The following is a 115,343-nucleotide window of genomic DNA, read 5'->3' on the forward strand; positions in this document are numbered from 1 at the left end:
TGGCCAGGTTTCCTCTGCGCTCAGCCTTTATATCTGGCGTAGCCGCAGCCACGATTATGACTAAAATATTCTCTGCCAACCAAAACACGCTCCATTCGCTTATATATTACTTATCATATGTCACAATTTATGCGCTTTAATGCTTGGTTAATATAATCTAAGTTTATTTATAATCCATCGTATGTGCTGGTAGACAGTCATATACAATAAGTAAGATGCTACAAGGGGCTATGTCACTGATTTGCCATAAGTTTCCTTTTTAGTATTACATTTTTTATAAAACTTGGTACTCAAGGAAGCCAACTGAAGTTTTGGATGAATCGTCATTCCAGACTTTGAGTTGGCTTTCGCCACCTTATTTTCCACACCACCCAAACCCTCTTTCATGAAACTAAACCACTTCTCACTGCCCGCTAAGTCGTTGTTCGCGGCTGGCGTACTATCAGCGTTTGTATTGAGCAGCTGCGAAAACAGCCTCGACAAAATTCAGGAAGATCCTACCGCGCAAAGCCAGTCGGCCGATGCCCAAGGCGAGTCGGGTAGAGAATATGTAGCTAATGAGCTGCTAGTGAAGTTTAAGCCTGGTTTGTCGGCCGAGGCGAAGGCGAATGCGCTGGCGCGTATCGGCGGAAAAGTGTCAGAGAAAATTCTGACCAAGGCTATGGAGAGAGCTGGTGAGAAGGAAGGCCTGATGGTGGTGCACACACCGCTGCAAGCCTTGGAAGCCATGAGCAAGATGAGAGGCGGACTCGAGATTGAGTTTGCTGAGCCGAACTACATTTATCAGCACACCGCTACTAATGATACCTATGTGGCTAACAACTCACTGTGGGGTATGCATGGTAATATTTACGGTAGCCAAGCTTCTACGGCGTGGGGCAGAGGCATAACTGGTTCTAAAACTGTAATCGTCGGTATTATTGACGAAGGCGTGCAGGTTAACCATCCCGATCTGGCCGGCCAGATGTGGGTTAACCCTTTCGATCCAGCGGATGGCGTGGATAACGACGGCAACGGCTACATAGACGACGTGAACGGCTGGGATTTCGACGGTAATAACAACGGTGTGTACGACGGCGGCACGCGCGGCGCCTACGACGACCACGGCACCCACGTAGCGGGCACTATTGGCGCCAAAGCCAACAACAGCGCCGGGGTAGCTGGTGTGAACTGGAACATCACCATGATTTCCTGCAAATTCTTGGGTCGCCAGGGTGGCACTACGGCCAACGCTGTAAAGGCTGTGGATTACTTGAATGACCTGAAAACCCGCCACAACCTGAACATTGTGGCCAGCAACAACTCCTGGGGTGGCGGTGGCTTCTCGCAAGCCCTCTCCGACGCTGTTGACCGCGCCAATGCCCGCAATATTCTCTTCATCGCAGCGGCCGGCAATGGTGGCAGCGACGGCGTAGGCGATAACAACGACGCCGTAGCCAGCTTCCCCTCCAACCTGCCCCAGGCCAACGTGATTGCCGTAGCCGCCATCACCTCCACGGGTGCAAAGTCAGGCTTCTCCAACTTCGGCGCTACCACCGTTGACATTGGCGCTCCTGGCTCCGGTATCTGGTCGAGCACGGCTTTCAGCACGTACTCTTCATACAATGGTACGTCTATGGCTACGCCGCACGTAGCCGGTGCTGCGGCCCTCTATGCTTCGACCCACGCAGGCGCCACGGCTGCGCAAATCAAGAATGCTTTGCTGAGCAGCGCGGTACCAACGGCTTCACTGGCTGGCAAATGCGTAACCGGCGGCCGCCTGGACGCCAATGCGGCGCTTGCTAAGTAGTAAACGTCACTCAGCATCAGACTAAGCAGTTTGTGTTACACAAAAAAGCCCCCCAGAGCTGCTCTGGGGGGCTTTTTTGTGTAATAACTTACTCTGTAAACGTAAGCGCCGGAGTTCTGGCAATTACGGTAGACTGACCTGGTGCAGTCATGCGCTGTAGGAAGAAGTAGCAGGTAACTGGGTGCTGGAGTTGCCGCGCTCCGGAAGCGTCCCATGTAGAGGCTATGGGATACGATATCTTTACGGTCCCTTTTTTATCAGTTACAACCATTGAGCCTTGGTCAACCAAGTTTGAGTTAACTGCGAAGGTGGACCCGCTGACAGTCGATTGGAACAGGATAGCCACGCGGTAGCCCAACGGGGAAGCCTCATCATCGGCTAGGGTGTAATCGACAGTGGCCGAGATAGTAGACTCCCTAGAGACTTTCGCGCCAGCGGCGGGCGTCATCGTGACAAGGGTAATAGAGTTGGTAGCCGGTACTTTGGGCGGCGCAGGTTCATCTTCCTTCTCGCCGCACCCAAGCAGGGCCAGGAGTAAAAACAGATAAGCGCTGATACGGGTAGCTAAAGGCATAAGACAACAAAAATGGGGTGAATGTGGATATAATTTTCACTACAAATCAACCCCTTTTCGTGGGATTGTAAGCCGCTGATTTATAAAATAAGTTAGACGTAAAACCAGCGCCCAAAATGGGTGCAGGCTGGTGCGGCCAAAAGCCCAAGACGCCGCCACGCTACCAGCATCTGGGGGGCTTTTTCGGGCCGCTACACCAGATACAGACCATACGCTCGCGCCAGCTCCCCAAACGCCGCCTCGTGCCGGGGCTCCAGGAAATACACGGATACCGTCAGGGCGGGGGCGCTGGCCAGGAGCAGGTGGTAGCGGCGGATATAGAACACAAACGGCTGCTGTTCCCGCAGGCCCGCGGTGGTAAGCGCAATCAGGTGGGGCCAGGTTTCCAGGGGCTGGGCAGGGGCGCTGGGGGGCAATTGGTAGCTCACGACCTCGGTGGTGCGGAAGAGGGCGGCCAGCAGCGTGATGAATTTGTCTTCTTCGCTGCGGTAGAAGCGGTAGTCCTGGAGGGAGGCGAGGGTGGGGAAGCTGATGCTGGCGCTGGCCGCTTCCTCTTCGCTCAGGCGGTGGTCGTGGATGGAGAGCAGGCGGGGTGGCAGGCCCGCCACCGTGGGCGGCAGGGCATCGGGGGCGCTGAGTTGCTGGAGGAGCGCCGCTACGGCGGGTTCAATCGGAGGGAGGGGCATCGCGACGCTACGCTGGGGGCTGCAACCGGGGGCGGAGGCGACCGAAGCCCCCGAAACCGAAGTTACGCAGGGCCGGCAGCTTTTGCTGCAGGGAACTAGATCACCCCGGAAGCTATTCACAATCAATAAGCACTTATGATTGGGTACAGTATGAATTCGGCTAACTGTTCCAAAGAAGACGGACAAAACTGAGCAACAAAACGGTGAAGACCGTATTAGGTATATTGGTAGATCGTCTAAAGAGAGAATGTTTTACCTGTCAGAAAGTACTTTAACATTACTAGTACTTATTTTACCTATCATTGCAGAAAGAAGGAGGAAGTCAGATAAACAGCTTAGAGCGTTAAAAACCTTCGAGCATATTAGTGAATAATAAATCTATTTATAGATACTGAAAAGTCGGTTTGTCATTAAATAGCTCTACTACTTAGTTACTCTTAAATCACGTTGGAAACAGTAGAATTAAATATCAATAGGTTAAATCATTTGATGTCACTCTATAGAGTGACAAAGGAAGATGTTTTGCAAAAATTGAATGAAAAAAGAAAAAAATTAATTACTGAACAAGAAGTTTTCTCTGATGAAATAAAAGTAAGCTTATTAAAGAAGATAGATCAGGTTTTTAATAAGGGATTAGCATATTATATAGATCCAAAGGATCCAGCAAAATCTACAGAGGAAAGTATTTTCTTTAGAAAGGATAATTTTAATGCTTCCTTGACTCTTGGTGCAAAACAGATTGTAAATAAATTTGAAGAAGATAAAATATCGTTTACGGCCTTAGCTAAACTTGCTGATTTTAAGTTAAAAAGGCAGGTTCCTGTTTATAAATTAAACGATAAGCCAGAGGATGTAGCCGAAAAATTAAAAGATTATTTATATCCTGAGTTTGATAATGATAAAAGAACATTTTTGAAAAACTTTATCTCTAAATTAGCTGAATTTAATATTCTTGTTTTTGAATTTGTTGAAACTCATAACAAAAAGGAAAAAGCAAATATAAATGGACTTTTTCTTGCGCCTAATGTTATTGTTTTAAAGCGAAATCAGAAAGCATTTAGGCGGGAGATTTTTACATTAGCTCATGAATTGGGTCACTACTTATTAAATGAAGAGGAGATTGATGGAAACGTAAATAGCGAAGCTGTATTAGTTAATAAAAGTTTCCATTATGATGATTCAAATGAGATAGAAAATTGGTGTAATAATTTTGCGTTCTACTTTCTCATTGGAAACTATAAAAACGTAATAAATAACTTAAGTGGAGCTAACTCTAGTAATGACTATCACCATGGCTTGGTAGATGAGATTTCTCAGAATACGCATTTAAGTGAACTAGCTTTATACACTAGGTTTTTAATAAAGGGAATTATTTCATCAGCGAATTATATTAATATAAGTAACGAAATCCAACAGAAATTTAAAGCCTACGAACTAGCTTTAAAACAAGAGCGTGAAATCGAGAAACAAAAGGCGTTAGATGCAGGCAAGAAGCTTGGTGGGCAAACTCCTAAACCAATTATCTCGCCTTTGTACTTGAGAACGCTTCAAGGAGCGTTGTATAACGGATTAATTAACGAAAGTGAATTTTGCAGGAAGCTTAATATAAATCCTAATAAACTTGATAAATATCTTATATGACTGCCATAATTGATACATCATCATTGTTGGCAATAGTAAGATATTATTTGCCTTTTGATATTAATAACAAACTTAAAAAATCAATACAGGCTCTTTATGAATCAGGGGAACTTGTAATTATTGATAAAGTTGCATATGAGTCTAGGTTTCAATCGAAAGGCATTATACTGGAGAAGTTAGACTTTATTAGTGCAAAGCCTAAATTGATTGTTAAAACAGATGAGATCTTGCCTGATAGAAAATTTTTCAATCGGCTTGAAAATGAGTTTTGTAATAAAAATATTATAACACTCAAAGGTCTTGACGCTGCAGAATTTGACAGTCAAAAGAACTCATATGTTAATAACACTGATGCAAAAATTATTCTGTATGCTATGAAGGTTAAGGTTAATAATCCAGTTGTAGTAACAGAAGAAACTATCGCAGAAAATGATGGAAAAGTGTTCAAGAAAATTCCTAATATATGCTCACTAATAGGTACTGATTGTTGCACGCTACCTGCATTGTTTAAGGATCACTGTTGCATGGACATGAGTGAATTATTTAAATAAGTAAGCGATAATATATCAATTACTTTTAGCTACTTTTAGTAGCAAGTAGTTGATATAAATCTTTATAGTTAAATCATGATTTTATAAATAATTAAGGTTTGGGTTATAGCACCAGATTAATAATAACATAAAAAAACCACCAATCTAAAAAAACAAAAAAGCCTACCATTATTGGTAGGCTTTTTTTATATTTAATAACCTAATAGGTTGAGAAATCACTTGAGGGACTCGAACCCTCCACATCAAGATTAGCAATCTTGCGTTCTATCCAGCTGAACTAAAGCGGCAGATATATTATACTCAATGCGTAGATATATGTTGCGAAAAACAAAAAATTTAAAGGCAAAGTAGAAGATGTGCTACCTCTGGTAGCTTAAACTCCTACCTTCTCCTCACTCCCCAACTCGCTCAGAATCCGTTTGGCAGCCTGCACGCTTTTCACCTCCTCGATGCTGACGATGAGCTGTTCCTTGCGCTCCTTCATGGAGGCGGTGCGGGTGTGGGTTTGCACGTAGCTGACGATGTTGCCGAAAGTTTCGCCCTGGAAGTAAGCTTCGTTGTCGGTGGCCGAGATGTAGCCTTTCAGCAGATTCTTCTTCAGCGTCAGCTTCTCGAAACCCACGTGGCAAGCCTGCCAGCGCAGGCGCACGATGTCGGCCAGCTGCTCTACTTCGGGCGGTAGGGGGCCAAAGCGGTCCACGATGCCGACCACGATTTTGCGCAGCTCCTCGGGGCTTTTCACCCTATCCAGCTTGGAGTAGAGCTGCAAGCGCTCCGATACGCTGCTCACGTAGCTATCCGGAATCAGGATTTGCAGGTCCGTCTCGATGTTGCACTCCTTGGGGCCTTTGGTGCCGGCCGCTTCCTGGAGGCGGCCGGTGGTGTCGCCCAAAAACAGGTCGCGGAACTCGGTTTCCTTCAGCTCCGTCACCGCGTCGTCGAGGATCTGGTGGTAAGTCTCGAAGCCCAGATCATTGATAAAGCCGCTCTGCTCGCCCCCCAGCAGGTTGCCGGCCCCGCGAATGTCGAGGTCGCGCATGGCCACGTTGAAGCCCGCGCCCAGGTCCGAGAATTCTTCCAGCGTGCTCAGGCGCTTGCGGGCGTCGGAGGGCAGGGTAGCTACGGGCGGCGTGAGCAGGTAGCAGAACGCCTTCTTGTTGGAGCGCCCCACGCGGCCCCGCATCTGGTGCAGGTCGCTCAGGCCAAAGAGGTGAGCGCGGTTGATAATAATGGTGTTGGCATTGGGAATATCCAGGCCCGACTCGATGAGGTTGGTGCTCACCAGCACGTCGTATTCGCCGTCGATAAACTTCATCATGCGCTTCTCCAGCAAGTCGCCCTCCATCTGCCCGTGTATGTAGGTGATGCGGGCGTCGGGCACGAGGCGCAGCACCATGGCCGCCATTTCCTCAATGTCCTTCACGCGGTTGTGCACCAGGAAAATTTGCCCCCCACGCTTGATTTCGCGGGCTACCGCGTCTCTGATCAGCAGCTCATCGAACACGTGCAGCTCCGTTTGTACGGGCTGGCGGTTGGGCGGCGGCGTGGCAATCACGCTCAGGTCGCGGGCGCCCATCAGCGAGAAGTGCAGGGTGCGCGGAATGGGCGTCGCCGAGAGCGTGAGCGTATCCACGTTCACCTTCAGCTCCTTTAGCTTGTCCTTGGTTTTTACCCCAAACTTCTGCTCTTCGTCAATCACCAGCAGGCCCAGGTCCTTGAACTTGATGTCCTTATTGGTGAGCCGGTGCGTACCGATGAGAATATCGGTTTTGCCCTCGGCCACGCGGGCCAGGGTTTCTTTTATCTGCTTGGTGGTCTTGAAGCGGTTCACGTACTCCACCGTCACGGGCAGGTTGGCGAGCCGCTCGCGGAAGGTTTTGTAGTGCTGCATGGCCAGAATGGTGGTTGGCACCAGCACGGCCGCCTGCTTGCCATCGGCCACGGCCTTAAACACGGCCCGAATGGCTATTTCGGTTTTGCCAAAGCCCACGTCGCCGCAAATGAGGCGGTCCATAGGGTGGGGCACTTCCATGTCACGCTTCACGTCCTCGGTGGCCTTGGCCTGGTCGGGCGTGTCTTCATAAATAAAGCTCGATTCCAGCTCAGCCTGCATAAAGCTGTCCTTGGCAAAGGCGTGGCCGGGGGCCGTTTTGCGCTTGGCGTACAGCCGGATCAACTCGGCGGCAATGTCCTTTACCTTCTTCTTTACCGACTTCTTCTTGTTTTCCCACTCCGGCGAGCCCAGCTTGCTCATAGTCGGCGGCGTGCCCTCGGCCCCCGAGTACTTGGCGATCTTGTGCAGGGCGTGAATACTCACGGTCAGCACGTCGTCGTCGCGGTACACCAGCCGGATGGCCTCCTGCAAGTGCCCGTTTATCTCCACTTGGGTAAGGCCCGCAAAGCGCGCGATGCCGTAGTCCTGGTGGGTCACGTAGTCGCCGGGCGAAAGTGTGCGCAGCTCCTTGAGCGTAAGCGCCTTTTTCTTGGAAAACTTACGCGCTTCCTGGGCCCGATAAAACCGCTCAAACAGCTGGTGGTCGGTATACACGGTCAGATTAAGCACTTCATCGATGAAGCCCTCGCGCAAAGCCAGCAGCATGTGCTGGAAGGTTACGTTATTATCAAGCTCGTCAAAGATGGTGCGTAGCCGGTCGGCCTGCCGCACCGAGTCGGCCGCAATAATGCAGGTAAAGCCCTTCTGCTGATTTTCGCGCAGGTTTTTTACCAGGCGCTCAAAGTCCTTATTAAAGCTGGGCTGAGGCCGGGCCGAAAACTGAAAGTCCTCGGCATTCTTAAAGCTAAAGCGCTTGCCAAACTCCACAACGGCAAAGTTCTCCAGCAGCTTCTTAAACGACTTCCCCGATTCAAACAAATCCTCCGGCCGGCTCACAATCTGCATACCGCCCGCCGATTGCAGCATCTCCTGAAACCCCTGATCGGCCTTCTCAAACGACTCGCCTACAATATCGATGGTCTGGCGCACGTCCTTTATCCACAGCGCCGTATTGCGCGGCATAAAGTCCAGAAAAGCCTCCCGGGTTTCCTGCAACAGCTTGGTTTGCACATTCGGGATAATGCTCACCTGCGGCTTCTGCTCCACCGACAGCTGAGTCTCCGGATTAAACGTCCGAATGGTCTCGACCTCATCCCCAAACAGCTCTATCCGATACGGCAGCTCATTGGCGTAGCTGAAAATGTCCACGATACCGCCACGCACGGCAAACTGGCCGGCCTCATACACAAAGTCGGTCCGCTCAAAGTCGTACTCCGACAGCATCTCGCTGATAAAGTTGACATCCAGCTTCTCACCCACTTTCACCAGAAAAGTGTTGGCAACTAAGCTTTTCTTGTTGATAACTTTCTCAAACAGCGCTTCCGGATAGGTTACGATCAACTCGCCGCGCACTTCCGCTTTCGAGGCCTTGCCATTAGCGCCCACGGCCGCGCCACTGCGGCTGCTGCTGAGGCGGTTGAGGACCTCGGCTCGCATCAGCACATTGGCGTTTTCCGTCTCATCGAACTGATAAGGCCGCTTGTAAGAGCTAGGGAAGATGAGCGGATCAGCCTCGGGCAGCAAATGCTGCAAATCGGCCAGGAAGTAGCTGGCCTCATCTTTATCGTGCAGCACATATAAATGGTGCTGCTCAGGATACAGCGTGTGCGCAGCCGCGGCCAGCACAGCATCCTGGCTACCGACCAGGCCGCGCAGATGGATGCGCGTTGGCCCATCGGGCGCGGGCTCACCCGTAGCGCGCAACGACCGGGCGGTGGCCGGATTCAGGCGGGCCGCCACGGTCATCACAGTGGGATCGAGGCGGTATAACTGGAGGAAGTCGGTGACTTTCAAAAGACAGAGAAGGCTAGGAGGGAGGCAAAGGTAGAAGCCCGGCCGGATGGTTTTCCGGTCGGGCTACTGCGTGTTAGGCAATACCGCTGCCAGGGGACGAAAGTTTCCGGCGAGGCAGCGGATGTTCATTGGGGGGCAAATAAGGCTACTTTTTGAAAAATGTATTTTAAAAAAGCCCCCCGCACCAAAGCTGACGCCCGCGCCGGTATATTCGGCTTCTGTTCTGTTAAATTTTATATAAGTGCGCGGTTCTTCTCACCTGGCCATCGGCCTGATTACGGGCGTGGCCATTGCCGGTTTGGTGCCCGGTATTCCCTTTTCACCCGCTGGTATTGCCCTCGCTGGCTTCTCCTCCCTAGCCCCCGACCTCGACCACCCCGAAAGCCGCCTAAGCAAACGGCTGGGCTTCTCCCACAATTACGTGCGCTGGGCCTTTGCCGCCGCTGGCGCCGGTTTGGCCGCCTATACTCACTTTCTGTTGCCCATCGGCCCCGACCGGCGCATGGGTTTCACGGCTGCGCTGGCTTTTGGTTTGCTGGGCTTGGCTATGGAGGGTGGCTCGGTGCGGAAACTGGCCTTGCTGTTTACCGGCGTGCTCACGGTGCTGGGCGGCTTGTATTTTGAGTTTCTGTGGCTGAGCTTGCTCGGCATTTTTGTGGCCGTAGCGCCCTTCACCAGCCACCGTTCTTGGACGCATACCATTTGGGCCACTTTCCTCTGGACCTACATTGGCTACCTGGCAAATAAGTCGTTGGGCTGGCACGGAGTAGCTCACTTTGCCGGGGCTGGCTACCTATCCCACCTGCTCGCCGATTCGCTTACGAAGCAGGGCGTGCGCTGGTTCCTGCCCTTCTCCGATACCAGTTTGAAGCTGCCGCTCATTTCTACGGGCTCGGCTACGGGCAATGTGTTGGAAGTAGCTATTTGCGCCGGCTACGGATTACTAGTGCTGGGGTTGGTGCTGGGCCGCTTACAATTTTGAAGTGAGTTTTAATTTTTGTAAATTTTATCAACATTAGCGTCGAGCTTTAGCTACGTAGTCCCCGTAAAATGCCCTACGTACTACCCGTAAGGACGAAAAAAAGATTCTTGCACAAAAACCTGCACTAACAAAAGTTTGTATTCTTAAAATGATGCACTTAGTTTCGCAAACAGAAAGAATGTTATAAGGAAATAAACTGGTGTAAACTACGCAGTATTAAATATATTTTTTTTAATATTACGTTAATATTAACAGGTAATTATCCTGCACCTTTTGCAGTCCTTTCGGGCTTTCTATGCCTAGTTTACTTTATCTACCCTTTTACCGCGAGCTGATTTACTAGCGTCGCCACCTGTACTCCTTCGTGGCGATTGGCTCACCCAATCACGTGATACTCAAGTATTGCTTCAACTGTTTTTACGGTAGTGCGAGCAGCGAGCTTTGTATCTTTGGCCGGGCCATTTCTTACCCAGTATTACCCTGCCGAACCTATATACCCGCTCCTATTCACACACCCCACTTGCGCACAAAAACAAATTAGTATGAACCAGATGAATAGCCCTCTGATTCGGATAGGCGTCTTCTATGACGGCAATTATTTCCTGAAAATCAGCGATTACTACTACTTCCAGCATGAGCGTAAGGCTCGTATCAGCTTGGAAGGACTACATGAATATATCCGCCACCAAGTAGCCGAAGAAGAAGATGTAGACGTGCGCCTAAGCCAGGTGACCGACTCTCACTTTTTCCGAGGCCGCCTGAGTGCTACCGAAGCCCGCGATAAAGACCGCCTGTTTCATGATCGTCTGCTCGACGACATTCTGATGCACCTGGGCGTAACCACCCACTATATGCCCCTGAAAACCCGCGACGGTCGTTTGCAGGAAAAAGGCATTGACGTATGGTTAGCCCTGGAAGCCCTGGAAATGGCGCTGCACAAAAGCTTCGACGTGATTGTGCTTATCGCCGGCGACAGCGACTATGCTCCGCTTATCAAGAAGCTCAATACCATCGGCACCCGCGTGATGCTGCTGAACTGGGACTTCAAGTACGTGGATTTCAAAGGCGAAAACCGCGTGACGCGCGCTTCTCAGCAGCTGCTGGAGCACGCTACGTATCCCATCGCCATGCACGACGTGATTGACGCCGGTCTGGCCAGCAACGACGAGCTGATCGAAAACCTGTTCGTGACCCAGCCCGAGCCTGCGCCTTTCCCCACCGTAAAGCCCGCGCGTCCCACTGGCCCCACGGCCGCTGGTCCGGTAGGCACGGTAGGTATGAGCACCATCAAGAACCTGAAAAACGGGTTTGGCTTCGTGGTAATGCCCCCCAACAACCTCTTCTTCAGCTACGCTGACATGTCGGAAGGCGACTTCAACGACCTGCACGAAGGCGACTGGGTGGAGTTCACCGTGGGCCGCAACCACCGCGACGAGGATTGCGCCCGCAACGTGCGCAAAGTACAGCCGCCGCAGGAAGGCGACGATTACGATGATGATACCGAGACCGAAGAGCACGAGTCGGCTAGCACCTCGGAGTTATTATAAGCCATAAGAATAAGTAAGAAGTCTCGCTCTGATTAACCTCTAAGGTTCGGCGACCATTCACTTTCGCTCGCCAGGCGCTCCGCAACAAGCCCCAAGGCGACGAATTTAAGTAAACAAAAAGCCCCCCGCATCGCTGCGGGGGGCTTTTTGTTTGACTTTCTGGCTCCTTATTGCTCCTTTGGAAACAGCAGATCGTGAAAGTCGCGCTTGCTGGCGGGGTAGCGGTTGAAGGTGCCCATACCACGCGCCACTACTAGCTCGCGGGTAGCGCAGTAGATGTTGGCGCTGGTTACGATGAGACTATTGCCGGAATGCTCCACGTGCCCCCGAGCAATAAGGTGGTCGTGGAGGCGCACGGGGTACAGGTAGTTTATCTTGAACTCGACCGTTGACACTAGCTCACCGACCGTGAAGGCCAGACTGAGGGCCGCCGCGCCCAGGGCCGCATCCATGAGGCCTGCCAGCACCCCGCCGTGGCACGTACCCGGCGACGACAGGTGATCTTCGCGCACGCTCATCGTGTAGATTACCTCGCCAGGCGTGGTCACGGTCAGCTCCATGCCGTTGGCCCGGCCGTAGTTGTTGATCTGGTTGTAGAGCGCCACCAATGTGGCAATATTAGGAGTGGGTTCCATAGTAGCTGAAAAGATACGCTTCCTATCGGAAAAGCCCCCCAGCGCACCTGCGGCCGCGGGGGCTTTGGCGGTGAAAGCTGAAGCTGTGCTTATGAACAGATAATTTACTTCGTAAGAGCCTTACGCATCAAGAAGTGCGGAATGACACCAAATAGCGTGTGCGAGGGCGCCACAATTTCGTAGCCGATTTTCTGGTAAAATGGTACTGCCAATTCGCGGGCGTGTAGGATGCACTCGGTGAAGCCGTGGGCCGCGGCGTACTCTTCCAGATACGCCATGAGCTGCTGACCCACGCCCCGGCCTTGCCAGTCGGGGTGCACGGCTACGGCCCGCACTTGCGCCTGGCCCGGCCCCGACGGGTGCAGGCGGGCCACGCCTGCGAGGGTACCATTGTTGGTGAGGAGCATGGCGTGGTGGGTGGTAGGGACCTCATCGTCGTCGGCGCGCTCCGAGCCGGGGGGCTGCTGCCAAGGTTGGCGCAGCACCTGATAACGCAGGGCGTAGTAGGCGGCAAAGTCGGCGGCGGTGCGGGGTTGTTGGATAATCATAGCGAGAATAAGCTGAACGATAAGCAGGCCGCTGGAGAGCTGGTTTTGTCCCCCATTGAAAGTTATTGCTCACTAAATATAAGACCACCGACCGACGGCGGAAACACGCGCGGTTCTGGGGGCAAATTTGTGAGCGGGCTGCCGAACTCAACTGTATACGAAAGTCGGTAAACATCTACCTTTGACACCTACGTCACCCGGGCTGCCCAAATGACGTACAGCTACTCCACGTCCAAAACCAACCCTATGCCTTCTTTCGATATTGTTAGCAAAGTTGATCCGCAAACGCTCGAAAATGCGGTGAACACGGCCAAAAAAGAACTCCAGACCCGCTACGACCTGCGCGACACCAAAGGCGGCATCGAGCTGGACAAAAAGGCTAATACCATTCAGCTCAGCTCCGAAAACTCCATGCGCGTGAAGTCTTTGGAGGATATTCTGCTGGGCCGCATCGTGAAGCAAGGCCTCGATGGCACCTGCCTCGACTTTTCCGAGGACGAGCAGGCCGCCGGGGCGCTGATCAAGAAAACGGTAAAAGTGCGCGCCGGCATCGACAAGGACACCAGCCGCAAAATCGCCAAGCTCATCAAAGACAGCAAGTTGAAAGTAGACGTGCAAACTCAGGATGAGCAAGTGCGCGTGGCATCCAAGAAAATCGACGAATTGCAGCAGGTAATGGCCTTGCTGCGCGGCGCCGATCTGGGCCTGCCCCTACAGTTTGTGAACATGAAAAGCTAATCGCAGAGTATGCAGATTGAGCAGGTTTCGCTGATTCGAACGTCAGATAAACCTGCTCAATCTGCGCCTGCACCGCTTTGCCTCAGTGAAATCCCCTCTAACACTGTAACCCTACGCTTTCATGTTTGACATTTCTGTTTTCTCTGATCCTAATACTTGGATTAGCTTACTGACGCTAACCTTTATGGAGGTGGTGCTGGGTATTGATAATATTATCTTTATCTCCATCATTGTCAACCGGTTGCCGGCCGATCAACAAGGCCGCGGGCGCACGATGGGCCTGATGCTGGCTTTGCTGTTTCGCATTGCGTTGCTCTTGAGCATCACTTGGATTGTCAGCCTGAAGGAACCCTTATTTACCATTAATCTGCCCTTTTTAGCGGCCGACCACGGCGTATCGGGGCGCGACCTGATTTTGTTTGCTGGGGGGCTTTTCCTGTTGGCTAAAAGCACTACCGAAATTCACACCAAGCTTCAGGGTGAAGAAGAAAGCCATGTTACGGGCCAGTACAGCAGCTTTATGCGGGTTATTATTCAAATCATTCTTATCGATATCGTCTTCTCTTTCGACTCTATCCTGACTGCTGTTGGCCTTGTCGATAATGTGCTGGTCATGATTATTGCCGTTATCATTGCTATGGGCATTATGCTGGCCTTTGCCAAGGTTATCGGCGACTTCGTGAATAAGAATCCGACAGTGAAGATGCTGGCCCTGTCCTTCCTGATCATGATCGGTATCATGCTAGTTATGGAAGCTTTCCACCAGGAAATCCCAAAAGGCTACGTGTACTTCGCCATGTTCTTCTCCTTGGGCGTAGAGATGCTGAATTTGCGCTTGCGCAAAAAAGCGCCACCCGTGGAGCTGCGCGATTCGCGCTACGATTAAAATACGCCCAGTTGCCCAAGCAGATCGGCGCCGCTACAGTCTGAACCTTCAGCTGTAGCGGCGCCGATCTGCTTAGGCGGAAATGAGTAGATAGCCTGTTATTATCAGCAGCAACATGCCCAAAAGGCCTACTCCCAACCGAACATCGCTGTTGAAGCGCGGCGACTGCGCCAAGCCAGCGCACACAAAAAGTATCCACGGCGCCAGCCACGAATCGGTGTATAGGTTGGAGGGCTGCACGTGCTGGCCGTTGCTGCGCACTACCTGTAGGGCTTTGCGCATCAGTAAGGTGCGGCGAACCCGCACCTTTTCGCCTAGCAGAATACGCTCGTCGCTATCGAAGCGGCCCTGTTCGGTTTGGTGGCGAAAGTAGATGTGCGGGGTGCCGCGCGAGCGACTGGAGCCACCTTCGTAGTACACATCCACGCTGTACGAGAGTATCCGCTCTACTCGCTCACGCGTCAAGCCATAGTCTAGCAGCAGCAGCAAGCATAGCACCATGCTCAGCAGCATTACTGGCCGCATCCAGCGCAGCAGGCGCGCATACTCGGCCGCGTACCGCTCTTGTAGGCTAACTGAGCGCCGCCGCACTGGCCGCGGCACCGCTACGGGCGGAATGGTGGCCGGAATAGCGGGCACGGGCCGCGGATTGCGCAGGGCCCAAAGCTGGGCATCGTAAAACTGCCGTTTGGCCGGCGCACTCAGTATCTCGTAGGCCCGATTAACGGCCAAGTAGCGCTGATGGGCTGTCGGATCGGGTGTGCGGTCGGGGTGAGTAAGGAGCACGAGGCGCCGGTAAGCCTGCCGAATATCAGTCGCCGAAGCTTGCTCTGGCACTTCCAACACCTCATAATGGGTAATCATACTCCAACCGATGATTATCGCGCAGCCAGAGCTGCTACAGCTTCCACTTGATCCTGCACCCGGCGCGTCGCCAGCTCCAGTAAGCGCCGGTTCAGCTCGGCGCGGTTTGGGCGATAATAAGCCAACTCTGTTTGCGTAAATAGCCCTACCACGGTGCCCACAATTAGATAACGCAGCTTCACGTTGCGCGTGAGCAGCTCGCCTATCAGACGCTGCTGCTCGACTACGCCCGCGGTGCTAAACGGAATATGGTGCTCCTGAACAAAATCGGCGACCAGCAGCAAAAGCAACTCGTTTTGAAGCTTCAGTACCGGTCGTAGGGTACGATGCAAAAAGTCGCCTGCGGTAGCAATCTCGGCTGTGGGGGGCAAAAATGCCGTCGCTACCAGCGGGCGCGAGCTAAGGAGGGCCGCGTCGCGGTCGGCAGGAGTGAAGGCGGCAGAAGATTGGCTCATCGAAAAAATGCCCCCCAGCGGCGTAAATCGGGAAAAACGAGTAGTGAGATAGAAAGCAGTCAATAACGCGCAGGCGGCAAACCTTACTTATTGAGCTGGTATAACAGTTTGCCGCCACCGATCGGCTTTTATTAGGTTTAATAACTCTACCTCTAGGGCTAGCAGGGCGGCAGGCGCCCCATCGTAATTACGGATTCGTTTGCTTTTGGTGCCTTGCCAATAGGTGATGTACCTGGTGGGCAAATCGGATAAAGTTGATACGTAGCTGTCCTGGAAAGCAAAGAATTTAGCTGCGTCGAACTTCGCCGTTAGCTCTTTTCGCTCGGCGGGAGTTAGCTGTCCGGCGAAGGAACCAGTCCGAGGGGCATTAGCACCGCCTTTGTACGTCATGCGGCCGTCGGAGTACACTGTAAGCTGGTCGACGGGGCAAGGGCCCATGCAGGCGGTACGCTCCAACTGCATAAGTTTATCGGTAGCCGTTTGCACCGGCCGGCACCCAAGAAATGCTACGGTAACGAGCAGTAGAAGCAGCCCGGGAGCTGGCCAAACACAAGCTTTTTGTATCATAAAAAAGACAACCAAAACTGGCCAGCAACTATACCACGGGCGAGAGGCTAGGAGTAAGGAGGGAAAATTTTCGGAAAAATGAGTCAGATCTTCTAAATTTAAGAATCTGCCCTCTTATTGGCTATTTATACCACTCGCCCTTTGTGAAAAAATTACTCTTTCTCTCCCTCCTAGCCTGTGGGGCGCTACGCGCTGCGCATGGCCAGCAGCTCGTGCCGCAGGCCCAGCTCAAGATGGAATCGCGGGCTGTAAAACCCGTTATCTGCTACGCCCGGCCCGAAAACATGCACACGTATGTAGCGCCGCCCGCTCAGTTTTTGCGCCCCACCGGGGGGCGCCCTACCGCCGATCAGGCCCGCATAGAAGTCGTTTACAACGGTTTTCCGCCCGATGCACAAGCCGCCCTGCAGCGAGCCATCGATATTTGGCAGTCACTGCTCTTCTCTCCCGTTGTTATTCGGGTAAATGCTAACTGGGGCCCTCAAGGACAAGGCGTGCTGGCCTCGGCTGGCACTACTGAAGTATTTCGTAATATTCCTGGTGCGCCCAAAAGTGATGTTTGGTATCCGATTGCACTAGCTGAAAAGATCACCGGACAGAATCTTAATGCACCTACTGCCTTTGATATCAACGCCACTTTTAATAGTAGCATAAACTGGTATCTAGGGCTGGATGGCCGCCCGGCAGCTAATCAGTACGATTTGGTGACGATAGCCTTACACGAGCTAGGCCATGGCTTGGGCTTCCAAGCCTCAGCTACCTATACCGATCCGCCTCCCGCTACGGGCGCGCTGGGCAGTCTCACGGGCTCAGGTTTTCCCTACGTGTTTTCAACGTATATTGAAAATGGTCCCGGCCAGCGTCTGGCCAGCAACCGCTTGTTTGTGAGCCCGTCTACGGCCCTTGGCCAGCAGCTCATCAGCAACGACCTATATTTTAACAGTCCACTGGCTAATGCGGTAAATGGCAATAACCGACCCCGCCTGTTTGCTCCTTCACCCTGGGATCAGGGCTCCAGCATCTCCCACCTAGACGAGGCCACCTACCCCGCTGGCAATCCAAATTCCTTGATGTCGCCTCAGGTTGGCGCGACTGAGGTCATTCAGAACCCCGGCCCGATTACGCTTCGGATGTTTGACGAGATGGGCTGGTTTAATACCGCCATTCGGCATGCGCCCCTCCTAGACACGGAAACTCCTCAGAACTTTGTAGTGCGGGCCAACGTGGTCAGCGACGGCACCATCACGCCGGGCTCGGTGCGACTTTTTTACCGCATAGACAATGGCACCGACCAGGCCGGCGCTACCGATACGCAGCTGCCTATGACGGTCGCCAGCGGTTCGAGTGAGTACACAGCCACTATTCCTAATCCGGGCACCGGCCGCCGCGTGAGTTACTATATCTCGGCCGGCGATGTGGAAACGGGGCGCACTTACACTTCTCCGGGGGTATTGTTGCCCACTACCACCAATAATCTGCAGCCTCGCTACCAGTTCTTTGTAGGCCCCGATGTGATTGCCCCTCAGCTGGCCCACGAAGCCTCAGGTTTCATTTTTGAAAATCAGCTGCCCCTACGCATCGTTGCGCTGGCCGCCGACAATATTGGCATAGCCTCGGTAGCGGTAGAGTATACCGTGAATGGAACGGCCCGCCCAAGCTTTAACCTCACTCGGCAGGCTGATGGAATCACGTATCAGGGCAACATTGCCAGCACTGCGGCGGCTCCCATCCGGCAGGGTGATATTATCAACTACCGCCTCGTGGCCCGCGATGTGTCTTCCAACGCCAATCAGACCGTGAACCCGGTTACTGGGCAGTATCAGGTGTTTGTGGTGGCCATAAAAGCCCCCCAGGTTACGTACATCAATCCCTTTAATAACATAACGCCTACTACGCCCCCCGATTTTGTGGGCGTAGGCTTCTCCATTGCGCAGCCCGCAGGCTTCAACGACTTGGCTATTCACTCCCTTCACCCTTACCCGGATGAGCGCAACAACCTGATTTATCAATTCTTGATTCCCATTATTGTGGAAGCTGACCCAGCCAAGGCTACTATTCGGTTCGATGAGATTGTGTTGGTAGAACCAGGGGCTGCTAATAGCGAATTTGGCTCGGCTGACTTCTTTGACTATGTGGTAGTGGAAGGCAGCAAAGACAACGGCATAAGCTGGACGCCGGTAGCCAATGGCTACGACGCTAGTTCACGGGAGGCTTGGCTGGCCGCTTACAACAGCACCGTCAATACTGACCAGAACTCTACGGCTGTGGGAACGCCGGCGCTATTTGCCCCCCGCACGCTCAACCTGCGCGACAAATTCGCGGCTGGCGATGTCGTGCGCCTTCGCTTCCGTCTGTTCTCCGATGACCTTGCCCACGGTTGGGGCTGGGCTATCGATAACCTTCGCATTCAAGACAATACAGTAACTAGCCTAGCGACCGAAGTGCAGAAAACGGGTGGCCTGAGTGTATACCCTAACCCTAGCGAAGGCAAGTTCACGGTGCAGGCGCGCTTCCAGAAGCCCACTACTGGCTTACAGATTCTGGTACGCAACAACCTCGGCCAAGTAGTGCTGCGGCAGGCGTTGGCGGGCGCTCAGAGCGAGCTAAAGCAAGCCATCGACTTGAGCAGCTTATCGGCCGGCATGTACATGGTAAGCGTAGGCACCGAAGGCGATGCTGCGATGCGTAAAGTGTTGATTACTAAATAAGACAACATTTAGCAATAAGTAAAAAGCGGCAGCTCCCAACGCGGGACTGCCGCTTTTTACTTTAGCATAGGAAGAAAAACGTCCCCCAGCGCTAACCCTGCGCCCATGGATGGATTAAATATGTTCGTTCATCCTCCAAAGCCCATCTTGCGCATAAAATCCCAGAGCACCACACCGGCCGCCACCGACACATTGAGCGAGTGTTTGGTGCCAAACTGCGGAATCTCGACGGCCGCGTCGCATAGAGCTAGCACGTCATCTTCAACGCCGAAAACTTCATTGCCCATCACTAAAGCATACGGACGCGCTGGGTCTGGTTGAAAGTTGCTGAGATTCTGACTGTTGTCGGTTTGCTCTACGGCCACTACCACGTAGCCCGCAGCCTGGAGCTGGCGCACTACATCGGTGGTCTGGGGGGCATATTCCCACGCTACCGACTCGGTGCTGCCTAGAGCCGTCTTCGTGATTTCGCGCTGGGGTGGGCGGCCCGTAATGCCGCAGAGCCAGATTTTTTCCACCGCAAAGGCATCGGCCGTGCGGAAGGCAGCGCCTACATTATGTAGGCTGCGCACGTTGTCGAGGACAAGGGTAAGGGGGATTTTTTGCGTATTTTTGAAGTCTGCCACCGTCAGTCGGTTCAGCTCTTCCATCGAAAGTTTGCGCATTGTGCAAAGGTAGGAACCTGCCTCTGCGCACTTGCCGTTGGGGTGGCCTAAAAGCACAAATCAGTTGAAAACGAAAGCTAAAAAAGGTCCAGGTCCACGCTCGGAGGCATACGCCGCCGTGGCGCCCACGCTCGAAACGACGCCCCTCATGCGTCAGTACTACCAGCTCAAGCAGCAGTACCCCGGTGCGCTGCTCCTGTTTCGGGTGGGCGACTTTTACGAGACCTTCGGGGAAGATGCCGTCACCACGAGCCGCATCGTGGACATTGTGCTCACTAAGCGTGGGGCCGGTACCTCGTCGGAAGTGGCACTGGCGGGCTTTCCTCACCATTCCCTCGATACCTACTTGCCCAAACTGGTGCGCGCCGGGCAGCGCGTGGCCATCTGCGACCAACTCGAGGACCCCAAGATGGCCAAAGGCCTGGTGAAGCGCGGCGTGACAGAGCTTGTGACGCCCGGCGTGTCGTTCAATGATAATGTGCTGGACCGTAAGGCCAATAATTACCTCTGCGCTGTGCATTTTGGCAAGCAAGAGGCCGGTATTTCCTTTCTCGACATTAGCACCGGCGAGTTTCTGGTAGCGCAGGGCGATGTGCCGTATCTGGGCAAGCTGCTCCAGAACTTTGCTCCGGCCGAAATTCTCTTTTGCAAAAAAAGCCGCCAGGAGTTCGAAGAGCATTTCGGACCCGACTTCTGCCATTACGCCCTCGACGAATGGGTTTTTGGCTTCGACTACGCCCACGATACGCTCACGCGCCATTTTAAAACCACAACGCTCAAAGGTTACGGCATCGACGGGCTGCGTGAGGGGATTACGGCTGCGGGCTGCATTCTGCACTATTTGGCCGAAACCAAGCACACCGACGTGGGCCACATTGCTGGTATTGGGCGCTTGGAGGAAGACAAATACGTGTGGCTGGACCGCTTCACCGTGCGCAACCTGGAGCTGGTTCAGCCCCAGCACCTGGGCGGCGTTCCGCTGATTGACATTCTGGACCAGACTGTAACGCCTATGGGTGCGCGCCTGCTGCGCAAGTGGGTAGTGCTGCCGCTCAAAGAAGCTGCCCAGATTCAGCGACGCCTCGATACGGTGGAAGCTTTATTGGAAAACAGTGAGCTGCTAGGCGAAATAACTCAGCACTTGCGCCAGATAAATGACCTGGAACGGTTGATTTCTAAAGTGGCGGTGCGCCGTATCAATCCACGCGAGCTGCTACAGCTGAGTCGGGCCCTAGAAGCCATTAGCCCAATCCGGACGGTGCTGGCAGCTTCGGGCATCCGGGCTTTGCAGAAGCTGGCCGATCAGCTGAACCCTTGCGACACCCTGCGGACGGATATTATCACCAAGATTCGGCCCGACGCGCCCGTGCTCACCAACCAAGGCCACGTGCTGAACGACGGCGTTGACAAGGAGCTAGACGAGCTGCGCAGCATTGCTTTTTCGGGCAAGGACTACCTATTGCAATTACAGCAGCGCGAGCAGCAGAACACCGGCATTTCATCGCTGAAAGTAGCTTACAATAAAGTGTTTGGCTACTACCTGGAAGTATCCAATGCTCACAAAAATAAGGTGCCTACTTCCTGGATTCGCAAGCAGACGCTGGTAAATGCGGAGCGTTACATCACGGAGGAGCTGAAAACGTACGAGGAAAAGATTCTCCACGCCGAGGACCGCCTCTTCGTCATCGAGCAAACGATTTACAACGAGCTGGTGCAAGCCGCCGCTGACTACGTGCCGCAGATTCAGCAGAACGCACGCGCCATTGGCGTAATGGATTGCCTGACTTCGTTTGCGGCCACGGCCCGGCAGTACAACTATGTGAAGCCCACGGTGAACGACGGCGGCGTGCTCGATATTCGCCAAGGTCGCCACCCGGTAATTGAGCGCCAATTGCCCCCCGGCGAAGCCTACATCCCCAACGACATCTGCTTGGACCAGGACGACCAGCAAATAGTAGTAATTACCGGCCCCAACATGGCGGGCAAGTCGGCGCTGCTGCGCCAGACAGCTCTCATCGTGCTCCTAGCTCAAATCGGCTCTTTCGTGCCGGCCGAAGCGGCGACTATTGGCGTGATTGACAAGATCTTCACCCGCGTAGGCGCCTCCGACAACTTGAGTAAGGGCGAAAGCACCTTCATGGTGGAGATGACCGAAACGGCCAGTATTCTGAATAACCTCTCCGACCGCAGCCTCGTGCTCATGGACGAAATCGGGCGCGGCACCAGCACCTACGACGGTATTAGCATTGCCTGGGCCATTGTGGAGCACTTGCATAATAACCCGAAGGCGCGGGCTAAAACGCTATTTGCCACTCACTACCACGAGCTAAACCAGCTGGCCGACGACTGCCCCCGCGTACGCAACTACAACGTGGCCGTGAAGGAGGCCGACGGCCGCATTCTGTTCATGCGTAAGCTGGTAGCGGGCGGCTCCGAGCACAGCTTCGGCATTCACGTGGCCCGCATGGCGGGCATGCCTACCTCCGTAGTGCTGCGAGCCAACGAAATCATGCACCACCTGGAGCAGGAACGTGCTAACGCCGGCGATGGAGAGACTGATGCCCCCACTGAGTTCGATGAGCTGTTGGCTGGTCTGGAAAATGCCCCCCAGCCCGCCGAAGGTGGCAAAGTAGTAGCCATGAATGGCCACACACCCGAAAAAGCCCCCCAGCGCGGTCCGCGGGCCCAGCCCGCCGCGGCCGTTGCCACGGCACCGCGCCCCAGCTTACAATTGAGCATGTTTGAGCCCGCCGATCCCGCTTTGGAACGCGTGCGCGAGCTTATTCAGCAATTGGACGTTAATACTCTTACGCCTATCGAAGCATTACTGAAGTTAAACGAACTCAAGCTGGCACTGGGGGGCAAATAAGCTTTATGTCAACAAGGCGAAACTATCTGAATCAGCGAATTTCGATCACTCGGCATAACATGCAATAAAAAAAAGTGCCTGAGAATGAGGGGGAAGTAACTTTTTGAGTCACCCAGATAAGAAAAAAGTAGCTCTGCCTCTTGACAAAAGCGAAATACGTTGTACTTTTGTCGCACCATTCGCTGCTTCGGTGGCGTACCTCAAGCGAGAGTAGCTCAGTTGGTAGAGCGCGACCTTGCCAAGGTCGAGGTCGCGAGTTCGAACCTCGTCTCCCGCTCCAGATTAAAAAAGACGCTTCCAAACGGAGCGTCTTTTTTGTTTTTAAAGCCTTCTGTAAGGGTAGACATGCGTTGAGCTGTGGGTGCGTGTCTACTGCCTTTCGAAAGGTTGCTATATTTGCATCTCAAGACCAAGTATGAGAAGCGAAGTAGTGAGCCAAAGCTTCTCAGTCGCACAAGTAATTGTGGCTTTGGGCTTAGTGCCAGCGGGCGGTAACTACAAAACAGTACAGGCTCGGATTACTGCTTTGAAACTGAACACAAATCATTTTACGGGGCAAGGCTGGAATAGTGGACCGCGCTACCGGAATTTTGGCAAGCAGTATCGTTTGTTAGATATTCTAGTCGAAAACTCATCCTATAAATTCACTCATGGCTTAAGAAGCCGATTAGTAAAAGAAGGTTTTAAAGTACATCAGTGTGAGGGATGTAGCTTACGTGACTGGCGCGGCCAACCCGTTCTATTAGAATTACATCACATTAATGGTGTAAATAATGATCATCGATTAGAAAATTTGCAGTTACTTTGTCCTAATTGTCACGCTCAGACAAGTAGCTATCGGGGCAAGAACCAGGCAAAAGCCGGAGTGGTGGAACTGGTAGACACGAGGGACTTAAAATCCCTTGCCGAATAGGCGTACGGGTTCGATTCCCGTCTCTGGTACTGTAAAAGCCCCCTGTCAACTGTGCAGGGGGCTTTTTGCTTTAAGTCAAAATTGGGTCGTTAAATTTTGCGCAACAGCGTACGCTACTTTTTAGTATTAGCTGACTTACTTGCGCCCAAAGGACGTTGCCACGCTTCTATGACAGCAGATTCTGTTGATTATCAAACCCTCTTCGAAACCCTGCCCGGTAGCTACTTAGCTCTCACTCCCGATTTTGTGGTCGTGGCGGTTTCGGAGGGCTTGACAAGGGCAATACGTCAAGATAAAGCGCAACTTATAGGTAAAGCGCTGCCCGATAATGCGGATGTTTATGCCTCTCTGCAATATGTACAGCAGTACCGAGCAGCCCATGAGCAGACGCTACCGTGTAATCCTTTAGCACCCGGCGAAACCAACGCAGCACCTCAGAGCTGGCGCAGCCGGGCTTGGCCCGTGCTTACCGCTGAGGGCAACGTGCGCTATATTTTATATAGCTTGGAGGAGCTACCAAAGCCAGAGCCAGCGCCGATTCTTACTCCTGAAGAGGAGCAATTTCGACGGTTGGCAAACGCCTTGCCTCTGCACGTGTGGAGGGCTCGGTCCGATGGCCAGCTGGACTACATCAACGAGCAGATGGTAGCATACTCAGGCGTAGCAGTAGAAAAGCTGGGTCCAAACAACTGGCTAACTCTGCTGCATCCCGACGACCACGCGGTAGTGGCCGAACGTGCCCAGGGGGCGTTGACCACTGGTAGCTACTACGAGGTAGAGGTGCGGATTCGGCGGGCCGATGGCGCTTATCGCTGGTTTTTGGTGAAAGTTCAACCCCAGCATGACGCCGCAAGCCAAGTAGTGCGCTGGTACGGCACTAATACAGATATCGAAGAGCAGCGGCAACTTCGCCAGCAACTGTTTATCAGTGATCAGCAACTGCAGCAAATAATAAATCAGGTCCCCGCCCAAATCGCGACCTTGCTGGGGCCCGAACACGTGTATGGGTTCATTAACGAGCAGGCTCAGCAGTTGCTAGGCACTGCCGTTAGGCCCGGTATGGCGGCGGCCATAGCTCGACCTTCCTTAGTCGAGACCGGCTACATGCGACTGGTAGATCAGGTGTACCGCACAGGTGAGCCGTTTGAGCTGCTCGAAATGCCAACTGAGCAGCCAGGAGAAGATGGGGCTCCCAACCGGACTCTGTACTTCGATGGCTTATTGCGGCCTCTGACGGACGACCAAGGCCATACACAAGGCGTGCTGGTATTCGGGTTGGATGTAACCGAGCGGGTGCAAGCCAAGCAACGCGCAGCCGAGCTGATGGAGGAAGTGCGTGAGCAAGACCGGCAGTTTCAGCAGGTAATGGAGGGCTTACCGCAGATGGTGTGGGTATCCAAGCCCGATGGAGCCGTAACCTACTATAACCAACGCTGGTACGATTTTACGGGCAGCAACTTTGAGGAAATGCAGGGGTGGGGCTGGAAGAAGCTGTTGCACCCAGACGACCTCCTCCCTTCAGCCAAGGGCTGGCAAACGGCAGTAGATCAAGGCACAGTGTTCGAGGCCGAGCACCGCTGGCGTGATCGAGACGGTAATTATCGGTGGTTTCTGGCCCGTAGCGAGCCCATCCGTTCAGCCAGCGGAACCATCCTGCGCTGGGTAGGCACCAATACGGACATTGATGAGCAGAAGCGTTTTCAGCAGCAGCTCGCGGCCAAAGACGAACAGCTGCACCAAATTTTGAGTCAGAGTCCGGCACTTATTGCTACCCTTGAGGGCCCTGACCATCGTTATGCCTTTACTAATCCGGGCTATGATCAGCTAGTGGGCAACCGGGCCCGCCTGGGTCAGCCGGTGGCAGAATGCCTGCCCGAACTAGTTGAGCAGGGCTTCGTCGATTTGCTGGAAGAAGTATATCGCACGGGAACAACCGTCGCGCGCCAACAAGTCTACGTTGAGCTGATGGACCCGGCCAGCAGTCAGTTGCGCCCCACCTACCTAGACTTTACATATCAGCCGCTGCGCGATGCTGGGGGGCAAATTCATGGGGTACTGGCCTTTGTGGTGGATGTGACTACGCAGGTGCAAGCTCGCCAACGCGCGGAGGCGCTGGCCGCGGAAGTACAGGCCGCTTCGGTGCAGCTCGTTCAGCAGCGCGAAACGTTTCACCAGCTCTTTCAGCAAACGCCAGCCAGCATTGCCATTCTACGTGGCCCCGAGCACCGGTTCGACTACTTTAATCCCCGGTATCAGGCTCTCTTTCCCGACCGCCAGCTTGTGGGGCAGACCATGGCAGAAGCGCTGCCCGAAACCGTGGAGCAGGGGTTTGTGGAACTGCTGGACCAAGTGTACCGCACCGGCGAAACCTTCTTCGGTGACGAGTTGCCCTTTCAAATACAAGCTGCGTCGGGGGCCAGCTCCAAATACCTTTATTTCAACTTCACCTATCAGGCATTTCAGGAAAATGGCGAGATAGTAGGCGTAGCGATATTTGCCTACGACGTAACCGAACAAGTGAAAACGCGGCGGCAAACCCAAGTGCTGCAAGCCAAGATAAGTCGGCGCGACCGGGAGCTGCGCATGATGGCCGAGAGCCTACCCCAGATCACCTTCGTGACCGAAACCGATGGGCGCTTGAGCTACGTGAGCCCACAGTGGTACGCTTATACTGGCAACCGCCCCGACGCAAATTTCCAGGCTAACTGGCCTGCTACCGTTCACCCCGACGACCTAGAAATTCTGCGGGTTGAAGTAGCGGCTGCCACCAGCGAACTACGGCCCTGGCGCTGCGAGTTTCGATTGCGCCGCCACGATGGCCGCTACCGGTGGCACCTAGGGCAGGGGGTACCCGACACCGACCCAACGACGGGGCAGCCCCGGCGCTGGTTTGGCTCCAATACGGATATTCACGAATTGCGCGACCTGCAGGAGCAACTATTGCTCAAGGATCAGCAGCTTCAGCAGATTTTAAGTCAGGTGCCCGCCTACATAGCTACCGTTACGGGCCCCGAGCACCGCTATGCCTTTACCAACGCCAGCTACGATGCTCTCATGGGTGGACGCATCAAGCTGGGCCGGCGCGTGGGTGAACTGCTGCCAGAATTGGCTGAACAAGGCTTTGTTGATTTATTAGACACGGTATATCAAACCAAAAAGCCTTACGTAGGGCGCGAAACCCTCATTCAGCTGCTCGACCCGGCTACGGGCAGCATGCAGTCTTATTACCTCGACTTTGTTTATCAGCCCTTGTACGATAGCAAAGGGCAGACTCAGGGAATTCTGGGCTTTGGCATAGATGTAACGGAGCAAGTGAAGGCCCGGCAGCAGACGGAGGCCCTACAGGCCGAACTGCGCGGCCGCGATGAACAGTTTCGGTTTCTGGCCGAGAGTATCCCGCAAATCGTGTGGATGGCGGATGCTAATGGGCAGGTAGAGTACTTCAACCAACGCCTGTGGGAAGCTACCGGGCGGCACCCGCATGAAAGTCTGGGCGAATCGGCCTGGCTTCATATCATTCACCCCGACGACCAGGCCCGTACCCGGCAAGTGTGGCAAGAGGCAACCCAAACGGGTGAAAAGTATGAAATGGAGTACCGCTTTGTGTCGCCGACGGGCCGCTACCGCTGGTTCTTGGGTCGCGCTGAGCCCTTGCGCAATAGCGCCGGCGAAATAATAAAATGGTTTGGCTCGTGCACCGATATCGACGACTTCAAGCAGGCGCAGCAACGCTTACAGAATCAGAATAATCAGTTGCTGCGCATCAATCAAGACCTCGACAACTTCGTGTATACGGCCTCCCACGACCTGCGCCAGCCCATTTATAACATGGCCGGCATCTTCGAGGAACTCACTCGCACTACGCACTTTGAAGACCCGGAGGCGGTGGAGTTGATTGCGATGTTTGAGGAGGCACTCCAGCGAATCTATCGCACCATTCAAGATCTGGCCGACATTGTGCAAGTACAGCGCCGCTACGAGCAGGTGCCCGCCGAGCCCGTGGAGGTGTTGCCGCTGGTGCAGTCAGTTATCCGCAGCGTGCAGGAACAGGTAGATGAAGTGGGGGCCAAATTTGAGCTCGAAACCGAGGCTGTGCCTGCGCTGTGGTTTGTGCGGAGCAATCTGCAAAGTGTATTGTATAATTTGATCAGCAACGCCCTTAAATATGCCATGCCTGGCCGGCCACCGCGCATTCAAGTGCGCACCTACCTAATCAATGGTGCGCCCGTACTTTCCGTCGCCGATAACGGCCTGGGTATTGATCTGGAGCGTCACGGCGCCGAGTTGTTCCAGATGTTTCGCCGCTTCCACGACCACGTACCGGGCTCCGGCATGGGGCTGCACCTGGTCAATCGGATTGTGCAGCAGGCCGGTGGGCGCCTAGAGGTAGAAAGCACAGTAGGGGAGGGCACTACGTTTCGCGTTTATTTTCAAGCATCCTGACAGGTAGTGTAGCTACTGGGGGGCTTTTTTAGCGAAAAAGTACTTTCAAACGGAAAAAAAGCCCCCCGAATATGCGTCATTGCTCTTTCAAGCGTTGAGCAACCCTTAGCATTGATGTCCGCAACGCTCGCGCCATAGCATTACCCGACCTGTAAAGCGCGGTATTCACTACTTTTAAGCCTCTTTTCCCCGATTCACCGTATGGCCGCACCCGACCCCATGGCGCCCGCCGCCGATCAGCTCGCTTATTATCAGGACAAAATAAAGCAGGTATTTGCTGAAGTCGGCAAGGTGGTGGTGGGCCAGCAGTATATGGTCAACCGTCTACTGATCGGGCTGTTCACTGGGGGGCATATTTTGCTCGAAGGTGTGCCAGGTTTGGCCAAAACACTGACCATCAGTACGCTGTCAAAAGTGCTGCACCTGCACTTTCAGCGCGTGCAGTTCACGCCCGACTTGCTGCCCTCTGACCTGGTGGGTACGATGATTTACAATCAGAATCAGTCGGAGTTTCAGGTAAAGAAAGGCCCCATCTTCGCCAACCTCGTGCTGGCCGACGAAGTGAACCGCTCTCCTGCCAAAGTGCAGAGCGCTCTGCTCGAAGCCATGCAGGAAAAGCAGGTGACCATCGGCGAAACCACGTATCCGCTCGATCTGCCTTTTCTGGTGCTGGCTACCCAAAACCCCGTGGAGCAGGAAGGCACGTATCCGCTGCCCGAGGCCCAAGTCGACCGCTTTATGATGAAAGTGTACGTCGACTATCTGAAGAAAGCCGATGAGCTGGAAGTGATGCGGCGCATGGCCAACCTGAGCTACGTGGGCGAGGTGAGCCCTGTGCTTACCAAGGAAGATGTGTTTGGTGTACGCGGCCTGATCAATCAGGTGCAGATTTCGGAGACGCTAGAAAAGTACATCGTGGAGCTGGTGTTTGCCACCCGTAAGCCCGCTGAGTATGACTTGCCCGAGTTTGCGCAGTACGTGCAGTTTGGCGTAAGTCCGCGGGCCAGCATTGCCTTGCACCGCGCCGCCAAAGCCGTCGCCTTCTTCGACAGCCGCGACTACGTGCTGCCCGAAGACATCAAGGAGGTAGCCACCGACGTGCTCAATCACCGTATTCTGCTCAACTACGAAGCCGAAGCCGACGGTGTCCGCACCCAAGATCTGATTGAGGCTATTCTAAAGAAAGTGCCCATCAGCTGATTTTTCACTTCCTGCTCGCCTCATATCTATACCGTGTCTCGTCTTGCCAAGACTTTCCGGGCGCTGGGTAGCCTGGTGCGCAACCCCTGGTTGCTCAACCACGTGCTGGCTGCCGACGAAGCGGGTTGGCAAAGCCGAGCCCGAGCCACCGCGGCCGGACGCCGCCACCTGATGGAGCACGGTTTGCCGATGGTACCACTAGCTCCTTTTTTGCCCCCCAGCGGTGATGCGGTGCAGCCTTTTGCCTTCCGCGAAGGCGGCTCGCTGCCTACCGACCTGGCTTTGTTACGCGGTTTGGCCCGCGCCATGCCCGACTGCCACTACTTTGAGATAGGAACGTGGCGGGGCGAAAGTGCGGCCAACGTAGCAGAGGTGGCTGCTATGGTACACACGCTCAATCTGTCGGCGGAGGAAATGCGCAGCCTAGGCTTGTCGGCGCGCTACATTGAGCTGCATGGGTTCTTTTCGCGGGGCTTGCCCAACGTGCAGCACCTGCATGGCAATTCGGCCACCTTTGATATGGCTGGGCTGGGGCAGCGCTTCGACTTGATTTTTATCGACGGCGACCATCATTACGAGTCCGTGCGTACGGATACGCGCCGCGTGTTTGAGCACTTGGTGCATCCGCGTACAATCGTTGTGTGGCACGATGCCGCTCGCCAGCCTGGGCAGCCACGCTGGGAAGTGCTAGCCGGCATTCTGGCGGCCCTGCCCGAAGCGGCTGGGGGGCAATTGGTGCAAGTTGAAAATACGCTCTGCGCCTTGTACTCGCCCACGCCGCTTGCCGCCCACGCGCCCAACCCACTGGCTGATCCGCAGCCGCATTTCGCGCTGCATATCCAGCCTCGCTAGTGGAGGCGAAAACTTAGTAACACCTTAGCTACAGCTCTATTTAGCAGCTTTTTCGATAAAGAGGCTGGGCTCAGGCTCAGCTTGCGGCTTCTTGATTCGTAGCACTGTGCCAAGGTAGCGCAACTCCGCAGTGCCGGGAAGCAAGTCGCGCAGCGCAAAAGCGCTTGCCTTGTTGAAAGCCCGCAGCAGATAAGCCGTTGAGGTAAGGTAGGAAAGTGAAGCCGCCGCCGCTGCACCCTCAATTCCCCACTGTGGGATGAGTAGCCCGCAGGCCACAATTGTGACAAACAGCCCCACCATGCCCGCCGCCGTGTTGATTTGATAGTGCCCCACTCCCGCAAAATAGGAAGTAAGCAAAATGCTGGCAGCCGTAGCCAGCACGCCCGGTGCCAGCAAAAGAATTACAGGCCGCGCCGCGCCAAAATCGGCCCCAAATACCGCTGCCAACGCACTCGCAGGTATCAGGCACAGTCCAATTAAAATAACAGCTGTGCTGAACAGCGTGAGGCGCATGCCGCGCAGAGTAGGAGCCATCTGCGCCTTTTTATCAGGAGCATAAATCAAGTCGACATATTGGCTCAGGGAAGTGCTGCGCGCAATTATCCATACAGCCTCAGTCAGCGCCACGCCTACTGAGAGCACACCCACGGCGTGCGTATCGGCGTAGTACGCTACAAAGTAGTAGCTCAAGCGAAAGTTGATAAAGGCCAGGATATTGGATACGTGCGCCGCGCGGCTGTGCCGGGCTAGTTCGCGGGCCGAAGCCCGCAGGCGCGAACCAAGCTGCCAGCGGTCGGGCAACTGCCTCAGCAAGCGCAGACTCAGCAGAAAAGGCAGGCCTTGGGCCACGTAGGCGGCATAGTAGTACACCCGCACCTGTTGCCATTGACCCACGGCAAACGCTAGCAGCAGCAAGCCGGCCTGCAAGCCAGTAGAGAGCAGCAGCAGGGAGTTATAGGTTCTTTCCTGTCGGCGCCCCAGCAACAGGCCCGCGTTTACCAGGAAAAAGGCCTGTAGCAAACATATACCCCACAAATGACCTACGTAGCTGAATGGCACTGCGCGCCAAAGCCAGATGCCTAGCGCTCCAACCGTACAAACCAAGGCAGCCCACAAGTAGGAGGGAATCAGCAAGTGCCAAACGTTGCGCCGCGGCACCAGATACATCAGCGACACGCCACCCACTAAGCCCACAAATAGCAACAGCAACGCGCAATCAGTCACAAACAGGCTCACGGCGCCACGCCCGGCTGCTCCCAGATAGTGGGCCGTTAGCCACACGATGCCGAAGCTGCCTCCCGCGGTAGCCAAGCGAGTAATCAAGCTTTGGAAAACTCGCTTTAGCATGAGGCCAGCACGGGTTGAGAGGGCCTTGACACCGAAATTTGCCCCCCAGTCGGGCGGAGTATGCTGGCGTATAAGTCGGCGAATTGTTGTCCTACCGCCTCATAGCTAAAGTGCGTCACGGCGTGCTGCCGCATGCGCTGGGGGGCAAATTGGTTTGGCTTTGCTAGGGCTGCTTCCAGGGCTTGCTCCAGGGCTTGCTCATCGGCGGGCGGTACGAGGAGGCCAAAAGCGCCGTCGGGGGGCAAAAGCTCGGGTACGCCTCCAACGTGGGTGGCTACGACGGACAGGCCGCTGGCCTGGGCCTCAATAAGGACGCAGGGCAGGTTTTCGTAGTTACTGAACAATACTAGGCAGGTGGCGCGGCGCATCTCGGCGGCTACAGCGGCGGGTGGCAGCTTGCCTAGAAAAAATACTAGCCGGTCGAGTAGGCCTAGGTCGGTGGCCAAGCGGCGCAGCACGGCTTCTTGCGGTCCGTAGCCCGCAATACGAAGCTGAAAGCCAGGGTGCCGTTCTTCGAGGCGCGCTATGGTGCGCAAAATGCCAGTTAGGTTTTTAGCTTGTTCATTGAAAGCTGCCACGTGCAACAAAATGCCCCCCAGTTGCCCGTGAGCTGCCTCCGAGGCGGGCTGGAACAGGTTAGTATCGACCACATTGGGAATAATCACATGATGACCGTTGCGAATATCCAGTGCACTCAAGGCCTGTTTGAGATTGCGCGAAACCGTGTGCAAAGCCGTTGCTCGCCTCACTACCCAGCGCGTTAGCCACCGGCGCAGTGCGCTGATCCGGCCAGCGTTTTGAGGCAAATACAAAGTCCAATGCTCTGTGATTACATAAGGCAAGTCATGCCGCCATTGCCACCACAGCGCCGCTAGGCCCGTGCGCAACAGCACATGCACATGTACCAGATCTGGTTTTGCCCCCCAGCACTGCACTAACTTTCGGTATCCTTGGCCCAGACACCAATAGTAGAGCAGTAACTTGAGCAGCTTGTCTAGCACCGGCAGCCCACTGGGCCGGGCCCGATAATAGTAGCGCAGCACGGGCACAGGGCCAGCGAGATCCGGCTGGCATTCCGTCCAGGTGGGCAAAGGGCCGCGGGCTACCGTCGCAAATAATACGGCTACCTCGGCGTGCGGTGCTATGGCCGCCACGTGCCGCGCCACGAAGTCACCATCCTGGTCGTCGTAGCGGTGGGGGTACCACTTGGGTAGCATAAGTACGCGCGGCTTCATTGTGCCTAAGCTAAGCAGGATTTGCGGACCTAGTACATGAAAAAAGGAAGCCCTTATCGGAGCTTCCTTTTTTCACGAATAATATAGTGATAACCTAGTAAGAATAAAAGCACTTAGTAGTCCGTGTTCTGAGGATCGAAGTTGGTCCAGCCTGCCATCCAGTTGTCGGCGGTAGTGCCGGAGCCGGAGAAGGCGCCGATGTAGTTCACCTTCGTGAAGAATGCGTCCGACACCTTTGAATCGGTGAAGTCGGCGGGTACTACCGGTGCGGTGGCCGGCGCAACCGTTACAATCGGGGAGGCCGTGCGCGGCACAAAGCTCGGAGCTGAGAGACTGAACGGGTTGAGCAGCTGCACATTGTCAGAGGTAGCAAAGCGACGATTGGTGTTCGCCTTGAGCCAGCTAACCGGGCCTACGGCCGTACCCCAGGCTGCGGAGTCAGAACTCATCACATTGTTGACGGTCAGGCTGCCTGCTCCACCATTAGGTCCTACATAGAGAATGCTGCGTTGCCCATTGATAGAGTTAGACCCTACTAAAGACCCCGCCACAATGTTGTTTTTGAATTTGGCCTCGCCGCGAGCAATGTTGCCCGCTGTCAGGGCATTATCAATCAGGACCGCGGTTGGGTAACCCATGATTACCGAGTTCATGATGCTGATTGACGAGTTGCGGCGAATGTGCGCACCCGCGGTGTATTGGGGGCTGAAGTTAGGAGCACCCGGATTCAGGATGGGCCCAACGGCGGTAAAGTTGGAGAACACAGCCGAAGTAAGAGGCGCTCTAGGTGTGCCGTTTGAGTCATTATCCGATTCAAAGGCCTTGGAGCCTGATTGGTCAGCCTGCTGCGGATCGCGCAACGATACTCCAAACTGCACTTTGCCCGAAAAGCCGTTGTCCGTGTCGAAGTCATCATCAAAGCCCCGGTGTGCTACCAGATACTTTGCGTTCACTGTGCCCCCGAACCACTCAAACGAATCATCCCCGCTGTACGAAACCTGAATATGGTCGATGGTAGTTGCGCTGCCCACCCCGTTAAATGTTATGCCATTCAACTCGTTGTTAGGGGTAAGAGCCACGCCAGGAAACTCGATGCGCACGTATTGCATTGTGCCCGAGTTGTCGGCGGCATTGGTGCCACCATAGCGAGTAGTAATACCACCTTCAGCCTGTGGTAACGTAGCACCATCAATGGCGTTTACCGGTGCATTGCCGCAAATAACCACCCCACCCCAGTCGCCGTAGTTTCGCGCGCCTTTTGGCTGGTTGGAAGTAAAGATGATCGGTTTGTCTGCAGTACCAATGGCCACTATTCTAGCACCAGGCTCGATAATGAGCGTACCCTTCGTGTCTTTATCGCCTTTGATAATAGTACCAGCCTCAATAGTAAGCGTAGCCCCAGAGCGCACGTAGATGAAGCCTTTCATCAAATACTTGTTGGCAGCAGTCCAAGTTGTATTGGTCGTGATTTCGCGCTCGATGCTAACAGTTTGTCCCGTTGGGGTTGGCGCCGGCGTGGTGCCTCCGGTAGTGCCCGTGGGAGGTGCTACATTGGGAGCTGGTGTAGTGTCATTCTTCTCACAGGAGGCAAGGCCCAACATCAGCGTCGCAACAAACGCCAGAGAAAGAGTATTCTTTTTCATAAAGTAATGAAGAGGTGTGAAAAGCGGGCTAAGCGTGCGAAATCAACAACTATAGTAGGGGGCAATTAAGGCAAGGGGGTAGTGATGGCCTGGCGAGGCTCCAGGTTAAAGCGCAGCCCTAACGTGTAGTAAGTGCCACGGCGGTAGCCAGCTAGCGAGGGGTCGTTCTTCGTGTACTTCTCATCACGGTTGTAGTCCTGAATCAGGTTTACTTTCTGATTGAACAGGTCTTGTATGCCGGCATTGAGCGACACCCGCCGGGAAATTGTTTTGGTCAAGGACAGGTCGACCGTATGGCGAGGCAGCTCAATCACGTCCGGGTAGTCGTTGCTGCCCGCGAACAGGATGCGTGGCCCAGATACGTTGTAGAGAGCGGCTACTTGCCAGGTATTCTCCGGAGTCTGATAGTACAAGCCTCCATTCACAACGTAAGGCGACTGGCCTTGCAATGCGCGGTTTTTATTCCAGGCTACGTTGTTGGCTCCCAACGATACTTCACTTCTAATCAATGAAGCGTTGAATACGGCTGACAGGTTTTTGAAGCCTCCCGTACCAAAGGCATCATCCAAGAAGCCTAAGTTCTTCTTCACATCCAGCTCCAGGCCATAGGCGTAGGCGCTAGGGGCGTTCACGAAGGTGTAAGCCAGATTGGTCGTCAGCACCACCACGTTTTCAATGGGGTTCTGAAACTTCTTGTAAAAGCCTCCAAAGTGAATCAGATCACCGTCGGCGGGGTAGAACTCGTAGCGTAGGTCGAAATTATCAATTGTAGCGACCTTGAGCGGGCTCTCTGGGTTCAGATACAAAGAGCCGAAGTTCAGCACGTTGAAGTCGAAGTCGTAGAAAAAGAACGGGGCTGATTCACGAAACTCCGGACGGTTGAGGCTGCGGCCGTAAGAGGCCCGTACTAGGTTTTTGTCGTTGAAATTATAGCTCAGATTGGCAGAAGGAAGCAAAAAGTTGGTGGTCACATTCTGCGATACAGGCTGACCGTTGATACCCGTGTTGATGGCCTGCACATTGCGCTCATAGCGGGCTCCTGTCAGTAGCTTCAGCTTAGTGGTAACCGGGATGTTGAAGGATAAGTATCCAGCTTCCTGTTCATTGGAAGCACCGTAGCGGTAAGTGGAGTTGATGTCTTCATCCATCCGAAAACCGTCGGGAGCAATGTTGCGCGGGTCGAAAATGTTACCAACGGCCTCATTGCGAAGGCGCGGGTCGGCAGCGGCGTTGAGCGAGTAGCCGAAGGCGCGTGCCTGAAAGTGACGCCGCCGATACTCCAGGTAGGTGCCGGCTCCTATTTCTATCTCTCGTTCAGCTACCTGTACCTTGTGCTTCAGGTTGGCATTGATCGTATAGATGTGCTCGTTCAACGATTGATAAAGACGGCCTGCGTTGTTCACGTCGACCCCGCCACCAGCGGGCGTAAGTACACTCTCCGTAAAAGCTCCCCCCTCACTGTTGGGGGGCGTTATTTGGTACGCTACCCGCCGCAGGTCGGGCTCATTTCGATTCGAGTAGCCGTAGCCACCCACCCAGCTAAAATCAGTCTTGTCTTTGTTGAAGCTGTGGGTACCGGCTAGCTGACCAGTATATGTAGTACGACCTTGGTAACCTTGCTGATAGCTCCGACGCGTAGGTGTTCCGTCATTATCCAGGCCCAGGCGCGTCGTTTGTTGGTTGCGGGCTTGTTGATTGAATAGGTTGCGAAATTCCAGTCGGCTGCCGTTGTTGAGCACAACGCTAAAATTCTGGAGGGCGCCCAACCGAACGTTATTGGTCGACTGATCGTCCTGTAGCTCGTCTGTGCGCAAGCCGTCAGCATCCGACAGGTTGCGAGTAATATTTAAGCGGGTAAACGTATTGGTATAGTTTACCGACGAGACGCTGCCAATTTCTAAACCCTTGAACTTGATTTGATCAATATAAGCCAAGTTGAAGCGAACGTCGGGAGTCGCCTTCATCTGATAGATTGGGAACGTATTCTCAATCTGCTTGGCGTAGAAATCACGCTCATACTGCTGATAAGCCGAGCCTAATACCGGAAAGCCCCCCGGCAACTCGCGTTTCCGGGCACCGAAACCAAATATGTCGCCGGCCTGCGTTTTATCCGTAAAGAAGTCCTTTCCCGTGGTTCCATCGCGGTAACCGACCGAGTAATTTACGGTCAGCAGACGCTCGTTGAAAGTGGGCTTACGCAGATAAACCTTTACAAGTCCCCCCGCAAAATCACCAGGTAGTTCGGGCGAAGGGTCTTTAAATACCAGCACCCGATCAAGCAGAGAGCTAGGCACAATATCAAAGGAAAATGACTTGCGGTCTGTTTCAGAGCTAGGCGCATTCACGTCATTGAGCCATACCGTATTGTACCGGTCGCTAAGCCCCCGCACCTGAATGAAGCGGTTGTCGACAATCGTTACGCCCGGAATGCGGCGTACTACTTCAGCCGCGTCACGGTCTTGGGTTTTTACAATTTGCTCCGAGGAAATGCCGCTTACTACTACATTCGCCTCCCGGATTTCACTAATTACGGAGACCTCCGTATTGGTTCGTCGTACTCCCTGTACTACTACTTCACCGAGCTGCTTGGTATCCTCCTCCAGCGTCGAGTTTACGGTCACCGTTTGCCCCGCTTTTACTACTACTTGCGGTATTTCGCGGCTTTTGTACGAAACTGAGGTGACGATAACGGTGTAAGTTCCAGCCGGGACATTAGAGAGGATAAAGCTGCCGTCCAAGTTGGTTTGTTCTGCCAGCGTTGTGCCTGCTAGCCGTACTGTCCCGCCGATAACACCTTCCTGTGTAGTGGCGTCCTTAATAGTGCCCTTCAGAATTCCGTTTTGGGCAAACCCTACTGTGAAGGATAGAAGGGTTAAAAAGAAGGCTGAAAAAGCCGTTTTTGAGCAGATGTTTCCCATATCGAGCACAAAAGTACCGGGACGTCATTAGCTCAATATTTCCTCTGTGTTATATAATCGTTACCCCCTCTTTGCGCCTTCGGATACACTTATAAATAGGAGTCTTATAAAGACTAAGGTGCTCTTTGCTTAGCTGATTAGCAAGTAGTATTGACTGTTGAGGGTGGACTACTGCTCACATAATCAGAAAGTTGTAGCATCATCTGCTCCTAGCGGGCTCATCTCGGCATCGGTGGTAAGTTCTTTACATTTGTGCTTGTCTTACCCTGATCTCGCTTTGTTGTCTATGCTCCAATCCATGACCGGCTACGGTATCGCCCACCGCGAAACTGACCACTACTCCGCTACTGTCGAAATCAAGTCGCTAAACTCCAAAACACTCGACTTGAGTCTGCGTTTGCCGCGCTTTCTCCAAGATCGGGAGTTGGAGATTCGCAACCTGGTAACTAAAAGCTTGGTGCGCGGCAAAGTAAACCTAAGCTTCGATTTTACGCGTCCCACTGCTGCTCGTACTACTTCCATGCTCAGCCAGCCCGCTCTGTTAGCTGCTTTTCATGAGCTAAAAGCCGCCGCTCAAGAGTTGGGCTTAAACGTTGGTGAAGAAACTCTGCTTGCGGCTCTGCGTCTACCAGGGGTGGTGTTATCGGCCAGCGAGCAGCAAGCGGAACCAGAGGAAGAAGTTGCTTGGGACGAGCTGTTGCCCTTAGTACACGAGGCTTTAGAGCGCCTGAATCATTTCCGTCAAACAGAAGGACAGGCCCTGACTACCGAAATAGTGGGCTACATAGATCGTATTCGCATTTTACTGGCCGATGTAGACCGCCACGATCCTATGCGCATCGAAAACGTGCGTCAACGCCTTCACACGCACATGGGTGAGCTCACGAAACACGAGCATTTTAATAGTGTTCGGTTTGAGCAAGAAATATTACATTATATAGAGAAGCTGGATATTGCCGAAGAGAAAGTTCGTCTTATCAGCCATCTGCACTACTTCACCGAAACGGTTTATCTGCCTGAGCTCAGCGGGAAAAAGCTAGCATTCATAGCCCAGGAAATGGGTAGGGAGATCAACACTATTGGCTCCAAGGCCAACGATTCAACGGTACAGCACTTAGTGGTGGGCATGAAGGAAGAACTTGAGAAAGTTAAAGAGCAGATCAACAACATTCTTTAACTAAACTGATACGTTGGGAAGTAACAATGTAAGTATCTGCATTTTTTTAAGAATAAATATTATATAATTATTTAAATAATTATGATCAATAAAATAAGTAGTTATAAAAGTGTTGAGAAATTATTTTTAAGTGCATCAATGGCATTTTTGAGCCGTTTACAAAGTTTTCCGTCATAAATTAGTCCTAATGAGATACGGTTAAAAATTATTTTTCTCAGATAGACTTGCGTCTTTATAAATGGTTCGTAAATTGTGTTATCCAAACAGAGCTACTTAGGCTTTCGCGGATAAGTACTCTATTTTGAGTTTCACACTTTTACAGTTCAAGGCTATGAGAAAAGTCTTACTATTACCCGTTCTGTGCCTCTTTCTGCTATTGATGGCAGCCAAGCCAGCAGCTGAAGTTGAGTTGATAAAAAAGCGCGTACTGAGCGAGCGAGTTGAGATCTTGATTCCAAAGGGATTTGAGGTGATGAGTGAGCAACAGATGGACTTCAATTACGCTAAGTCGCAGAGCCGGCCAAGCGTGATCTTTACGAATAGCAAAGAAGCGAGCCTCATCTTCAACTACACCGACAACGCTGCCGATCAGGATATGATCGATATGTACGCAGCTACATTCTACAAAACATACACCAAACAGTACAAGGGTGCTAAGTGGTTTGAGAACGGCGTGAAGGAGATTAACGGCCGCAAGGTTGGTTACATGGAACTCATGAAGCCTGAGCTAGGCCACGAAGTGTACACGCTGATTTTCTTCACCGATGTGGAAGACAAGCTGCTCATGTGCACCTTCACTTGCGCCGACCGTCAGAAGCCCGAGTGGGAAGCCGTAGCCAAGCAGATCATGGCTTCGGTGAAAACCAACTAGGAGGGCTTTCCCGCTTCAAGATTACTTTACTGAAACGCCTCACCCCAGCCTTTCGCAATCTGCGAATTAGGCTGGGGTGAGGCGTTTCTATTATCTATATAAAGCAAAGCTTATCAGAACTCTACTGTAATGGTAGTTGACTAGAGACACGTAGCAAAGTACGAGGTTGGGCGGCCCAGCTTACAGCTCCTATCTTAAAAGAAAGCTAATTGCTTCAGAAAGCCACCAAACAATGAGGCGCTTGCTTAGCTCAACCGCTTTATAGCTACGTGCGCCACTATTCAGGTCTCACAAGTAGATAGGCTGTATGGCAATTTTACCGGTAGGATATGTTACTAGCGTACTAGTCTGAGAGCGCTGTCTACAGCTTAAGAGGCATAGCACCCATAGCGTTTAGAAATTCGCGAATGAGGCTAAAAGCACCCGTAAAGGCAGTAAGCGGTAGGGTTGCAGCTTGGTCCTGAACATCGTGATACGCCTTAATACCGCCACGGGTATAAAGGAAGAAGGCCGGCACGCCGCGCTCAGAAAAAGGGAAATGGTCGGAGTTTGCCGCACGGCCGCGGGCTGCTAGGTTTGCAACGAAATGGTGGGCGTTATTTAAGCGAGTAAGTACTTGATACGCATCGGGTAATAAGTGGCCGTTTACTACTGTAATACCTTCGTCGCCGGTACCTAGTAAGTCTAGGTTTACTAAAAAACGGATTCGAGTGAGTGCCACTAATGGGTGCTCGACAAAATAGCGCGAACCAACTAATCCTGCTTCTTCCGCGCCAAATGCTATAAACACCACCGAATAAGCTGGCTGGTTGGCCGGCTGAGCGTAATGAGCAGCCAACTCCAGGAGCATAGCTGTACCACTAGCATTGTCATTAGCTCCCGGGAAATAAGCCTGTTTGCCCATTTGCCCCAGATGATCGTAGTGAGCCGTGACAACCAGAAAGGAATCGGGCTGCACCCGGCCAGGCACATAGCCTACTACATTCTGCGTTTGATAGTCTCGCTGCAGACGAGCCTCCACTTGCAGAGTGGCCTGGGGGGCATTTTGCGGCCAACGATCCGCTAGTACCAGCAGGCGAGGCTGCGGCTCTTGGGTTGAGGCCAACGAGGCCGTTAGCTTGGGAACCAGTGTGAGCCGCGCGACAGCTTGCGTAAGGTGTTGAGCAAAAACGTCGGGGAGGGTGCGTAGGCGGTCGGCGTCGCGCTGGCGCAACACAACAATTTTGCCCCCCAGAGCTTGTTGCAACCAGCGCTGCCCGGCATTCTCGTCGGTGAAGATGAGCGTATCAAGCAGGAGGACAGGGCCAGAAACACGGCCACTGCCCGAAGCAGGTTCGGCAATGAAATCCAGGCCGGGCCTCAACTTTTGCCCCCCAGCCTGAAGGCGCATCGCTCCCGGGAAGGCGTTAATATCGAGGGAGAAAGGTTGAATAAAGTTGGGGGACAGGGGCAACAAGCCTAGCTGGCGGAAGCGCTGCTGCACATACTTAGCCGCTTGCTGCTCGCCCCTACTTACGTAGCCACGCCCATGCAAACTCGGCGCTGTAAGCGTACCGATAGTTTGGCGGACTCGATTCATGTCCTGGGCGAGCGCTCCACTCGGCAAGCTCAGCCATGCACTTAGGACTAACCCCAACCAGCCCCCAGGTTTGATAAAGGAATATGGTAAGAAGTATCGAGTTGTGCGCATAAGTAGCCCTTCAGCTCATCAATTGCCAAGGAGGCGTAAGATAGATAACCAGTGCCACCAGCTTTCCCAACTAATTAATCCCCAAACCGACTTATTTCAACCAACGGCTCACAAAATGAAAAAAAACGCCCCCCAGCACGGCACCAATACCGTCGCTTAGCAAGTCCGTCCATTCGCCCTGGCGGCCAAGATTCATGCTGGATTGCAGAATCTCGATCAGACCGCCAAAGAGTGTACTGCCGATGACGGCTACGGATAAGGCATTGGCGCGCAGACCGGGAAAGCGGCCCTGACGGCGCAGCGAGAACAAGCTGAGCACGGTCAGGACGCCAAAAACAAAGGCATGCGCTGCTGTGTCGAACGACAGCAACTCCCACGTTGGCACGCCCGGCATATCTTCGGGCGGCAGCAGGGTCAGAACTAAAATGAGCGCCGCCCACGCCCCCGGCAGGGCCACGTAGGCCCGGCGCGAAGAAGCAGGCGGCGCTGAAGTAGGCACAGCCAAGAGAAAGGAAATTAAGCGCCTACCAACTCACCGTAGGCCTCAGCCGTCAGCAAAGAGTCTACTTCGGCGGGGTTAGCCACTGATAGTTTAATAATCCAGCCGTCACCGTAAGGGTCAGAGTTAACGGTTTCGGGGCTGCCGTCGAGGTGGCTGTTTACTTCCAGCACGGTGCCTGATAGGGGACTGAAAAGATCAGAAACCGTTTTTACGGCTTCTACTGTGCCAAATACCTCGTTCTGCGTAATCTCTTTATCGAGGGTATCGATGTCTACATATACAATGTCGCCGAGTTCCTTCTGGGCGTGGTCGGTGATGCCGATGTAGGCTATGTCGCCTTCTACGCGCACCCACTCGTGCTCTTTTGTGTACTTCAGATTTTCGGGAAGATTCATGGGGGGCAAAATTGAAGAGGTAGAGAGGGCAAAAGTAAGCGTTAAATAGCTAAATGGTTGAGTAGATAGCCTCTTGATTGTTGAACAAATTAATCGAGCATTCAGCTAGCTAATTATCAAACACTTACTTGCTCAACTACTTATTGCCCCAAGCTGTAGCGCAATTGCACGCCGCCTTCTGTAGAAGACGTTTTGAAGGCATTGTTTACGCGCGGGTCCGAGATGTTGCGAGTGAAGAAGAACTGTAGATTCAGGCGCTGGTTGAGTACATAATCTACCGTGGGCCGCAGCTGTACCTGCCGGTTACCGTTAGTAGTCAAGCTTACCGCACGGCCTACGCTTGGCTCCGGACTATCACCCGGATCCACTACATCCAGAATTGTACGCTGAATAGTGGTGTTGTCGCGGATGGAAAGGTCGAGGCGGGCGGTCAGTTCATTGTTCAGGACGCGCTGATTGTTGCCGGAGCCGAAAGGCAGCTTGAGTCCATTGGTGACGTAACCAAAACCAATAACTAGTTCCTGAGTGTACAACTCCGTAACCTGAGCATTGGTCGTATTCAAACCGATATCGCGCTCCGTGCGGAGTTCCAATCTGCCTGTTACCTTTTCCAGCGTCTGAAAGTCAACCCCAATCAGTGGGCTCAACCGTTCGGCAATGCTCACTTGCCCGATTACGTAGTACGGAATAAACCTGCCTTGAGCGTTAATTTCTGTCGACAAGTTACTAGCCTCCTTAGGCTTTGTCTGGTATTGGCTGGCCGTATTGTAGCCCCCCACGTTATACACCGAAGCGTACGCGTGCCGCAGGGTAATAGAACGGAAATAACGTTTTACCAAGGTTAGCTCAGCTAGCCCATTATAGTCGATGCGCCAGTTTGGAATCGGTACTTTGAGGAAAGGGTTAAACTTCTGACCTGAGTCATTTTTCGACGACTTGCCCCGATAAGCATCCAGGAAAGCTGGCAGTAATACATCCTGGGAGTTATACCCGTAGCTACCAATTGGATTCGGATTAACTGCTGTCTGAGCAGCGTTCAGTCGTTCGAAAACGTTCTGACGATTCTCTACAAAGCGGTTAAAGGACTTTGATATGGTGCCATTAGCTTCTCGGTCGCCGAATAAGGTTTGCACCGTAATGATGGACATACTAAAGGACCCTGTTCCCAAGCGCCGAATTGGAGCTAAGTCACCCGTGAGGTTGCCGTTAGCATCCCGCGTAGGTAGCAATAACTCCTCATCCACTAATAGCCGGTAGAAAACGTCTTCATTCTCTACCTGCTGACGACGCGCATCTAAACGAATATTAAAGTCGCGGAAAGGCTCCAGCGTAGTTTGCAGGGTTAGATTTTTGGTCAACAGGGAGCTGAGCGGCGTGTTCAGGAGGTCGCTACGCTGGGTGTACCAGCCACGGCTCGCCGCCCGGGTATACAAATCGTCAAGCTCGTACTGCCTGCCCAGTAGGAAGGGCACGCCGGGCGCATTGAAGTCGCTGTTTAAACCAAAGAACTGCGTACGGGGCAAGTAGCCAGGTAGCAACGTACCGTTACTAAGTGTGTAAGTAAAGTTGATGGAACGAGCCGTCATCAGAGACCGGAGCACGGCCTTTAGGAACCGCAGCTCTGGCCCTTTGGTCGAGTCGGTGGCAGCCGGTGGAGGCGCGCCAGCAGCCTGGGGGGCATTTGGGGTACCAACGCGGGGTCCGGGCGGGGGCGCATTGTTGATAATGTTGAGGAAGCGCACTTTGTTGTAGAGCTTCACCAAGTCGATACGGCCGTTGGCGCTGAAGGCACCGTTGTTCTGGATAGTGTTACCCAAGTTAAGCTCCTCAGTGGTAGGATCGTCTAAATCAGACGGATTTACTGGCGCGCGTAGGGCCGTTGAGGCAGCTTGCCAAGTGTAGTTGGCTTCGTAGCGCGTGTCGGCAGTCAGCCAGTCGGTGAGCGGAAACTTGTCAAGCGGCAGGCGGTATGTGAGGGCAACCGTTTGGTTGAAGTTGGTGGTGCGGCCACCACGCTCGAACAAATTGCGGCGCAACAGCTCGCGGTTGCGCTTTGCCTCCGGGCTGCTGCCCAGCGTACGACCCGGATCTTCGTCAATCACGCCACGGTTAGTAGCCGTGTAGTCCAAGATTAAGCTTTTGGTCAAGTCCCACTTCAAATCATAAATCCGATTGAAGAAGAAGCTTTTCAGGAATACGCCCGGAATGCCGGCCGTAGTTGGTACCTGGCCGGGTTCCTGAGTCCGCTGTAAGAACCGCTCGTTGTAGCGTCGGTCGAGGTCGGCACGGAAGGCGAAGCGGCTAGGAGTAGGGGTGAAGTTCAACTCCTGGAAGATCTTCAGGTAAGGCGAATCAAAAGCTTTGACGTTAGCCAAAGGCGTGTAATTGCGGGGTGTAGTCTGATATACATAAGCCAGAGCACCCGTGTAGGTACGCGTATAGTCGCGGTCAGTCACAATGTCCGTGTGCCGGCGCTCGGTGAAGGCGTAGCTCAGCGCTAGGTTCTCGATGTCGTACGGCTGCACCTTGCGCTCGGTGTCCGTGCGCTCCTTGCGCACATTTAGCAAGCTAATACTGCGGCTGGAGGTCTGGTCAATTACCTCCTTGCGGTAGTCAGCCCGCTCCTCCGCACTCTCAAACTTTTGCAACGACTGGGTGAGCTCCGTATCCGGGTCAAGCGGGTCGTACTTGGGTACCCGACTTTCGGTGCCCGCCTGCAGTAGCACGGGTACTCGTAAACCCAGCTTTTCGGGGAAAAACTTATCGGCAGCAATGGTAGCGTTCAAGTCACCACGGCTGATGTTGTCGAAGGAGCGTTGATTTACCTTGTCCTGCAAGCCACCAAATCCAACCGATGTGAAGCTACCGGTTGCCGTGATGTTGGCTAAGTCAGCTAGCTTAGTATTGAAGCGGGCCGTAGCCGCGTAGCCCGATTCGCGGTCGAAATCAAATACCCGAAACTCATCGGCCCACAAGCATACCGATTTAGGCACGTTGTCGTCGGTAGGATTGAATATCCCAATCATGGCGCCTTGCACGGCGCTAAAGTCGGGGTTGCCTACAATCGTAATCTGAGCCTCAACGCCGTTCTGCCCGATCACCGTTTTGATATAGGGTATGTTGAACGCTATATTATTAGCATTACGCTCTGCCTTGGCATCAATGAATTGCTGCAAGGAGATTTGCACTTCATTCTCAATGGGCCAAATATCACGCTGCGCGTTGGAGCCGGGCCGCGTCATTTTCAGCGGTATAGAGTACTCGTAGTAGTTCTGAGTATAGTCGGTGCCAATGCGAATAAAGCCGCGCACTTGGTTGTCCTGAATGCCCTGATCCTGACTCTCGGCGTGCAAAAACAAGCGCAGCTGCTTGTAGCGCAGCATGTTGATGCTAATGTTTTTATAAGCAGCCTTACCATAGCCATCGCGCAAGCCTTCCACGCACAAGCGAAGCGACTGCTCATTCTGCTGGCGGTTTACGGTGCTGGAGCCATACTCCCGGTCACGCTGAATGCCGGGGGGCAAAACGTAGGGAATCTTGTCGGGGCCGGCCACTGCTGGGCCGTTTTCTTCCAGGCTTACTGTCGAAACGTCGAAGTTGTCAGCGTCTTCTCTGGTGTTAATATTGGGGCGGCCTGGCTCAGCAATGGTGGTCAGGAAGCGGCGCCACTGATTGGCTACAAACTGCAGTTGCACCAAGCGCAGCACTGCCGGCTGTTGCCACTGGGTCATGTACATACGCACAAAGCGAATGGATTTGAACCCAAAAGGCGTCCCATCCGGTGTGCCTCGCACCGCCGAATACTGACGCACTGGTATCCGAAACTGGTACCAGGTCACGTCATTTTTGGTAATCTTATCAATCACGTAGTTCTGCCCGACTGCTATCTGTCCCGGCCGCAGACGAAGCTCATACTCATAGTAGCGCTCTAGGTCGGAAATAACGTTGTCGCGGTTCAGGTCTTCCTTATCGGGGAACGCCGTGGAGCTTTGCTGACTGTCACCGTTGGAGTTGCCCTCCATACCGTTGAAGTTCTTGTAGCGCCCCAAGATTTTTACGTCGCGGCCCTCAGAGTTATAATAGCCGTCGAGGTGATGGCGGAACCTATCAGCCGATGGGTCATCAAACTGTGAGTAGACTCCCTGAAAGAAGGCTCTTTCGTCGGAATCATTCAAGCCATCAAGGCCAATGTCCTGCAGTGCCCGTCCGCCCGGTGCCGAGCTGAAGGCGTCGGTAATGAACTGTTGCCGCGTGATATTGCCCCAAATGCCACGTTCAGCATCCTGTGGCGTAATGCTGGCGCCGTCGGGCAGGCCATTCTCAAACTGGTGCCGCCCGTCCTTGAGCACATCCTCCGAGACCGAACCCAGGTTGATGTAAAGCTCACCACCAGTCGTGTTGTTCTGGGGGGCATTTTCGGAGTCGTTGATCTGACCATTGGGCCCGGCAATGAAGGGATCCATCAGCCAGAACTCAAGGTATTCGACGTTGGCGTTGTCGAAGTCGGTATCGAAGGTGATTTCTCGGCTAACGCCGCCGTAGCGCGCTGCATTGGCCGCCGGCGCCTGGTTGGCAAACTTGCGCCCGTCCGTGGCCGATACCTCCGGCGTGTAATTGTACTGACCCCGCTCACCGGGGAAATAAGCCATGTCGAAGCTAAACTCGAAGCTGTTGCCGGTGGCGCCCAGGTCGCGGTTAGGGAAAATCTCGCTCCGCTCAATACCCCGGGTGTAGTGATTGCTTAGGCTAGGGTCGCTACTGGAAATATTAGATGGCTTGCTCTGACCATTGGTATAATAAGTCTGGTCGATAGTATACCAAGCCAGCTTGGCGCGCCGATACGCCGATGACAAGCCATTAGGGTTGGCCCCCAGCAGGGGCAAAGGCGTAGACGACAAACGCCAGGCCGTAACTGCATTCAGGCCACCCAGCGAGTAAGGTGTGCGAGCCGTTTCGAAGTCGTCGATATACGAAACTCCGTTTTCGCCCCGGCCTAGCTTGGTCTGGCCGGGTACTAGTCGGGCAAACTCGCCGCTAAATGCCACCGACGAAGGTTCCTTGGTCGAAATCAGCGGCAGCATATCCAGGTACTTGGTCAATACCCGCGAGTCGCGCCGCATGTTTACGTCAAGGCCGTAGATGGTATTATTGCCGGGCTCGTCGCCAATGCTCACCCGGTTGATGCCTGGGGCCTGGTTTTCGCGCAAATGCAGGACCGTGGCGCCAAAGTTTATGTCTTGGTTTAGCCGGTAGTCAAAGCGGGCACCCACCAAGCGGCGCGGCTGTATCTGCACTACCGCGTCTTTCTCAAACTCTACCCGCAACTCATTGGCCGAGTTCAGGTAACTAGGGTTGAGAATTTTAACCTTAGCCTGATCATAGAAAACCTGATAGTCGCGACCTTCCTCCAGCAGGGTACTACCCGAGCGCACCCGCACCGAACCTGGCGCTACCCGAATACCCGGCAGGGCAATTTCATCGGTAGCCGTAGCCTGAAAACGCCCCCTGAGAAAGAATTTATCCTTTACCTGTACCTGTTGAGCATCGCTTTGCACCTGGGTGTACAGTTCGTTGTATACATACTTCTCAACTAGCTCCGTCTCGGTCGGGGTAAACTGAGTTTGCAAATAGCCGCCAAAGGGCTCTATTACCGGGAAGATGATTTTGCCGAGCTCTGGGTCAATGGTTATACCAGGGAAGAAGTCAAAGTTGCCGTCGGGGTTGCGGTCGTTATTGGGGTTTACGTTATCGAGGTTAAGCACCTCCACCAGCGGCCGGTTGGCAATGCGTTCTCCCTCCTTCAAGGAAATCAAGTCGACGCCCGTTTGGTCGTCTTTGTAGACTATTTGTAACTGAAAATTGTCGCGGTTGAGCTGGCTGGCGTTGAGTGGATAGATGTTTTTCATCATCAAATCCCAAGTTGGCAAGTTACCCGAGCGCAGATTCTCGTTTAGTGGATTTACCGATGGCTCCAGTGTCGGACTCTGAAGGAAGCGGGACGAAACCAAGCCCACACCGGGGTTAGTCGCCTTCAGCATTTTCAGGAAAATCACTTGATCTTGGCGCACGTTGGCATAGTCATCTACCAGCTCTCCGACCTTATATACTTCGCCATTGTATATGTACTCATACGACACACCCAGCACCTGCTCGGGCAGCAGGGCCGTGTTCAGACTCAGATAACCTAGCTGAGCATTGAAGGTGTATTCCCGTGGGTCAAGCTTACGGGCTCGCACCCGCTCATAGTCCACTGTTCTTTCCAAGCCAAGTCCCGTGGGGCTGGTCAGAAATCCTTCAACGGTTGTTTCATTGCGGGCCTCAGCACCCCTATTCAGTAGAGCAGCAAATTCAGGGTTTGCATTGTTGCTAGCGACGGCTCGTGCGTTGGACCCTTGAAATTGGGACCGATAGACGCGCGTGGGCTCAGCCAAGTCCATCAAGGTCAATACATTGCGCAGATTGTCTGTAGTGCGGTTGTCGTTGGTTACATACACCTCCAGGCGGCGTATCTCTATGCCCGACTGCACCGTGGGCAGGTTGCGCAGGGCCGCATCGTAGCGCTCCCGGAAGAAATGCGACAGAAAGAAGTGACGGTCGCGCTCGTATTGGCTGGCTTTTATCTCGAATAGCCGGCTCTGAGCTCCGTTCTGAACTCTTACCTCGTCGGCGGTACCACGTAGTGTACTGGCTACGGCCGTAATGCCCAGGCGGCCAAACTGCAGCTGAGTCTTAATACCGAACAAATTTTGCCCCCCCTGCACCAAGGAGTTATTCAGCGGCAGGCTTACGTTGCCCAGCTCCACCTTGCGGATGATATCGGTTTCGTAGCCCGTATAGTCGAGCTTCATGTTATTCTCGAAATCGAAGGCCGCTTTGGTGTCGTAATTGAAAGTGAGCCGCATCTTCTCGCCGATCTGCCCCGTCACATTCAGGTTCAGGTTCTGATCGTACTCAAAGTCGCCAACGCGCTGCTGCCGCAGGGTGAGTGTAGGGTTGCGGTTGCGGTTAAAGCGCGCGCCAGCGCGTAGCGTTACCGCGCCCTGAGGCTTGATATCGACAAAGCTGCCGCCAAAGATGCGATCGGCTATAGGCCCCAGATAAATACGCGGAATCAAGCGCCGCGAGCCGGTTACACTTTCCCCATCCAAGCCGGCTGAGCGAGTCCGGAAGTAGTCGCGTACGGCTTGTTGCTGCTGATAGCGGGAGTACTCCTCGAAGCTTACTCGGGTAGGGTCGCGAAAGTCAAGCTCAGACCCTACTTTTTCCTCTACGTCAAAGTTTTTCAGGCTGTCATCAGGCGTCACCTGCTGCTTGATGTTGTTCGGCAGCTTGAGCAGCAAGGGCGACTGACGCCGCTGGGGCGAAAGCGGTGAGCCGATGCGATCCTGGGGGGCAATTTTGGGCCGTCGGCTCGACCGATAAATACTCGTGTCGGGCAGAATAGTACGCGGGGTATCGGGCACCATAGCCAAAGCCGAATGGCTAGGCGCGGGCAGCCAACTCCAGAGCTGACGGAGAGCAAAAGGGGATGCTCCGGTAGGTTCAGCCTGCGACAACCAAGTCAGCAATGTTGCGACAACGACTACAGAGGCGGCGAGAGAATTCTTACCGTAGGTCAAGGGAGACTAAGAAAGACAGGCGGGTGAGCAGCCGGGAAGAGTAAACCTAATTCGACTTCAAGGCAAATTTAATCAATTCCTCCACGCTCAGGTCATTACCGTGACGGTGCTGAATGGTCTCCAGCGTTTTTTCGGCCGCCGACCTGGCAAATCCTAGCGTGACTAGAGCGGCTAACGCTTCACTGCGGTTGGTATTGTGCGCCCGTGCCAGGGGTACCGTATCTATACCTGCTTTGGCCAATAATTCGTCCTTGCGGAGCTTGTCTTTTAGCTCCAGAACTACCCGCTGAGCGGTTTTTGGGCCTACTCCCTTAATGCTTTGAATGGAGCGCACATCCTCCTGAATAATGGCCTGCCGAATGGCTCCCACCCCCATACTCGACACCATCACGATGCCCGTTCCAGGCCCAATACCTGACACCGAAATAAGTAGCATAAACAGCACTTTTTCGTTCGGGTCAAGAAAGCCATAAAGCGCTTGTCCGTCCTCTTTAATATGCTGATAGGTGTATATTTTGGCCTTTTCGCCTTCGGCCGGCAATTTGGAATACGTAGCCAAGGAAATTCTTACTTCATACCCAACGCCATTGATGTCCATAATGGCCAAAGCTGGGTCTTTGTAAGCAAGAGTACCGTCGAGGTAAGCAATCATAGCAAAAAATTGTAGGAATGAATGAGTGTTGATGAGGCCTATTAAGTCTTTATCAACACTCAAACAGTGGCTTAATGTCTCTTCAAAAACAAATTATTTTAGCTAATAACCAATTTTATTAGCAGCCAATATTCATTTAAGAATCAACTGCCTGACATCTATAGTGAAACCAGTTTTTATAGGGGCTTATTGTAAGTCTGGGCATCGACTACGGCAATGGCCGACATATTCACAATCTCGCGCACAGAGGCCCCAAGCTGGAGTACGTGCACTGGCTTGCGCATCCCCATCAGGATAGGGCCAATCACTTCAGCGCCGCCAATTTCCTGAAGCACTTTGTAAGCGATGTTGCCTGAAACTACATTGGGGAAAATCAATGTGTTAGCACCATGCTCAGCTAGTTCTGAGAAGGGATAATGCTCCCGTAGCAACTGGGTGTTCAATGCGGTGTTGGCTTGCATCTCTCCATCCAGAATTAAGTCTGGATAGCGCTTCTTCGCTAGTTCCGTAGCACGACGAGCCTTGCCGGGCAGTTCACCAGTGTTAGAACCGAAGTTGGAATAGCTGAGCACGGCAATGCGCGGCTCCGCGTCGAAGAAGCGCACGGCCCGGGCTGTCAGTCCAATAATATCCACCATTTCCTCGGCCGTTGGGTCGATGTTTACGGTAGTATCGGCAAAGAAGTACGGGCCTTTGCGATGTTGTATGATATACATACCAGCCACCCGCTGCACACCATCTTCTACCCCAATCACCTGCAAAGCTGGCGTGATGGATTGACCATAATCCTTAGTCAAGCCGGTGATGAACGCATCGGCCTGCCCGGTTTCGAGCATCATAGCGCCGTAGTAATTACGTTCGCGCATTAGACGGCGGCCCTCGTAAAGGGTAATGCCGCGGCGCTTGCGCTTCTGATACAACAGCTCCGCAAACTCAGCCCGCTGATCGTTTTCCTCCAGAATGTCGATGATTTTACAACCCTCCAGATCTAAACTGTTAGTACGGGCGATATCATCGATTTTTTTACGATTGCCGAGCAAGATTGGGAACGCAATGCCTTCGTCGTGCAGAATCTGCGCGGCTTTGAGCACCTTATAGGTATCAGCCTCCGCAAATACCACGCGCTTAGGATTGGAGCGAGCGGCGCTGGTGATGCGGTTCATCAGCTTCTGATTCACCCCCAGGCGGGCCCGCAAGTCGTCTTCGTAGGACTGCCAATCGGTGATGGACTGACGAGCGCTACCGCTTTCCATGGCAGCCCGCGCGACGGCCGGCGAAATGGTCGTAATCAGACGTGGATCAAGGGGCTTAGGAATCAAATATGTACGGCCAAAAGCTAACGTGTTGTCGCCATAGGCCTTGTTTACCATGTCGGGCACGGGCTCCTTGGCTAGCTCGGCCAGCGCCTGAACGGCTGCCAGCTTCATAGCCTCGTTTATTTCCGTGGCCCGCACGTCCAGCGCACCCCGGAAGATATAGGGGAAGCCCAATACGTTGTTGACCTGATTAGGATGGTCGGAGCGACCGGTAGCCATAATCAAATCAGGTCGGGTAGCCATGGCTACATCGTACTCAATCTCAGGGTTCGGATTGGCCAGAGCAAAGACAATAGGATTGTCAGCCATGCGCAGCAGCAACTCAGGCGGCAGCACGTTGGCCGCCGAAAGACCCAGAAATACGTCGGCGCCTTCCAAGGCCTCGGCCAGCGTAGTCACCGGGCGCTGGGTGGCAAACTGCATCTGCAGGTCGGCCAAATCGGTCCGCTCTGGATTGATAACGCCTTTAATATCAAACACTACGACGTTCTCTAGCTTGAGGCCTAGGGCCAGATAAAGCCGCATACAGGATATAGCAGCGGCTCCGGCGCCGCTTACGACCAGCTTAATCTCCGTTATTTTCTTGCCTACTACTTCCAGCGCGTTCAGCAGCGCGGCCGACGAAATAATAGCCGTGCCGTGCTGGTCGTCGTGCATGAGGGGAATGTTCATTTTCTCCCTTAGCTCGGTTTCGATGCGAAAGCATTCCGGCGCCTTGATATCTTCTAGATTGATGCCCCCGAACGTAGGCTCCAACGACTTCACGATGCGAATAAACTCGTCGGGGTCGGTGGCGTCAATCTCAATATCGAAGCAGTCGATGCCCGCAAACTTCTTGAACAGTACGCCTTTTCCTTCCATTACCGGCTTCGAGGCATCGGGGCCGATATTGCCCAGCCCAAGTACGGCCGTACCATTGGAAATCACGCCTACCAGGTTGCCTTTCGCGGTGTATTTGTATACATCCTCTTTGTTCGCTGCAATAGCTAAGCAAGGTTCCGCAACTCCAGGCGAATAAGCTAAGGCCAAGTCCAGTTGGGTACTAAGGGGCTTGGTGGGTACTACTTCAATCTTGCCAGCGGGGGTACGGGAGTGGTAATCGAGGGCTTCCTGTTTGTTAATTTTCAGCATTGCCAAAAAGGGTAGGTGAGTGGCGTCGGGCGGAACAACCAATAAGCAAGTTGGGGCGAATTTGCTCCGAATCAAAGTTGAGCTAAGCTAACTACAGTGAAAAATGCCCCCCAGCGCATGGCCTGAGGGGCATTTTAAATGAGCAACACTTAAAAGATTATGGCCCTTATCGCGATACGATAAGCTGCTGTCCGGGCTTCACGGCATCCGACTGCAGGTTGTTGAGCTTGCGCAGCTGATCCACGGTAACTCCCTCGTAGCGGCGCGAGATATTATAAAGCGTATCTCCGGGCTGAACCAAATGCACTTTGCTTATAGCCCGAGGGCTGGGGGGCATTTTAGGGCTTGGCTTGGCTGCTGCCACCCGCGGAGCGGGCTCCTCGGCGGGCTGGGGGTCATTTTGAGCTAGCGCTTCGGCATCGGCTGGCGCATAAAGCACCAGTTTCTGACCTGGAGTCAATGTTATTGTTTTGAGCTCATTCCATGCCATTAGCTGGGCCACGCTTACGCCGTGAGTACGCGCCAGCTTCTCAAGAAAATCGCCCTTGCGTACCACGTACTCGGTAGGCAGACTATCCTGGGGCACTTCAACGGAAGCCACAAACGAGGTGCTAGTGTCAGTTTCCTGCACCGCTACAGCTTTCGCCGAATGTTGCTTAGCTGCGGGTGTAGCAGTAGTGGCTACGATAGGCTCCGCTGAGTCAGGCTCAGCAATGGCAACAGGCTTTTCTACTGCTTTGGCGGGAGTAGCTTTTGCTACAACTGGCACCGCCTTTACCCCATAGAGAGGCAACTTGTCAGGAACCATGAGACGGTTGGCGGCCACCATTGTCTTGTTGCTGGAAGCAGGCTTTTCAACTACTGGCACGAAGACCACCAGTTGCTGCTTGGACACCAAGGCTTTGCCGCGCTTAAGATTATTCCAGCGGGCAAGCTGCTCAGGAGTGACGTTGTAGCGCGAAGCAATGCTGGCCACGCTCTGCCCTGTGCGCACTGAGTGCATAATTTTACGCTGACGAGGCTCTGCCGGCGCTGACCTTGTAGTCGTGGCCGCTACCGCGTTAGATGTATACATCAGTCCAGGCAGTCCCGGCATACGGGGCATAAGCGGCGAGGGAGGCGGAATCGTAACCTTACAGAAATCCAGAAACAGGTTTCTGTCTTGGGCCGCTAGTTCCTGCCGCACCCGCACCGGGACTTTCAGCGAATAGTTGCGTAGAGCCGCTGGTATGTAGGATTGGCGCAACTCGGGGTTATGCCGCAGAATAGCCGCCGAATCGAGGCCAAACTGAGCCGAGAACTTGCGCAAATCCAAGGAGCGACCCGAAATTAGCAACGTATCCATCGGCTCCGGGTACTGATACCGCAGCGAATCAGAGTGGAGGTTGTGCTCACGCGCGTACTGCAAGGTGTAGAGCGTAGCCGTAAACGTGGGTACGTAATTGCGCGTTTCTTTAGGCAGATATTGATAAATCGTCCAGAAGTCACGCTTGCCGCCCGCTTTCGCAATAGCCTTGCGAATATTGCCCGAACCGTAGTTGTAGGCGGCTAGCACAAGTTCCCAATCGCCAAACATCCGGTACAAGTCGCGCAGGTACTTACAAGCCGCCTCCGTTGACTTCTCCGGGTCCATTCGCTCGTCTATGTAGTCGTTGCGCTGCAGCCGTAAGTCATTGGCCGTTGGGCCCATAAACTGCCACAAACCCAGCGCACCCACTCGCGACTTGGCCTGCGGTAACAAAGCCGATTCTACCACCGCCAGGTACTTAAGGTCTTGGGGTAAGTTGTACTTAGCCAGGTATTTCTCGAAGATGGGGAAATACAGATTCTGGCGTTCCAGGATGCGTTGCGTGTACGTCCGGTTGCGCACGGTGAAGTAGTCCACATAACTCATCACCGAGTTGTTAAAAAGATGAGGCACATCCGTTTCAAAACACCCGATACGGTCAGCCACCAGCTCGCGCATAATGGGGGGCTTTTGCAGCCACCTCAGCCTTGCCGTATCAATTTGCGGCGGTTCAATGAATACTAATGTATCGGGCAGCAGCTGAATAGACACCCGCGTGGTGTCGTCGTTGGCACGCTGAAGGTCCGGTTTCGGATTAGCGAGCGTTTGGGCCGCCACTGGGCGGGCAACAGCAAGGGTCAGCAGAAAAAGGACGGCAGCGCGCAACAACGATTTTTTCATCAGGGCAAAGCAGGTGTGAGCGATTCTGTAACAGATTTGGCAAATGCCAATAGGTGTTCTTCGCGGAACGCTCCGCTTAGAATTTGCAGCCCAATGGGCAAACTAGCTGCATCCTGCCCGGCTGGTACCGATACAGCCGGAACCCCGGCCAATGACGCCTGCACCGTGAAAATATCAGCTAAGTACAGGGCTAACGTATCTTTCTCGTTCTCACCAATCCGGAATGCCGTGGTCGGCGTGGTGGGAAGCACTAGAAAGTCATATTGGCGCAATAGCTCGTCGGTTTTCTCTTTAATAAGGCGCCGGACGCGCTGCGCTTTGGTATAATAGGCGTCGTAATAGTCAGCTGATAACACAAAGGTCCCCAGCAAGATACGCCGTTGTACCTCAGGGCCAAAGCCTTGCGACCTGGTTTTTTTATACAGTGACTCCAAATCCGTTGCGTCGGGCGCCCTATAACCAAACTTTACACCATCGTAACGGCTGAGGTTAGAGCTGGCCTCGGCCGTGGTCAGAATGTAGTAAGAGGGAACAATAAAGTCGAGGTAAGGAAAGTCAACGGGCTCTACTACATGGCCTTGACCACGCAATACATCAAGGGCCGCTTCTGTTGCCGCCTTTATCTCGGGGTTCAAACCGGGGCGCTCCAAGCAGTCGCGGATGTAGCCGATGCGCACGTGGGGCGCCGGCGTAAGTAGCTCACTGTACGCGGGCACAGGTTTCTGGCTTACCGTACTATCAAAGTTGTCAGGGCCTGCCATTACTTCCAATAGCAGTGCCGCATCGTCCACGGAACGGGTGAGCGTGCCGATTTGATCGAAGGAAGACGCATAGGCAACTAACCCATAGCGCGAGATGCGGGAGTAAGTCGGCTTAAAACCAATAACGCCACAGAATGCTGCCGGCTGCCGCACCGAGCCACCTGTATCAGAGCCAATAGAAGCTAAGCACAAATCGGCCTGCACAGCCACCGCCGAGCCACCCGAAGATCCACCAGGCACCCGGTCAGGGTCAATGGCGTTGCGGGCAGGACCGAAATAGGACGACTCATTGGAGGCGCCCATGGCAAACTCGTCGCAGTTCTGTCGACCGATGAGAATCGCATCTTCATCGAGTAGGCGCTGAACTGCCGTACCGGTATAAAGAGACTTAAACCCATCGAGGATGTGACTGCTGGATTGTAGCAAATGGTCTTTATAAGCCAGCACATCCTTCAACCCGATGACCATACCAGCCAACTTGCCCGCTGTGCCAGCGGCGAGTTTGGCATCCACGGCATCAGCCTGGGCTAAAGCTTCATCGGTGAATACTTCTAGAAAAGCGTTTAGATGGCTTTGCTGCTGAATATTATCTAGATAATACTCCACGAGCTGACGACAGGTGGTAGTGCCTGCCGTCAGCTCGTCGCGAACTTCGGTAAGTGAATTAAAGCGTCTCAAGGGATGAGGGCAATCAGATTAGTGTGACTGGTCGAGGCGGGGCCGCTCGGGCGCCGGCTGGGGGGCAATTCCACCGTCCATGGGCGGTGCAACGGTTGTTTCAGCTGCTGGCTCCACCGACGATACGGAGGTGACGGTAGGCTGATCTAAGTTTTGAGAAGCCGTCTCGTAGGTAGGAGCGGTATAAGCAGGAGCTTGCGATTGCGGTGTCTGATTTGGCAGGCCCGCCCGCTCAATTTCGCTCCGAATTTCACTGGAGGCGTCCTTAAACTCACGAATGCCTTTACCCAAGCCACGCGCTAGCTCAGGAATTTTATTGGCCCCGAAGAAGATCAGGATGACGACTAAAATCAACATGATTTCACCGCCGCCGAGGTCGCCCAAGAACAGAAGGAAGGGAGTGCTCATGACGTAAGCTTACAGGCGTGGTTGGGTCGGATCGTTGGGATTAACCGGACGATCCTGAAACTCTGGCTTGTCTTCCTTGGTAGCATCCTTAAACTCGCGGATACCTTTACCAAGACCTCTTGCCAATTCCGGGATCTTACGGGCGCCGAACAGCAGGATAATTACGAATAAGATCAGCAGAATTTCGGTCGTGCCGAAGTTGCCAATCAGAAAAAGCGAACCAAATGTCATAGTAGAGGGCGCTCAGGCCGTTTTGGAGGAACAAACCAAGTATACGCAAATCGATACGCGTCAGGATTGGTAAAGGTACCTGTTAATTTTAAAAGTTGTAGGGGTTAGCGCTTTCGGGCTTCAATTGCTGAGAGCTCTAAATTTTTTGCAAAACCTAAATCTAGTGCCCCTGTTTTTTCCGTAGTCAAACTTCACGTATCTTATAGTATAATATTTACCGCGCAAAATATTGGTTTCAACGACCAAAAGTGCTAGTTCATAGCCGAAGTGTAGTTACTTTGTAATAGTAAGAGAAGGGTTTTAGCTAACGTTATGCGTTAAGCTTGTCTCATTCCGATCTATAGTTTTTTGCCCTTGTCCATGCCGAGTAAGCCCTCCCAATCTGCTAAAGCTTCCTCACTTCCTTTTGCCGCAATGGGCAAAGACAGTGAGGCTGAACGCCTGGAAGTGCTGCGCAACTATCAGATTCTGGATACGCCACCTGAGCAAGTATTCGATGATTTAGCGCAGCTGGCTGGCTTTATCTGCGGCACACCTATATCTTTAGTATCATTGATTGACGCTGATCGTCAATGGTTTAAAGCGAAGGTGGGCTGGGATAAAAGCGACAGCACAAAGCGTGAAGTGGCCTTCTGTCAGCATACAATTCTGGGCGAGGATGTGTACGAGATTGAGGATGCAACGAAAGACCCCATGTTTTGGGACAATCCGCTGGTGACGGGTGAACCTAGTATTCGTTTCTACGCTGGGGCGCCGCTCATTACGCCCGATGGTGTTCCGCTTGGTACTATCTGCGCCCTCGATACGGTTCCTCACCGGCTTAGCGAACAACAGCGCAATGCGTTGCGCATTGTAGCTCGCGAAGTAGTATCTCATTTGGAACTGCGGAGGGCCCGTCAGCAACTGGAGCAGGAACAGCGCAAGCTAGATGGCTTATTGCGCATGGCCAACGATACTGCCGAGTCTTTGTATATGGGCAGTCGGGCGGAAATATTTATCAAGCAGGAAAGTAAGCTGCTACGCGTCGAGACGATAGATATACGCTACGTAGAAGCCCTCGGTGATTACGTGAATATCTACCTGACCCGCGAGCGCTATACCGTGTACAGCACCATGAAAGAGCTGGAGACTAAGCTGCCCGTTCGTGATTTTGTGCGCGTACACCGCAAATACATTGTTCGGCTCGACTGTATTGTGGCTATTGAGGGAGATTTTGCCCTTATTGAAGCTGGACGTGCTTGGCATGCCGAAAGTGGAAGCAACACGTTGTCAATTCCTATCGGCAACTCCTTCAAGTCCACACTGATGAGCCGTCTCAATTTGGTTTAGCAGCCCAAGCGACCTTCAGAGTAGGCGCTTTCAGAGGCCATACCCCGAAATGTAATATTCACCGAGAAAATCGGGGCGTTCAGCGAATAGACTTTTATAGCAGCCAAAAAGCTTCTATCTTTCGTCGTGTTATCGGATTGATATCCTGATGCTAAGTAAGAATACACTTCTTGATCTAGCATTTGGTTAGTTTTTCGATAGCTAAGTTTGTTTTCATAGCTCAGAAAGGCACCGTGCGCTGCACGGTGTTTTTTTTTGCCTTATCTGTTTCAAACTTAAGCGCTATCAATTAACTGATAAGCAGCTCTTAGTGCTGACCTTACTTAAGTGCAAAAGGAGCCATTTGAATCGGCTAAGTTGTAAGGACTTAGTATAGAGAAAAACTTATGTTTTGGTGATCTCTGGAAGAAAACTAGATTGTCTGTAGGTTTGTAACCAACCCGATTCTGCTTTCTGCTTATGCCTACTTCCCCTCCCGCTCTGTGCTCCGGCGACCAAGTTGCTATTGTTTGTCCGGCCCGAAAAGTCAGCCATGCAGAGCTTGAAGCCGCTATTGCTATTCTGACAGCCTGGGGACTAGAGGTCGTGTTAGGTACTACGGTAACGGCGGAACACCACCAGTTTGCCGGCTCCGATGCAGTGCGCTGCCAAGACATTCAGCAGCAACTCGACGACCCAAGTATTCGAGCTATTCTCTGTGCTCGGGGAGGCTATGGCACCACGCGCATCATCGACCAACTGGACTTCTCTCGCTTCGCTGATAATCCTAAATGGATTGCGGGCTTCAGCGACATTACTACGCTTAATTGCCATTTGCTGGCACTGGGCCATGAAAGTATACATGGAGTCATGCCCTTGCTGTTCAATCAGGCTGGTGGTGAACAAGCACTAGAAAGCCTGCGCTGCGCTCTGTTTGGCGAACCTATCAGCTATTTTGCCCCCCAGCATCCACTCAATCAGCTTGGCACGGCTAATGGCGAGCTGATTGGGGGTAATCTTAGCCTGCTCCAGACCATTACTGGTACCGCCTCAGATTGCTCACTGGCCGGGCGTATCCTCTTTATTGAGGACATCGATGAGTATCTCTACAACATCGACCGCATGATGGTACACTTAGACCGTACCGGCAAACTCGCAAGCTTGGCAGGGCTACTCGTAGGGCACTTCACCGATTCAAAGGATAACGCTATTCCCTTCGGCCAAACGCCTTACGAAATCATTCAGACCTACGCCGCCAAATATAATTTCCCCGTAGCATACGGCTTTCCTGTAGGCCATGAGCCGTTAAATATGGCGCTGATCTGCGGCCGCAAGGCACAAATGACAGTGGACGCAGACGGTGTGCGGGTGGAGTACATTACAAACTACTAGCTATAAAAAAGCCCCCAAACTTAGTCGGGGGGCTTTTTTATAAGGTATGAATCTACTTGTTACTCCGCGTATATAGTTTGCAGCACCGTCTGGCCTACAGCTTTAAGTGTGCGCCGATTGATAATGCTCATATTATCCTGAGTGGTGTGATGATAGGCGGGAAAGTAATCGTCGCCAATGGGAAGGTGGTCGATAATATCGATGGTGCGCACGCCGGCTTGGTTGGTGAACACGTGGTCGTCGGTGATGCCAGGGCTATCCTGAAAAAGGAAAAAATCGGAGTAGCCGAGGCGTGCGGCGGTGGCCCAGACTTTATCCACCACATCGCGCGCTACTTCGCGAGAAAGCTGCTCACGGCTAAACTTAGCGTTCTGGGCGCCTACCATATCAAGCAGGATGCCGTAGCTGGGCTTGTAGCCGACGGGCAATAAGTTTTTGGCCCAGTGCTGGGAGCCTAAGCACCAACTTTCCTTGTTCTGCGCCGCTAGCTTGTTTACCTGGCTTCCCTGCGTAGCGGAGTCATAGCCATAGTCTTCGGCATCAAATAGAATAAAATCGACGCCAACACTTGAGGTTAAACTGTCGGGCTGCTGACTTAGCACGCGGGCCATTTCTAGGGCCACAGCCACACCGCTGGCACCGTCGCTGGCACCATCAAGCGGAGCGTTGGGGTTTTGTTTGTCTTTGTCGGCAAACGGACGGGTGTCCCAGTGGGCAAAAATAGCCACTCGGCGAGTTGCCTGGGGGGCAAATTGAGCGATGATATTGCGCGCGCGCAGCATCTTGCCATCCCAGGCCATTGCCTCGAAAGGCTGCTCACGCACGGTCAAGCCCATCTTTTTAAACTCGCCTATCATCCAGTCGCCGCAGGCCACGTGCGCCGGCGAGTTGGGCACTCGCGGACCAAATGCTACTTGCTTAGCCGTGTAAGCATAGGCCGAGTCAGCGTTGAAGGCGGGAGCAGCACGCATAGTAGTCTCTTCCGTAGCGGTGGTATCAGCAGATTCTTGGCGGGCTCTATCGGGGCAGCCAGTGAGTAGCAGCAAAGTGGCTAAGGCAGCGGGAGCGAGACGGAAAAGCTTCATAAAGGGCGGCTAAACATAATAACGCTAAGCTTTAGCTTGAGACGTCGTGGGGGCGCAAAGCGTGGGTAGCTAGTGCGTAACTGTTTATTCACGTTTCGTTAAAATGTAGCCCTGGGGGCCTTTCTAACTAGGAAAACGAGACGTAAACGGTAAATATGCGCTTGCTACTACGCCCGCAGTAATTTACCGAGCTGGAGCTTGGCTGTGCATTACTCCTCGCTGTAGGCCCAGTCGACGCCGGTTTTCAAGTCTTTAATCAAGATTCCTTGCTCTTTTAGGGCTGCCCGAATTTGATCTACTTTGTCGTAGGCCTTTGAGGCTTTGGCTTCCTGGTAGAAATCTAAGGTGAGGCCAAGCAGCTGTTCGGCATTAGCACGGGGCTCATCCTGCAAACCCAAAATGTTGCTTACCAACTGGCGATATGCAGAAATTGCTTCTTCCAGCGCATCGGGACTGACGGTGGCGAGCGTAGCTAGGTTTGCGTAAAAACCGTTGAGCTTGCGCAGCAGATTAAACAAGCTGGCTATGGCGCGGGCTGTGTTCAAGTCATCGTTAAGCCCCACGAAGCATTCAGAGACGAGCTTTCTTAGCTCAGCGTCTGCTTTCTCCGTGTCTTGCTGGCGCTCTGCTCCCCCAGGCAGGTTCAGTTTGTCCAGAAGGCGCAGGCCATTCATGAGCTTGCGGTAGCCTTTGCGGGCTGCTTGCAGAGCCTCATCAGATACATCGACGGGGCTGCGGTAATGGGCTTGCAGCAGGAAAAAACGAACTACCATGGGCGAGTAAGCCTGCGTAAGCGTAGCCGTGGGGCCCTTGAACATGTCGCCAAGCAGCACGAAGTTGCCTAGGCTTTTGCTCATCTTGGTCCCGTTCACCGTTATCAGGTTGTGATGCACCCAGAAGCGCGACTCGTCGGTGTGAGTGTGGCTGCCCTGGCACTGCGCTATCTCGCACTCGTGGTGCGGAAACATCAGATCCAGGCCTCCACCATGAATGTCGGATAGCTGGCCGAGGTACTTGCGGCTCATGGCCGAGCACTCGAGGTGCCAGCCGGGAAATCCCTCGCCCCAGGGCGAAGGCCAGCGCATGATATGCTCGGGCGATGCTTTTTTCCAGAGCGCGAAATCCAGGGGGCTGCGCTTTTCGTCTTGCCCGGCCAGCGTGTCGCGGGTGCCGGCCAGCTGGTCATCAATGCTGCGGTTGGAGAGCTTGCCATAGCGGTCCTGCTCCGCATTATAGCGCGGCACATCGAAGTACACACTGCCATTCACTTCGTAGGCAAAGCCATTGGCAATGATTTCCTCCACCATGCTAATCTGCTCGGTGATGTGGCCGCTGGCTTGGGGCTCAATATCGGGCGGCAAGCAGCCTAGCGCCAGCATATTCTGGCGGTAGAGATTTACGTAGTGCTGCGCGATCTGCATGGGCTCCTGTCGCTGAGCGCGGGCAGCCTTAGCCATCTTATCCTCGCCTTCATCGGCGTCACTTTCTAGGTGACCGACGTCGGTTATGTTGCGCACGTAGCGTACGGTGTAGCCAAGGTGACGCAAGTAGCGCGTGAGTACATCGAATACCACGGGGCCTCGGGCGTTGCCCAAATGAGCCTCACTGTACACGGTAGGCCCGCACAGGTACACGCCAACGAAAGGCGAATGCACGGGTTCGAACGCCTCCTTGCGGCGGCTGAGGGTATTATAAAGCGAAAGCGGGTGGTGCATGCGGTAAAAGTAACTACTTACAGCTTGGTAAGCCTAGCAAAAAGCAATTGGTACGTGGTTTAGCGCTTATCGGTCGGCTAAGAAAAATGTATTGTTTTAGGTCCAAAAGGACTCTGTTATTGGTATAAAACCTTTGCCCGTAGTATATAAAGTTCAATGAGTAGTTTAAACTCAGAGTGGTTAGTAATAAAAAAGTTGCCGTTTCCCTCAAGTTTATTTAAGCTGAAAAAGCTTCTTGGGGCGCTTTTTAGCTTAGCCAAGTCTTTTAGTTTGCAGCTACTCCCTCAGGCGGTAAGTGCCGGAGGTGGGATAGTGGTCAGAGTGAGGTATTTCGTAATTCACGTGAAAGTCCTCGACTATCCAGCGTGGGCCCGCAAACTGATGATCGATGCGCACGAAAGGCAAGCGACCATTATATGTACTGCCAATTCCAGTGCCTACCGCGGTCCAGGCGTTTTGAAAACGGTCGGCCAGCTGATCGTACGTGTAGCTATAGGGCAAATCGTTGAGGTCGGCAGCCAGCAGGATAGGGTAGCGACACCGCTCAAAGCGGCGTGTTAGCGTGTCTATTTGTACGCTACGTGCAATAAGGCCGCGCTTATAACGCCGCAGCAAACCACGACCTTCTCGCTTCAAGCCTTCTTTGCTGGAATAGCTGTCCACAATGGCTTTTTCCTCCATGCTCATACTTTGGAGGTGGAAGTTGTAGACCCGAATAGTGTCGCCGGCCGGAAGGCGCAGGTCTGCGAACATCGCGTGGTTTTGGGTAAGCTTACCAAACGAAATGGTGCCACGCTTCACGATAGGGAAACGTGAGAAGATAGCTAGCCCAAACTCAGCCCCTATGCTGTTGGTAAGGGTCTTGGATACAAACGCCTGCCTGCCCGCCTGGCGACCTATTTTCTCTACGGTGCGAAAGATCTGCTTATCTTGGTCAGAGCCTCGAGGCTCATTATAGAACTCTTGTAGACAAAGCACATCGGCGGGGTTTTCAGCCAGCCACTGGATAAGCTGGCGAGAAGAAGCCAAATTGGGGTCGCGAAGCTGAGGGTATACGTTGAAGATGCGCACATTGGCGCTAAGCATTCGAACCTGCTTGGCATCTTGGCCAGTAGGCGCTGACGCTACATGCAGAGGGTGCAAAGCTAAGCCTCTCTGAAAATGAGGCCAAGTGAGCAGGGTGGCGAGCAAGGGCAAAGCGGCGACGCGCCAATCGCGCAATAACCAATACAAGGCGGCAGCCAAGTTTAGCCCTAGGGCAATGGGCAAGGTAAGAGCACCAAAAGACGCCGGCCAGAATACGTGAGCAGGAATCTGCACGCACGCAATAGCGACTAAAAGCCACAGCAAAACGAGCAGAGTACACTTGAAAGCAAAGGAGCGAAGCACAAATAAGCAGCCCTTAATAATGACTAGGGCAAAGGTAGGAGATGCAACCGGAAACCGGCGAGACTGGCGAAAACAGTAAGCAACGCTGGGGGCAAAAATTACGGCCGTGCCTCAAAAACGCTAGCAAAATGAGCCTCAATAAATTGTAGCTTGCGCTATTCTTATAAGGTTGATAGTATGCTGTATTTTACTTTTCGCTTACTTTTATGCGTGGGGCTGCTAAGCGCTCTAACAACTGCCTCCAGCTATGCTAAGCCAAGTGCCGCTGCACCCGTAGCCAAATCGTTGGAGTTTGTAGAAAATCGGGGCCAATGGGACAGCCGAGCCCAGTATATGGCCGAGCTGCCAGCTGGGCGGCTATTTTTAGAGAAAACAGGATTCGTGTACGCCTTCGCTGATCCTAATGCCTTACGCGCTCACAAGGAGCATGAAGGTACAAATGGTGGCCCTGTGTCTGATAAGCTGCGGGCGCATGCTTACCGGGTTTCTTTTGAGGGCAGCAGCTCTGCCGCTACTCTCGCCCCCGACGAGCCCACTGATGGCTTCCGCAACTACTTTCTGGGCAACGACGCCAAGCATTGGGCCTCCAGCGTGCGGGGCTTCCGGCAGGTGCGCTACAGTAATTTATATGCAAACATCGGCGCCCGGCTTTACGAAAACGAGGGCGGCAACTTGGAGTACGACTTCACGGTGCAGCCGGGGGGCAAACCTGCGAATATCCGGTTGCGCTATACGGGCACTGAGCGCCTGACTTTGGAAAGCGGTCATCTATTGATTCAAACCAGTGTTGGCACCGTGACGGAGCAGGCACCGCGGGCTTGGCAGGAGCTAAATGGGCAGCGCATCCCCGTGGAATGTGCTTTTGTGCTCGAAAAGAACGTGGTCAGCTTTCGGCTAGGTAGCTATGATGCCAAGCGGCCGCTTATTATCGATCCGACGGTTATATTTTCCTCGTTTTCTGGCTCCGCAGTCGATAACTGGGGCTATACTGCTACCTATGATGCCCAAGGTAATATGTACTCCGGTGGTGTTGCATTTGGCTTGGGTTACCCAACATCCACCGGGGCGTTCAGCACCAGCTTTGGTGGCGGTGTCGATGTAGCCATTATTAAATACAATACCACGGTGCGCGGCAGCGCAGCCCGCCTATATGCCACCTACCTGGGGGGCAATTTGGTGGATAGCCCGCATAGTTTGGTGGTGAATAGTCAGAATGAATTAGTTATTCTTGGCTCCACGAGCTCCAATAACTTCCCGGTTCCTCGCACAGCCTTCGATGATTCTTTCAACGGCGGCCCCAGCATTGACCCCTTTAATACCAATGACCCACGCAATACCTACAGCAGTGGCGCTGACTTGTTTATAACCAAGCTCAGCGGTAATGGTAATACGCTTTTAGCCTCTACCTACCTCGGTGGTAGTGGTACCGATGGCGTTATTCCGCAGGCTACAGGCCTGGTGCAGAACTATGGCGACCCGTTTCGGGGCGACATTATCACCGATTCGGACGGTAACATATATGTGGCCTCCACTACAACCAGCAACAATTTTCCGGCTCGCAATGGGTTTCGCACTACTACTCAGGGTGGTGCTTCCGATGCTGTGGTAGTAAAGCTCTCCGGTGATTTGCGTACGATGATTTGGGGTAACTACTTGGGCGGCTCGGCCTCCGATGCGGCCTACTCCATTCAACTCGACGATGACCGCAACGTGTACGTGAGCGGTGGTACTAACAGCACAAACTTGGCTGGTACCAGCGGCCGTTATCAGCCCCAGTTGAGCGGCGGAGTTGATGGCTTTGTGGCGCGAATCAACAGCCAGGGGACTACGCTAACCCATGCTACGTACGTGGGTACCAACGAAACCGACCAGACTTACTTTCTGCAGCTCGACGCGTCGGCCAACGTGTACGTGCTTGGTCAAACTAGAGGAAATTTTCCCCGCACAGCAGGGTTGTATGGAGTAGCCAATGGCCGCCAGTTTATCCAGAAATTCGATAACACCCTTACCACCAGCTTGTATTCAACGGCCTTCGGTACGGGCCGCGCTGCGCCTGATCTATCACTGACGGCTTTTCTGGTAGATGACTGTGAGCGAATATATATAAGCGGCTGGGGTGGCAATACCAACTCAAATGGGGGCAACACCCAAGGCCTGCCTACTACTGCCGACGCCTCCCAGCGCACCACCGACGGCTCCGACTTCTATATTGTTCAGTTCAAGCCCGGCATGACGGCTATTGAATATGCCACTTTCTTTGGTCAGAATGGCGGCCGGGGTGAGCACGTAGATGGCGGTACTTCTCGCTTTGATAAGCGCGGTGCTATCTATCAGGCCGTCTGTGGGGGCTGTGGAGGCAGTTCTGGCTTTCCAGTGCCACCAGGGGCTAATTATTATAGCACAACCAATAATTCAATTAACTGTAACAACGCCGCTTTCAAGGTCGACTTCGCGGCCATAGTAGTAAACCCCGGCCCCGACCGTACCGTGTGCTACAGCGCAGGCCCTCAGCGTCTGAGCGGTAGCCCGGCGGGTGGTATCTGGAGCGGACCTGGCGTCACCGCTTTGGCCGGCGGAGGGTATCAATTCACGCCTACTCCTGCGTTGGTTGGTCGCAATACGCTCACCTATACCGTAAACACCACCGGCGTATGCCAGAGTACTAAGTTTCTGCGCATGACCGTGAGCCCAGAGGTGGCTATCACATTTGCCCCCCCAAATACCGTTTGCAGCAACACTACGGCCGTGGCGCTTACCGCTACGCCAGCCGGAGGCACATTCAGTGGGCCGGGCGTTACGGGGCGAAATTTCAATCCTAGCGTAGCCGGCGTAGGCCGCCATACTATTACATATACCCTCTCCGATTCCTTAGGCTGTGGTATTACCTCACGAGTAATTGTAGTAGATGCACAGCCCACGGTAGTGGTCAACGCCGACACCGTATTATGCTCCGATCAGGTGCGGGCCTTCCGCATGCTACGCGCCTCGCCGGCGGGTGGTACCTGGAGTGGTACCGGCGTCACGGCCGATGGGATGTTTACGCCTCCTAATACTAATAACCAAGGAGGCATTTTCACGCTTGAATACACCGTGACGGTAGGAGCTTGCAAAATAGTAGCAACCCGCAAGGTAACAGTAGCGCCTACGTCCGCTACCGATGTGAACTTGAACGTGCCTGAGTGCCAAGCAGCCCCCGAATACAGCGGATTGGCGCCCTTTACTTTACAGTTTAAGCCTGTACTTGCCGGAGGTACGTTTAGCTGGGATTTTGGCGATGGTAACACTTCTAATGAAGAGTCGCCCACGCACGTGTACGAGAATGAAGGTTCATATTCCGTCAAACTCACGGCCCGGTACGCTGGCTGTACGGTGGTTACGCAGTTTGCAGCCGTGAAAGTGGGCAGGGTGCAGATCCCCAACATCTTCACCCCCAACAACGACAACCTAAACGAAACATTTGCCCCCCGCCTAGGCTGCCTGCCTGCTCACCTTACTGTGTTTAGCCGCTGGGGCAAAAAAGTGTACGAAGCTACCGACTATCACAACGACTGGAACGGCGATACGCTGCCCGACGGAGTTTATTATTATCTGCTGCGCGATACGGAAGGCAAAGCAACAAAAGGCTGGGTAGAAATAAAGCGCTAAAGTCTATGCCGCCAGCTAAGCAAGATGGAAGCTATAATGCCCAATCTCCTATTATATAAGGTAGCCGTAAGTAGCTCTGGCATCCTGCCTTGCATACGGCCGGATTTTGTACTATCTTTGCACCAGCAATGAAGTTAAAAAGAGGGGACGAGTCGTCCCCTCTTTCTTTTGTCACCTAGTTCAGTTTCTATGCGCTTTGATCGTAACCACCTGCTTGAAATGCTCCAGGAAAGCCTGTCTGGTCCGGAGTTGTTCATTGTAGGGCTTACCGTGTCCGACTCGGCTGTGCGACCCAAGATTACGGCCATCTTGGATAGCGAGCAGGGAATGGGCATCGAGGAATACGCCCGAGTGAGTCGTCGCTTGGCTCATCGAATCGATGAGACGTATGGCGAGGAAGCCAGCTACACGCTGGAGGTTACATCGCCCGGCGCTGATCAGCCCCTGGCTGACCCCCGCCAGTATACCCGCCATGTGGGCCGCAACCTGCAAGTAAAGCTCACTGACGGCACCGAGAAAACCGGTACCCTGGAAGCCACCGAAGCCGAAGGAATTCAGCTGGCGGAGGAAGTAAAAGAAAAGAACAAAAAGAAGATGCTGCCCGCCGCCTTTATTGCCTTTTCGGCCATAGCGGAGGCCCGGGTGGTTATCTCATTCAAATAAAACAGAAAAACGCGAAGGTGCTGCTTTGCTGATCAAGTTATCCTCTCGGAATTCACCCGGTCTTTGAGGGGCTTTTTCAGAACAAATTGGAAGGCTCGTGCTTCTGGGGGGCAAATTTTCAGCTCCTACCACATTTGCTTAAATTATAACTGCTGCCTGCTTTTCGCATCTGCGCAACCTTTTTAAATCTGCAAAATCTGTGATCTTATGAACAGCAACGTGCTAATTGAATCGTTCGCCGAGTTCGCCCGCTCGAAGAACATCGACCGCCCCACGATGATGAGCATTCTGGAGGACGTGTTTCGCACGATGATCCGGAAAAAATATACCACCGACGAGAACTTCGACGTGATTTTGAACGTGGACCAAGGTGACCTGGAAATTTGGCGTAACCGCGAAATCGTGGACGACAACTCCGAGGATATCTGGGACTTTGATAAAATTCCACTCACGGAAGCTCAAAAAATTGAGGCCGACTTTGAAGTAGGTGAGCAAGTAGCTGAAGAAGTGAAGCTGGAGGATTTTGGCCGCCGCGCCGTGCTTATGGCTCGTCAGACGCTGATTCAGCGCGTGAAGGACCTGGAGCGCGACCACCTCTACCAGCAGTACAAAGATCAGGTTGGCGAAATCGTGACCGGTGAGGTGTACCAAGTATGGAGCCGCGAGGCCCTCATTCTGGACAAAGAAGAAAACGAGCTGGTATTGCCTAAGTCGGAGCAAATCCCGAAAGACCGCTACCGCAAGGGTGACAACGTACGTGCCGTCGTACACCGCGTTGAAATCATTAATGGTACGCCTAAAATTATCCTGTCGCGGGCTGCGCCGGCTTTCCTAGAGCGTTTGTTCGAGCAGGAAGTACCCGAAATCTATGATGGTCTGATCACCATTAAGAATATTGTGCGTGAACCCGGCGAGCGGGCCAAAGTAGCCGTTGAAAGCTATGATGACCGTATTGACCCCGTAGGTGCCTGCGTCGGAATGAAAGGTGCTCGTATTCACGCCGTAGTGCGTGAACTAGAGAACGAAAACATCGATGTTATCAACTACACCGATAACTTGGAGCTATATATTCAGCGGGCTTTGTCGCCAGCTAAAATCGGCTCGATGAAAATCAATGAACAAACTGGGCGGGTTTCGGTGTTCTTAAAGCCCGATCAAGTTAGTCTAGCTATCGGCCGCGGCGGTGCCAATATCAAATTGGCCAGCCGATTGGTCGGAATGGAAATCGATGTATTCCGCGAAGCTGGCGACTACGATGAGGATATCGCCCTTGACGAATTCCAAGACGAAGTGGAACCCTGGATACTGGCCGAATTGAAAAAAATCGGCCTTGACACGGGCCGCGCCGTACTAGCCGTCAGCAAGGAAGATATTGTGCGCCGCACAGAGCTTGAGGAAGAGACTGTCGAAGATCTTTTCCGCATTATCAAGCAAGAATTCGACGACAACGAAGAACAAGAAGAGCAACCAAATTCCGGCGACGCGCAATGAGTGCGCGGCGGCCGGTCCGGCAAGGGCGTTGAATTGTGCCAAGCGGCGCGGTTCAACGCCGTTCGGCAAGATTTAATATAGTACCTTTGCACCTCAATACGAGTATCGTTCGCGAGCACAGAATGGCGGAAGTAGCAACTAAACGGCTGAATCAGGCGGCCAAAGACCTGAACGTTGGATTATCCACAATTGTGGATTTTTTAGCGGGTAAAGGGCACCAGATCGAAAACAAGCCAACGACTAAGCTGACGGCTGAGCAGGTTTCCCTGCTCGACAAGGCATTTGAGTCGTCGGCTCAAGATAAGATCGAGGCCGACAGGCTCAGCCAGGCCAAGCGCCAAAGCGAGCAGGAGGCTGCGGCCCACGCGCGCCCCGAACCCGTGGCTCCTAAGGCCAACGGCGTATCTGCTACGCCTGCTCCGGCCGAAGTGCCAGCAAAGGCGCCTGAAGAAGTGCGGCCCACTGCACCTACTCCCGCTCCGGTTGCCGCAGCGCCTACTCCAGTTGCCCCCCCAACTCCCGCACCCCAAACGGAAGCCCCCAAGGTGCCCGGCCTGAAGGTATTGGGTAAGATTGAGTTGGATGCTAAGGGACGGCCTGTGCCTCCCAAGCCCGCCCCTGCACCCACGCCACCAGCTCAGCCCGTGGCTCCGGTTGCTGCCGCGCCAGCGCCTGTTGCGGCAGCACCAGCTCCGGCTCCGCAGCCAGCCCCTGCGCCCGCTCCAGCGGAACCAGCTAGGGTCGAGGCTAAGCCTGCACCCGCCCCGGCCCCTGCGCCTGCCCCGGTTGCTGAAGTAAAACCCGCAACGCCTCCTACGCCAGTAGCACCCGCTCCGCCAGTAGAAGCTCCGGCTCCTGCTCCCGTAGCGTCTGCACCCGCGCCTGCTGCTCCTGATGAGCCAGCGGCTCCGGCTGCTGAAGACGGAACGATTGTAGCCAAAGCCGACCAGCTGAAAGGCCTCACGGTACTTGGTAAGATCGAGCTACCGATGGATGCATCACGCCGTGGTGGTCGTGGTGCCCGTCCTGTAGCATCGTCGGATGTGCGCAAGAGCGGATTGGCTCCCGATAATAAGAAAAAGCGTCAGCGTATTGCTACGCCCGGTGCGCCTACTCCAGGGCAGGGTGGTGGACAACAACAGGGTGGCGGCTATCAAGGCAACCGTCCGAACACTCCAGGGCAACCACGCCCAGGCGGTGGAGGCGGTCAAGGTGGCCCGCGTCCCGGTGGACCCGGTCAGCCCGGTCCACGCCCCAGCCAGCCTGGTCAGAATCAAAATGCCCCCCGGCCTGCTCCCGCGGCTAATAACCCAGAGCAGAACGACAAGCAGATCCAAGAGCAAATCAAAGCCACGCTGGCTAAGCTCAGCGGCGGTCGTGGTGGCAACCAGAACAACCGTGCGAAGTATCGTCGTGATAAGCGTGCCGGCGTAGCGGAAGACCGCGAAGCCCAGCGCGCGCAGAACGAACTGGATGCTAAAACGCTGAAGGTTACCGAATTTATTTCAGCCAACGACTTGGCGTCTCTAATGGACGTGTCGGTGAACGAAGTAATCAAGGTCTGCTTGAACATGGGCATGTTCGTTTCCATCAACCAGCGTCTCGATGCAGAAGCCATTACCGTAATTGCCGATGAATTCGGCTACGATGTGGAGTTCCTGTCGGCAGAGGAAGAGGAAACTGACGTTACAGTTGAGGACAACGAGGAAGACTTGGTGCCCCGTGCGCCGATTGTGACTATCATGGGTCACGTCGACCACGGTAAGACCTCGCTGCTTGACTATATCCGCAATGCGACGGTAGCCAAAGGCGAAGCCGGCGGTATCACTCAGCACATTGGTGCCTACGATGTAATGACCGCTTCAAACAAGCGCGTTACGTTCCTTGATACGCCGGGTCACGAAGCCTTTACGGCCATGCGTGCCCGTGGTGCCAAGGTGACGGACATCGCCATCATCGTAATTGCAGCTGACGACTCTGTGATGCCGCAAACACGGGAAGCCATCAACCACGCGCAAGCTGCTGGGGTGCCGATCGTAATTGCGATGAACAAGATTGACAAGCCAGGAGCTAACTCCGAGAAGATCCGCGAGGAGCTATCGGCCATGAACATCTTGGTGGAAGAGTGGGGTGGTAAATACCAATCGCAGGAAGTATCGGCTAAGTCGGGTCTCGGCGTAGAAGACTTGCTCGAAAAAGTATTGCTGGAAGCCGAATTATTGGAGCTGAAAGCCAACCCTAGCCGTAATGCAGTAGGTACGGTCATTGAAGCCATGCTGGACAAAGGTCGTGGCTACGTAACGACGGTACTGGTGCAAACCGGTACGCTGAAGGTGGGTGATGTTGTACTGGCTGGTCCTCACTACGGCCGCGTAAAGGCTATGACCGACCACCGTGGCAAGAAGATGAAGCAAGCTGGACCGGCCACACCGGTACAGGTGCTCGGCTTAACCGGTGCTCCGCAGGCAGGCGACAAGATTCAGGTGATGGAGACTGAGCGCGAAGCTCGTGAACTAGCCACCCAGCGTCAGCAACTCTCGCGTGAGCAGAGCATGCGCACCAAGAAGCACATCACCCTCGACGAGATTGGTCGCCGTCTGGCTATCGGTTCGTTTAAGGAGCTGAACGTAATTGTAAAAGGTGACGTGGACGGTTCGGTAGAAGCTCTATCGGATTCGCTGTTGAAGCTGTCGACGCCGGAAGTAAAGGTGAACATCCTATCCAAAGGGGTGGGGGCCATTTCCGAGTCCGATGTGTTGCTGGCTTCTGCCTCCGACGCTATCATCATTGGTTTCCAGGTGCGGCCTTCGCAAAGTGCCCGCAAGTTGGCCGAGCAGGAGCAGATCGATATCCGCCTCTACTCAATCATCTACAATGCCATCAACGAGGTGAAAGATGCCATGGAAGGCATGCTGGCCCCGTCGGTGCAGGAAACAGTGGTGGCCAACGCCGAGGTTCGTCAGGTATTCAACATCACCAAAGTGGGCGCCATTGCCGGCTGTATGGTGACGGAAGGTACCTTCACCCGCCGCACTCGGGTACGGGTCGTTCGCGACGGTATCGTGGTGTACTCGGGCGAGATTCAAGACCTCAAGCGTTACAAAGACGATGTGTCGGAAGTACGCCAGGGTTACGAATGCGGTATTTCGGTGAAGAACTTCAATGACTTGCGCGAAGGCGACAACATCGAAGGTTTCGAGGAAAAAGAAGTGAAGCGGACGCTGTAATACGCATAGAAATTCACAGTTTTCAATAAAAAGCCCCCCGTCATACCGCTGGGGGGCTTTTTGCGTTTAGCCCAAAGCTGAATGCTCGCCGCAGAATCATGTAGCTTTGCGGACCATTTACTTACCACTAATGCACGGGTGCTGTCGCGCCAATTGCTTTTGATTCCTATGAGAGCTTTTTCGCTTCTACTTTGCCTTGGATTCTGGATGAGTACTACTGCGCCCACAGTGGCGCAAACGGCCCACCGGTCCGGAGCCAAATCCCAAACAGCTACCGTTTCAGGTAAGACGACTAAGCCGGCAGCGGCCAAACCAGCACAAAGCCCGACAGCGAAGCCCGCCTCGCCCCGCTCTACTGCGCAGTCGCCCGCTCGTGTGCCGGCCTCGACTCCTGCCGAAGAGGAAATCCCCCCGCTGGACACTCGCTTCCCTGAACTGTTCACGCCCGAAAGCACGCCCACGTTTCGTAAGGGTTTCTCAATCGTAAATCTGGGCTTAGGGTTGATAAGCCCTAATAATGGATACGATTTGTTTGGGGCCGTAAAGAGCTCGCCGGCCATCACTCTATCTTATGAAAAGGGTGTGATAGATGGGATTGGGCCAGGCACAATCGGTCTAGGTGGCTTGATTGGCTACAAGCGCTACCACTACGATTTCCCCCGCACCGACGATAAGGCTACCTGGACCGACTTGGTAGTAATGGGCCGTGGTACCTACCACTACAATTTTACCTCTGATCCGAACCTTGATACCTATGGTGGTGTAAGTTTAGGAATTCGGTATAACCTCTATAAAAACGAGGTTTCTCCCGACCGTGACCGCTACAATGGCGACGGACTGCATCTGGCCTATGGTCTTTTTGCCGGTGCCCGTTACTACCTCACTGAGCGGTTCGGGGCCTTCGGAGAAGTTGGCTACGATATGTCTTACCTGAAACTGGGATTAACCTATCGAATCAAATAAATTCATTTTATCCTCATTAAAAAAGCCCCCCAGAATCATTCTGGGGGGCTTTTTTAGTAGACACATCTAGAAAAACAGGAAGCCGTTCCGTTTCTTATGCTTGAGCGGTTTGCCTTTTGGGTCAATACCAGGAGCGGCCCGACCCTGTCCGCGTTTTTGCCGGTTGGTACCGACGCGCTTGTCTTTGAATTTCTTGACGGTGAAGCCGCCTGCGCCTTTATCATATTGGCGGGCTGGACCAGTACCGCGCCCAAAGCTGGTGTTGGCGGTGGCACCCGAGCGAGCCTCCAGAATCTCTAGCTGCTGATCGCGCTTGGCCTCATTAGGATTCATGCCCATACGGCGCTGCATCCGCGCCACATCCGCAGGGTCGTCCTTGGCTTTCTGCCGCCGGGGCTTGCCAGCGTCAGGCTGATCGGGAGTGGGAGCGGTAGTTTGAGCGTAAGCAGGTGCAATGAACAGACCGGAAAAAACCAGCAGGGCGCTGGCCAATAACTTTTTCATGCAATAAGATATAGAGGAGTACAGGCAGTAAACGCTGGTTGGGCAATTTTCGTACCCGACATCGGCAACGGGGCCTGCCCAAAGTTAGTTTCAAACGCCTAAAACTTGTAAGTCAGGCCGATACCTAGCGTTTCCTTGAACTGCACCCGCTTGCCCCTACCGTCCATAACATCGTCATCATTGGTATCAATGGGCACCAGAATGTCGTCGTCGTAAATAAGAATGGTCGAGATGTTGGCACTAATAAAGCGGTTGACCTTGAAGTTGATCAGCGTTTCCCAATTCACATCTATGTTCTGCGGATTGCGCAGGTAGTTGCTAAACAGGTCGAGCCGGCTTTGCAGGGTTACATTGGGCAGTACAGGTCGCCGGTATTTCACGTTTAAAAAGGTGCCCAACTCCTCCCTGAAGCGCCGGCCCGTGCCTCGAATAGGGATGTCGCTGGTATCACGGCGGGCGGGGCGCACGCCAAACGCCCCTGCATCGGCTAAGTCTTGGTAGGCTACTACTGTGAACTTGCCGGTAACAGGCGAAAGAAATACTGATAGCTGATCCGTAGGCTTATAATCGATGCCTACGGAAGCTAGAATGAAAGCCGGCGCGAAGAAGCGCGACAACAGCGAATCAGGCGTATCAATTGATTTGGTTGGCGTCAGCTGGGTTTTAACGTTTAGCTGGGCCGCATAATAAAGCTGGGGCGAGAATTCGTAGCCATACTTAGCGTTGACTTCCAGGCGGTCATCATTTTTACGCAGGCGAGCTGGCCCCGCCTTCAATAAGCCATACACGGCATCACCCGTCAAGTCGAAGATGCGCTTGTTGCGACGATGGTGTAGATTAACATTGGTGAGAGCCAGCAAAGACAAGGAACTTTGCCCCCCAGGCGCCCAATTGCTCAGGCTTACTTGACTGAAATTGAGAGTGCCCATGCCCCGGCGCCGCCAGCCCTGCACAGTATCGGGGGCAGCAGCTTGCTTATCCGACGATTGTGCCTCCGCCATCAATGGCCCCAGCAGGAGCAGCAGCAACCCTATTATTCTACCAAAATTTGCCCCCCAGCGGTGAGTGCGAATGCTCATACCTCAACTTTTGTCGGCGCGAAATACGACAAAAGAATAGCTCATCCGTACGCTGGCGGGCAAATTTTACTTGTTGCTGATCGGCTGTGGACTTGTTAGGACCGGCGCAGGGCGTCGCGAATTTCCATAAGCAAAGCCTGCTCTTTTGTGGGGCCTGGGTCGTTCACGGCAACTACTTCGGTAGGCTGGCGGAAGCGATTAGCAAAGCGCACGATCAGGAAAACGCAGAAAGCAATGATGAAGAAGTAGATAACCGCATTCAAGAACAGCCCGAAGTTAAGAGTAGCTGCGCCAGCCGTTTTGGCTGCCTCAATGGTAGGATACGACTTTCCATCAAGTGCCACAAACCAGTTCTTAAAGTCAATGCCGCCCGTAACCAAGCCTAGAATTGGCATCAGAATATCCTCGGTGAGAGAAGTGACGATCCGGCCAAAAGCCGCGCCGATGATAACACCAACGGCCAAATCGAGCACGTTGCCTTTGGCAACAAACTCTTTGAATTCAGAAACTACGCTCATAGAATGAAGGGGTTAGAGGGAATCTAGGTTGAAAGTAAATATATTATTTCTAACATGAAGGCTTCTAATGGCCGCTCATGGCGCTACAGTGGCCTGCATTGGTTTTGCTTTATCTTTGCCCCCATTCTATATTTCTGCTCTGCATCTACCCCATGATAACCTTCGAAAATCTGCTCCTTGATTTAGATGCCGCCTCCGGTATCCTCACCATCACTCTGAATCGTCCGTCTAAGCTCAACGCGCTCAACAGCGCCACTATTAGTGATATTCACGGGGCTATGCAGCAAGCCCTAGACGACGAGCGGGTGCGCGGCATCATCCTGACGGGAAGTGGGGAGAAGGCGTTCGTGGCTGGCGCCGACATCGCCGAGCTGGCCGATTTGAACGAGATCAGCGGGCGCCGATTCGCCGAGCAGGGGCAGGATGCATTTGCGCTGATCGAGGAAAGCACCAAGCCCGTTATTGCGGCCGTCAATGGCTTTGCGCTGGGCGGTGGTGCTGAGCTAGCCATGGCCTGCCACTTACGCGTGGCCAGCGAAAACGCTCGTTTTGGGCAGCCAGAGGTGAACCTGGGTCTTATTCCGGGCTACGGCGGCACCCAACGGTTGCCGCAGCTAGTGGGCAAAGCCAAGGCACTTGAAATGATGCTGACTGGCGACCCCATCAAGGCCGATGAAGCGTTGCGTCTAGGCTTGGTAAACCACGTAGTGCCCCAAGCCGAGCTGCTTGCGTTTTGCCAACAACTGCTGTCGCGCATTCTTACCAAAGCACCTTTGGCCCTCGGACTAGTGATTGATTGTGTAAACTCCTACTACGACCCAGAGCGCCACGGTTACCAGACCGAGGGAAATTCCTTTAGCCGGTGCTGCGGTTCGGCTGACTTCCGCGAAGGCACACGCGCCTTTCTAGATAAGCGTCCTGCCGAGTTCAAAGGAAACTAAGACACCTTGCTCGGTGAAGGGTGAGGTGCGAAGAATCTCCTTCGCGGCTCACCCTTCATTCCTCATTTCCATTCTTTATTCTTTATGAGCGTCGCCAAGAAGCTGGCCAGCCAAACGGCTGTGTATGGCCTTAGCAGCATTCTGGGGCGGGCGCTTACGTTCGCGCTGGTGCCGTTGTACACGGCCCAGTTTGCGCCGGGCGAGTATGGTATCGTCACGGATCTGTATGCCTACGTAGCCTTTCTGAACATTGTGTTCACCTACGGTATGGAAACGGCCTATTTCCGTTTTGCTAACCGCCCAGGTACCGACCGCCGCCAGCTTTACAATCAGGTGATGAGCCTGCTCCTGACTAGCAGTCTCGTGCTCAGTGGCTTCTTAATTCTACTGTCAGGCCCCATCGCCGACATTCTGCGCTACCCTGACCGCACTACTTATATCATATGGCTAGGCATCATATTAGGTCTTGATGCCGTAGTAGCGGTGCCTTTTGCCCGACTGCGCCTAGAAAATAAGGCTACGAAATTTGCCGCGGTTCGCTTCACGAATACGCTGGTGAATGTCGGCTTGTCGCTGTTTTTTATCGTGTTCTGTCGCGAGGTCTATGAGGGCCGACTCCTGCCCGAACTGCGGCCGCTGGTAGAGCGCATTTATAGCCCGACGCTGGGGGTTGGCTACATATTCCTGATCAATCTGATTGCCAACGCGCTGTATATTCCGTTGCTATGGCGTGAGTTGCTCGACTTCCGCTTCCGGCTGGATCTGGCAGCGGTACGACCCATGTTAGGTTACGCCTATCCTCTGATGCTGATGGGCCTGGCGGGCATGGTAAACGAGGTTATTGACCGGATTCTGCTGAAATACTGGCTGCCTGAAGGCTTTTATCCGGGCCAATCTAACCTAACGGCGGTCGGTATTTATGGGGCTTGCTACAAGCTGGCTATTTTTATGTCGTTGGTTATTCAGGCCTTCCGCTACGCCGCTGAACCCTTTTTCTTTTCGCAGGCTGCCGATAAAAACTCGCCAGCAACGTTTGCGCTGGTGTTGAAGTGGTTTACGATCTGCTGCGCTGTCATTTTTGTAGTCATTAGCGTTTTTATCGAAGATTTTGGGCTGCTCCTGCGCAATCCCGAGTACCGCACGGGCTTAGTCGTGGTGCCCATATTACTGCTGGCAAACCTGTTTCTGGGGGTTTATTACAACTTGTCGGTGTGGTTTAAGCTTACCGACAAGACTTATTTCGGTACCTATATAAGTGCTGGTGGGGCAGTGCTAACCGTGGTCCTCAACCTGCTGTTGATTCCGGTGCTCGGCTACGTAGGCAGCGCCCTAGCTACGTTGGCCTGCTACTTTATGATGGCCGCCGTGTGCTGGTGGCTGGGCAATCGGCACTTTCCCGTTCCGTACCCTGTAGCCCGCATCAGCGCTTGGCTGCTGCTGGCCATCGGGCTGGTTGCCGCTACCTGGTACCTCGATATTCCAAACTATTGGCTGCGTCACGCTTTCCATTTGCTGGTGTGTCTGGCGTTTGTGGGGGGCATTTTCTTGGTAGAGCGCACTGATCTGACGCGCAAGCCGGAGGCACAAATCAAGCAGATCTAGCGAGGCGAGCACCGAAAAAGCCCCCCAGCTTCTTTTTCTGCGCTCAATTACTGCTCCTAGTTAATACGCGCGCATTATATTCGTCTACTAACGCCGTTTCATCTGTAGGCCTATCTTTGTCGCATGCTGATTCCAGTTATCAACCGCTCCACGCATCCGCTGCCAGCTTACCAAACTGCCCACGCTGCCGGTATGGACGTGCGCGCTTACCTTACCGAGCCCGTTACCTTGCGCCCTCTGCAACGCGCCCTCATTCCCACGGGGCTTTTTATGGAGATTCCGGTAGGCTACGAGGTGCAAGTACGACCCCGTAGCGGACTGGCGTATAAGCACGGCATTGGCATAGTAAATAGCCCTGGCACCATCGACGCCGATTACCGTGGCGAGCTAAAAGTGCTGCTGGTTAATCTGTCAGATGAGGAATTTATAGTGCAGGACGGCGAGCGGATTGCTCAACTCGTGGTAGCCCGGCACGAAACAGCCGTTTGGCAGGAAGCTGCTACTCTTAGCGAAACCTCGCGCGGAACAGGCGGATATGGCAGCACCGGTGTCAATTAGTTTTTGCTTTAACCATCATCAGATTCTGCGGGCATAATGGCTCGAAGCAACCCAAGAACCGTATTTCAGTTAGTATACATTCTAAGCTACCTAAACTAGCAACCTCAAACTCCCTACTACATGAAAATCATCGTCCCGATGGCCGGCATGGGCAAGCGCATGCGTCCCCACACCCTTACTGTTCCTAAGCCTCTGATTCCGATTGCGGGCAAACCCATCGTGCAGCGCCTCGTGGAGGACATTGCCAAAGTGTGCGGCGAGCAAGTGGATGAAGTAGCTTTTATTATCGGACGCTTTGGGGAAACGGTGGAGAAAAGCTTGGTGAAGATTGCTGAGTCAGTAGGGGCGAAGGGCTCGATTTATTATCAGGATGAGCCTCTGGGCACGGCTCACGCGATTCTTTGTGCCAATGAATCGCTTAGCGGTCCGTTGGTAGTAGCCTTTGCTGATACCTTGTTCAAGGCTGATTTCACGCTCGATAGCTCAGCAGCCGGCACTATTTGGGTGCAGCGCGTGGATGACCCTAAGCCCTTTGGCGTAGTAAAGCTGGACAACCAGGGTCAGATTACGGACTTCGTAGAAAAGCCCACCGAATTTGTGTCAGACTTGGCCATCATCGGCATTTACTACTTCCAGGACGGTGACTATCTCCGCGACGAGCTACAGTTCCTGCTCGACAACGACATCAAGGACAAAGGTGAGTATCAGCTCACCAACGCCTTGGAGAACATGAAAAACAAGGGCACCACTTTTGTGCCCGGCCGCGTAACCGAGTGGCTCGACTGCGGCAACAAGGATGCGACTGTATTCACCAATCAGCGCTACCTGGAGTACCTGCAGGAGCGGGGCGAGAATCTGGTAGCTGATTCGGCCAAAGTGACAAACTCAATTGTTATTCCGCCAGTGTATATTGGTGAGAATGCGATAATTACCGATTCGGTGGTAGGCCCGCACGTGTCATTGGGTGACCATGCGAACGTCCGGCAGTCGGTAGTTTCTAATTCTATCGTGCAGCAGTCGGCCACGGTATTGAATACCAACGTAACGAATTCTATGATCGGCAATCACGCTACGGTAACCGGTGTGCCCCACGATTTGAGCCTTGGCGACTATAACACGCTGCGCGTGTGATATTTTTGACCTCTCGGACGTTAGCAGTAGCGCGGACATTTGTCCGTTGGTTTGTTTAGTGCGAAGCCTGCTTCGTTTTAGTACCTTCTGAACAGCGGAATAGTAGTCCGCGCTCCTGCGTCCATGAGTCGTATTTCTGTATATCTGTGTTTGTTGCTCAGCCTGCTTATGGCCGTTCCGTCGGCGCAGGCCCAGCAGCCCGCGCCCGCCGAAAAGGCCGCGCCCGATGCTAAAAAAGCTAAGCCCCGTAAGCTCAGTCGGCGGGAGAAGAAAGAGCTTAGTCGTCGCGCCGAAGTAGAAGCTGCTCAGCTCCGCGCCGGCGCTACCCTCTCTACCCGCGACCGGGATATGAGCGAGTCGTATTTTGTGGATGGAGTGAAGTATGTATTGCTCGAAGATTATAATAAAGCCCTAGAGCGCCTGCTTAAAGCCTATGCGCTGAACCCCACCAACGCGGCAATCAACTACAAAATAGCGGAAACGAACCTGCTGAGTGGCAACCTCAAAGACGCTACCAATTTTGCCCAGGCTGCCGTCAAATTTGCCCCCCAGAATGCATATTACTACCTGCTGCTGGCCCAGATCTATTCTTCACAGAAGCAATTTGATCAGGCGACAAAGGTGTATACAACCTTGATCAAGGAAGTACCCGATTCGGACTACTACCTGTTCAATCTGGCGGATTTGTATATGGCGCAGGGCAAGCTAAACGATGCCCTAGCAACCTTCGAGCAAGCGGAGAAGAAGTTTGGCGCCTTGGATGAAATTTCCTTCAAGAAGCAGCAGATTTATCTTAAGCAGAATAACCTTGATAAAGCCCTTCAGGAAGGAGAAGCGCTGATAAAAGCTAACCCTGAAGAGGTGCGCTACGTGCTGGCCCAAGCCGAGATGTACGCTTCCAACAACCGCTTGCCCGATGCTATCCGGGTAAGTGAGCAAGCCCTGCGGCAAGATCCCGATAATCCCCAGGCGCGGATGATTTTGGCTGATGTGTACCGTTTGCAAGGCAACTCAATGGAGTCAGCTAAGCAAATTAAGCTGGCTTTCAACAGCCCGGCGCTGGACATCGACGATAAAGTGCGCATTCTGGTTGACTACATCAAGCAACTGCCTAATCCGGCTCTGGAACAAACCGCGCTGGATTTGGCTACCATTACTACCCAAGTACATCCGAAAGAGGCAAAAGCCTTTTCAGTGGCTGGCGATTTACAGACGATTACCGGGCACAAAGCAGCCGGCCGCGACGCCTATCTGCAAGCCATTCGCCTCGACGACTCGAAGTTTTTGCTTTGGCAGCAGGTAGTGTTGATTGATGCCGAGCTAAACCAAACCGATTCGCTGCTAAAGCACACAGAGCGCGCCCTAGAGCTGTTTCCGAACCAGGCGGCTATGTGGTTTTACAACGGGGTAGGACATATTCTGAACAAGCAGCCTGTGAAAGGGGTGAAATCGTTGGAGTATGGCCGCAAACTGGCCACAGATAACCCGGAACTGCTAGCCCAATTCGATACTCAGCTTGGCGATGCGTACCACGAGCTAAAGGAGTATTCGAAGTCGGATGCGGCTTACGAGGCGGCGCTGAGCTTCGACGCCAACAATGCGCAGGCCCTGAACAATTATAGCTACTTCCTCTCGTTGAGGGGCGAAAAGCTGGAGAAAGCTAAGGAGATGTCGGGTAAGCTGGTGAAGCAATTCCCCGACAACGACACTTATCTCGACACGTATGCATGGGTTCTATATAAGCTAAAAGACTACCAAGGCGCCCGCCAGGCCTTGGAAAAAGCCCTCAAAACCACCACCGATGCCACCGTGATAGAGCACTATGGCGACGTGTTATTCAAACTTGGCGAAAAGGATAAAGCTCTGACCCAGTGGCAGCGCGCCCAGAAAGCCGGAGGCGCGTCGGCGTTTATCGCCCGTAAGATCAAAGACCAACAACTGTATGAGTAACCGCTTTTTGCTGCTTTTTCTAGTTATCACCACCCTCGGAAGTTGTGCTCGCAAGGCTGTTCCAGCCAAAACCATAATTCCTCCGGCTACAAGTGCGGTGCACGCCAACAACGTAGAATTTCAATACCTCTCAGCGAAAGGCAAAGCGCAGATTGAGCAGAACGGTAACAAGCTTCCCAATGCGAACTTAACACTGCGTATGCGCCGCGACAGTGTCATCTGGATATCGGTTTCGGTGGCGGGCTTTGAAGGCGTACGCGCCTCTATCACGCGCGACTCCGTACGGATAATGAATAAGTTGCAGCGCGAATATTACTCCGGCGACTTTGCTTACCTAAGCCGGCAGCTAAACGTAACAGTGACGTTTGAGCAGGTGCAGGCCTTGCTATTAGGTAATTATTTGCCCTCCAGCAATGGTGCTGAACCCACCGTGACGCTAGAAGGCAACACCCAGCGCGTACGGTATAACCAGGCCAGCATCTTGATTGAGCAACTCATTTCGATGAGCTTAGGTAAAGTGCAGAAGCTGAACGTGCTGGATGACGCGAGTAAGAACAACTTCACGGTTGACTACTCCGACTTTCGTGCTCTTCTGCCCACAAACCAGAACTTTGCTTATAATACAGTGCTTCAGGCGCGTCAGGCCAGCGGTCAAACCAGTGCCTCGGCAGCCATCAATTACCGTAGCGTGGACGTAGATAAAGAGCGCCTAGATTTCCCGTTCTCGGTACCTTCGGGCTATGTACGTAAAAAGTAAGCGCTGGCTTTGCTGGCTGCTGTTGGGGATGCTGCTGGTGCAAGCCACCCCATCAGTCGCGCAGCAAAGCAGCAAAAGCAAGTCATCGGTTAAGAAAAGCACGCCTAAGTCGAAGGCCCAACTGGAGAGGGAGCGCCTAGCTAACTTACGTCGCATTCGCGAAGCTAGCCGCATTCTGGCCCAAACCCAGAAGCAAAAGGAGGCATCCTTGGGGCAACTAAATGCCCTGAAGGAAAAGCTGGACGTGCAGAAGGGCGTAATCCGTAATATCTCGTCGGAGCTCAAATACATTGAGTCGGATGTAAAGCAGACGGAAAACCAGGTGCAGCAGACCCAGCAAAGTCTGGAGCAGCTGAAGGCGGAGTATTCGCGCCTAATTTATGCCTCCTCGAAGACGGCGAACAGCTATAATCGCCTTATGTTCTTGTTTGCGGCTGAGTCGTTTAATCAGCTGATGCTGCGGCTGCGCTACATTCGGCAGTACTCGGAAGTGCGCAAGGCTCAAGCCGCTCAAATCACAAGCGTGCAGCAACGCCTCAACCGCCAGCTTACTGGCCTGACGGAGAAAAAGCAGGAGAAAAGTAGCTTGCTAAGCACCCAGCTGGCCGAAAACCGCAACCTGAACACCTTAAAAACCCAACAGGATCAGGTAGTTACCAAGCTTAGTCAGCAAGAGGAAGAGTTGCGGCGGGAGCTAGCCAATCGGCAGGAGGCTGTTCGTAAGCTTGATGATCTGATTGCTCAGCGCGTGCGTGACGAAATTGCGCGCGCCGCGCGGGCCGCTGCCGCAAGGGCCGCTGCTAAAGCTGCCGCCGAGCGGGCCGCTGCCGGCGGCGCCACGCGTAGCCCCGGCAGTACCGCTCGTACCAATCCCGAGGCCGAAGCCGCCGCCACGCGCGTAGACCGCGTCACGCTCACTCCGGAAACTGCTATTATCTCGTCTTCCTTCGCCGAAAATCGTGGCCGGATGCTGTGGCCCGTAGCGCGGGGCTTCATTTCCCAACACTTCGGCCGGCATGCTCACCCGGTTCTCAAAAATGTAATTGTAGAGAACCGCGGCGTCGATATTCAAACCAATGCTGGAGAAGCTGTGCGTGCCGTATCGGCTGGTAAAGTGCTGACGGTTACGAGTATTGCGGGAATGAATAACATCGTGATGGTGCAGCACGGCGAGTACTTCACGGTGTATGCCAAGCTGCGCAGCGTGAGCGTAAGTGAAGGTGATAATGTGCAGGCCAAGCAGTCGATTGGTACAGTGTACACCAACTCGGAAGGTACTTCGGAGCTGCAATTTCAGGTGTGGCGCAACAGTTCCAACCTAAACCCTGAAAGCTGGTTGGGACGCAAGTAAACCACGGGTGTATTACAAGCTATTCGTGCTTCTAGCCTAAAACGCCAGCTCAACCGGAGCTTGCTCCTGTTTTTGCCCCCCAGCTGCAAAGCGTATCTCTCCAGTACGAACCAGGAAAACGCCTTGCTGGCGTAGCTCGTCGCGGAGTTGAAGGAGCGTTTCTAAGTGAACAAATCCAGTTGCGTAGGCTGAATCAGGGCTGTTTTGAGCAACGCCGTTCTGCAGCCCCAGCGCCTGCAGAAGGGTGGGGTTGGCGCCGCGCACGCAGACTTCCACTTCGTAATTGGTGGTGTAGATGGGCGCAGTGGGGGAGGAGTGCTTATGATAAGCGTAGCGGTAACCTTGGCGCAAGGCGGCCAAATCGGCGAGTACAGCCGAGCCGGTGGGATGACCACCAGCACCGCGGCCGCGCAGAAACTGGGCATCGGCAAAAGCGGCTTCGATGACTACGCCGTTGAATTCGCGCTCTACTGTGTAGAAGGGCGATTCGGCGCTCACAAACTGCGGTGTCACGAGCACCGTGATGCGGCCGTCTTCTAAGCGCTGCAAACTGGCTACAACTTTTATTTTTTGCCCCCCAGCCGCCGCTTGTTGAATATCCTGAGCAGTGATGTTTTCAATGCCTAGGTTAAGAACCTGATCAGGGTACAAGAGCAAACCGTAAGCGTGCACCGCCAGAATAACGGCCTTCGACCGCGGATCGAAAGCGCCCATATCGAGTGTAGGATCGGTTTCGGCGAAGCCTAAAGCTTGGGCTTCAGCTAAGGCTGCGCTGTAACCGGAGCCCTCCTCGCTCATGCGGGAGAGCACGTAGTTGGATGAGCCATTAAAAATGCCCCCCACACGGTGTAGGGGCTCACTGCCGAAGTAGCTTTCGAGGGTGCGGATAATAGGAATGCTGCCACAAACAGAAGCCTCATACAACAGAGTGCCGCCGTAGTGTTGCTGTAATTGCACCAATTCGGGCAAGTGCCGGGCAACCATGGCTTTGTTGGCCGTCACGATCTGGCGCCCGTGGCGCAGGGCCGTACTCACCAAGCGAAAGGCCTCGTCGGCGTCGTCGATTACTTCTACCAGCACGTCCAGGTCGGGGTCGGTGAGCAGGTCGTCGGCGTGGAAATCGAAGCGGCCGGCGGGTAGCGTGCGGGGCTTGGTGGGACTCTTGACCGCAATGCGCTTCACGACGGCGCCAAACTCGGGCAGCTTTTGCAGAATGTCGTACAGCCCTTGCCCTACGCAGCCAAACCCAATCAATCCAATGCGCAGCCGACTTTTATCAGATATCATACGAGTATGCTAAATGCGGAAAGAATAAGACGACAGGATTATGCAAGTGCCTACCTCAGTGAGCAAGCGTCTGCACATAAAAACGCTCGAGAAAATGCGTGATTTGCGCGGTTTCAATCAAAAAGCCATCGTGGCCGTAGCCCGAATCCATTTCGACGTACTTGGCGCCGGGAATGTGGTGAGCCAAGAGTTGCTGCTCGCTGGGCGGAAACAGCACATCGGAGCTAATACTGATGACCAAAGTGCGGGCTTTGATCTGGCTTAACGCCGCTGCAATGCCCCCTCGGCCTCGGCCTACATTGTGCGAGTCCATGGCCTTGGACAAGGCCACATAGGTGTAAGCGTTGAAGCGGGCCACCAGCTTGTCGCCCTGATACTGCTGGTAGGAACTGGCCCGAAAATCGGTGATTTTCTCCCCGTCGGGTTCATGCTGGGTATTGGCGTACGCCTCATAGCTGCGGTAGCTGAGCAAGGCCACGGCACGTGCAGCTTTCAAACCAAATTGCCCCCCAGTCGGAGTGGCCGAGAAATAAGTAGGATCGGCGAAAATAGCTAGCCGTTGAGCTTCATTAAAGGCAATTCCCCAGGGCGAATGCTGGGCATTAGTGGCCAATAACACGAGATGATCGAATAAAGCAGGCTGTTGGATGGCCCATTCCAACGCCTGCTGCCCGCCCAACGACCCGCCCATCAGCGTATGAATCTGATGGATACCCAAGTGTTGGCATAAACTCTCGTGCGCCGCCACCATGTCCCGAATGGTCAGCAGCGGAAACTCATGATACAGCGCACCCGTTGAACCGGTGGCCTCGAGCGGGCCCGTGGTGCCGTAGCACGAACCGAGCACATTGGCGCACACAATAAACCAGTTGGCCGGATCGAAATGGTAGGTAGGCCCAAACAAACCAGGCCACCAGCTGAACACATCCGCGTTGGCCGTAAGGGCATGGCACACCCAGACTACATTGTCGCGGGCAGCATTGAGCGTACCATAAGTATGATACGCAATGCGCACCTGCGACAATGTGGCTCCGCTTTCGAGCGGGAGCGGAGCAGGAAGCGTGTAGAACTGGGGTTCCGTCATGGATAGGGTTGGCAGCTCAAAGGGTTATTTCAGCTTAGAGAAAACTGCGCGATAAGATGTAGTACTGCTGCATTCAGGCCGCTGCAACGGCGCTGAGTGCAGGACTAACCCGCGTTAGACTTCCAGTACTACGGGGTGTTCAACAGCCGGCTCGGGCAAGGTATCTCCTTCGGTTTGCTGATCCTGGGGGCATTTTCGGCCACCGCGTCGAAGGCGCTTTGCAGGTCAGCCTTAATGTCCTCGATGTGTTCCAAGCCCAGCGAAATGCGCAGCAGCGTGGGCGTAACGCCGGCCGCAATTTGCTCTTGATCGGAGAGCTGCTGGTGAGTGGTAGCGGCGGGCTGAATGATGAGAGTTTTGGCGTCGCCTACGTTGGCTAAGTGGCTTATTAGCCTTAGATTGTCGATGAAGTGAGTAGCTGTGTCTTTGCTGCCTCTGATGCTGAACGTGAGGACGCCCCCCGCGCCCCGCTTCAGATATTTCTGAGCTAAGGTGTGGTAGCGGCTGCTTTTCAGGCCCGGATAATTCACGGCTTCTACCTGGGGATGCTGCTCCAGCCATTCGGCCAGCTTCTGGGCATTCTCCACGGTCCGGTCGACGCGTAATGACAAGGTTTCGAGGCCTTGCAGGAGCAGGAAGGAGTTGAAGGGACTGATGGCGGGGCCAAAATCGCGCAGGCCTTCTACCCGCGCCCGAATGATGAAGGCGATGTTGCCAAAAGGTCCGCCCTTACCAAATACATCATTGAAAACCAGGCCGTGGTAGCCTTCCGAGGGCTCCGTGAATTGCGGAAACTTGCCGTTGCCGAAGTCATACTTACCACCATCGACAATTACGCCGCCAATGCTGGTACCGTGGCCGCCAATCCACTTCGTAGCCGACTCGACCACAATGTGGGCACCGTGCTCCAGGGGCCGGAATAGATAACCTCCCGCCCCGAAGGTGTTATCCACGACCAGCGGCAGGTCGTGCTTATCAGCAATGGCAGCAATGCGCTCAAAATCGGGAATGCTGAAGCTTGGGTTGCCGATGGTTTCGAGGTAAAGGGCCTTGGTGTTCTCATCAATTAGAGCCTCGAAGCTTTCGGGCGTGTCGCCATCGGCGAAGCGGGCCTCAATACCTAACCGCTTGAATGCTACCTTAAACTGATTATAAGTGCCGCCATACAGGTGTTGGGTACTCACGAAATTGTCGCCGGCCTGCAAAATATTATTCAGCGCCAGGAACTGCGCCGCTTGCCCCGAGGCGGTAGCCAGCGCGGCCACTCCGCCTTCCAGCGCCGCCACCCGCTGCTCAAATACGTCGGTGGTGGGGTTCATCAGGCGGGTGTAGATATTGCCAAACTCCTTGAGCGCAAATAGATTGGCACCGTGCTCGGCGTTTTTGAACACGTAAGAAGTTGTTTGATAAAGAGGCACAGCGCGGGAGCCAGTGGTAGGGTCGGGTTGCTGACCAGCGTGTAGTTGAAGGGTTTCGAAGTGCAGATTTTGCGTGGACATAGGAAGGCTGAATGGAAGTGGTGTCAGATAGGAAGAGTAATTACATTGCTGAGAATCAGACGCACAGGGCCGCCACTAAGCAGCAGACTGCACAGGCTCCGGAGCTAAAGGGAAGCTAGGCGGAGGCGAGAAGAACCCGTCGGCTAGCGGCTCGCGGGCCCAACACGACGCGGGTTAAGCAGAAGAATAAACTGGGAGGCTAGGCCAAATAGGCTAGCAACAACACACGCGACAACAACACATTCGCGCGGTCTGGCAACGGTCCGGGGCCGGAGCTAAAACACGAAAATCCGCAAGCCAAGCCGCACGCACGGGGGCAGCGGGGGCAAACGGGGGGAGCAAGTCGGGGGAAGAGGAGTTTCTCATGGCGCTGAGCTTATATCTCCCGCGAGCAACTGGCCACGCGGGCAGGAATTGGCACCTTTCACATGATGAAGGTTGCCAGCGGGTCAGGGAGCCTGTTCTCTCGCCGCTTCTGTATAAATCTGAAAAACTATCCCGTCGTTAACGAGAAGTACCGGGTAGGTGGCCGTAAATGTACGGATCGGATTGAAAACGCCAAATGCAGCAAAAAGTTTTTTGGCTTGCCGCAAGCAGGTTTAATAAAACAAAAAAGCCCCCCAGGCCAAGTCTGGGGGGCTTTTTTTACGAACAGAAAAGCAAAGCACTATTTTATAGTTGGGGCAGATTCAATACCTGACCTACTTCGATATGGTCAGGGTTTGCGCCGATGGTCGCCTTGTTAGCATCATATATCTGGTGCCACTTAGCAGCGTCGCCATAGTGTTTTTTGGCGATTTTGGAGAGCGAGTCGCCGCTGACCACCGTGTACTGCGTGCCTTGGGCGGCGGTAGCAGCGGCCGGCTGGTTGGCGTTGCCAAAGAAGTCAGTGTTAGCGTTCTGATTAGGCTTAACGGCTGGCTGTACGGGTTTTTCTTCGCCCTTATTGCTTATGAAATCGAACAGTCCCATGGTCGTAGATTAGGTGAGAAGGAGAAAACAGCAGATAACGCATGTGCCTGACGGCCATGCTGTCAGGTCGTCTTACGCCGGTGCTTCGAATAAGTTGCGGAGCCCAAAATGCCCCCCAGCGTAGCTAACCCTTTGCAGCGGGGCGCGTAAGAAGCGCAACATTGCTTTGCTGCAATGTATGCTCACAACGCACTTCCTTTCCAAATCTCTCTTAAACCTTAGCTCTCCTTCTTATGAAAACTACTGTCCTTTCTTTCCGCTATTTAGCCAGCCTGTTGATGCTGGTATCGTTGTTTACGTTTGCTTGTAAGCAGGAAAACAAAGTTGGCGAAACCAACATGCTATATGGCACCGAAAGCAAAGTGTGGAAAACCGATAAGGAAACCACCGCCAGCGGTGACAAAGTGGCTCAAACTTCAGCCGACAAAGACACCGAACTGCGCTTCTACGCCAATGGTAATTTCAACATGACCTCGCCCCAGCAGTCGATGCAAGGCAAGTATACCTTCGACCAGCCTGGCAAAAAAATCACCCTCACGCCTGATGGTGGTACTACTTCGATGAGCTTCGACGTAGTAAATCTGACAGATAAGAAGATCACGCTGCGCGGTGTAAACGGCGAGCAAATGATGTTGGAAGCTGACTAGTTTGTCAGCTCTTAACCCCACAAAAAAGCCCCCCAGCACTGAGTTGGGGGGCTTTTTTGTGGGGTTATATAAGTATGCCGCAGTTCGCTACGAAGTCATTACTTCCTTCACCCGATGCTTACCAAATACCCGGGCTATCCAGCGAGGCAGGAAAATGGCCCCCAGCACCAAATAGAGATAGTAAGTAACGATACGATACAGGAGCACCACAAAATTGGTCATGGTGGGAGTACCGATAAACTTGCCGAAAAAAGTAGGAAAAGCTCCCTCGGCAATGCCCGCACCGCCGGGAGTAATAGCCACCAGCAGCACCACTTTATAAATCAGATTGCGGCTGAAAATTAACCCAAACTCTCCCCAACTCACATCTATAAAAGCCGCGATAATGCAGCCAATAACTAGGTAACGTGCCGTCCAGACGAAGGCCGTGGACAGGGCCGCTTCTACCCAATATCTGGCTGCGTTGCCGCGTAGCTGAGCCGACGCCCACACCATCTCGTTGCCGTGCTGATACGCTTTGGAACGCCAGCGCCGCAAGCCTTTGAAGGAGAAAAGTCGTACCAGCAGGCGCTTCACCGATTGCGGATTAATAAAAAGCGCATACAGCATAATGCCGGAGTACAGTGACACCATCAGGTAGCTCAGCACAAAGGCAATTTGCAGCGTGGTGACAAAACCGCCTTGCAGGGCTTCGTGCGGGTAAAGCGCATCGCCGGCCAGCCACACCACCAGCGGCACCGTGACCACATAATACACATTATCAAGCAGTGCAGTCACCATGACATACGCCAGCGATTTGCCCAGCGAAATACCTTCCCTGTGCAGCAGAAAAGGGGCTGCCGACGTACCCCCCACGGCGGAAGGAAGCACGCAGGAGGCAAACTCCCAGATCATGATTACGTCCAAACTTTGGCGCCAGCTCAGCACTTTCTCCGAGATGTGGCGAATACGGTAAATATAACCCAAATCGCGGGCTATCAGCACCAACACCATGACAAACAGCCAGTGTAGCTTGGCATTCGCTAGGGGCGCTAAGTCGCCGGGCCGGTAGCTGCGCCAAAACATAAAGCCCACCACGCTTAAGCCAATAAAAACCGGCAAAATGATACGGGAGGGCTTTAGCTTATCAAGAAGTTGTTGTTCCTGATTATCCTGGGTGAGGGGCATGTGAGAGAGGCGGGGTGCTGAGGTAAAAGTAGGCAATATTGGGAGCGACTACATTAGATACGCATTAAGAATGGCCTGGGCTGCTGCCAGTCAAATAGAAAAAAGTAGCCTGTTATGCTTGAGGTAGGTTTCACGATGCCCTGCAACAACCGGCCCTAACGAAAAGTCGTACCTTTGCCAGGTGCCTTCGGCAGGAAACTTGAAAGGGCTTAACCTTTTGAATTCCCAATCTGTTATTCAGCTATATTTTACTTTTTGCCCTTCCGAAAGATGATTGTTGAACCCGGTGAACTGCTGGCGGCTATTGACTCGCCTGATGACCTCAAAAAGCTCAGCGAGGACCAATTAGTGCAAGTGAGCCAGGAGCTGCGCCAATTCATCATTGACTCGGTTTCTATTTATGGGGGCCATTTTGGTGCTTCCTTAGGTGTAGTAGAGCTGACCGTAGCTCTACACTATGTTTTTAATACGCCCTACGATCAGTTAGTGTGGGATGTGGGCCACCAAGCCTACGGCCACAAAATTTTGACTGGTCGTCGTAACCAGTTTCCAACCAATCGCCGCTATGGTGGAATGTCGGGCTTTCCCAAGCGTAAGGAGAGCGAGTACGACGCGTTCGGAGTGGGCCACAGCAGTACTAGCATTGGTGCCGCACTGGGCATGGCCGTAGCCTCGGAGTATAAAAATGAGAAAGACCGCCAGCATATTGCTGTAATCGGCGACGGAGCCATGACGGCCGGTATGGCCTTCGAAGCCCTAAACCACGCTGGCGTAGCCAAGTCCAATCTGCTGGTTATCCTCAATGATAACTGCATGAGCATTGACCCCAATGTGGGCGCGCTTAAAGAATACCTAACTGATATCACTACTTCCCGCACGTATAACAAGGTGCGTGATGAGCTATGGAATGTATTGGGCAAGCTCAGCAAATTTGGCCCTAATCCTCAGCAGATTGCCCGCAAAGTAGAGCAAGCCATGAAGGCTACGCTTCTCAAGCAGAGCAACCTGTTTGAAGCGCTTAACTTCCGGTATTTCGGCCCCGTGGATGGCCACGATGTGCAGCATCTGACCACCATTCTGCGCGACCTGAAGAACATTCCGGGTCCCAAGATTCTGCATTGCGTAACGGTAAAAGGCAAAGGCTACGCTCTGGCCGAAAAAGACCAAACCTTGTGGCACGCTCCCGGCCTGTTCGATAAAATCACGGGCGAGATTCACAAGAAAACTTATGATAAGCCCCAGCCACCGAAGTATCAGGACGTATTCGGCCACACCATCGTAGAGTTGGCGGAACAAAACGCGAAGGTGATGGGCGTGACGCCTGCCATGCCTTCAGGCTGCTCCCTGAATATTATGATGAAGGCCATGCCCGACCGCGCCTTCGACGTGGGTATTGCCGAGCAGCACGCTGTTACCTTCTCCGCGGGCTTGGCCACGCAGGGCTTGGTGCCGTTCTGCAACATCTACTCCTCCTTCATGCAGCGCGCCTACGACCAAGTAGTGCACGATGTGGCTCTACAAAACCTGAACGTAGTCTTCTGCCTCGACCGCGCTGGTTTTGCCGGCGCCGACGGCCCTACTCACCACGGCTGCTACGACATTGCCTACATGCGCTGCGTGCCTAATATGGTGGTAGCCGCCCCCATGAACGAGCAGGAACTGCGTAACCTTATGTACACGGCCCAGCAGCCGGATATGGGCCCGTTCAGCATCCGTTACCCGCGTGGTGAGGGTGTAATGTCCGAGTGGCGCACGCCGTTCAAAAAAATTACCATTGGTACTGGTCGCGTTATACGTGAAGGGAAAGGTGTGGCCATCCTCAGCTTCGGCCACATCGGCAACTACGCCGTGAAAGCTACCGCTGCGCTAGCCGCCGAGGGCATCTCCGCTGGCCACTTTGATATGCGATTCGCTAAACCCTTGGATGAGGAAATGCTTGCCGACGTGCTTAGCCGCTACCAAGCCATCGTGACCGTTGAAGATGGTTGCCTCCAAGGTGGTTTTGGGGCTGCAGTGCTGGAGTTTATGGCCGACCACGGCTACAGCGTACCCGTAAAGCGCCTCGGCATCCCGGACCGCGTTGTAGAACATGGCACCCAGGACGAGCTATACAAAGAGTGTGGATTCGATGCGACTGGTATTGCCAATGCTGTGCGAGAGTTAAGCAGGAAGCTAATTAACATAGTAAGTGCAAAGACATTAGCTGTATAAGTAACCCCTTAAGCCTAAAAAAGCCCCCCAGATAAATCTGGGGGGCTTTTTTAGGCTCTTTATACACTTCGTATCGCACGAATTGACAAGCCCTTATTCATTACTCATATATTATTATTTATAACTCAATTTAAGTATTCGTCCATAGATAGGCTATAGTAGTTTTCTAGACATAACTTATAAAACGGAACTAATAATTTATTGTGCGCCAAAAAGAATTTTTGGATAATTAATGACTATTACCTTATTTAATTGATTTAAAGGGGTGGTGACATAAGAGTTTTCTCATTCATATATGATTTGTGGCATAGATTTGTTAGTTGAAAGATATCTAGTCTTCTTCAGCACACTAATGCCAACATGAAACAACTCTACTCCTTTTTGAGCTGCCTAAGCATGCTCATACTTCTAATGCCACTTACCAGTTATGGGCAATGCAATAATGAAATTGCTATTCGGTACTATAACAATGGCGTTTTAGTAAATACCAGCGTTACTAATAAAGGGCAAAGTGGCTATTCAGGTAATGTATGCCCAACAGCTGGAGCCGGCTATACATTCAGTGCTAGCTCTACATCAAACGCAGTTTTAACTTGGTCTAGAGTTATTAGTCAGGGGGCGAGACCTGAACAGGATGAGGTTGTGGATATTGTTTCAGAGGGAAAAGTCACTTCTTCCACCTCTGTTCCCAATGAACTAAGTGCGACAGTAACTTTTACTCAAACTACAACCTTTCGAATTAAGTCGGACGCTGGTAGGAACAAGTTTGAAGGAAGTAGCAACTGTAACCCTAATACTGTTAGCTATGTGTACCTGACTCTTACTCCAACATTGTCACTTTCTTCTGCTAACCTCGCTGGTGTTTGCTCTGGAAGTAGTGTTGAGCTAAATGCTTCAGGCTCCACTGATGGAACTTATATGTGGTCTGCAAATGGCGTGACGCTTAGCCAAACAGGCAGCTCCATTACTCATAATCCTACTGTCACTACTACTTATACGGTTACCGCCACCACTAGCTGTGGTACTAGCTCTCAACAACTTACAATTCCGGTAAAGAATGTGACTATCACGCCGGCTGCTCCATCTATTTGCGCTGGTCAGTCCACTTTACTTACAGCAGATTATAATGGTGATAACAGTGGTATTAGATACAACTGGACTGTAAAAGGTAGTTCATCCTCACTTTCAACAACAAGAAGCTTAACAGTTAGTCCTTTAGTCACGACTACTTATCAGCTTGTAACCTCAACGAATGATTGCAATACGATTACAAATGAGGTTACAGTAACAGTGGGAGCTACAACAGTGAGTATATCTCCTACAAATACTACCGTCTGTTCTAATGCCTCCACTACTCTAACTGCTACCTCAAATAACCCGAATGCTACTTATTCTTGGCGTGCTACAGTAGGTTCTACCACTACTACCTTATCTAACACTACAGCTGCAATAACAGTAAATCCAACTGCGAATACCACTTATACTGTTACGGCTTCTACCCCTTGTGGTACTGCTAATGCTTCGTCCACGGTAAACGTTGCTGCAGCAGCAATCAATACAGCTTCTCCTACTTCCGCTACTGTATGCGCAGGGAACCCAGTTACGCTGACTGCCAATTCCAATATTTCGAATGCAACTTACAGATGGTATAAGACTACTGACTTAGGTACTGTTATTTCCACAAATGCTGCTCTGACAGTAGCGCCAACAGCCAATTCTAGCTATAGAGTAGTCATTACTACTACTTGCGGAAGCACTACACCGAGTGACATTCCAGTAACAGTGAATCCTACACCAACAGTCACAGTTACTCCTTATAATGCCAGCGTCAGACCCCGATCTACTGTTACCATTAAAGCTGAGGATGGGACTACAGGCACTACGAATACCTATGCTTGGACTGCCACTACGGAAGGAAACATCACTACCTTATCAGAAACTACTCAGTCTATCAATGCTTCTCCCCGTACTGCTACTACCTATACAGTAACAGTAACTAATCCCGCAGGCTGCAGCACTAGTTCACAGTCTGTTATAAATCCGAATATACCTCTGCCTGTAGAGCTAGTTAGCTTTGTAGCAACCTGGACGAGTGCAGCCCCTAAGCTCACCTGGGCCACGGCTTCTGAGAAGAACAATTCTTACTTCGAGATTGAGCGTAGCGTAGATGGCAGTACCTTCCAAGTGGTAGGAAAGCGCTTAGGCGCTGGCACGACACTTTCACGAACCGAATATCAGTTCTCTGACGAGAGCGTCTTCGAAACGGCTGGCAGCACTCTGTATTATCGTCTGCACCAAGTTGACATTACTGGTGAAGATAGCTATTCACCAGTACGCACTGTTCAGGCCAAGGGTGGGAAGAACGCATTCAAGGCTGAGGCATTCCCCAACCCTTATGATGAGGCTGTAACAGTTCAGTTTAATGCGCTTTCAAACGGCAATGCTACACTTACCATCCATGATTTCTTTGGTAAGATAATGCTCACGAAGACTCTAGCAGTTACGAGTGGTGCCCAGAAAGTTGTTCTACCTCAGGCTGCATCTTTACCTGCTGGCGTGTACTACCTGACTATTCTTCAAGGTAGCCAACAGCAAGTGATAAAGCTGAGCCACCGGTAGAAGTACATTTTGTAAATGCCAACAAAAAGGCCAGGACCGTATATGGTCCTGGCCTTTTTGTTGGCATTTAACCCAAGGAATCATCTCGTTGCGCTTGTAATACATACTCATCCGCCTTCACGCACTCACAGTCTCCGCACTTATGCCCAATCCAAAACCCACTATAATCCTCCTGCACGGCTTCGCAGAAAGCCGCGCTATCTGGACTGAATTTACCCAAAATTGCCCCCCAGATTATAAATTCCTCACACCTGACTTCCCCGGCTATGGTAGCCGCGATGCAGCGCCCGCCGCTGACTATTCTATGGAAGCGCTGGCCGAGTTTGTAAAGGACGAGCTAAACCAAGCAGGAGCCCAGCAGGCCATCCTAATCGGGCACTCTATGGGCGGATACGTGGCACTAGCTTTTGCTGAAAAGTACCCGGCGCGAGTAGCGGGTCTGTGCCTCTTTCACTCTTCCGCGCAGGCTGATACCGATGAAAAGAAAGCCAACCGCGATAAAAACATCAGCTTTGTGGAGCGCCATGGGGTAGCGAAGTTTATGGAAACCTTCATTCGCCCACTCTTCGCCGATGCTAACGAGGAAACCATGATGCCTTACCGTCGCCGCCTAGAAGAAATTGGTGCGGCCACACCTCAGGTCAGCGTCATTAGCGGCATGCAAGCCATGCGCGACCGTCCAGACCGCACGGAAGTACTCCGCAAGGCTACGTTTCCAGTACTGTTTATTGTGGGTAAAGAAGATGCCGCCGTGCCTTTGGCTGCTGCGCTGGAGCAAGTTGCGCTGCCACCTGTTAGCACGGCTCTGTTTTTGGAACGCGTGGGCCATGTCGGATTTTTTGAGCGGCCCGCAGCTACGCGCCGGGCGGTGCTGGACTTTGTGGGGGGCATTTTTGAGGAACTGAAACGATAAACTCAGCCTACCCTTAAAGCAAAACGGCCGCTTCATTTCTGAAGCGGCCGTTCTTGTATACTCGCTAATGCTGGCTATCGAATGTCAAAGTTGAATGGACCAACATTAAGTAACTCTACCAGTTTTACTTGACGGAAAGGGGGGTATAGGCAAAATTATGAAGAGTTAGCACCTGAAAAAGTTAAGCCTTAATCAAACCCATCTGCAGCATCGCCTCCGCAATCTGAACGGCGTTGGTAGCAGCTCCTTTGCGCAGGTTGTCGGCTACTACCCACATATTTAGTGTACGTGGCTGCGACTCGTCGCGGCGCAGGCGACCGACCAGTACCGCGTCTTTGCCGTGGGCATCTTTGGGCATGGGGTATTGGTTTTGGGCAACGTCGTCAACTACTTCCACGCCGTCGGTTTCGCGCAGGATGCGGTACACTTCGGGTAGCTCAAAGTCGTTGGCAAACTCCACGTTTACGGCTTCTGAGTGGCCGCCCATTACGGGAATACGTACGGCCGTGGCGGTTACCTGAATAGTGTCGTCGCCGAGGATTTTTTTGGTTTCACGCACCATTTTCATTTCCTCTTTGGTGTAGCCGTTGTCCTCGAACACGTCAATGTGGGGCAGCACGTTCAGATCGATGGGGTGGGGGTAGGCAGGATTGGAAGCCGTTTGGCCGCCGCGCTCTTCCATGAGCTGGTCCACGGCTTTTTTGCCAGTGCCGGTCACGCTCTGGTAAGTGCTCACCACAATGCGCTTGATCTGAAAGGCCGCGTGGAGCTCGTGCAGGGCCAGCACCATTTGGATGGTGGAGCAGTTAGGATTGGCAATAATTTTATCCTCGGGCGTAAGATCCTTGGCGTTGATTTCGGGCACCACAAGCTTTTTGGTCGGGTCCATGCGCCAGGCGGAGGAGTTGTCAATCACCACGGTGCCCACTTCGGCAAAGCGCGGAGCCTGCTCTTTTGAGACGCCGCCCCCAGCCGAGAAAATAGCCACGGCGGGGCGGGCAGCAATAGCCGCGTCCATGCTCACCACCTTGTATTTCTTGCCCTGATACTCAATTTCCTGGCCTACCGATTTCTCGGATGCCACCGGCAACAACTCCGTGACCGGGAAATTACGCTCGGCCAGCACTTTCAGCATTTCGGTGCCCACCAAGCCAGTGGCACCTACGACGGCAACTTTCATGACTAAATCAATTGAGGATACAGGCCGGCAATACGGCATACGCGCAAATATACATCCGTAAGCAGATGCATTTCACGGTATCTTTCTTGCACAGGCGCGGGCCGGAGTCAACCAGTTAAGCTGGTGCCCGCCGTGCGCCTACCGCCGCGGCAGCTCTAGTTAAGTTATAGCAGCCTACCGCGTTACGCATGAAATCATTATTACTCAGTTTATTTTCACTCCTATCCGTTCCTGCCGCAGCTCAGCTCAGTGAGTCCTTTACCGACGGCAACTTCACCCAAAATCCCACCTGGACCGGAGATGCAACCGGCTTTCAAGTCAACGCTCAGCAGCAGTTGCAAAGCAACGGCCCGGCCGTGACGGGCACCACGCTTCAGCTCGTAACTCCAAGCAGTATCGGCAGCGACGCCACCTGGGAATTTTACGCCAACCTCCGCCTAGCCACGTCGGGGGGCAATTTGGCCGATGTCTGGCTGATGGCTGATAAGGATGACCTAAAAGCCACTGGCACCAAAGGCTACTTCGTGCGCCTGGGCGGTACCCCCGACGAGGTTAGCCTGTTTCGGCAGGATGCGACGGGCAATCCCGTGTATGTCATTAATGGAAAGGATGGCACACTGGCTTCCAGCACCAACAACGTAGTGCGCGTGCGCGTCACCCGCTCTTCACAGAACATCTGGACCCTAGAGCGCGACCTGGCTGGGGGGCAAAATTTCACGCCGGAGGGTACTGCTACCGATGCCGTTCATCAGAGGAGCACTCATTTTGGGGTGCGCATCACCTATTCATCTGCCAACGGCACCAAGTTTTACTTTGATGACTTCCGCATTACCAGTAATGCGCCCCTGCCCGTGGCCGATACCACGCCCCCGGCTCTGCTGAGCGCCACGCCTACCGGACCGCGGCAGTTAGAGGCTTTATTCAACGAAGCCCTAGATATTGCAGCCAGCGCTGCTAGCTACCGGCTGGTTGGTGGCCCGGCCGTACTCACTGCTCGCCGCGATGCCGACAAACCGGCCTTAGTTCACCTAACGCTGGGAGGCGATTTGCCACTCGGCAACAATACGCTTGAGGTTCGCCATGTGACCGATGCGCACGGCAATGTAGCTGTGGGTCCGCTTACGGCATCTTTTGTAAACAAAGGATTTGCCGTAGCCCCCAGCTTTCATCAGTTAATCATCACCGAAATTATGGCCGACGAAACGCCCGTAGTAGGCTTGCCGGCTTCCGAGTACGTGGAGATATACAACCCCACAATGAGCACCATAGTAGATCTGGCGGGCGTACGCTTATTCAAACCGGGGAGCACGACAGCAGCGGTATTTCCGGCCGGGGCGGTGCTGTTGCCAGGCGAGTACGCTGTAGTGTGCGGCAGCACGCGGGCCAGTCAGTTTGCGGCCTTCGGAAAAGTGTTTGGGCTCAGCAACTTTCCCAGCCTAAGCAATGCCGGCGACCAACTCGTGCTCACCAACCGAGGCGGGCGTACGCTGTTTGAAATGACTTATTCGGACACTTGGTACAAGGATTTACGCAAAAAAGAGGGCGGCTGGTCATTGGAGATGGTCGATACAGCCAACCCCTGCGCCGGCACCGAAAACTGGACCGCGAGCACCGATGCCAGCGGCGGCACGCCCGGCCGCGCCAACGCCGTGCGCGCCACCAACCCCGACCGCATGGCGCCCAGCTTGCTGCGGGCCGTAGCTCTGACGCCCACCATCGTCCGGTTGTACTTCGGTGAAAAGCTCGATAGTGCTGCTAGCGCTAGTCCTGGCTTGTATGCCCTAGCTCCAGCCACCGGCATAGTCCAGGTGGTACCGCACGCGCCTGATTTTCGAGTCGTTGACTTGCTGCTGAGCAGTGATTTGCCCCCCAATAAGCCCCTGACCGTGACTCTGCAACGCGCCACCGACTGCGTAGGCAATGGCACCGGGCCGACTACTTCTGCCGTGTTTGCCCTGCCCGTACTGGCCCAGCCCGGCGATGTGGTTATCAATGAAGTGCTGTTTAATCCTCGTTCCGGGGGCGTCGATTTTGTGGAACTGCTAAATCGCTCGAACAATTACCTGGATGTGCAGGGCTGGCAGCTAGGCACCGAGGAGCCGGGTGGTGTTAGTGTCAAACCTATAAGTGCGGGTCCTTACGGCTTGGCGCCGGGCCAACTGCTCCTGCTTACTACTCGCCCCGATGTGGTGCAGAGCCAGTACCTAACCCACGACCCGGCCGCTTTTCTGCCTATGTCCAGCTTTCCCAGCCTGCCCGACGATGCGGCTACGATAGTAGTACTAGACGCCAAAGGGCAAACCATCGACCATTTCAGCTACGACGAGAAACAGCACTTGGCCTTACTCAGCGACCGCAACGGCGTATCGCTGGAGCGGATTCGGGCTGCGGGGCCTAGTCTGGGGGGCAATTTCCACTCTGCGGCTAGCTCTGTAGGCTACGCAACACCGGGCCTAGCTAACTCCCAGTACCAAGCCGATCCTACCGGGACACAGCTTTTTCAGTTAGCGCCCGAAGTCTTTACGCCCGATGAAGACGGACAGCAGGACTTTACAACCCTCAACTACCGCCTCGACCAGTCTGGTTATGCAGCTTCCATCACCATCTACGATGCGCAGGGACGCCTCACTCGAAGGTTGGTTCGGAATGAAACCTTAGCCACCAGCGGGTTCTTTCAATGGGATGGCCTCACCGACCAAGGCCGCAAGGCAGCCATCGGACCCTATGTACTCGTGATTGAGTTGCTGCGCCCCGCCAGCGGTGACACGCGCGTGTACAAGCGCAACGTGGTTCTAGGCGGCCGGTTCTAGCACTGATTGCTAGTAATTATAATTAATAATTAACTACATAAAATAAAAGCAAATTGATTTTTTGGATAAAGACATTTTATTTCAAAAACATAATTTTATCAAATGCTTATTTTGTTGCATCAAAGAGACGCATAGGTGGCGCATTGAAAAAACAAAACTCTGTATCTACTGAAGTGAAATAATTATCTAAATGTGTTTTTAGAAATTTATCAATTTGAAAAAAAGTCTGATAGGCCAAAAACTTGCCTCCTGACCGCAAACACTTATACGATTCTTCTACAATCGTTTGACGAAGGGAAGCTGGTAGGAAAGAGAAAGGAATGCCTGAAATGATATAATCAGCTTGCGCTAGGCCGGTTTGTTGCAATATGGGCCTTACATTTTCGGCGCTGTCATGATATATATGAAGGCGCGGATCGTGGAAGCAGTTCTCTAAAATACTGACAAAGTCAGAGTTACGCTCAATGGCGATGAGCGTAGAATCCGGAGTAAGGTTGTTCAATAGGTAATGCGTAAAAACACCAGTACCCGGACCATATTCAACGATAGTAATTTTTTTACTGAAATCAATCTTACCGCACACTTTGCGGATAGTAAATAGGGAAGTAGGGGTGAAAGAAGCAACTTGCTTATCCCGCAACATGCTTTTTAGATAAATTATAGTGTCCATACTAATTAAATAAGTTGTTATTTTACTTGTTTCGTCTTTTAAATAAAGTTCATCAATGTCTTCTTTGATTAGGGTAATACGATAAAATAAGTGCAGAAGATATGCTATGTTGTAGGCTACATAATGTTCAGCAGAACAGTTGTTATAGATTTACAGAATTATTTGCTCGTAATGCTCCTATATCACTTATTGCATGAGACTTTATAGCCGAAAAAGCAGCACAGTAAATTGCTCTTTTCAATGTGAGTAAACTCAGTCATACAACTGGCAACTTGTTGCGTGAACTATAGCTCATTGCCTGGAAGCAACGCATGACTGGCTCAGGGCTGATGATAAGACCATTCTGGGTAGCAAGTGTGAGTGCATCAACGCGGTTTTTCTGGCTGGGGTGGGGAATGTGTTCGGACTGAATTACCCCGCGAATACACGCAGCTGAACCATATCTTTTGATTATCAGGCTCGTAAGAAGGAGAAACCGTTCTTTTCCAATCTCAATTCTTTAGCTATGAAAGTCATTTCACCCCGCGTCCATGGTATTCTCGACTATGGCACTATTCTGCTCTTCGCATTGGCACCTACTATCTTTGGGTTCACCGGCATGTACGCCACCGTTTGCTACATTTTAGCAGCTGGTTATCTGGTGGTTACTTTGCTAACGGACTTTCCAATGGGTATAGCTCATATGATTCCGTTTCCTGTCCATGGTGGCCTGGAGTTGGTTAGTGGCTTGGTATTACTGGCCTCGCCTTTCCTATTTGGTTTCAACGACGACAATGAGACGGCTCGTAATTTCTTCATGATTATGGGCGGTGTGTTTCTGGGCGCCTGGCTGCTGACCGATTGGCGTGCCCAAACACGTAGCCACAACTCTGCTATGTCGAACCATTAAATTTTCTTAACTCACAAAAAAGCCCCCCAGCGCGTCGCTGGGGGGCTTTTTTGTGGACGGCAAACGCGTAAACAAGTACAGCTCAACAATATCCTTCCCGACAGGGTAGCGTAGTAATTAACCCAAACCCATCCCGTTTATTTAACCCTCTTTGATTTATGAAAATCTTATCACCGGTAGCCCACGGCGTCATCGATATAGGCTTCATCACTGCTTTGGCCATGGCCCCCATTGTGCTCGATTTGGTGCCAGCCGTAGACACGGCATGCTTCGTAATGGCCGGCGGCTATTTGCTGCTTACCCTCATGACTGACTTTCGGTACGGCCTGATTAAACTGGTGCCTTATCCGGTACATGGCTGGCTCGATTTGCTCACCGGCGTTGCGCTGGTAGCCGCACCTTTCGTCTTAGGTTTTGAGTCGGGCAGCGCCGAGCGCAACCTGTTTCTTTTCCTGGGGATCGTGTCAATAGTTGTCTGGTTCCTAACCGACTGGCGGGCACAAACCCGCACGATGATGACCGACAGAAATACCTAATACAGCTTCGCTAAGTAAACTTTAGCTGAAAAGGCGGCGGCACAATGGTGTTGCCGCCTTTTTATATAGTAGGCAAAGCGCCCGGTGCGTTCAGTTACCGTTTGATGGTAATACCCACGAAGAATTCGCGCTCCGTGTCGCGGGTAAAGGGCAGAATAGTACCTACATCAAGCTGCGCATTTTTACTTAGCTGAAACTTAGGTCCAAAGTTGACGATGGCCTGCCAACTGTTTTCGCGGGCGTTCCACCGGCCCAGCACCTCGCCGTAGGCCCCGATAGTATCCGTGAAGCTATGCTCGGCGGTGATGGCGGGTACAAACTGAAAGTAGTGGCGGTTGGTTTCGGGGTCGTAGTTTCGGTCGCCCTCTATCTGCGCCGATATGTCCCAGTCGTCGGTTAGGCGATAATTGAAGGGCACAATCAGGCCCACTTCGGTGCCACTGCTACTCCGGTCGCCGCCGATTGGTAGACGTACAAACCCGGTAATGCCCATAGCGGCGCGCGTCTCGTCGTCGTCGCCGAAGAGGTTGCGCTTCACGCGCAGCGTCAGGTCGCGGAAGCTGTTGCGGCGCTCCGCGGGGTCGTCGGGCGAAGTGCCTTTCTCCGTGGCGAATGGCTCGACGCCTACTTGAAAATCGAATTGGTCGGTGATACCCAGCTTGATGACCAGTGGCGCTACCTGCCAGGTGCGGCTGCGCATTCCCTGGCTGCGACCGGTGAGTAGGCGCAGAAAATCACCTTCCACCTGTATGTGGCCGGGCTCAACGGTGTAGGGGCTTTCCGTAATGCCGGGCCGGTCGGGGTTTAGCTTCCGCATCGAGTCGGGCGGCGTAGGGTTAAACAGCGAGTAGCCGTCTACCTTTACGCCCTTCTCAGGACGTTGCGCGTAAGTGGCAAAAGAGAGCGGCAGCAAGGCCAGCAGCAACCAGTAGATTTTTATCATTCAATAAGAAAAAGAGGCTTTAATAACAAACGGCCTGCATACGCAGAAACAACCCAATCGACTGGAAAGTGCTTTGAGCAGGCTGCCGCAGTATTTACTGCCGCATCTTATCCAGCGCGGCCGTTAGCTGAGTTGCTTTTATCAACCCTAGCCAGCGGCCGCGTACTTGCAGCTTATCATCGAGCAACACAATAGTAGGGTAAGAAACTTGGCCGTGTTCGTCGCGAGCCAATTCTTGCGCCAGCCCATGCACGCCGCTGCTAGGGCCGGTCGCTTTAAAGGTGAAAGTTTGCCCGGCTAGCCGCACCGGCTCTTTGCTTTCCGCGTTCAGGGCCACGGCATAAAAGGAGGCATTGAGGCTACTCACTACATTTTTGTCTCGAAAGGTGGTCAGGTCTTGAAGCTTACAGTAGTGACACCAGTCAGTATACACGTTTACCAGCACGGGCCTGGGGTGCACGCGCATACTATCGGCCAGGGCCTGCGGTGTAAGCCACCGCACCGCAGGACGCGCCGCGGGTCGGGTGCCGCTAAGCGTGAGCAAGAGTGGTAGGAGCAGCAGGAGGCGGAGCCAAGCCATAATGGAGGGCGCTTACGTCGCGCTATTAATAAGGTGAAAAACGAAAAGCACCGCACACTTCTTCTTACCGAAGCGTATACCGCAGCCCGAAAAACCCGCGAATGCCTTGGTTGGAAGCATACACGTAACTCGGATCAAACGTCAGGGCGGCTGGGTTATCTGGTGTGGCTACTGGCTGCCCGGCGGCGTCAAACTGAACTTGCTTGTCAAATGGATCGAAGGCGCGGGCAATGGCGGCGCGAGTCGGGCGAAAGTTGAGCAGGTTTTTTACGCCCCCGTACGCTTCCCATTTGTCCCCCAGGCGCTTGGTGACCTGGATATTCTGAATGCTGAAGGTAGGTGAAGAAGCCGGCCGCGGGTCCAATGGGCCCAGCAGCGGGAGGCGCATGGGCCCGTACACGTTACCGGTATAGTCTACGCTGATGCCGGCCTGGGTAAAGCGGTAGCTCAGGGCAAAGGTTCCGGATACTCGCTCCGTCAGGAGCTGACGCCGCTTCTCGCTTTGGCCCTCGTTGTCGTTTACCTGATACACATCCAGCGCCGTAACGCCAAAAATAGCAGTCAGGGGAAAGCCAAACGTGAGGTCCGCGTTGAGCGTGATGCCGCGCGACACGGCGTGTCCGCGCAGATTATCATAAACTAGCAGCGTGGGGTCCGACTCGTAATCGGGCGTGATTTTGTTGGTAAAATAAGTGTAAAAAGCGCTGGCGTCGAAGCTTAGCAGGCTCTGACCAATGGGCAAGAGGCGCTGATAGTTCAGGTTGACGTTGTAGCTGCGCTCGGGCTGCAAAGAGCCGCGGATAACCACTGTGCGAGCACCGGTAAGCGCGGCGTGGTCTTCAGTGAACACATTCACGACCCGGTAGCCGTTGCCCGCGCTCAGCCTAAGCGTCTGATGCTCATCGGGCGAAAACTTGTAGTTGACGCGGGGTGTGAAAATGCTACCATGATAAGAGTTGTAATCATAGCGCAAGCCCATCAGTAAGGTGTGCTTGCTGTTGAACCGCAACTCATCCTGCACGAAAACGCCCGGCAACCAAATGCGCTGGGGGGCATTTTGGGGAGCTACGGTGTCGCCAGTGGCGGTGGCGGGGGTGTTGTCGTCGAAGTGAGTGAAGCGCAGGGCCGAGCCTAAGAGCAGCTGGTGGCGACCCGCGGTGTGGGCGGCTGTTAGTTGGCCGAAGGCAATATCCTGCTGAGCCTTATACACTGTGGTGCCATACACCGAGTTCTGACTGTGAGTGTTCAGCGAGGTGCTTAGCATCACCTGTGGCCCGCGAATGGGTAGCTGATACGCCCCAATCACCTCCGCGCGACTCGTATAGATTGATTCGGCGTAGATACTGTCGCCGCCGCGCAACTCTGGCGTCCACCGCATTTGTCCGCCCCAACGGTCCTCGTAGAGGTAGCGGGCCGCCAGCGAGGCTACCCGACTTTCGGGCCGGGCCAAGGTCAGCTTATCAAATACCGAAATGCGTTTGGCTAGGGCAATGTCGGTGAAACCGTCGCCATTCGCGTCGCGGGGAGAGTCGTAAAGGAAGCCATTGGCTCCGAGCAAAGAAGTAAGCTTGCCAACGCGGGTTTTCAGGGCCAGATCCACGTTATGCTCGCCCCAACTGGTGCTAAAGGCGTCGGCTGATACCTGGGGGGCTTTTTCCGGGTTGCGCGTGATAATGTTGATAACGCCACCCACTGCCTCAGAGCCATAGAGCGTGGAGGCCGGACCTTTCACTACCTCAATGCGCTCCACGAGGCTATTCGGAATGCCCGTCAGGCCATACACGGTGCTCAGGCCGCTCACGATGGGCATGCCGTCGAGCAAAACCATAGTGTAAGGCCCTTCCAGCCCGTTGATGTGAATATCGCCGGTGTTGCAGATGTTGCAGTTGAGCTGGGGCCGCACGCCGTTCACGGTTTGCAAGGCTTCAAATACAGAGGGTGTTGGGTTTTTCTTAAAGTACGTCGGGTTATAGACTTCCACCGGCACCGCCGACTCCAGACGCGTTACCGGCTGTAGCGTGCCCGACACCACTACTTCGCCCAATTCCTGCCCACTGCTGGGTTGCAAGGTCACGTTCACGCTGGCGGTTTGCCCAACCGTTACCGTTACGGCTCGCTCCGTGGCCGTGTAGCCAATGGCACTGATAGCTAAGCGGTGGCTACCGGGGGGCAAATTTTCGAGAATGAACACCCCATCCTCCATTGCCGTGGCGCCCATACTTGTGCCTTTCACCCCAATGCTGGCAAAAGGCACTGGCCCACTGCCCGCTCTCACCGTACCCCGTACACGTCCCGATTGAGCCCACAAGGTAGTTGCCAACAGTAAGCAGAAACAAACGAGTAAGAAGCGTTTCATACACAAGCGCGATTAGAATTTAGATAGACTATTGATTTTAATTTAGGTGGGCCTAAATCCGGCCAGGCAAAAAAGCGCAAGTGCTTACTAAGCGCTTGCGCTTTTAAAACTTATCCGGTAAATGTCTCGAACAGCAGGTAAGCGTTCAATATCATGATAATGCCTGATACTGTCCAGGCAACGACCTTGACAAGGGGGGAATTGGTAAACACACCCATTTTCAGGCGGCTGCTGGTAAACAACACCAGTGGCACCACCGCGAAGCTTAGCTGCAAAGACAGAATAACTTGGCTAAACACCAGCAACTCGCCTGTGCCTTTCTCCCCATAAAGCAACGTAACGATAAAGGCCGGCACCACCGCAATACCGCGCGTGATCAGGCGACGCAACCAAGGCTTCAAACGAATATGGAGAAAGCCTTCCATCACGATTTGCCCGGCCAAGGTGCCCGTAAGCGTCGAGTTTTGACCCGAAGCCAGCAAAGCCACAGCAAACAGCACACTGGCCGCACCGGCACCCAGCACCGGCGCCAATAGCTTGTGCGCATCGTTGATATCAGCCACGTTGAAGTAGCCATTGCGGTGAAACGCTGCGGCAGCCGTGACCAAAATGGCTGCATTCACGAAGAAAGCCAGAAATAAGGCCACCGTAGAGTCGATGGTAGAAAACTTGATGGCCATACGCTTGCCCTCCTCTGTCTGCTCGATGGCGCGCGTCTGCACGATACTGGAGTGCAGATAGAGGTTGTGCGGCATCACAGTAGCACCTAGAATACCAATGGCAATGTAAAGCATGCCAGGGTCTGTAACTACCCGGGTTTGAGGCACAAGGCCCGCAGCAATACCCAGCCAGTCAGGCCTTGACGCCACTATTTCGTAGAGGAAGCAGCCAAAAATCACCACAATCAGACCCGCCACAATGCTTTCGATAATGCGGAAGCCTTTGTTTTGGAAATAGAGCACTACTAGCACGTCCAGAATGGTAAGCACCACGCCCCAGGGTAGGGGTAGGCCGAAGAGCAGGTTTAAGGCAATGGCCGAGCCGATAACTTCAGCCAAATCGCAGGCGGCAATGGCAATTTCGCAGAGCACCCACAGCATCATTGCCACGGGCTTGGAATAATGGTCACGGCAGGCCTGGGCCAGGTCGCGGCCCGTCACGATGCCGAGCTTCGCCGCCAAATGCTGCAAGAGCATAGCGAAGAGGTTGGAAATCAGAATAACTGAGAGCAGCGTGTAGCCGTAGCGGGCGCCGCCCGCAATATCGGTGGCCCAGTTGCCGGGGTCCATGTAGCCGACGGCCACCATGAGCCCGGGCCCCCAGAACGCAAATAGCTTACGCCAAAACGAGGCGTTGTGAGCCGGTACTTTTATGCTTGCGTACACCTCCTGCAATGAAGGTGCATGCCGGGCCTGACGCCAGCCTGGATGGGCCGATGGAGGCGTGGGGGGCATTTTTACGGAATCCTTAACAGGTTGAGACACTGTAGCTGTAGAAGATGTATCCACAAATTACGGCATTTTTAGACTAATCTAAATTTATTTTTCAAGATACCTTAATTACTGATTTTTATCTAAAATGTTTCACCTACCAATGAAGTTGATTTTTTAGCGGATTTTTGCCCCCCGTTTTGTGTTCATCCCCTTATGACGCTTCCCCAATCCAAACTCCGCTTAGGTCTGTTATCGCTCGTGGTGAGCGCGGGGCTGGTAGGCGTAAAGTTTTACGCCTACTTCCTCACGTCTTCCCAAGCCGTACTAACCGACGCATTGGAGTCTATTATCAACGTATTTACCAGCGGCTTTGCACTTTATAGCCTTTACTTGTCGGGCCTTCCCAAGGATGAAAACCACCCCTACGGTCACGGCAAAGTCGAGTACTTATCGGTCGGCTTCGAGGGCGCACTAATTCTGATTGCGGGTATCTATATCTTCTACAGCGCCACATTGGCTTTTTTGGAGCCGCACGCCGTAGCCCGCCCCGATATGGGCATGGCGCTGCTTGGCTTTACAGCGCTGGTAAATCTGGCTGTGGGATTTTTGCTAATAAGCTCGGGCCGCAAGCTTAAGTCAGTAGCGTTGGTGGGCGACGGGCAGCACCTATACCTTGACGCGGTAAGCACCATTGTATCGTGTATAGCGCTGTTGCTGGTAGCTGCAACCGGCAATGTGCTGTTTGATGCTGGCGCGGCCTTGCTGCTAGGCGCTTTTATCGTTGTGAATGGCCTGCGCATGGTACGCCGCTCAGTAGGCGGCCTCATGGACGAGTCGGATGTGGTAGTGGTGCGGGAAGTTATTGGGGAGCTTCAGCAATTTCGCCGGCCCGCTTGGATTGATGTGCACAACCTGCGGGTGTTGCGCTACGGAGCCAACCTGCACATCGACTGCCACATGACTATGCCATACTACTTCAGCCTTGATGAGATTCACAACGAACTGAATGACATTGAAGCCCTCATCCGGCAGCGCTTCGATGTGGATGTGGAAATGTTTGTGCACGCCGACCCCTGCACCTTTACCGCCTGCGCCCACTGCCACATGCCCGAGTGCCCCGTGCGTCATCATCCGTTCAGTCAGGAAATAGGCTGGACCCTAACTAATGCCGTGAAAAACGAGCGGCACCAATTGCAGGTAGAGCAGTAGAAGTCGGTGTTGCCGGGTGGCAATCTAGCGGCTAGGGGCCATTTTATGCATCAAGCTTAACGCTACTCTACAACTAGCCGCCGCGTGTATTGCTTCGTCGCGTTTCGGATTTGTACTACGTAAACGCCCGCCCGCAAACCAGCTAAGCTTAGGCGCAATTCTGCTTGCTGGGGGGAAAAAGTAGCCGTGCGCACCATTCGGCCCAGCGCGTCGTGCACCGTGGCTGCGGTAGCTGACGTAGGCGCGGTAGCAAGCCGCAATGTCACCGTTTGCCGCGCTGGATTGGGCCAGACCGATAAGGTAGGAGTGTGCTCCTCAGGCTTAGTGCTGAGCACAAAGCCTCGGTTTTCTAGGGTTATAATTCGGTCGTTGCCACCGTTGCTGGTAGCCACGTACACGCGTCCCGCCGGTGATACGCACAAGGCACGTAGGCGCCCAAAGCTGTTCGTGAGAAATTCATCCGGGGTTATGGAGGTGATAGCGTCGCCAGCGGCATTGAGGGGAAGCTGAACAAGACGGGACGCTTTCAGGGTGGCGAGCAGCAAACTACCGCGCCACTCCGGAATGGCTGGCGAATCGTAATAAGCTAGCCCGGCCACGGCTAGCGTCGGCGTCCAGACTTTCAGTGGCTCCCGCACATTGTTAGCAGCACAAAAGCTTTGCTCGGCAGCCGAGGTGCAAAAGCCCTCTACATTGGGCCAACCGTAGTTGCGGCCCGCTTCCAGCAGGTTTAGCTCATCGTCGGTGGTTTCGCCGTGATCCGAGATGTAAATGCGGCCTGTGGGCAGCCGCACCAATCCCTGCGGATTGCGGTGGCCCAAGGTGTATACCAAACTGCCCGGCGTCGGATTATTGGTTGGAATGCTGCCATCCAGATTAAGGCGCAGAACCTTGCCGTTGAGCGAAGCCGGATTTTGCGATTCGGGCCGCAGTTGGGCATCGCCGGTCGTCATGAGCAGGGTGCGGTCGGGGAGGATAAGCAGGCGCGAGCCGCTGTGCGTGGTGGCGGCCGTAATGTTATCCAGCAACACTTGCGGGGCGCTCAACGAGTTGGTGGCAGCGCTGTACGTGTAGCGTACCAGTTTCTCCTTAAGGCCGTTCGCGTTGTAATTATAGACGATATACAGGTAAGGCGAAGTAGAAGCAAAATCTGGGTGCAGCACCATGCCTAGCAAGCCGCTTTCGCCAGTGGGCGCTACATCGGGTACCGTGAGCAGCGGCAGGACCTGGCCCGTAGTCGGATTCACGCGGCTGATACGGCCCCCTCGCTCCGTCATCCAAATAAAGTCATCAGGCCCCCAAACCAGCTCCCACGGAATATTAAGGCCGCTAACCAACGGCGTGGCCGAAACCGTGGTGCTGCCGACCTGAAAGGTAGTGGTCTGGGCCGAGGCCGCTGTGGTCAGAAGGGAGCTAACCACTAAAAGCGTAGCGACAATATTTTTCATGACTAAATAGCTGAAGCTGAACAGAGAGTGATAGCAGTAACGAAGTAATAACCCGTTCGGATTAGCTTCGTCCCAGCTTGTGAGGGATTATTTTTACTTTCCGCAAGCTTTCCACCACCTACCTCTGCCTGGGCCGCGGCCCGCACCACCCATCTACGCTTTCCCATGAAAAAACTGCTTTCTCTGCTGGCTGTTGGCGCCGTCAGCTTCGGTGCGGGTGCTATGCTGCCCCGGCCCGCCGATTTGCCCCCCATCACGGTTGCGATGGTGCGTGCTGCCCAAGGCTTAATCGGTCTAAACTTTACTGATGCCCAGCTCGACTCAACCCGCCGTGACCTGGAAGAAAATCGCAAAGACTACGAGCAGCTGCGCCAAGTGAGCGTGCCCAACAGCGTAGCGCCCGCGCTGGTCTTCGACCCAATACCCTTGCGCCTGCGCCAAACGATGTTTCCCGCATCTAAGGTTAAAGCTGATGCTGGCAAATTGTCCCCCATAGCCAAAGTGAAGCTGCCTACCAACCGCGATGAGTTGGCCTTCTACACCGTGCGCCAGCTAAGCGAGCTGGTGCGTACCAAGCAGATCTCCTCAGAAGAGCTGACCCAGTTTTTCCTAGCTCGCCTCAAGAAATACGACCCCAAGCTGCTCTGTGTTACCACCCTGACTGAGGAGCTGGCCTTGCAGCAGGCCCGCCAGGCCGATAAGGAAATCAAGGCCGGAAAGTACCGGGGCCCGCTGCATGGTATTCCGTTCGGAGTTAAGGATTTATTCAGTACCAAAACTTACAAAACCACTTGGGGCTCCGTGCCTTATAAAGACCAAGTACTGGACGAAGACGCGGCCGTAGTGACGCGGTTGCGCGAGGCGGGGGGCGTTTTGGTGGCCAAGTTTACCTTGGGTGAGCTAGCTATGGGCGACGTGTGGTATGGGGGCAAAACCCGCTCACCCTGGAACATTACGCAAGGCAGCAGCGGCTCCTCCGCCGGTTCGGCTTCGGCAGTAGCGGCCGGGCTGGTACCCTACGCCATCGGCACCGAAACGCTGGGTTCTATCGTGAGTCCGAGCACCGCCTGCGGCGTGACGGGCCTGCGGCCTTCGTTTGGACGCGTGAGCCGGGCCGGTGCTATGGCGCTGAGTTGGAGCATGGATAAAGTGGGCCCCTTGGCCCGCTCAGCCGAAGACTGTGCCTTAGTATTTGCGGCATTAGTAGGCCGTGACGCCAACGACCCTGCCACCACGCAGGTACCCTCCGGCTTCAAGTATGCCTTTGATACCGATATCAAAAAGATGCGTGTCGGGTATCTAAAGGCTGATTTTGACAAAGAGTATCCAACCAGAGCCAACGACCAAGCGGCTCTCGAAGTCATGCGGAAGCTGGGCGTACAGCTCGTGCCTCTGGATTTGCACGACTTGCCCGATGGGGAACTGCTCATTCTGCTCGGTGCAGAAGGCGCTGCTGCCTTCGATGACCTCACCCGCTCGGGCCGCGATGCCCTCATGGTAAATCAGGGCCGTAATGCATGGCCAAACTCGTTTCGGATTGCCCGCTTCATTCCGGCCGTGGAATATATTCAGGCCCAGCGGATTCGTCGCCAGCTTATTGAGGAAGTAGACCGGCGTTTGCAGGGTTTTGATGCGTATCTGGCGCCCTCATTTAATAGCCCCAACTTGGTGGTCACCAACCTGACGGGCCACCCGGCCGTGGCGGTGCCCAATGGCTTTCGGGCGAACGGGTTGCCGAGCACCATCACCTTCGGCGGGCAGCTTTTTGAGGAAGCCAAGCTGCTGGCGTTGGTCAAGGCTTATCAGGAGGCCACGGATTTTGATGAAAAGCATCCACCGCTTAATTTTTAGGAGTGTTTACAAAGGCGGTCATGCAGAGCGGAGCGAAGCATCTCGCGTGCTAATGTGGGAGTACTAATCTCACTAAACACGCGAGATGCTTCGCTCCGCTCTGCATGACGTTCTAATAAGTAATCTTACCATTTAAATAAAATGCCCGCCAGCATACACCAACGTCCCGACGGCTACTTTATCTCCACCGATCCTGCCCGCCTTGACCTAGCCGTTATTCATCACTATCTGGCCAACGATTCCTACTGGGCCCGCAATATGCCCCGCGAGCTATTGGAGCGCGCCATTCAGAACTCGCTCAACTTCGGCCTGTACGCGCCCGATGGTCGGCAGGCTGGCTTTGCCCGCGTAGTCACCGACCGGGCCACATTCACCTGGCTCTGCGACGTGTTTGTGCTACCTGAATTTAGGCGGCAGGGCCTGTCGAAGTGGCTGATGGAGTGTGTATGGGCTCACCCCGATTTGCAGGGGCAACGGCGGCATTTGCTGGCCACACTGGATGCCCACACGCTCTATACCCAGTTCGGCTTTAGCCCACTCGCCGAGCCCGAGCGGTTTTTGGAGATACGCTTTGCCAACCCGTATGGGGTGCCCACCAGTCATTAGAAGGTCATGCTGAGCGAGAAACTTGCCACCCAATGGCAGCAGCTAACGACGCCTCTCACTCCCAATGAAGCGCTGCGCACGGCCACTTTGCAGCAGTTGGCGGCGGCTTATGAGGCGCCGGGGCGGCATTACCACACGCTCACCCATATTCAGGCCTTGCTGCAAAGCCTGCACGAAGCACCCACGCCGCTGCACGATGCGGAAGTTGTGCAGCTGGCTATCTGGTTTCATGATGTAGTTTATAGCCCCCTGCGCTCCGACAATGAGGAGCGCAGCGCGGCGCTAGCGCGGGAGTTTCTTACCCAAACTAATTTGGTGCCTGAGCGCATCAGCAAAGTGGTTTTGCTTATCGAGCGAACCAAAGACCACACCCAGCCCCAGCCCAACGACCCAGACCTGCATTTTTTTCTGGATGCTGACCTACAAATCCTAGGGGCTCCGCCGGCTGAGTACGAGGAGTATGCCCACCAGATCAGGCAGGAATACCGGTTAGTGCCGGGGCCTCTATACCGGCGCGGTCGGCGGGCTGTGCTGCAAAACATGCTGGCTGCGTCGGTGCTCTACCGCACCGAGTATTTTCGGGATAAGCTCGATGCCCGCGCCCGTCAGAACTTGCAGCGGGAGCTTGACGACTTGTAAGTGAGGGTAAGCTGCAAAAAATGCCCCTCAGCCACTGCGTTCTTACTTTATCTCCTTAGTATCTGCAACGCGGGCTGCTGGCTTCTGTCCTTGCCGCGGGCTTGCGTATTTTGCAGGAAGCTTTCATGTTTCATTTTTCTTTCAATAACTGATGCGCGTTTTGTTCGCCGTGCGGGCGCTGGCTTGGTTGGGGCCAATTTCCGCTGCTTTTGCTCAAACTCAACCCGCCGCGCCGGCCGCTTCATTGGGGCCGCTCACGGTGGAGAAAATCATGCGCGACCCCGCCCAGTGGATTGGTACAGCGCCATCTAATGTGTATTGGGGCGAAGATGGCAAACGCATCTACTTCAACTGGAACCCTGATAAAAACCGCCGCGACTCGCTGTACGCCGTGGCCCCGAGTGGTGGTGCGCCCCGCAAAATCAGCCTGCGCGAGCAACTGAATTTGCCCCCCAGCGGCGGGGTATACGACCAGAAATTCGCCCGTAAAGTCTACGAGAAGGAAGGCGACATCTACCTGCTCGATCTGAAGAGTAACAAAGTTCGGCGCGTAACGAACACGGCCGAGCGCGAATCAGACGCCGCTTTTGCTTTGCAGGACCAATTAGTGAGCTACACGCGGGGCGGTAATTTGTTTACCTGGAACCCGGCCAATGGCGAAACCGTGCAGCGCACCGATTTTCGCAAAGGCAACAACCCCGCGAAAGGTACGCCGGCAGATCAATCGGAGAAATATCTGAAGGCCCAGCAGCTGGCATTATTTCAAGTAATTAAGCAGCGCGAACAGGACCAGCAGGACCGGCAACGCGTGCAAAAAGTCTTGGAAAAGCTGCGACCCAAAGCCATTTATCTGGGTCTTAAATCGGTGCGCAACTTGCAGCTTAGCCCCGATGGTCGATTCGTGACCTATTCGCTGGTGCAGGAGCCGGCCAATAATAAGGTGGCCATAGTGCCCAACTTCGTCACGGCCTCGGGCTTCACGGAAGACATTTCGACCCGCAACAAAGTAGGCGCGCCCCAAACTGCACTAGAGTTGGGTATCTACGACATTGGCCGCGATACGACCTTCGTGCTCGGCTACCGCGACCTGAAAGGCTTGGATGAGTTGCCCGCGTATCGCAAAGAATATCAGTTGAAAGCCAAAGCCCCTACGGCAGCACCTGACTCAGCGAAAACGGCAAAAAATGCCCCTCAGAAAGCCGAGAAGCCAGCTACCGAGCTGCGCCGTGTGGCTCCCTTTGGCCCTTTCTGGTCGGATAACGGCGAGCGGGCTTTTCTGGTCATGCGCTCCGCCGACAACAAGGATCGTTGGATTGTAGGCCTTGACCCGAGCACCCAAAAAATCACGCTTTTGGATCGGCAGCGCGATGAAGCCTGGATCAACGGCCCGGGCATTGGGAATGGCGCCGGCAACGTCGGCTGGCTGCCCGATAACAAGCGTGTGTGGTTTCAAAGCGAAGAAAGCGGCTACTCCCACCTCTACACCGTTGACGTAACCAACCAGCAGCGCAAAGCCCTGACCAGCGGTAAATTCGAGATCCAAAATGCCACGCTTTCCCGCGATAAAAAGACTTGGTACCTCTCGGCCAACAAAACGCACCCCGGCGAGCAGCACTTCTACCGCATGCCAGTAGCTGGGGGGCAAATGACGCAAATCACAACCTTGCCCGGCGCGCATGAAGTTGCCATTTCGCCCGATGAGAAGACTCTAGCCGTGCGCTATAGCTACGCTAATAAGCCTTGGGAGCTGTTTGTGATGGATAATAAGCCCGGTGCCAAAATGCGCCAGCTTACCAATTCTCT

At 53.6% G+C, this 115,343-nt stretch carries 81 protein-coding genes, 3 tRNA genes, 1 pseudogene and 1 riboswitch (1 of these 86 only partly in view); of the genes and pseudogenes, 43 read left to right on the forward strand and 42 right to left on the reverse strand.

The window, feature by feature from the left end:
- Nucleotides 1–385: 385 nt before the first annotated feature.
- The gene (locus tag ACW9KT_RS03130) at nt 386–1,789 is read left to right on the forward strand and encodes a S8 family peptidase (protein WP_457077932.1); all 1,404 of its coding nucleotides are present in this window, start codon (nt 386–388) and stop codon (nt 1,787–1,789) included.
- An 88-nt stretch (nt 1,790–1,877) separates the two neighbouring features.
- Here ACW9KT_RS03130 and ACW9KT_RS03135 read toward each other — a convergent pair whose 3' ends face one another.
- Both ACW9KT_RS03135 and ACW9KT_RS03140 read right to left on the reverse strand, forming a co-directional pair.
- Nucleotides 1,878–2,363: a hypothetical protein gene (locus ACW9KT_RS03135; protein ID WP_457077933.1), complete on the reverse strand. Its 486-nt coding sequence runs from the start codon at nt 2,361–2,363 to the stop codon at nt 1,878–1,880.
- A gap of 191 nt (nt 2,364–2,554) precedes the next feature.
- Entirely contained in the window at nt 2,555–3,049 is a 495-nt protein-coding gene (locus ACW9KT_RS03140) for a hypothetical protein (protein ID WP_457077934.1), read from the reverse strand.
- A 447-nt stretch (nt 3,050–3,496) separates the two neighbouring features.
- Here ACW9KT_RS03140 and ACW9KT_RS03145 point away from each other — a divergent pair, with 447 nt between their 5' ends.
- Entirely contained in the window at nt 3,497–4,690 is a 1,194-nt protein-coding gene (locus ACW9KT_RS03145) for an ImmA/IrrE family metallo-endopeptidase (protein WP_457077935.1), read from the forward strand.
- A complete protein-coding gene (locus ACW9KT_RS03150) occupies nt 4,687–5,241 on the forward strand; it encodes a DUF4411 family protein (protein WP_457077936.1) in 555 nt (184 codons plus the stop codon). Before ACW9KT_RS03145 ends, ACW9KT_RS03150 begins: the two co-directional genes overlap by 4 nt.
- Before the next feature lie 213 nt (nt 5,242–5,454).
- Here ACW9KT_RS03150 and ACW9KT_RS03155 read toward each other — a convergent pair.
- Together ACW9KT_RS03155 and mfd are read right to left on the reverse strand one after the other, a co-directional pair.
- Nucleotides 5,455–5,528: transfer RNA gene (locus ACW9KT_RS03155), tRNA-Ser, on the reverse strand.
- A gap of 86 nt (nt 5,529–5,614) precedes the next feature.
- The gene (gene mfd, locus ACW9KT_RS03160) at nt 5,615–9,088 is read right to left on the reverse strand and encodes a transcription-repair coupling factor (RefSeq protein WP_457077937.1); all 3,474 of its coding nucleotides are present in this window, start codon (nt 9,086–9,088) and stop codon (nt 5,615–5,617) included.
- A gap of 241 nt (nt 9,089–9,329) precedes the next feature.
- On the opposite strand from mfd, the gene ACW9KT_RS03165 reads away from it, so the two are divergent.
- Both ACW9KT_RS03165 and ACW9KT_RS03170 read left to right on the forward strand, forming a co-directional pair.
- Nucleotides 9,330–10,070 (forward strand): metal-dependent hydrolase, encoded by a 741-nt coding sequence (locus ACW9KT_RS03165; RefSeq protein ID WP_457077938.1) that lies wholly within the window; start codon nt 9,330–9,332, stop codon nt 10,068–10,070.
- A gap of 551 nt (nt 10,071–10,621) precedes the next feature.
- Nucleotides 10,622–11,617: an NYN domain-containing protein gene (locus ACW9KT_RS03170; RefSeq protein WP_457077939.1), complete on the forward strand. Its 996-nt coding sequence runs from the start codon at nt 10,622–10,624 to the stop codon at nt 11,615–11,617.
- A gap of 167 nt (nt 11,618–11,784) precedes the next feature.
- On the opposite strand, the gene ACW9KT_RS03175 is transcribed toward ACW9KT_RS03170, so the two are convergent.
- Together ACW9KT_RS03175 and ACW9KT_RS03180 are read right to left on the reverse strand one after the other, a co-directional pair.
- Nucleotides 11,785–12,252: a PaaI family thioesterase gene (locus ACW9KT_RS03175; RefSeq protein ID WP_457077940.1), complete on the reverse strand. Its 468-nt coding sequence runs from the start codon at nt 12,250–12,252 to the stop codon at nt 11,785–11,787.
- 104 nt (nt 12,253–12,356) lie between these two features.
- Nucleotides 12,357–12,800 carry a GNAT family N-acetyltransferase gene (locus ACW9KT_RS03180; protein ID WP_457077941.1) on the reverse strand — a complete coding sequence of 148 codons (444 nt, stop codon included), beginning with the start codon at nt 12,798–12,800 and terminating at the stop codon, nt 12,357–12,359.
- 246 nt (nt 12,801–13,046) lie between these two features.
- Here ACW9KT_RS03180 and ACW9KT_RS03185 point away from each other — a divergent pair, with 246 nt between their 5' ends.
- Together ACW9KT_RS03185 and ACW9KT_RS03190 are read left to right on the forward strand one after the other, a co-directional pair.
- Nucleotides 13,047–13,538, forward strand: coding sequence for a YajQ family cyclic di-GMP-binding protein (locus ACW9KT_RS03185; RefSeq protein ID WP_457077942.1), 492 nt, complete (start codon nt 13,047–13,049; stop codon nt 13,536–13,538).
- A gap of 121 nt (nt 13,539–13,659) precedes the next feature.
- Entirely contained in the window at nt 13,660–14,424 is a 765-nt protein-coding gene (locus tag ACW9KT_RS03190) for a TerC family protein (protein WP_457077943.1), read from the forward strand.
- Nucleotides 14,425–14,496: 72 nt separating this feature from the next.
- On the opposite strand, the gene ACW9KT_RS03195 is transcribed toward ACW9KT_RS03190, so the two are convergent.
- Genes ACW9KT_RS03195 through ACW9KT_RS03205 form a run of 3 tightly spaced genes read right to left on the reverse strand, consistent with a single transcriptional unit; the run spans nt 14,497 to nt 16,310 of the window.
- A complete protein-coding gene (locus ACW9KT_RS03195) occupies nt 14,497–15,288 on the reverse strand; it encodes a J domain-containing protein (RefSeq protein WP_457077944.1) in 792 nt (263 codons plus the stop codon).
- Between the two features lie 14 nt (nt 15,289–15,302).
- The gene (locus ACW9KT_RS03200; RefSeq protein ID WP_457077945.1) at nt 15,303–15,806 is read right to left on the reverse strand and encodes a hypothetical protein; all 504 of its coding nucleotides are present in this window, start codon (nt 15,804–15,806) and stop codon (nt 15,303–15,305) included.
- 24 nt (nt 15,807–15,830) lie between these two features.
- Nucleotides 15,831–16,310 (reverse strand): DUF6438 domain-containing protein, encoded by a 480-nt coding sequence (locus ACW9KT_RS03205; protein WP_457077946.1) that lies wholly within the window; start codon nt 16,308–16,310, stop codon nt 15,831–15,833.
- A 143-nt stretch (nt 16,311–16,453) separates the two neighbouring features.
- Between ACW9KT_RS03205 and ACW9KT_RS03210 the strand changes: the two genes are divergently transcribed.
- On the forward strand, nt 16,454–19,018 hold the full coding sequence (locus ACW9KT_RS03210) for a T9SS type A sorting domain-containing protein (RefSeq protein ID WP_457077947.1): 2,565 nt from the start codon (nt 16,454–16,456) through the stop codon (nt 19,016–19,018).
- A gap of 128 nt (nt 19,019–19,146) precedes the next feature.
- Here the strand turns inward: ACW9KT_RS03210 and ACW9KT_RS03215 are convergent, their stop codons facing one another.
- Nucleotides 19,147–19,683: an RNA methyltransferase gene (locus tag ACW9KT_RS03215; protein ID WP_457077948.1), complete on the reverse strand. Its 537-nt coding sequence runs from the start codon at nt 19,681–19,683 to the stop codon at nt 19,147–19,149.
- A gap of 148 nt (nt 19,684–19,831) precedes the next feature.
- Here ACW9KT_RS03215 and mutS point away from each other — a divergent pair, with 148 nt between their 5' ends.
- The 7 genes and pseudogenes from mutS to ACW9KT_RS03250 all read left to right on the forward strand — a co-directional run bounded on the left by mutS (nt 19,832) and on the right by ACW9KT_RS03250 (nt 29,960).
- The gene (gene mutS, locus ACW9KT_RS03220; protein WP_457078566.1) at nt 19,832–22,552 is read left to right on the forward strand and encodes a DNA mismatch repair protein MutS; all 2,721 of its coding nucleotides are present in this window, start codon (nt 19,832–19,834) and stop codon (nt 22,550–22,552) included.
- 204 nt (nt 22,553–22,756) lie between these two features.
- A tRNA-Gly gene (locus ACW9KT_RS03225) sits at nt 22,757–22,832 on the forward strand.
- A gap of 135 nt (nt 22,833–22,967) precedes the next feature.
- A pseudogene (locus ACW9KT_RS03230) lies at nt 22,968–23,366 on the forward strand (hypothetical protein); the annotation flags it as partial.
- A 45-nt stretch (nt 23,367–23,411) separates the two neighbouring features.
- Nucleotides 23,412–23,494, forward strand: a tRNA-Leu gene (locus ACW9KT_RS03235).
- 139 nt (nt 23,495–23,633) lie between these two features.
- Complete coding sequence (locus ACW9KT_RS03240; RefSeq protein ID WP_457077949.1) at nt 23,634–27,908, forward strand: PAS domain-containing protein; 4,275 nt, start codon at nt 23,634–23,636, stop codon at nt 27,906–27,908.
- Nucleotides 27,909–28,109: 201 nt separating this feature from the next.
- Nucleotides 28,110–29,108: an AAA family ATPase gene (locus ACW9KT_RS03245; protein WP_457077950.1), complete on the forward strand. Its 999-nt coding sequence runs from the start codon at nt 28,110–28,112 to the stop codon at nt 29,106–29,108.
- Nucleotides 29,109–29,141: 33 nt separating this feature from the next.
- Nucleotides 29,142–29,960 (forward strand): class I SAM-dependent methyltransferase, encoded by an 819-nt coding sequence (locus ACW9KT_RS03250; protein WP_457077951.1) that lies wholly within the window; start codon nt 29,142–29,144, stop codon nt 29,958–29,960.
- Nucleotides 29,961–29,996: 36 nt separating this feature from the next.
- Here ACW9KT_RS03250 and ACW9KT_RS03255 read toward each other — a convergent pair whose 3' ends face one another.
- The 4 genes from ACW9KT_RS03255 to ACW9KT_RS03270 all read right to left on the reverse strand — a co-directional run bounded on the left by ACW9KT_RS03255 (nt 29,997) and on the right by ACW9KT_RS03270 (nt 37,103).
- Complete coding sequence (locus ACW9KT_RS03255; RefSeq protein ID WP_457077952.1) at nt 29,997–31,307, reverse strand: lipopolysaccharide biosynthesis protein; 1,311 nt, start codon at nt 31,305–31,307, stop codon at nt 29,997–29,999.
- Complete coding sequence (locus tag ACW9KT_RS03260; protein WP_457077953.1) at nt 31,301–32,542, reverse strand: glycosyltransferase; 1,242 nt, start codon at nt 32,540–32,542, stop codon at nt 31,301–31,303. Before ACW9KT_RS03260 ends, ACW9KT_RS03255 begins: the two co-directional genes overlap by 7 nt.
- 113 nt (nt 32,543–32,655) lie before the next feature.
- On the reverse strand, nt 32,656–34,185 hold the full coding sequence (locus ACW9KT_RS03265; protein WP_457077954.1) for a T9SS C-terminal target domain-containing protein: 1,530 nt from the start codon (nt 34,183–34,185) through the stop codon (nt 32,656–32,658).
- Nucleotides 34,186–34,250: 65 nt separating this feature from the next.
- Nucleotides 34,251–37,103, reverse strand: coding sequence for a TonB-dependent receptor domain-containing protein (locus tag ACW9KT_RS03270; protein WP_457077955.1), 2,853 nt, complete (start codon nt 37,101–37,103; stop codon nt 34,251–34,253).
- A gap of 286 nt (nt 37,104–37,389) precedes the next feature.
- Here ACW9KT_RS03270 and ACW9KT_RS03275 point away from each other — a divergent pair, with 286 nt between their 5' ends.
- Both ACW9KT_RS03275 and ACW9KT_RS03280 read left to right on the forward strand, forming a co-directional pair.
- Complete coding sequence (locus ACW9KT_RS03275; RefSeq protein ID WP_457077956.1) at nt 37,390–38,280, forward strand: YicC/YloC family endoribonuclease; 891 nt, start codon at nt 37,390–37,392, stop codon at nt 38,278–38,280.
- Nucleotides 38,281–38,611: 331 nt separating this feature from the next.
- Entirely contained in the window at nt 38,612–39,151 is a 540-nt protein-coding gene (locus ACW9KT_RS03280; protein WP_457077957.1) for a hypothetical protein, read from the forward strand.
- Between the two features lie 361 nt (nt 39,152–39,512).
- Here ACW9KT_RS03280 and ACW9KT_RS03285 read toward each other — a convergent pair whose 3' ends face one another.
- The 10 genes from ACW9KT_RS03285 to tatA all read right to left on the reverse strand — a co-directional run bounded on the left by ACW9KT_RS03285 (nt 39,513) and on the right by tatA (nt 56,722).
- On the reverse strand, nt 39,513–40,841 hold the full coding sequence (locus ACW9KT_RS03285; RefSeq protein ID WP_457077958.1) for a M28 family metallopeptidase: 1,329 nt from the start codon (nt 40,839–40,841) through the stop codon (nt 39,513–39,515).
- A 91-nt stretch (nt 40,842–40,932) separates the two neighbouring features.
- Nucleotides 40,933–41,340, reverse strand: a complete 408-nt coding sequence (locus tag ACW9KT_RS03290; protein WP_457077959.1) for a VanZ family protein — start codon at nt 41,338–41,340, stop codon at nt 40,933–40,935.
- 17 nt (nt 41,341–41,357) lie between these two features.
- Entirely contained in the window at nt 41,358–41,738 is a 381-nt protein-coding gene (gene gcvH, locus ACW9KT_RS03295) for a glycine cleavage system protein GcvH (protein ID WP_457077960.1), read from the reverse strand.
- Nucleotides 41,739–41,878: 140 nt separating this feature from the next.
- Nucleotides 41,879–49,357, reverse strand: coding sequence for a T9SS outer membrane translocon Sov/SprA (gene sov / locus ACW9KT_RS03300; protein WP_457077961.1), 7,479 nt, complete (start codon nt 49,355–49,357; stop codon nt 41,879–41,881).
- A gap of 46 nt (nt 49,358–49,403) precedes the next feature.
- Entirely contained in the window at nt 49,404–50,009 is a 606-nt protein-coding gene (ruvA, locus tag ACW9KT_RS03305) for a Holliday junction branch migration protein RuvA (RefSeq protein WP_457077962.1), read from the reverse strand.
- A gap of 176 nt (nt 50,010–50,185) precedes the next feature.
- A complete protein-coding gene (locus tag ACW9KT_RS03310; protein ID WP_457077963.1) occupies nt 50,186–52,456 on the reverse strand; it encodes an NADP-dependent malic enzyme in 2,271 nt (756 codons plus the stop codon).
- Nucleotides 52,457–52,622: 166 nt separating this feature from the next.
- The gene (locus ACW9KT_RS03315) at nt 52,623–54,644 is read right to left on the reverse strand and encodes a LysM peptidoglycan-binding domain-containing protein (RefSeq protein ID WP_457077964.1); all 2,022 of its coding nucleotides are present in this window, start codon (nt 54,642–54,644) and stop codon (nt 52,623–52,625) included.
- Nucleotides 54,644–56,083, reverse strand: coding sequence for an Asp-tRNA(Asn)/Glu-tRNA(Gln) amidotransferase subunit GatA (gatA, locus tag ACW9KT_RS03320; RefSeq protein ID WP_457077965.1), 1,440 nt, complete (start codon nt 56,081–56,083; stop codon nt 54,644–54,646). The genes ACW9KT_RS03315 and gatA overlap by 1 nt, the downstream gene beginning before the upstream one ends.
- 18 nt (nt 56,084–56,101) lie before the next feature.
- A complete protein-coding gene (locus tag ACW9KT_RS03325; RefSeq protein WP_457077966.1) occupies nt 56,102–56,491 on the reverse strand; it encodes a Sec-independent protein translocase subunit TatA/TatB in 390 nt (129 codons plus the stop codon).
- Nucleotides 56,492–56,500: 9 nt separating this feature from the next.
- Complete coding sequence (gene tatA, locus ACW9KT_RS03330; protein ID WP_457077967.1) at nt 56,501–56,722, reverse strand: twin-arginine translocase TatA/TatE family subunit; 222 nt, start codon at nt 56,720–56,722, stop codon at nt 56,501–56,503.
- A gap of 414 nt (nt 56,723–57,136) precedes the next feature.
- Between tatA and ACW9KT_RS03335 the strand changes: the two genes are divergently transcribed.
- Both ACW9KT_RS03335 and ACW9KT_RS03340 read left to right on the forward strand, forming a co-directional pair.
- Entirely contained in the window at nt 57,137–58,051 is a 915-nt protein-coding gene (locus ACW9KT_RS03335; RefSeq protein ID WP_457077968.1) for a LytTR family transcriptional regulator DNA-binding domain-containing protein, read from the forward strand.
- 459 nt (nt 58,052–58,510) lie between these two features.
- Nucleotides 58,511–59,422, forward strand: coding sequence for a S66 peptidase family protein (locus ACW9KT_RS03340; RefSeq protein WP_457077969.1), 912 nt, complete (start codon nt 58,511–58,513; stop codon nt 59,420–59,422).
- 59 nt (nt 59,423–59,481) lie between these two features.
- Here ACW9KT_RS03340 and ACW9KT_RS03345 read toward each other — a convergent pair whose 3' ends face one another.
- The 3 genes from ACW9KT_RS03345 to ACW9KT_RS03355 form a co-directional block, all read right to left on the reverse strand.
- Complete coding sequence (locus ACW9KT_RS03345) at nt 59,482–60,507, reverse strand: M28 family peptidase (protein ID WP_457077970.1); 1,026 nt, start codon at nt 60,505–60,507, stop codon at nt 59,482–59,484.
- Between the two features lie 209 nt (nt 60,508–60,716).
- A complete protein-coding gene (gene cysS, locus ACW9KT_RS03350; protein ID WP_457077971.1) occupies nt 60,717–62,222 on the reverse strand; it encodes a cysteine--tRNA ligase in 1,506 nt (501 codons plus the stop codon).
- Between the two features lie 276 nt (nt 62,223–62,498).
- Nucleotides 62,499–63,611: an endonuclease/exonuclease/phosphatase family protein gene (locus ACW9KT_RS03355; RefSeq protein ID WP_457077972.1), complete on the reverse strand. Its 1,113-nt coding sequence runs from the start codon at nt 63,609–63,611 to the stop codon at nt 62,499–62,501.
- A gap of 177 nt (nt 63,612–63,788) precedes the next feature.
- On the opposite strand from ACW9KT_RS03355, the gene ACW9KT_RS03360 reads away from it, so the two are divergent.
- The 5 genes from ACW9KT_RS03360 to ACW9KT_RS03380 all read left to right on the forward strand — a co-directional run bounded on the left by ACW9KT_RS03360 (nt 63,789) and on the right by ACW9KT_RS03380 (nt 73,600).
- Nucleotides 63,789–67,256 (forward strand): DUF7948 domain-containing protein, encoded by a 3,468-nt coding sequence (locus ACW9KT_RS03360; protein WP_457077973.1) that lies wholly within the window; start codon nt 63,789–63,791, stop codon nt 67,254–67,256.
- 189 nt (nt 67,257–67,445) lie between these two features.
- Nucleotides 67,446–67,919, forward strand: coding sequence for a ribosome maturation factor RimP (locus tag ACW9KT_RS03365; protein WP_457077974.1), 474 nt, complete (start codon nt 67,446–67,448; stop codon nt 67,917–67,919).
- A 207-nt stretch (nt 67,920–68,126) separates the two neighbouring features.
- Entirely contained in the window at nt 68,127–69,410 is a 1,284-nt protein-coding gene (gene nusA / locus ACW9KT_RS03370) for a transcription termination factor NusA (RefSeq protein ID WP_457077975.1), read from the forward strand.
- A 122-nt stretch (nt 69,411–69,532) separates the two neighbouring features.
- Nucleotides 69,533–72,637, forward strand: coding sequence for a translation initiation factor IF-2 (infB, locus tag ACW9KT_RS03375; protein WP_457077976.1), 3,105 nt, complete (start codon nt 69,533–69,535; stop codon nt 72,635–72,637).
- Nucleotides 72,638–72,844: 207 nt separating this feature from the next.
- Nucleotides 72,845–73,600, forward strand: coding sequence for a hypothetical protein (locus ACW9KT_RS03380; protein ID WP_457077977.1), 756 nt, complete (start codon nt 72,845–72,847; stop codon nt 73,598–73,600).
- A 66-nt stretch (nt 73,601–73,666) separates the two neighbouring features.
- Here the strand turns inward: ACW9KT_RS03380 and ACW9KT_RS03385 are convergent, their stop codons facing one another.
- The 3 genes from ACW9KT_RS03385 to mscL all read right to left on the reverse strand — a co-directional run bounded on the left by ACW9KT_RS03385 (nt 73,667) and on the right by mscL (nt 75,701).
- Nucleotides 73,667–74,104 (reverse strand): hypothetical protein, encoded by a 438-nt coding sequence (locus tag ACW9KT_RS03385; RefSeq protein WP_457077978.1) that lies wholly within the window; start codon nt 74,102–74,104, stop codon nt 73,667–73,669.
- Nucleotides 74,105–74,202: 98 nt separating this feature from the next.
- Complete coding sequence (locus ACW9KT_RS03390) at nt 74,203–75,183, reverse strand: DUF3078 domain-containing protein (protein ID WP_457077979.1); 981 nt, start codon at nt 75,181–75,183, stop codon at nt 74,203–74,205.
- Nucleotides 75,184–75,278: 95 nt separating this feature from the next.
- Nucleotides 75,279–75,701: a large conductance mechanosensitive channel protein MscL gene (mscL, locus tag ACW9KT_RS03395; RefSeq protein ID WP_457077980.1), complete on the reverse strand. Its 423-nt coding sequence runs from the start codon at nt 75,699–75,701 to the stop codon at nt 75,279–75,281.
- Nucleotides 75,702–75,853: 152 nt separating this feature from the next.
- Here mscL and ACW9KT_RS03400 point away from each other — a divergent pair, with 152 nt between their 5' ends.
- The 7 genes from ACW9KT_RS03400 to ACW9KT_RS03430 all read left to right on the forward strand — a co-directional run bounded on the left by ACW9KT_RS03400 (nt 75,854) and on the right by ACW9KT_RS03430 (nt 83,991).
- Nucleotides 75,854–76,642: an enoyl-CoA hydratase/isomerase family protein gene (locus tag ACW9KT_RS03400; RefSeq protein ID WP_457077981.1), complete on the forward strand. Its 789-nt coding sequence runs from the start codon at nt 75,854–75,856 to the stop codon at nt 76,640–76,642.
- A gap of 84 nt (nt 76,643–76,726) precedes the next feature.
- Nucleotides 76,727–78,244 carry an oligosaccharide flippase family protein gene (locus ACW9KT_RS03405; protein ID WP_457077982.1) on the forward strand — a complete coding sequence of 506 codons (1,518 nt, stop codon included), beginning with the start codon at nt 76,727–76,729 and terminating at the stop codon, nt 78,242–78,244.
- A gap of 123 nt (nt 78,245–78,367) precedes the next feature.
- Entirely contained in the window at nt 78,368–78,802 is a 435-nt protein-coding gene (gene dut / locus ACW9KT_RS03410) for a dUTP diphosphatase (protein ID WP_457077983.1), read from the forward strand.
- Nucleotides 78,803–78,922: 120 nt separating this feature from the next.
- Nucleotides 78,923–79,933: a sugar phosphate nucleotidyltransferase gene (locus ACW9KT_RS03415; protein ID WP_457077984.1), complete on the forward strand. Its 1,011-nt coding sequence runs from the start codon at nt 78,923–78,925 to the stop codon at nt 79,931–79,933.
- A gap of 123 nt (nt 79,934–80,056) precedes the next feature.
- The gene (locus ACW9KT_RS03420) at nt 80,057–81,883 is read left to right on the forward strand and encodes a tetratricopeptide repeat protein (RefSeq protein ID WP_457077985.1); all 1,827 of its coding nucleotides are present in this window, start codon (nt 80,057–80,059) and stop codon (nt 81,881–81,883) included.
- Complete coding sequence (locus tag ACW9KT_RS03425) at nt 81,876–82,640, forward strand: DUF4292 domain-containing protein (protein ID WP_457077986.1); 765 nt, start codon at nt 81,876–81,878, stop codon at nt 82,638–82,640. The genes ACW9KT_RS03420 and ACW9KT_RS03425 overlap by 8 nt, the downstream gene beginning before the upstream one ends.
- A complete protein-coding gene (locus tag ACW9KT_RS03430; protein ID WP_457077987.1) occupies nt 82,624–83,991 on the forward strand; it encodes a murein hydrolase activator EnvC family protein in 1,368 nt (455 codons plus the stop codon). The genes ACW9KT_RS03425 and ACW9KT_RS03430 overlap by 17 nt, the downstream gene beginning before the upstream one ends.
- Before the next feature lie 36 nt (nt 83,992–84,027).
- Here ACW9KT_RS03430 and ACW9KT_RS03435 read toward each other — a convergent pair whose 3' ends face one another.
- From ACW9KT_RS03435 to ACW9KT_RS03450, 4 genes are all read right to left on the reverse strand, one after another.
- Entirely contained in the window at nt 84,028–85,278 is a 1,251-nt protein-coding gene (locus ACW9KT_RS03435) for a homoserine dehydrogenase (protein WP_457077988.1), read from the reverse strand.
- Between the two features lie 55 nt (nt 85,279–85,333).
- Complete coding sequence (gene metX, locus ACW9KT_RS03440; RefSeq protein ID WP_457077989.1) at nt 85,334–86,362, reverse strand: homoserine O-acetyltransferase MetX; 1,029 nt, start codon at nt 86,360–86,362, stop codon at nt 85,334–85,336.
- A 128-nt stretch (nt 86,363–86,490) separates the two neighbouring features.
- Entirely contained in the window at nt 86,491–87,861 is a 1,371-nt protein-coding gene (locus tag ACW9KT_RS03445; RefSeq protein ID WP_457077990.1) for an O-acetylhomoserine aminocarboxypropyltransferase/cysteine synthase family protein, read from the reverse strand.
- 373 nt (nt 87,862–88,234) lie between these two features.
- Nucleotides 88,235–88,347: riboswitch (SAM riboswitch) on the reverse strand.
- Between the two features lie 186 nt (nt 88,348–88,533).
- Nucleotides 88,534–88,833, reverse strand: coding sequence for a LysM peptidoglycan-binding domain-containing protein (locus ACW9KT_RS03450; protein WP_457077991.1), 300 nt, complete (start codon nt 88,831–88,833; stop codon nt 88,534–88,536).
- Nucleotides 88,834–89,066: 233 nt separating this feature from the next.
- Between ACW9KT_RS03450 and ACW9KT_RS03455 the strand changes: the two genes are divergently transcribed.
- Nucleotides 89,067–89,480, forward strand: a complete 414-nt coding sequence (locus ACW9KT_RS03455) for a hypothetical protein (RefSeq protein WP_457077992.1) — start codon at nt 89,067–89,069, stop codon at nt 89,478–89,480.
- Between the two features lie 87 nt (nt 89,481–89,567).
- On the opposite strand, the gene ACW9KT_RS03460 is transcribed toward ACW9KT_RS03455, so the two are convergent.
- On the reverse strand, nt 89,568–90,647 hold the full coding sequence (locus ACW9KT_RS03460; protein ID WP_457077993.1) for a lysylphosphatidylglycerol synthase transmembrane domain-containing protein: 1,080 nt from the start codon (nt 90,645–90,647) through the stop codon (nt 89,568–89,570).
- A 270-nt stretch (nt 90,648–90,917) separates the two neighbouring features.
- Between ACW9KT_RS03460 and dxs the strand changes: the two genes are divergently transcribed.
- From dxs to ACW9KT_RS03475, 3 genes are all read left to right on the forward strand, one after another.
- Complete coding sequence (gene dxs / locus ACW9KT_RS03465; RefSeq protein ID WP_457077994.1) at nt 90,918–92,858, forward strand: 1-deoxy-D-xylulose-5-phosphate synthase; 1,941 nt, start codon at nt 90,918–90,920, stop codon at nt 92,856–92,858.
- 360 nt (nt 92,859–93,218) lie between these two features.
- On the forward strand, nt 93,219–95,477 hold the full coding sequence (locus tag ACW9KT_RS03470; protein ID WP_457077995.1) for an Ig-like domain-containing protein: 2,259 nt from the start codon (nt 93,219–93,221) through the stop codon (nt 95,475–95,477).
- A 142-nt stretch (nt 95,478–95,619) separates the two neighbouring features.
- A complete protein-coding gene (locus ACW9KT_RS03475) occupies nt 95,620–96,390 on the forward strand; it encodes an alpha/beta fold hydrolase (protein WP_457077996.1) in 771 nt (256 codons plus the stop codon).
- Between the two features lie 181 nt (nt 96,391–96,571).
- On the opposite strand, the gene ACW9KT_RS03480 is transcribed toward ACW9KT_RS03475, so the two are convergent.
- Nucleotides 96,572–97,570: an aspartate-semialdehyde dehydrogenase gene (locus ACW9KT_RS03480; protein WP_457077997.1), complete on the reverse strand. Its 999-nt coding sequence runs from the start codon at nt 97,568–97,570 to the stop codon at nt 96,572–96,574.
- A gap of 188 nt (nt 97,571–97,758) precedes the next feature.
- Here ACW9KT_RS03480 and ACW9KT_RS03485 point away from each other — a divergent pair, with 188 nt between their 5' ends.
- Nucleotides 97,759–100,380: a lamin tail domain-containing protein gene (locus tag ACW9KT_RS03485; RefSeq protein ID WP_457077998.1), complete on the forward strand. Its 2,622-nt coding sequence runs from the start codon at nt 97,759–97,761 to the stop codon at nt 100,378–100,380.
- A 106-nt stretch (nt 100,381–100,486) separates the two neighbouring features.
- Here the strand turns inward: ACW9KT_RS03485 and ACW9KT_RS03490 are convergent, their stop codons facing one another.
- Nucleotides 100,487–101,050, reverse strand: coding sequence for a class I SAM-dependent methyltransferase (locus ACW9KT_RS03490; RefSeq protein WP_457077999.1), 564 nt, complete (start codon nt 101,048–101,050; stop codon nt 100,487–100,489).
- 505 nt (nt 101,051–101,555) lie between these two features.
- On the opposite strand from ACW9KT_RS03490, the gene ACW9KT_RS03495 reads away from it, so the two are divergent.
- Nucleotides 101,556–101,939, forward strand: a complete 384-nt coding sequence (locus ACW9KT_RS03495; RefSeq protein ID WP_457078000.1) for an SPW repeat domain-containing protein — start codon at nt 101,556–101,558, stop codon at nt 101,937–101,939.
- Between the two features lie 158 nt (nt 101,940–102,097).
- Entirely contained in the window at nt 102,098–102,475 is a 378-nt protein-coding gene (locus ACW9KT_RS03500; protein ID WP_457078001.1) for an SPW repeat domain-containing protein, read from the forward strand.
- Between the two features lie 94 nt (nt 102,476–102,569).
- On the opposite strand, the gene ACW9KT_RS03505 is transcribed toward ACW9KT_RS03500, so the two are convergent.
- The 4 genes from ACW9KT_RS03505 to ACW9KT_RS03520 form a co-directional block, all read right to left on the reverse strand.
- A complete protein-coding gene (locus tag ACW9KT_RS03505; RefSeq protein WP_457078002.1) occupies nt 102,570–103,418 on the reverse strand; it encodes a transporter in 849 nt (282 codons plus the stop codon).
- A gap of 94 nt (nt 103,419–103,512) precedes the next feature.
- Nucleotides 103,513–103,998, reverse strand: coding sequence for a thioredoxin family protein (locus ACW9KT_RS03510; protein ID WP_457078003.1), 486 nt, complete (start codon nt 103,996–103,998; stop codon nt 103,513–103,515).
- A gap of 64 nt (nt 103,999–104,062) precedes the next feature.
- Entirely contained in the window at nt 104,063–106,354 is a 2,292-nt protein-coding gene (locus tag ACW9KT_RS03515) for a TonB-dependent receptor (RefSeq protein ID WP_457078004.1), read from the reverse strand.
- 110 nt (nt 106,355–106,464) lie between these two features.
- Nucleotides 106,465–107,808 (reverse strand): Nramp family divalent metal transporter, encoded by a 1,344-nt coding sequence (locus ACW9KT_RS03520; RefSeq protein ID WP_457078005.1) that lies wholly within the window; start codon nt 107,806–107,808, stop codon nt 106,465–106,467.
- A 192-nt stretch (nt 107,809–108,000) separates the two neighbouring features.
- On the opposite strand from ACW9KT_RS03520, the gene ACW9KT_RS03525 reads away from it, so the two are divergent.
- Nucleotides 108,001–108,996: a cation diffusion facilitator family transporter gene (locus tag ACW9KT_RS03525; protein WP_457078006.1), complete on the forward strand. Its 996-nt coding sequence runs from the start codon at nt 108,001–108,003 to the stop codon at nt 108,994–108,996.
- A 62-nt stretch (nt 108,997–109,058) separates the two neighbouring features.
- On the opposite strand, the gene ACW9KT_RS03530 is transcribed toward ACW9KT_RS03525, so the two are convergent.
- On the reverse strand, nt 109,059–110,444 hold the full coding sequence (locus ACW9KT_RS03530; RefSeq protein WP_457078007.1) for a PQQ-dependent sugar dehydrogenase: 1,386 nt from the start codon (nt 110,442–110,444) through the stop codon (nt 109,059–109,061).
- Between the two features lie 165 nt (nt 110,445–110,609).
- Here ACW9KT_RS03530 and ACW9KT_RS03535 point away from each other — a divergent pair, with 165 nt between their 5' ends.
- From ACW9KT_RS03535 to ACW9KT_RS03550, 4 genes are all read left to right on the forward strand, one after another.
- Nucleotides 110,610–112,295, forward strand: a complete 1,686-nt coding sequence (locus ACW9KT_RS03535; protein WP_457078008.1) for an amidase — start codon at nt 110,610–110,612, stop codon at nt 112,293–112,295.
- A 141-nt stretch (nt 112,296–112,436) separates the two neighbouring features.
- Nucleotides 112,437–112,901 (forward strand): GNAT family N-acetyltransferase, encoded by a 465-nt coding sequence (locus ACW9KT_RS03540; RefSeq protein ID WP_457078009.1) that lies wholly within the window; start codon nt 112,437–112,439, stop codon nt 112,899–112,901.
- Between the two features lie 6 nt (nt 112,902–112,907).
- Entirely contained in the window at nt 112,908–113,540 is a 633-nt protein-coding gene (locus tag ACW9KT_RS03545) for an HD domain-containing protein (protein WP_457078010.1), read from the forward strand.
- Between the two features lie 151 nt (nt 113,541–113,691).
- Nucleotides 113,692–115,343: the 5' portion of a prolyl oligopeptidase family serine peptidase gene (locus ACW9KT_RS03550; protein WP_457078011.1), read on the forward strand. It continues 841 nt past the right edge of the window; 1,652 of the gene's 2,493 nt are visible here — the first part of the coding sequence; the start codon lies at nt 113,692–113,694; its stop codon lies beyond the right edge, outside the window.

This window comes from Hymenobacter sp. HD11105 (assembly GCF_054051685.1).

Bases quoted from the DNA above. Each gene is read 5' to 3' on its own strand.
- ACW9KT_RS03540 (WP_457078009.1), top strand. From the start codon at position 112,437: ATGCCCGCCAGCATACACCAACGTCCCGACGGCTACTTTATCTCCACC.
- ACW9KT_RS03435 (WP_457077988.1), bottom strand. From the start codon at position 85,278: ATGATATCTGATAAAAGTCGGCTGCGCATTGGATTGATTGGGTTTGGC.
- ACW9KT_RS03390 (WP_457077979.1), bottom strand. From the start codon at position 75,183: ATGAGCATTCGCACTCACCGCTGGGGGGCAAATTTTGGTAGAATAATA.
- infB (WP_457077976.1), top strand. From the start codon at position 69,533: ATGGCGGAAGTAGCAACTAAACGGCTGAATCAGGCGGCCAAAGACCTG.
- ACW9KT_RS03475 (WP_457077996.1), top strand. From the start codon at position 95,620: ATGCCCAATCCAAAACCCACTATAATCCTCCTGCACGGCTTCGCAGAA.
- ACW9KT_RS03150 (WP_457077936.1), top strand. From the start codon at position 4,687: ATGACTGCCATAATTGATACATCATCATTGTTGGCAATAGTAAGATAT.
- ACW9KT_RS03345 (WP_457077970.1), bottom strand. From the start codon at position 60,507: ATGAAGCTTTTCCGTCTCGCTCCCGCTGCCTTAGCCACTTTGCTGCTA.
- ACW9KT_RS03525 (WP_457078006.1), top strand. From the start codon at position 108,001: ATGACGCTTCCCCAATCCAAACTCCGCTTAGGTCTGTTATCGCTCGTG.
- ACW9KT_RS03480 (WP_457077997.1), bottom strand. From the start codon at position 97,570: ATGAAAGTTGCCGTCGTAGGTGCCACTGGCTTGGTGGGCACCGAAATG.
- ACW9KT_RS03495 (WP_457078000.1), top strand. From the start codon at position 101,556: ATGAAAGTCATTTCACCCCGCGTCCATGGTATTCTCGACTATGGCACT.
- ACW9KT_RS03520 (WP_457078005.1), bottom strand. From the start codon at position 107,808: ATGCCCCCCACGCCTCCATCGGCCCATCCAGGCTGGCGTCAGGCCCGG.
- ACW9KT_RS03335 (WP_457077968.1), top strand. From the start codon at position 57,137: ATGGGCAAAGACAGTGAGGCTGAACGCCTGGAAGTGCTGCGCAACTAT.
- ACW9KT_RS03510 (WP_457078003.1), bottom strand. From the start codon at position 103,998: ATGGCTTGGCTCCGCCTCCTGCTGCTCCTACCACTCTTGCTCACGCTT.
- metX (WP_457077989.1), bottom strand. From the start codon at position 86,362: ATGACGGAACCCCAGTTCTACACGCTTCCTGCTCCGCTCCCGCTCGAA.
- ACW9KT_RS03460 (WP_457077993.1), bottom strand. From the start codon at position 90,647: ATGCCCCTCACCCAGGATAATCAGGAACAACAACTTCTTGATAAGCTA.
- ACW9KT_RS03285 (WP_457077958.1), bottom strand. From the start codon at position 40,841: ATGCGCACAACTCGATACTTCTTACCATATTCCTTTATCAAACCTGGG.
- ACW9KT_RS03175 (WP_457077940.1), bottom strand. From the start codon at position 12,252: ATGGAACCCACTCCTAATATTGCCACATTGGTGGCGCTCTACAACCAG.
- ACW9KT_RS03430 (WP_457077987.1), top strand. From the start codon at position 82,624: ATGTACGTAAAAAGTAAGCGCTGGCTTTGCTGGCTGCTGTTGGGGATG.
- ACW9KT_RS03505 (WP_457078002.1), bottom strand. From the start codon at position 103,418: ATGATAAAAATCTACTGGTTGCTGCTGGCCTTGCTGCCGCTCTCTTTT.
- cysS (WP_457077971.1), bottom strand. From the start codon at position 62,222: ATGCACCACCCGCTTTCGCTTTATAATACCCTCAGCCGCCGCAAGGAG.
- ACW9KT_RS03415 (WP_457077984.1), top strand. From the start codon at position 78,923: ATGAAAATCATCGTCCCGATGGCCGGCATGGGCAAGCGCATGCGTCCC.
- ACW9KT_RS03325 (WP_457077966.1), bottom strand. From the start codon at position 56,491: ATGAGCACTCCCTTCCTTCTGTTCTTGGGCGACCTCGGCGGCGGTGAA.
- ACW9KT_RS03515 (WP_457078004.1), bottom strand. From the start codon at position 106,354: ATGAAACGCTTCTTACTCGTTTGTTTCTGCTTACTGTTGGCAACTACC.
- ACW9KT_RS03535 (WP_457078008.1), top strand. From the start codon at position 110,610: ATGAAAAAACTGCTTTCTCTGCTGGCTGTTGGCGCCGTCAGCTTCGGT.
- ACW9KT_RS03280 (WP_457077957.1), top strand. From the start codon at position 38,612: ATGAGAAAAGTCTTACTATTACCCGTTCTGTGCCTCTTTCTGCTATTG.
- ACW9KT_RS03400 (WP_457077981.1), top strand. From the start codon at position 75,854: ATGATAACCTTCGAAAATCTGCTCCTTGATTTAGATGCCGCCTCCGGT.
- ACW9KT_RS03380 (WP_457077977.1), top strand. From the start codon at position 72,845: ATGAGTACTACTGCGCCCACAGTGGCGCAAACGGCCCACCGGTCCGGA.
- ACW9KT_RS03195 (WP_457077944.1), bottom strand. From the start codon at position 15,288: ATGATTACCCATTATGAGGTGTTGGAAGTGCCAGAGCAAGCTTCGGCG.
- tatA (WP_457077967.1), bottom strand. From the start codon at position 56,722: ATGACATTTGGTTCGCTTTTTCTGATTGGCAACTTCGGCACGACCGAA.
- ACW9KT_RS03425 (WP_457077986.1), top strand. From the start codon at position 81,876: ATGAGTAACCGCTTTTTGCTGCTTTTTCTAGTTATCACCACCCTCGGA.
- ACW9KT_RS03385 (WP_457077978.1), bottom strand. From the start codon at position 74,104: ATGAAAAAGTTATTGGCCAGCGCCCTGCTGGTTTTTTCCGGTCTGTTC.
- ACW9KT_RS03365 (WP_457077974.1), top strand. From the start codon at position 67,446: ATGCGCTTTGATCGTAACCACCTGCTTGAAATGCTCCAGGAAAGCCTG.
- ACW9KT_RS03470 (WP_457077995.1), top strand. From the start codon at position 93,219: ATGAAACAACTCTACTCCTTTTTGAGCTGCCTAAGCATGCTCATACTT.
- ACW9KT_RS03545 (WP_457078010.1), top strand. From the start codon at position 112,908: ATGCTGAGCGAGAAACTTGCCACCCAATGGCAGCAGCTAACGACGCCT.
- ACW9KT_RS03500 (WP_457078001.1), top strand. From the start codon at position 102,098: ATGAAAATCTTATCACCGGTAGCCCACGGCGTCATCGATATAGGCTTC.
- ACW9KT_RS03530 (WP_457078007.1), bottom strand. From the start codon at position 110,444: ATGAAAAATATTGTCGCTACGCTTTTAGTGGTTAGCTCCCTTCTGACC.
- ACW9KT_RS03445 (WP_457077990.1), bottom strand. From the start codon at position 87,861: ATGTCCACGCAAAATCTGCACTTCGAAACCCTTCAACTACACGCTGGT.
- ACW9KT_RS03270 (WP_457077955.1), bottom strand. From the start codon at position 37,103: ATGGGAAACATCTGCTCAAAAACGGCTTTTTCAGCCTTCTTTTTAACC.
- ACW9KT_RS03140 (WP_457077934.1), bottom strand. From the start codon at position 3,049: ATGCCCCTCCCTCCGATTGAACCCGCCGTAGCGGCGCTCCTCCAGCAA.
- ACW9KT_RS03130 (WP_457077932.1), top strand. From the start codon at position 386: ATGAAACTAAACCACTTCTCACTGCCCGCTAAGTCGTTGTTCGCGGCT.
- ACW9KT_RS03315 (WP_457077964.1), bottom strand. From the start codon at position 54,644: ATGAAAAAATCGTTGTTGCGCGCTGCCGTCCTTTTTCTGCTGACCCTT.
- ACW9KT_RS03255 (WP_457077952.1), bottom strand. From the start codon at position 31,307: ATGCTAAAGCGAGTTTTCCAAAGCTTGATTACTCGCTTGGCTACCGCG.
- nusA (WP_457077975.1), top strand. From the start codon at position 68,127: ATGAACAGCAACGTGCTAATTGAATCGTTCGCCGAGTTCGCCCGCTCG.
- ACW9KT_RS03190 (WP_457077943.1), top strand. From the start codon at position 13,660: ATGTTTGACATTTCTGTTTTCTCTGATCCTAATACTTGGATTAGCTTA.
- mscL (WP_457077980.1), bottom strand. From the start codon at position 75,701: ATGAGCGTAGTTTCTGAATTCAAAGAGTTTGTTGCCAAAGGCAACGTG.
- ACW9KT_RS03450 (WP_457077991.1), bottom strand. From the start codon at position 88,833: ATGGGACTGTTCGATTTCATAAGCAATAAGGGCGAAGAAAAACCCGTA.
- ACW9KT_RS03170 (WP_457077939.1), top strand. From the start codon at position 10,622: ATGAATAGCCCTCTGATTCGGATAGGCGTCTTCTATGACGGCAATTAT.
- ACW9KT_RS03245 (WP_457077950.1), top strand. From the start codon at position 28,110: ATGGCCGCACCCGACCCCATGGCGCCCGCCGCCGATCAGCTCGCTTAT.
- dxs (WP_457077994.1), top strand. From the start codon at position 90,918: ATGATTGTTGAACCCGGTGAACTGCTGGCGGCTATTGACTCGCCTGAT.
- ACW9KT_RS03215 (WP_457077948.1), bottom strand. From the start codon at position 19,683: ATGCGCAAACTTTCGATGGAAGAGCTGAACCGACTGACGGTGGCAGAC.
- ACW9KT_RS03265 (WP_457077954.1), bottom strand. From the start codon at position 34,185: ATGAAAAAGAATACTCTTTCTCTGGCGTTTGTTGCGACGCTGATGTTG.
- ACW9KT_RS03240 (WP_457077949.1), top strand. From the start codon at position 23,634: ATGACAGCAGATTCTGTTGATTATCAAACCCTCTTCGAAACCCTGCCC.
- dut (WP_457077983.1), top strand. From the start codon at position 78,368: ATGCTGATTCCAGTTATCAACCGCTCCACGCATCCGCTGCCAGCTTAC.
- ACW9KT_RS03485 (WP_457077998.1), top strand. From the start codon at position 97,759: ATGAAATCATTATTACTCAGTTTATTTTCACTCCTATCCGTTCCTGCC.
- ACW9KT_RS03490 (WP_457077999.1), bottom strand. From the start codon at position 101,050: ATGGACACTATAATTTATCTAAAAAGCATGTTGCGGGATAAGCAAGTT.
- ACW9KT_RS03340 (WP_457077969.1), top strand. From the start codon at position 58,511: ATGCCTACTTCCCCTCCCGCTCTGTGCTCCGGCGACCAAGTTGCTATT.
- ACW9KT_RS03135 (WP_457077933.1), bottom strand. From the start codon at position 2,363: ATGCCTTTAGCTACCCGTATCAGCGCTTATCTGTTTTTACTCCTGGCC.
- ACW9KT_RS03360 (WP_457077973.1), top strand. From the start codon at position 63,789: ATGCTGTATTTTACTTTTCGCTTACTTTTATGCGTGGGGCTGCTAAGC.
- gcvH (WP_457077960.1), bottom strand. From the start codon at position 41,738: ATGAATCTTCCCGAAAATCTGAAGTACACAAAAGAGCACGAGTGGGTG.
- ACW9KT_RS03205 (WP_457077946.1), bottom strand. From the start codon at position 16,310: ATGATACAAAAAGCTTGTGTTTGGCCAGCTCCCGGGCTGCTTCTACTG.
- ACW9KT_RS03180 (WP_457077941.1), bottom strand. From the start codon at position 12,800: ATGATTATCCAACAACCCCGCACCGCCGCCGACTTTGCCGCCTACTAC.
- ACW9KT_RS03185 (WP_457077942.1), top strand. From the start codon at position 13,047: ATGCCTTCTTTCGATATTGTTAGCAAAGTTGATCCGCAAACGCTCGAA.
- ACW9KT_RS03260 (WP_457077953.1), bottom strand. From the start codon at position 32,542: ATGAAGCCGCGCGTACTTATGCTACCCAAGTGGTACCCCCACCGCTAC.
- ACW9KT_RS03455 (WP_457077992.1), top strand. From the start codon at position 89,067: ATGAAAACTACTGTCCTTTCTTTCCGCTATTTAGCCAGCCTGTTGATG.
- ACW9KT_RS03275 (WP_457077956.1), top strand. From the start codon at position 37,390: ATGCTCCAATCCATGACCGGCTACGGTATCGCCCACCGCGAAACTGAC.
- mutS (WP_457078566.1), top strand. From the start codon at position 19,832: ATGCGTCAGTACTACCAGCTCAAGCAGCAGTACCCCGGTGCGCTGCTC.
- ACW9KT_RS03310 (WP_457077963.1), bottom strand. From the start codon at position 52,456: ATGCTGAAAATTAACAAACAGGAAGCCCTCGATTACCACTCCCGTACC.
- ACW9KT_RS03405 (WP_457077982.1), top strand. From the start codon at position 76,727: ATGAGCGTCGCCAAGAAGCTGGCCAGCCAAACGGCTGTGTATGGCCTT.
- ACW9KT_RS03420 (WP_457077985.1), top strand. From the start codon at position 80,057: ATGAGTCGTATTTCTGTATATCTGTGTTTGTTGCTCAGCCTGCTTATG.
- ruvA (WP_457077962.1), bottom strand. From the start codon at position 50,009: ATGATTGCTTACCTCGACGGTACTCTTGCTTACAAAGACCCAGCTTTG.